This is a genomic window from Mucilaginibacter sp. P2_A5, from assembly GCF_056404995.1.
In genome coordinates this window covers 1-115343 of the sequence record NZ_JBFUCY010000015.1, presented here as the reverse complement: position 1 = coordinate 115343, position 115343 = coordinate 1, and the positions used below count along the sequence as shown (strand labels likewise).

Below are 115343 nucleotides of genomic sequence, written 5' to 3'. Positions count from 1 at the left end.
ACTTTGATCATACTGGGTATAATTTGAAATTACCGCCGTTATTATACAGCTAATGCTTGTCAATAAAACAGCCTGCCAAATAGTTTTTGTGAAATGCTCCTGGTAAATATCGATAAGAGCTGCTGATTGCTTTTTAAAAAAGGTTGAATATTGCATGTGATACGGTTATACGTAAAAATATCAATTATTCTTTTACAATCACCCCATCTTTCATCACCAACTTCACCATTTTCAAAACTTTCATATCCTCAACCGGATTTCCGTCAACAGCAACCAGGTCCGCAAGGTATCCTGCCTTGATATTCCCCAAATCCTTCAATCCAAAAACTGCGGCGTTAACTGATGTTGCCGAGCGCAGTACCGCTAAGGGTTTCATGCCATATTCGGCCATTAATATCATTTCCTGGGCATTATCGCCGTGGCTGAATACACCAACATCGCCACCCATACAAATGGCAACACCGGCCTTTAATGCCTCGGTAAAAATGTAATGCTTTTGCTTCACCCCTGCCGGCTCCGGGTCGATGCCTTTCTTCCATCCTTTGTAGCTTGAAATAGATTCCGTAGCATTAAGGGTTGGGCAAAGGGCTATGCCTTTTTCTTTCATCAGCTTAAACAGTTCTGGCGTGCCACCGTCGCCATGCTCAATGGTAGTTACGCCTGCCGCTATGGCCCGGCGCATGCCTTCGGTAGTTGAGGCATGTACAGCAACCGTGCGGCCGCTGCTTTTAGCTACCTGTACAGCTACTTTCAGTTCTTCTTCGGTAAAAGTAGGGGCAGCAGTACCGTTTATCCCCCAACGATAGTCCACATAAATCTTTACCACATCTGCGCCATGGCCAATTTGCGACCGCACCACCCTGGCTATTCCATCAATACCGTCAGCTTCTTCTCCGCCTTTAATTATGCTGGCTTCGGCAACTTCCGATTTAGGGCCATAACTGCCGGTGGCTACAATTGCCCGGGTGGCTACCAACATCCTGGGGCCGGGGATTATGCCTTTTTCAATCGCAGTTTTTAAGCCCGCATCATCGTAGGCAGCGCCTTCGGTTCCAAGGTCACGCACGGTAGTAAAGCCGGCCATCAAAGTTTCGCGGGCATGGTTAACCGCACGGGCGGTACGCTCGGCACGGCTTTCGCCAAGTACCTGGTCGTTCCAGGCAGTTTCGTTATAGGGATGCAGGAAAAGATGCGAGTGGCCTTCAATCAGCCCGGGCATCAGGGTTGTGCCCTTCAGGTCAATCACCTTAGCATTGCCAGGTATTTTTATCGTAGCGGCCTCCCCTGCTGTTTCAATATGATTGCCTTTTACCAGTACCCACCAGCCTGTGTGCATCTGCTCACCATCGAAAACACGGTCGGGTTTCAGTAATATATAGGTTTCAGTTTTTTGGGCAAATATGGGCAGGCAAAAAATGAGGAGTATTATTGTGACTAGTGTTTTCTTCATTATAAATAAAGATAGCTTACTTTATAGGAGATTTAAAGTCGCCGCCCAATAATTAAAAAATATTTCAAACCCCATGCAACCATTTGCCCCAGGTTACCATCTTACTTTTAAATGATGTTTTTGGAACCTAAATATACTATCGAACAATTGGTTGACCGCTGCAAAGCGGGCGAGCGTAAGGCACAGGAATTGTTATACAAACAATTGGCGGGTAAAATGCTGGCCGTGTGTATGCGCTACGCTACCGATAGAATGGAGGCCGAAGACATGCTTCAAAACGGGTTTATCAAAGTTTTTGGCAAAATGGCCGATTACCGGGCAGACGGATCATTTGAAGGTTGGGTAAGGCGCATTATGGTACACAGTTCTATTGAATACTATCGTAAGCACCACAAAATGATGCAGGTGGTTGATATAGACGAGGCAGGCACCGAACCATCGGTTAACCCGATAGCTGCCGCCAACCTTGATGCTAAAGTACTGATGGGAATGATACAGCAACTTGCACCGGGTTACCGCATTGTATTTAACCTGTATGCTTTAGAAGGTTACGCACACAAAGAAATTGCCGAAATTGTAGGCATCACCGAAGGGGCATCAAAATCGCAGCTATCAAGGGCGAGAACGATATTAAAGGAACAAATTGCAAAAATGGAGAGCAAAAGCTATGGATATGCAGGATAAGGATCTGGACAAGCTATTTCAATCGGCATTAAACGATTACGAGATAGAACCATCTGCAAACGTGTGGACAGGGATTACCGGCGAATTGGATTCAGGCAAACGCAAAAAGGTATGGCTGCCATACCTGAGTATTGCGGCAGCGGCAGTTTTATTGATAACCGCCGGTGTTTTATTTGTCCCTAAAGAAGTAAAAACAATCAACCCTAAAAAAGATGGGCTGGCAGGTGTTAACCATCCAATAAAGCCAAAAATGGCTGTCGGGCCAATCCAGGCGGCACGGCCTGAAATTGCTGCCGGTAAAAAGCCGGAGGAAGTGGCGGCAGCGCCAGCTAACAGTTTGGCGGCTATCAGCATACACAAACGGAATAAAAAAGCGGTTATTACAGCAATCCCGGTTACAGCCGCGTCTGCCGGGGATATTGCAAAGCCCGACGATCCTCAGCCGGCATTAGCGTCAGCAACTAATAAGCGGGAAGTAAAAGTTGCGGTACAGCCGGATAGTGTTACCAGGATATTCCCAAAGCATATTGACGAAGCCCCGGTTTTTGCAAATATTAAATCGCCCGTTGTCCCGACAGAAGTGGCAACTATTAAGCCAGCTACGCCAGCAAAAAAGCATAAGATCCGCAGTTTGGGCGATGTGTTTAATGTGATGATAGCCGCTGTTGATAAGCGGAAAGACAAGATCATTGAATTTAGCAATACCGATGAGGACGATGCCACCATTACCGGCGTAAACCTGGGCATTATCAAAGTGAAAAAAGAAAAATAAAATCTAAAGAAAAAATATATACCAGATAATATGAAACGTTTAATTTTAACGGCAATGCTATGCGTTGCAGCAAGCTACGGCTTTGCCCAAACCACCACAACTACTACCACAACAACCGATACCATCAAAACAGCTTCAGATACCACTATAGTTACTAAAAAAAGGGTTAGGGTGAAACTGGGTGTGGGTAATGATGCACCGTATGTATCGCCATATACCAACGATACCACAAAAGTACAGCGGACTAAAGCGCCCGGCTTTTCGTTTGGGATAACTTTTTCAAGGATCGACCTGGGTTTTGCAACCCTGATTGACAATGGCAGTTTCACCTTATCCGATAAAAATAAGTTCCTCAGCTATCGCCAGGCCAAAACAGCCAACTTTGGTTTTGATGTGGTGCAGTTTGGTTACCGTTTTAACAGTGCCTTCAAAATATATGTTTCGGGCGGGTTCGACTGGACCAACATCCGTTTGCGCCAGGACATTACTATACAACGCAATGCACCCGTGTTAACGTATCTGCCGGATAGCATTCACTTCAGCAAAAACCGGTTTTCATCAAGTTACCTGCGTATCCCGTTATCGTTTTACTACCGCAGTCATGAAGATAGCCGCGGCAATTATTTCCGCCTGGTTGCCGGCCCGGAAGTGGGCATCCTGCTTAACGGCCGCGTAAAACAAATCAGCGACGAACGCGGCAAGCAAAAGTTTGATGATGATTATCATTTTGCCAAACTACGCACCGGGGCATTCGTCCGAATGGGCTATGGTATCATGGGCATCTACGCCAAGTACTACTTTAACGATATGTTTGAAAACAGTCCCGAACAAAAAGGATTGAAGAACTTCAGCTTTGGATTGACTTTAGGCTTCTAAAACACGATTTTCAAGATTATACATGATTAACAGGATTTTTGGAGAGGCGCATTACATGTGCCTCTTCATTTTGATACGATTTAAGGATTGACGTAGATACCCGGATAAGCTTTAATAAATCTGATCCATTTTTGCTGTTTTCTGTCCGCTACGCAAAAATCCTGTCAATCCTGCTAAATCCCTAAATCGTATTATCTTTGCTTTGATGTCAGACACTCCTTTTTTGCAGGCCATTGCTGTAAGTAAAATATATCCCGGTAAGCAGGCGGCCGGTGTTAAAACTACCAGTATATCCATCTCTCCCGGTAAAATAACAGCTATTATTGGCGAGAGCGGCAGCGGAAAAAGCACGCTATTACGCCTATTATACGGTTTGCTTTCGCCGGATGAAGGCGTCGTCAAATTTAAAGGCGAACGCATCTGGGGGCCTGAAGAAAAGCTGATTCCCGGCCATGATGCCATGAAAATGGTTACCCAGCATACCGACGACCTGAACCTGTTTGCCAAAGTTTGGGATAATGTAGCGGCAATGCTGCCTGCAACCGACCTAAAAGCAAAAAAGGAAAAAACCGAGCAAATTTTAACACAACTTAACATGCTCCACATGGCCGACAAACGGGTGGCCGACCTGAGTGGCGGCGAAAAGCAGCGCGTGGCCATTGCAAGGGCGATAATTACCCGTCCGCAGGTTTTACTACTGGATGAGCCGTTTAACCAGGTGGATACATCGTTCAGGGAGGGTTTGCAGCAGGACATTAGGCAAATTGTAAAAGAGCTTGGTATTACAGTGATCATGGTATCACATGACCCGGCCGAGGTGCTATCTATGGCAGATGAACTGGTAGTGATAAAAAACGGCCAGATTGTGGAGCAGGGGCACCCCAAAATGCTGTATCAACACCCGCAACATTTGTATACCGCCCAACTGTTAAGCAACTGTAACGTGCTTAGCGCTGCCGACGCGCAGATTTGCGGTATCGAAACCATAAAAGATCACCTGGTAATTTATCCTGACTGGATAAGAATCAAACTGATCTCATCAACCAAAAGCTGGGCAATAAAACAGATCCTTTTCCGGGGATTTTATGAAGACCTGATACTCGAAAAAGAAGGCGTGCTACTCCGCGTATCCAATGGCGAACCCGATAGTTACAAAGAGGGCGATATGGTATCGGTTAGGTTTTGGAAGTGGCTGGAATATTAGTGAACATCATGTGAGTCATCAAATTCATCATATTCAATAAACCGTTCCTGAAGCTGGATCCATTTTTTTTTGTCGGCAGCTGACCAAATCTCCGTTTTTTCCCAAATGCTACCATCGGGCCAAATTAGCTTTCCTTTTATCGCCCTATATTTTAAATCGTACACGTCGTCAACATTTTTGAATGCCCACAATTTCCATTTTGTAATATTAAAACTCCAATAAAGCCAGGCTCCTGTAAATCCTAATATAAAAACAATCAACGCTATCCACTGAGGAAAAGCGGGAAATGTTGTCAAATAATACGCAACGCCAAATCCGACCATCTGTATTGCGAAAACAGGGTAATTTATCATGCGTTGACCCTTTTTTAACGCTTCATCAACAGTAACGGTTTCAGACATTGCTTAACAAGATTTATAGGCATCAAGTTAGCAATATCCTCGCCAAAATTAAACCACCCCTTCAACAAATTTACATTTATGGAATGTGATAAGAATAGCGATCAGCGAAAGAAAAAGATAGGTAAAGGTGTACAAATAGGTAATTTGGGCCGGTGTGCCTCCGATGGCAAGCGTCATCATCAGTAAAAACCCCACAGGAATTGCCAAAACTGCAATAATTATAGGCACCAACATAAAAAAGTAAATATTAATCCTTGTTAAAGTAAAGTAGTAGATAAAGTTAAACAGATAAGTTAAGCCTATGCAGATGAATATATTCCATTCAAAATCGTCGCCCTTACGATGGATAAACCACTCAAAACAATTGGCCCAAAAAAAGGCGAAGCCAGTCAGTAAAGCGATGTAGGCGATAACCTCAAGAATGATCTTGTTTTTCAGCGATATAAATACAATTGGATATTAAAATATAGCGAGAATTACCCCGGCAAGTTTAAAGATCTTTAATTGTAGAAACATTCTTCCAAAGCAAGTTATAATATCATTTTCCATCTTAAATTTCAAATATCTGTTTGCTTTGATTTAACGAGTATTTAAATTTACTTCGCTAAATGAATTTAGACCGCTACGCTTACTTCACTGCAAATTACCAGGACTATGTTTTTTATAGTGAAGGTCCAAAAGGTAAGATTAAAAAAGTAATCAGGTTTACCAAGGTACAGGAAATTCCTGCCATTTATAACCTGGCTTTCGGAGATGAAGACCCTGAAACTGGATCTATTAGTGATATGGTTACCACCGATAATAACGATAGAGATATTGTACTTGCTACAGTAGCAAATAGTATCATCGATTTTAGTGACCACTTTGGAAATCATTACATCTATGCTGAGGGCAGCACATTAGCACGAACACGATTGTACCAAATGGGAATTTTAAGATTATGGGACGATATTAGAATAGATTTCGATATTTACGGGCTAATAGACGGTGTGCCATCAGAGTTTAAGAAGAACGTCAATTATGATGCATTCTTGGTGAAAAGAAAATAGAATCGTATATTTGATATAGAAAAAATTGAGAGTTATGGCTATTGTAAAAAAAGCAGGAGTTGAAAAAGGACACGGGAATGCTATTTTAAGCAACGATGTTAAAAGCTATGCTAATGACCCTTTTTTCATAAAGAAGGCTGAAGAAGCAAGAAAAGCGGTTAGTAAGATTATTCTACCTGAAAGTAAAAAAAGCTAATATTTATTACGACAATAAATAAAAGGCTGGATTTATCCGGCTTTTTTTATGAATATCAATTTGATTTGATGCTTATTGATCTTTCTATAAAAAATTGAGGAAAATTAAGCTGGAAGCTTAATTTATGCATTACCACGAGTTACACTTCGTTAAACTCGCGGTAGCAGCAATTAATGAAAATCAATTCTCATTAATCAATATATCCTTAGCCATAACCATTGGCACACTGATATATTTTTTTTCCATGTAGTTAATTACTTTTTCCAGGATATCGCGCGATTGCTGATCCATACTTTGTACTTCATCGGCAAAAACAGAATTGATGGCCGTATTGCGGATCTCTTTTATCTTTTCGGGCACCTGGCGCATGGCTACTTCAATACGGCGTTGTTTCAGTTGGGTTAAGAACTCGGCTATGTTTTGTTCAATAATACCTTCGGCATGTACCAACTCGTGGTAGCGCTCCTGCAGGTTACGTTTGGCAACCTCGTTTAATGAATGTACTTCGATAAAGTTAACCGGGAATTGCTCTAAAACTTCTGGAGCGGTATCGTTAGGGATGGCCAAATCAACGATGGTTTTTTTGCCGGTTTCGCCGTTGAGCAGCGATTGGTAAATTTCGGTGGTGATGATAGGCTCAACTGCCGATGTGCAGGTGATAATGGCGTCGAAGCCTTTATTGTATGTTTTAAGCGCTTCCAGATCAAATGCCTCGCCGCCCAGGTCTTTGGCTAACTGTGTAGCCTTTGAAACCGTCCGGTTAAAAACCGCGAAGTTGCTGAACTTATGTTTTTGCAGGTACTTAGAGATATTACGGTTGGTTTCGCCGGCTCCGATAATCAATATGCGGGCATTTGAGCAAAGGTTCAAATCTTTAAGCTTGCGATAAGCTAACGAGACAACCGAAATAGGATTTTTTGAGATATTGGTATGGGTATAAACTTCCTTGGCTGTTTTAACCACACAGTTCATAATCATACGTAATCCGTCGCCGGTAAGGCCGGCTTCTTTGCAGTGTTCATATGCTTTGCGCAGCTGGGCCAATATCTCCTTTTCGCCAACTATCAAACTCTCTAACGAGCATGAAGTACGCAGCAGGTGCACCATGGCTTCCTGGTCTTCATAAATGGAAGCGCCATCCATGAAGGTACTCAAGGAATGCTCACACAGTTCGGTATTAAAAGCCTCAATAAAACGTTTGGCAAAATCCTTATCAACCACCTGTGGGGTAGTCATAACAAATTCCACACGGTTACATGTAGCCAGATAGAATATTTCCGGTATTCCAAATTGAGTTTTAACCTGTTGAAGCTTTTCAGTCAGATTTTCCTGGCAAACCACCAATCTTCCTATTTCCTTCAGTTCAATCTGTTTGTGTGTAAAAGCAATAACCTTTAAATACTTCAAAGCAGTTTTAAATTTGACCGAACAAAAATATCACTATAAAAGGGATGCAATGTCAACACTTTGTCAAACAGGCGTATTTAGAACGGTTATAAATTAGCATAAAATGACTTAAAAACCGCATTTAAACTGTCGAAAACCCTATTTAACAAAATATCGGATATCTGTAGTGCATATACTTAAAAACAAAAGTTTGATAAGAAACTTGGGCTAATTTAAATGTAGTGCGTTTGGCGGCTGGTTTCGCACCGCGCTGCAACCGGGCATTAACTCTTTGTGATGCGGCGCCGCAAAAGTTAACGTTAAAAGCTTACCTTAAGGGCAAAACAAATCCTCTGCATTTTTATTAAGCATACAGAATATCAAAACAAAAATATGGATCTGCAAAGTGTTGAAATGCGTAACCTGGAAGTACAGGATTACCAGGAGCTAAAAAAATCGATGAAGTCGGCATATATGGATATGGATGAGGATTACTGGGACGCCAATTCCATTAAAAAGCTTATTAAAATATTCCCCGAAGGACAGATTTGCGTAACCGTGAACGATGTGGTGGTTGGCTGCGCGTTGGCCATTATAGTCGACTATCAAAAATTTGGCGATAACCATACTTACAAACAAATAACCGGCGACAGTACTTTTAAAACCCATACCGATAAGGGAGATGTATTATATGGTATTGATGTTTTTATCCATCCAAAGTATCGTGGCCTGCGCCTGGCCCGCCGCCTTTATGATGCCCGCAAGGCACTGTGCGAAAAGCTTAACCTTAAAAGCATCATTGCCGGTGGCCGTATCCCCAATTATCAGAAGTTTCAGAACGATCTTACACCCCGCCAGTATATTGATAAGGTAAAGTATAAAGAGATATATGACCCTACCCTGTCGTTCCAGTTGGCCAATGATTTTCACGTACGCAAAGTGCTGCGTAATTACCTCCCCGAGGATAGCCGCAGCAAAGGGTTTGCTACCTTGATTGAGTGGAACAATGTATATTACGAGGAAATAAGCACCGCTATTAACCAAAAAACAGTAGTACGCATTGGTCTGGTACAGTGGCAGATGCGCCCTTACAATAACATCAGCGAACTGTTAAAGCATGCCGAATATTTTGTAGACGCGGTAAGCGATTACCAGGCAGATTTTATACTGTTCCCCGAGTTATTCGGCACTCCTTTAATGGCCGATTACAACCACATGGATAGCGCCAAAGCCATGCGCGAGCTGGCCAAATATACCCAGCCCATTATCGAAGAATTTTCAAAACTGGCGGTATCGTACAATGTAAATATCATAGCGGGTAGCATGCCTACCATTTTTGAAGATTCGTTATACAATGTATCGTACCTCTTCAGGCGCAATGGCAGTATGGAAGAGGTTTATAAGATCCACCCTACCCCGTCCGAGATCAGCTCATGGGGTATCCGCGGCGGCGATGAGGTAAAGGTTTTTGAAACGGATTCGGGTAAAATCGGGATCCTGATTTGTTATGATGTGGAGTTCCCCGAGTTATCGCGCATTTTGGCCAGCCAGGATATGCAAATCCTGTTTGTGCCATTTTTAACCGATACTCAAAATGGCTACAACCGGGTTAAATTCTGCTCGCAGGCGCGCGCCGTCGAGAATGAATGTTATGTAGCCATAGCGGGCTGCGTGGGCAACCTGCCCAATGTAAATAACATGGGCATCAGCTACGCGCAGTCGGCGGTGTTTACGCCATCTGATTTTGGTTTCCCTACCAATGGCATTCAGTCCGAGGCGACTCCAAACAGCGAAATGATTGTGATTGCCGATGTTGACCTTTCATTACTGGACGAACTACATGAATACGGCAGTGTACAAAATTTGAAAGACCGCCGGACCGATTTGTATAATATTACATTTAACGGAAAAAAAGTGTAGTATTGAGTAATGATCCGCAAAGATAATTACACCCTCCCTGGCGCCAAAGGCAGGCCCATGCTCATAGATGTAACTTACGATGACGCTTTTAAAAACGCACCTGTAGTTATCTTCGCACATGGCTTTAAAGGTTTTAAAGATTGGGGCACGCATAATTTAGTGGCCGGCTACTTTGCCAACGCTGGTTTTAAATACCTGAAGTTCAACTTTTCGCACAACGGCACAACACCCGATACCCCCCTTGATTTTACCGATCTGATAGCCTTTAGCGATAATACATTTTCGATAGAGCTGGAAGATCTGGATACCATTATTGATTTTGCCTGCAGCGGATCGGGCATGGCGGCGGCAAATGGGGTATACCTGATAGGCCATAGCATGGGCGGCGGCATCAGTATCATCAAATCGGCCGAAGACAGCCGGATAAAAAAGCTGGTTACCATGGCATCTATATCAAGCTTTTATAATCTTTGGCCCGAAGAAATAGAGATACAATGGCGGCTACAGGGTATTATATACATGCCTAACAAGCGTACAGGGCAACAAATGCCCTTAAAATCTACCTTGCTGGGCGATCTGGATAAGTATCCTAAACGCCTCGACATATTGGCGCAGGCAACTAAGGTTAAACAACCCTGGCTGCTAATGCACGGTAACGCAGACCCTACCGTACCGCTAAGCCACGCAGAAGAACTATATGCCGCGCACCCTGATGCTGAATTTTTTATTTTGCCTGGCGGCGATCATACTTTTGGCGGTGCCCACCCTTATTTAAACGATGTTTTACCAACATCACTGGTTACATTTTGCGACAGGGTAATATCATTTTTAAGTAAATAAAACCGCCAACAACAATCTATCGTAACTTTTTCGTGTTAAAACTGTCACAACCTGCATAAGTACTATTATTGTTTCCATGAGTTTAGAAGGATCCCGCAAAAGGGCAAAAAAATATATCAACGTTATCCCTACCGACGAGGCAGGTTTCGGCAAAATGATTCCCATTTTACGCGAGTATATGGGCAATAAGGCCGAAAACTCTCCAAAAAAACAAATTGGCCCGTTTACAACCGATATAGCTATTTACAATAAGCCGCCCGAAAGCGGCCTGCGTATTACCTGGGTTGGCCATTCCAGCATATTGATTGAAATAGATGGCAAGTGTATTTTAACCGACCCGGTTTGGGGCGATAGGGCATCATTCTCTAAACATTTTGGTCCTAAACGTTTTTTTAAACCGCCAATTGAATTAAAAAGCCTCCCCCCACTGGATGCTATTATCCTGTCGCATGATCATTACGACCACCTGGATAAGGATACCATTAAATTTTTTGCAGGCTCATCAATTCCTTTTTACTGTTCGGTTGGTGTAGGCCAGTATCTTGAAAAATGGGGGATTCTTAAAAACTTCATTAATGAGATGGATTGGGGCGATAGCGTACTGATAGGCAACCAGGTTGTTATTACGTCAACCCCATCAAGGCATTTTTCGGGCCGTGGCGTGGTACATCGTAATGAAACCCTTTGGGCAAGCTTTGTAATAAAAGGCCCGAAACATAATATTTATTTTGGCGCCGATTCGGGCTGGTCGCCAAGCTTTGCCGAGATTGGCGAGGCCTTTGGCCCGTTTGATTTGACGATGCTTGAGGTAGGCGCCTACGGCAAATTCTGGCCTGATATTCACATGGGGCCCGATCATGCCTCCAACGCCCATATCGCCCTGAAAGGCAAATTGATGATGCCCATACACTACGGTACATTTAACCTTGCCCCGCATGCCTGGTACGAGCCGGTTGAACGTTTGGAACAGTTTGCCAAAGAAAAAAAGATAGATCTTTTTATACCCGAACCCGGCAAGCCCACCGAAGTTAAAGGCCCTTATAACTCGGCCTGGTGGAAAAAGTTTATGTAGCCACAATATATAACAACCACGCTTCTGCACCTGCCCAAAAGTAATTGAACGGCGTATTGTTCATCCTGTTTTTTGCGCTATCTTTAAGGTTAATTAATCTGCCCTAAACTTATCGATATACACCATGGAAGCTACTACCATTGATCAAATCATAACCGAACTGGAAATCATCATTGCCGATGCCATACAAACCGGCAGCCGGGCGGGATATTTTGCAGCTTTATACCACAAAGTAACCTGTAAAGTAAAGGAGGGCATATTGGCCGGCGAGTTTGAGGATAGCAAAAGAATGGAGCAACTGGATGTTACTTTTGCAAGCCGTTATATTACGGCCTATCATCAATGGCAGCAAAAACAGCAACCATCGGCATCATGGACGCTGGCTTTCAGCATATTTAATAAACGGTCGAAAATGGTGCTGCAGCACTTGCTTATTGGCATGAACGCGCACATAAACTTTGATTTGGGCGTTGCAGTAGTTGAAACCGCCCGGGACTTTAACCAGCCGTTGGCAAAGGTGCATAACGATTTTAATGCCATCAATACCATCCTGTCGGCCCTCACTTATGAGGTTATCAACGAGCTTAACCAGGTATCGCCCTTAATGTCGTTAGCCGGTTTGCACGCGCAAAACAACTCCATACTTATTCAATTTGCGCTTGGTAACGCCAGGGACGGCGCCTGGTGCTTTGCCGAAGACCTTTACGGGCGAACCGGCCAGGATTACCTTAACCTGGTAACCAGCCGTGATGCCGATATCACCAAACTTGGCCTTGGTATTGTTGCCCCGGTAGGTTTATTAAGTTTCACCGTATGGCTTATCCACGTGTTTGAATGGCGGAACCCATCCAGGATAACCAGGGTATTAAATGAATATAGGAAAGCGTATTTGAAGGTGAACTAATTTAGCACTTGCAATTACCCTGGTATAGATATAAAATACCGAAAATTTCAGGTTACATACAATTGAGCAAGCAGATTTAGAGATTTTCAAAGCATAGTTCACAATGGCTGGTAAATGGTCGCGCCGATTACGCGTATCCTATTACCAAAAAACCCACATTACTATTTCAATAATGTGGGTTTCCTTTAACATTTGAGTTTAAATTTCGCTCTGCCAAATAAGCATTATTTAACCGGTTTAGTAAGCAAATTACTATCTGCATTTTGCCCATTTAATTTCGTTAAAAAATCGTTGTAGGCTAATTTAATTCCCTCATTTAATTCAACAGTATGTTTCCATCCCTGGCTATGAAGTTTGGTAACGTCCATTAATTTACGAGGCGTTCCATCGGGTTTTGTAACATCAAAATCGATATCACCCTGATAACCAACAATCTCTTTAATTAATAACGCAAGATCTTTGATAGAAACATCCTCCCCGGTTCCTATATTAACTAATCCTTCTTCATTGTAGTTTTGCATTAGATAATAACATGCTTCGGCAAGATCGTCTGCAAATAAAAACTCGCGCTTTGGAGATCCGGTACCCCATATAGTTACCGTTGGAGCATTTTCCTCTTTTGCTTCATGAAAACGACGTATGAGTGCCGGTAAAACGTGCGAGTTTTGCGGATGATAATTGTCATTATAACCATATAAATTGGTAGGCATTACCGAAATATAATTACATCCATATTGGGCACGATAAGCATCACACATTTTGATACCTGCTATCTTAGCGATCGCATACGGTTCATTGGTTTGCTCCAACAGTCCGGTAAGCAAATATTCCTCCTTTAAAGGTTGTGGCGCCATTTTGGGGTAAATACAGCTTGACCCCAAAAACATTAGCTTTTTAACACCATTAAGGTATGACTGATGGATGATATTATTCTGAATTTGTAAATTATCGTACAAAAATTCGGCCCGATATGTATTATTGGCTACTATCCCCCCAACTTTGGCAGCAGCAAGAAAAACATACTCGGGTTTTTCTTCAGCAAAAAAATCCGCTACCTGCTGCTGATTCCTTAAATCAAGGGTATCAGAAGTGCGGGTAACAAAATTGCTAAAACCCTCTTTAACCAGCTTGCGATATATTGCCGAGCCAACCATTCCACGATGGCCAGCAATATATATTTTAGCGTCTTTATTCATTGGGATTATTCAAATTGGTTTTTAATTGTATAACCAGATTCTTTTAGCAATTTCTCTTTGCGGAAATGGTTAACATCTGCAGTCATCATGTCTTCTACCAACATTTTCAAATCATATTTGGGTGTCCACCCTAACACGGTTTTTGATTTTGTAGGGTCGCCTATAAGTAATTCAACCTCTGTCGGGCGGAAATATTTAGGGTCGACAGCCACAACTTCTTTACCAATTTCAACCTGAAAATCGGGAGAATCGCACGATACAACGTAGCCTTTTTCATCAACTCCTTCGCCTTTAAATTCAATTGTTATACCTACTTCTGCAAAAGCCATTCTAACAAATTCGCGTACGCGTGTAGTTACGCCGGTTGCAATTACATAATCCGTAGGAGTTTCCTGCTGCAATATCAAATACATAGCCTCCACGTAATCCTTGGCATGCCCCCAATCGCGTTGTGCATCAAGATTACCCAGGTATAATTTATCCTGTAAACCCATCGCTATTTTAGATGTAGCACGAGTAATTTTGCGGGTTACAAATGTTTCGCCCCGCAGCGGACTCTCATGGTTAAACAATATGCCATTACAAGCATAAATGCCATAAGCCTCGCGATAGTTCACCGTAATCCAATAAGCATACATTTTTGCTACTGCGTAGGGTGAACGAGGGTAAAAAGGTGTAGTTTCTGACTGTGGGACTGCCTGAACTAAACCATACAACTCAGATGTAGATGCCTGGTATATTTTTGTTTTCTTCTCCAGCCCTAATATCCTGATAGCTTCCAATAACCGAAGGGTACCAATGCCATCTGCATTTGCGGTATATTCGGGAGTATCAAAACTAACCTTAACATGCGACATTGCGCCCAGGTTATATATCTCATCAGGCTGTACTTGTTGGATAATCCTGATCAAATTGGTTGAATCGCTCAGATCACCGTAGTGTAATGTGAGGCGTACGTTTGTATCATGCGGATCCTGGTACAAGTGATCAATCCTATCGGTATTAAATAAAGAGCTTCTTCTTTTAATACCGTGCACATCATATCCTTTTGATAATAACAACTCGGTTAAATAAGCCCCATCCTGACCGGTTATCCCAGTGATTAATGCTACTTTCGACATATATTTTAATAATTTTATTAAATGTTAATTAAGGATTTAGTTGTTAATCTAGCAAAAAAATTAATATTTTACATATTTAAGATAAAAAACATTCAAATAAAACATTGAATTTGTTTTTTTTTGACAAAATTATAAATTGTGAATACATATAACTTAGATCTTAAAATCATACATTCTCTTTATAATTAAGATAACCTTTATCTTTTTTTGAACACATATTTGTTTTGGCAAGGACCAAATGGTATGTAATCAAAAATAGCTTTCGGAATAACGCTTATAGCAATATCTGTTGTACAAATAAAATCACCTAACTCTAAATTATATTCGTCTTTATCGGTTATTATTGGATAGCTCCCGAAAGCCTCTTCGAACGTTTTATATGTTGAACCTGGAATAACCAAATCCACAAACAGTTTAAATTGCTGATCTTCTGTTAGTCCCAAAACATCTATAAGGTTAACCCGCGGATATTCCTCCATTACTCCACCATAGGATGCATTATAAACTTTTTGCCCGTGCTTATCAAAAAAGATACGACCTGTTGCAAAGTGATCCAGCATGTCATCAAGCGTAGGGTTACGATATGCCATCCCTTTCCCATCATAACGTGGATCAAAATGGTTAGGATCATCATCTTTTTTTCCTACCCAATCTCTTTCGCTTATTTTTGATACATTTCGTTTCGCAAATGTCATATCAACACCCAACATATAAATTTCATCGAATCCAAGATATGACATTATTTGCAAGCCCCCGTTAACAACGGTTTTGTTGATACCACATTTTGGCAAGTCAAGCGTATATTGCGGTTCATCCATGTAAAGCCAGTGAATTTTTGACGACTCAGGAAGATACTTTGTAAAATCTACATTTGACGGATGTAAATCAGGAAAAAAAGCAAGCTCAACAGCTGGTAGAATTTCAGTTGCTATTTCTTCGTGGATCTCCTTAAGCTTCAAATCATCGGTCACCAAATAGAAATTAGGCAACCAGTTTAATCTTTCATATAAAAGATTTATACGATTGAAACACAAGGTATATTCTCCCTTCAACAAGTGTAAAGGCGTTCTATTAATACTTGGTCCGGCACCAATCACAAACACCCGCTTTCCTTTGTATTTGCCTTTAAGAGCTTTCCACTTTTCGAGATTTACATTGTCGGTTTTTTGAAATAAGCGCTTAAATTTTACAATGCAATATTTAACCAAACGTGCAAAAAACACATTAACCCCATCTGTAGCAATAATCGATTTTCCCTTCTTTATTAAATTTTTCATGCTAAATTTATATTCAAACCAATTATTGCTGCTAAGTATTGTATGTTCCAAAAACGGTTACAGCGCCTCCATTACCATCCTCAACAAATATGGGCGCTACKATTACTTGACTTAACGGCATATTTATAGCATTCAATGCCATGTCTTCGATAACCAGTAAACTCTTTTTATCCCCGGTGGGGCAAAGAAAATTCAAATGACTCAATCGGCCTTCCTGCCTGTACTGCCATGATGTAAGAGATATAAAATCAAACCCTACGCATCGTAATTTAGAGAAATTGCTTCTTAAATAATCGGCGAGTTCCGCAGACAAACCGGGGCAATCATTCCAATATCGATCTTCATGCCTAAAATTCTCGAAACCCGTTCTTATTAAAAGGAGATCGACATTTTTGTCAATTGACTTAATACTCTCAAAATGTTTACTCGAAATTAATTGAGCATTTGTACAGGGTATGTCTACCAGGCAAACATTGTTGAAGAAAAAATCATCTATCGGAATTTCAAATGTTTTTTTTCCATTTTCGCAAAAATGATGAGCTGAATCGATATGAGTGCCTATGTGATTATTTGAAAATATCCAACATGAGCTATTTGCTGAATCACCCTTTTTAATAGATGAATTATCTCTGATAAATATTTTGTCCCTATTACCATAAGAGGGCGTGTTTTGAGAAATAATATGAGAAAGGCGGATGTTCATGAGGAGGTATTGTTTAACCCTGCAATTTTTAATAAATCAAAATTACATTCTGTTATTAGGATGTTCTTTCTTCCTGTTAAATAGCTATTTTTATCGTTATCTTTTTAATGAACTGCGGCTCGTCAACAAAGTGTTGTGGGCCATGACCATCTTCTGGAAACATAATGGCAAATATACCTTCGCCAATATCTACGTGTGTTCCACGGGGTGAAGGATCTTTGTAAAAAGTGCGGTCATGCTCCTCACTATAAGGGATGTTTACATTCATACCTTCAATAGGCGACCATTTAACTCGTTCGAGGCCTCTGATAGGATACTGAATGTCAATCACATGTTTATGAGCTTCGTAGCCCCGTTCAAATTTTTCAACAGTATAGTATTCGCTAACAATAGCTTTCACGTTTTCATTGATCGGGTAAGTGCCCACTTCAATATCAGCAGTAGCATTTTTTAAATATTGCAGCCCTAAATAAATGTCAGCAGAGACGCCTTTATAAATATCAATGTTCTTTAATTTATCAACTATCATCGTATGCTTAGTTTAATTCGTTTGTAAAATACTCGTTTAACCACCCTATGAACTGTTCGTCCATGGGTCTCATGTCCTTAAATATTTTCCCATAACCTTTATTAAGAATCAGGCCTAATATTTTACCAACGTTCTTTTTGTCTTTGCTTAATGCAGATGCAAACGTATCGAGCGAGATATCGTTGATAGTAGTTCCCGCCCATATCTGCTGTAACAGCTCCCTGATATTTTGGCGTATTGAATTATCGATATACCCCAATTTTACTGATACGAAGTTAGCCATATCCATACCATAACTTACTGCAATTCCGTGTGGAATGCGATAATTGGTCAGTGATTCAATAGCGTGTCCAAATGAATGCCCGTAATTAAATACAAGACGTTCGTTTTTGTCAAACTCGTCTCTTTCAATATACCCCTTCTTTATCTCCAGGCTTCTGTTTATGATCCCGGCTAAAACTTTTTTATCAACAAGGGCTTGCGCATATTCATTTTTAAATCTTGTAAAGTCCTCTTCGCCAGATACGATGAAATAATGGCACATTTCGCCCATTCCTGATTTTAAATCCCATAATGAAAGCGTATTTAAAAATTCCAGGTTAATAAATATTTCATTTGGCGGATAAAAGCCTCCGAGTTGATTTTTGTATTTGTTAAAATTAATAGAGGTTTTACTTCCGATGCAACTATCCCCCTGAGCAAGCAACGAGGTAGGAAAAAAGTACCAATCAACACCACGGTACATAATTGATGCTATAAACGCTGTAGCATCCTGAGTTATTCCCCCACCAATAGCTATTAACCTGTGATTTTTTCTGAAACCATTATCTATCAGGCTTTCAATGATGGGCATCACACCCTGATAACTTTTAACGTTTTCCGAAGCATCAATACCAATATGCCAATACAAATCAAGTACAGGCTGAAGCATATCTTTATACAGCTCTTTTATTTTATTATCGATGATAATTACATCACCTTCTTTAAGTTGCTGAAGTAATACAGCTTGAGTATCATCGATAAACTGTACACTATAGTCGTGAACAATTGATTTTATTTTAAAATTATACATTGGTATATCCTCCGTCAACAATTATATTTTGACCAGTTAAATAACTATTTAAATCACTACTTAAAAAAAGTATAACATTGGCTATTTCTACTGGCTGGGCCATTCTGTTCATTGGAATTATTTCTGTCAGCTTCTGCAAATCGTCGGCAGAATTTGTAGTTGCCGTAAGTTCGGTAAGTGTAAACCCCGGCCCTACTGCGTTTACCAATATGTTATCCTTTCCTAACTCAACCGCCAATGTTTTGGTAAGCCCAACAATTGCGTTTTTATTGGTGGCGTAAACAGACCTACCGGGCCGGGTAATAGCGCTCCAAATGGATGTGATATTAACTATTCGTCCGTACCCGTTCTTTTTCATGACCTTGCTCACTTCCCGGCAAAGCACATATGGGCCCTTTACATTAACGCTATGAAGCAAATCAAAATCGGCGTCGGTAGTATCTACGTTAAGTGCAACCTTGTTAATTCCCGCGTTATTTATGAGCACATCTATCTTATCAAATTTATTTAGCTTTAATAAAAATTGCTCAACTGATTGCTGATTGGTAAAATCAAGTTGTAAATAACTTATTCTTTCAACATTGTTATTGGCATTTAGCTGATCGATTTCCGATGCATTCGTACCCGTTAAAATTACAGAGCAACCAGCATCAAGAAAGCGATCTGCAATAGCCTTTCCGATTCCCCTGGTACCGCCTGTTATAAGCGCTATTTTTCCTGTAAAATCAATTTTAACGTTAGATATACTATCCATAGTGATTGATTATTTAGCGGTAAGTGCTAAAAATTCCTCATCTGTTGAAAGGTAGTTAACGATGACGTGATTTAAAATCATGTGAACATCTTCAATCGGGCCATAATCTCCCTTAGGGTTGGGTGTATATAGCGATATCGACGATATATCATTCAATTTTCCGCCCAAAAAGCCTACAAACGCAATGGAGGTGCCCCCCAATTCATTAGCATACTCCGCTGCCTTAACCAGGTTAGGGGAATTGCCGCTTGCTGATATTGCGATTAAAACATCGCCAGAAACAAACTGCCCGCGCATTTGCTCAACAAAAACGTCGTCGAAATTATTGTCGTTACCAATGGCGGTAATCATGGGTACGTTATCAGTTAAAGCAATTATTTTCGGACGAAATTTAGAGAAATAACGAACGAAAAACCTAAAATCAGCCTGCATGTGCGATGCAGTAGCAGCACTGCCGCCATTGCCAACAACATAAATGGTATTGCCGTTTTTAAAGGCAGTGATCATGGCTGTAATTACCTGCTCAAGTTTCGCAACCTCAATTTTATTTAAGATATCTGTCAAGCGGGTAATATAATCGCCCAGATAGCTTTTAACTTTTTCTTGTCTTTCCATTGTAATAGATTTTTTATGTTTTATAAGTTATGATTAAAACTCTTTTTGTTCGTATACTTTATCTATAATACGCATCAGTTTGTATGCATCATCTGAATTACCGATGGTCACAGCTTTATCGTCAATAATTGAATCAAAAAAGTGATTCATTTCATAACGCCAGCTATTATTATCAACGTACTTGGTTACAACTTCATCTTTCCAAGTAGCCGCAGGCGCAGTGGATCTGTTTTTGGCAATAGAAAGTGTTTCTTCACCGTATGACATTGAGGATGTTATAAGACCATTTAGTACCATGTATCCTTTTTCAAGGAAAATTTCCAATGAAAACAAATGACGCCACTGCGACATTGTTGAATGAAGCGATGCCACCTTGCCTGTGCTTGATTCTTTGAGAATTACAAAGGCATTATCCTCAACATCCATATGCCAATATAAATTTGAAACTTCTGCCTTGACAACATCAAAATCGCCAGAAAGGTGCAGGAATAAATCAAGCATATGAATACCCTGATCCATCAAAATCCCCCCCCCGGCTAACTCCTTTTTAGCTCTCCACTGGTTAAAATAATCACTTGTAACGCTTTTACCGTAACGACCACGTAACCATAATACTTTTCCATATTCGCCGCTATCAATAAGCTCTTTTATATGCATTACGCTATCATGATGGCGATGATTAAATCCGTACATCAGTTTTTTACCACTTTCAGTTTCGGCCTGCTTTACTTCGAGTATATCAGCCCCGGTGAAAGCTGGAGGTTTCTCGCAAAAAACATGTTTACCGGCGTTCAATGCCCTTATAGTTAAATCTTTATTTAAAAAATTAGGCGTACAAACAATTATTATATCGATATCCGCATGATTAATAATCTCCTCATGACTGATATTAGGAATCCCCTTCACCTCCGATTCTGCATTGGGTTCAGATATCGCTATCACCGTACCTTTTTTAATTTCATCTATGGCCTGGTGACGAATTTTGCCCATTACACCATAGCCTATTATGCCAACTTTATAATCCATCAATTGTATTATTTTAGTGTGTTAATTAAATTTTTTACTGCGTCAATTTCCATTAGCAACTTCCCTTCTTCTGCATATGAACCCAAATGAGGAGTAAGCACCACATTATCAAGATCGCATAAGGGCCCTGCGTAAGGCTCTGTAGAAAAAACATCAATTGCCGCACCGGCTAATTTATTAGCCACAAGGGAATTGTATAATGCATCTTCATCAACTATACCTCCACGCGATATATTTATTAAAAATGATCCAGATTTCATCATCGATAGTTCATTGACACCTATAACTGCCGAGCCGTCCTCGTTCCCCGGAACATGGATAGTCAGAATATCTGCTTTAGCCAATAACGTTTCCATATCTGTAATTTCAACGCCGTTATTTAACGCCCATTCCTTATCAGCATAAGGATCATAACCAATCACCGGATTTCCAATCCCTCTGAATAATTGAGATACAAGTTTACCAATACGCCCCAAACCAACAACACCAACAACCTTGTTAAGTACAAGATTACCTACTTGTTTTTTCCAAACTTTATTTTTGAGATCATAATGAGCTTGAGGAATCTTCCTTAGCAGGGCAAGTGTCATGGCCAATGTTAGTTCAGCTACAGCTCTCGTTGGACCATCCGGGGTATTTGTTACAATTATGCCCTTTTTAGCGGCATAACTCAAATCCACACTATCCATACCAATACCAACCCGGCTAATACATTTTAATTTAGGCAGCGCATCCATAACCTTTGCGGTGAGTGGTTCAACGCCAGCTACTATACCAATACAATCCGCAGCTAACTCTATAACCTCGTCTTCTGTTAGTTTTCTGCTGTAAGGATTATTAATTACTTCGTAACCGTTTTGTACAAGTAGGTCTACAGGTTCATTTCCAACTTGGCCAAAAGACGAGGGCGAGGTTAATATTTTCATAGTATAAATTATTATTTTTCTGTTACAATTGTTGTGCTACTAAAATGTACCGCATCTTTATTCTTTTGCCCAGTACTTAGGTGCAATATCTTGAGTTGACTGATATTTTCTGGCGATCAACAGCGCTTCTGCAAGCCTAAAATCTTTTTCCTCGCTTACCTTTACTGCCACTAATGGATCAAGGGGCCAAAAAAGCCTATTCATACCAAAATATCCACTGCGGTTGTTTTCGTACAATTTTCTAAAAACATTTGCATTCCATACAGTTACTGCCCAATTACATATTGTAATTACCTGATTATTTTGCGATGGGGCAAGCGGTCCGTCAACTACAATATTTATCGGTTCATTATTAACAAATGACTGCATTTGTGTTTGTGTGCACCCAATAAGTGTGTCCGCATCTGATGCTGCGTATGCCTCGAGTGCACCCTGGATATCAATCTGCCTGATAAGAGGACAAACAGGATTAATGAGCACCAAGGTATCCGGATTTTTGGCATTAATAAAATCATAAGTAAAATCCTCGCCCGTCGCATCATCTCCACCCAATAACGCCGGTCGCCGATATACTTTGCAATTCAAACTTTCAGCGATTGCCGCAATCGAATCATCATCGGTGTTTACATATACCTCATCTAATAAGTTACTATTCAAACCGCTTTCAATGCTATAGGCAATCATCGGTTTGCCATCCATATACCTAAGATTTTTTGACTGTACTCTTTTGCTTCCTCCCCTTGCGGGTATATGAGCTATTACTTTACCTAATTTCATATAATGAGATAATAATATATTTAACGAGCGACTCTTAAATCAGGATAATCACTCATTTTAATTGTTGCTTTATTGCGTAATATTTTATTAAAGAGTTTTGTAAATGACTCTCCACCACGTTCATTCAAATGGTCTGCGTTATAAAACCATTTAATATCGTTTGCAATTGGCTTATAAGTTGAGAAATTATAATACTCGGCGCCTGTTTCTTTACAAATTTGTTGCATAAATTTTTCTGTTTCTTTGATATCTGCCTGCGGATAAAGCCGTGTATATTCTTTATAATAGGGCGGGGTAAAAAAAACACAGGCAATATTTTTAGATTTTAAAAGAGAGGCTATTTGTTTAAGATGGTTTACATACTCATCTCTAATGTGTGGATTATACTCCAGTGCAATGGTTTTATCTTTGCTGTGATCGTATGCTTGTATAGAAGCCGACTCCAAAATATGAATAGAGTCTAACGCCGTTTTTTTCTCATCACTATCGGTAAATTCTTTATTTCCTTTAACAAGATTTTTAAATTCCTCGAAGCCATAGTCGGCGTGCATAAAAGCAAACATCTTTCCAAAAAACATATTGTTATAGTCTTTTGGCGAAACTAATTTATAAGAAGGGATTGATGCGTAAAGTGCTTTACGGGCATCATTTAGGTTGCCATTTGACAACGCTTCGTTATCAAAATATAAAGAAGAATAGGAAATACAGATCAATACTTCTTTCAAATTAGTGAGTTTAGGCAAAAAATAGTTCAAACTATAGTTAATTGAAGCTATATCTTCTCCTCCCAAAGACAAATTTTGTCCCTTATAATCCCAATGATCATAATGTAAAGCAAAACCATGTGATCTTCCAAAAGTTAACGATTGGATGGTGTCTTTTTCAGCCATAATGTCACTTACCCATTTACGTTGTACTACTATGGCTTTAGATGGAAATACAACATTAAGTATTTGGCATATGCCAAATATTACGAATAAGTAAATAACGGTTTTTATTAATATTTTATTCCCCATGAACTAAAATTGAAAATATATAAACTCATTGATCCCAAATTTCCCGAACCATAGTACAACGAAAGTTATAACTATATAAAAGCTCCATCTTACTGCTGTTGACCGTTCTAATATAAATTTTGGCAACCCTTCTCTCCGGAAGATAAAATTCACTGTTATAAATGAAAGAATAAAGAATATCGCCAAAAAGAAATCATAGAACTTTAAGCCTATCAATCCCTCGGATCCCCCTTGCGTAAACAATGTTATCGAATCATGTTTAATGCCCTTAAACGCAAGTATCTTCCCAAATATTTTTATGGCATCACCTATGTTATTGGCTCTAAAAAAAGTCCACGCTATTACAACAACCAAGTAAGTAACAAACCATCTGCAAATGTTAGCAAACGAAATACCACTTGTAATACTTCTTATTTTATCGCCATATATAAACCGTTCAATGACCAGCATTGCCCCATGTATAGCGCCCCAAACTAAAAAGGTATAATTTGCACCATGCCATAAACCACTCACTACAAACACGAGCATAGTGTTGAATATCCATTTTGACTTTGAAACTTTATTACCTCCAAGTGGTATATATAAATAATCTCTGAACCATGTTGATAACGATATGTGCCATCTTCGCCAAAATTCCGTAATAGTTTTCGAGAAGTAGGGTTGCTTAAAGTTTACAATCAAATCGATACCAAATAGCTTTGATACACCTAACGCAATATCAGAATAACCGGAAAAGTCACAATATATTTGGTACGTAAAAAAAACGGTGGCAATAACCAATGACAATGTAGACGCGTTATCAACGTGATTATACACATGGTTTACAGCAATCGCCAAGCGATCTGCTATAACCATTTTTTTAAATAATCCCCAAAAAATCAGCACAAATCCCTTTCTGAAATTATTATAATCATAGTTTTTTAATTCCTGCAATTGAGGCAACAGGTTTTCGGAGCGGGCGATAGGGCCCGCTACCAATTGAGGAAAAAACGACACGAACAATAAGAACCTAAAGATGTTGCGCTCTGCCTTTATCCGGCCGTTATAAACGTCAATAACATAGCTAATGGAGTGGAAAGTATAAAATGAAATACCCACCGGAAGCAACAAATGCAATACATTTAATTGATAATTTCCGTGAAAGGCAGACGCCAAATCCTCAAAGGCCTTAATAACAAAATTAAAATACTTAAAAACAAATAAAATACCAAAGTTGACCGTTAAACTTAAGGCCATAAACAATTTGCGATAATTTACATATTTGGTATTTGTTATTAGCCGGGCTACAGCAAAACATGAGGCAGAGGTGAAAAATATTAACCCCAGGTACATCCAATCCCAACATGCGTAAAAAAAGTAACTGGCGGCAAGTAAAAAATACAGCCTCCCTTTTTGATTAAGAAGCGGATAAATAATTAATACCAGTAATAAGAAAAAAATAAATTCAATAGAATTAAAAAGCATACAAATTAATTTTTAAACATACTATCAAAAATGTTCTAAATTTTACCACAATCTGAATCTTGAAACAAAACCACCAAGGTGAATAAACATGCGACACACAAAAAAGAAATGATGCTGCACCGGGTTATTCTTTGATAATATTTTCCCATAATAATAGCGATATTTCCAATAAGCTGAACTTCTGAAATCAAAGAACTTGTCTTTGATATCTTTAAGCGAATATTTCTCTTTAATATCGATAGAAGCTGTAGTGCCTGTATATTCCATGACTATAGCCCTTGATGTAACTAATAATTTATAGCCTGCATTTTTTGCCCGTAGTGGTAATTCGGTGTCACCACGGTGTTTAAAATGTTCATAATCAAAAAGCCCGGTTTCTTGAAATACTTCCACAGGTATATAAATTCCCCTGCCAATTAAATCAAATGATTCTAATAATAATTCTTCCTTAAGCGAGGAAAGCTTTACACCACGATGATAATATTTTGAATAAGCAAACCATGGATGAGTCGTTTTTCCGGCATATGTTATCGTATCACCATCAGCCACGTCCACCGTCGCCGAACCAATTAGTGCTTTTGGGTTTTCTTTGGCTACTGCCACTAAATTTTCAATCCAATCGCTTTTAAATCTTACATCGTCATTTTGCAAAATTATCGCTTCAATTGCAGGGTGATTTTTTAATACATAATCAATTCCCAAATTTACTGATCCTGTCCACCACAGATTACCATCACCTTTTAAACAAATTACTTCAGGAAAATCGTTACTCAATATTTCTCCGGTACCGTCAGACGATCCATCATCAACTATTATAGTTAATTCAGGTTTAACGGTTTGAGTTCTTAGTAATTTCAAACACTCAATTAATAAATGCTTCCTGTTGAAGGTAGGTATAACAATAGCTATTGGTAATTTCATGATCAAATATTATATAGTGTTAAAAATATAAAGAGTTTTTAGCCCCTTTAACATCGCTTTCAAATGATTTCTCTTCGATTTCTGCAGGTTCGGTGGGTACCTTTGCTGTTAACTCCAGCTTATCGCGAACCATATAGATACCACAAAATATCAATATAGTATTGTAATAATCACTTATCCACGGCCTTTGATACCAGCATAACAACAACCCCAGGATAGCTAAAATTGAGTTGTAAGGATTGAGTACCTTACGTATAAGCTTGTAATAAATCACGACAAGTAATAATACTCCGCCTATCCCGTATTCATATATATATACTTTATATGAAGCAATAGCCGCCTTGCGCTCTTCAAGTGCAAATTCACTCCCCATACCATTTCCTATAGCTAATTGGGGCGTTTGAACATATTTATCGTAATGGGCATTGAACACTTCCATCGTACGCTGTTCGCCTATTAAATCCTGCGCATTTGTTATTCTTGAATAAATTAGCGTATTAAAAACCTCAGTGTTACTAAGGGCGATAACAACTATTAAAATGACTGTTACTGTTATTAACATCCTCTTTACGCTGGTAATTTTTATCATAAAAAACATGATAAAAGATCCGATGTAAAAAAACAGCGAAAATGATAATAGACCAGCTAACAATATTATTTTATTACGCCACGGCTTAAAATCGTACCTTAAAAACAACAACAAATAAAAGCACACCGTTCCTACAACCCCGGCTTCGTCAAAAATAAACCTGAACCTTGGTAGCGCATCCACATCCTGAACCGCCTCCACAAAAAAAACGAAATTCCTGTATTCCTGAACAAGTACCAAATTTCTACTTGGGACGATAAAAAATGGCAGCTTTATAACATAATGAATTAGATACAATATAATTCCGGGTACTAGTAAAGTACTAAAAAGCTTTACAAACTTTTGAAAAACTTCCTTTTTAACTTCATCGTCCTCATGTTGCAAAAAAGTAACAAACGCTATAGAAGTTATCAAGGCCGCTTTGAATGATACAATTTCATATGTACGCGGAATAAGCATATATATGATAAGCAAAAAGGGCAAAACAGAATATTTACGCCTTTTTAAGGTTGTAAAACATACTAGAAACATGTACAGTAAACCAATAACCGGGAATAAATTATTAAGATCCCACACTATCCAGGGCTGCACGGACAAAAAGCACAAGGCCACCAACAAGAAAACCCTCAATGATCTTAACTTGTTTACTCCCCCTACATCCGAACTTTTAATCGTACTCATTAATATCCGTAATTAATAACCATTCAAGGTTTTTTGTTAACCATTCAAACCCTGATTTTCACCGTTGTTCGTTACTCTATCTATTCTGTTTTTAAGCAACCGCATCTATAAAACTTAGCGCCGATCTTAATAACTCCAGGTAAAGTTATCGTATCAAAAAATAGACTTCCTTTATTTTATCTACATTGAATTTATGTCTTTTTATAAGGTAGTATATATATCTTGTTCCCAAAACTGCTTTATAAAACCAAGTAAAGGTTCGATATGAATTTAAAAAGAAGGCTGTTGCATACAAATATGGCATTATCAGGTCTTCATTCCTGGTAATTGAGTCGTCTCCACCCAAAAAATGACAGTTTGTATTATGTACATATCCCACATTTTTATAGCGCGCAGCTGTTAGCAAAAATAGCAGTACATCATTGCCACCTCCAGTACGGGGATAATTTATACCTAAAGGATTTGGTATATTGTATAGCAATGACTTCTGGATATCAGTTTTCCTGAATATAGCACAACCTGGCGATACAGGGACGTTGCCTTTACTACGTATATACCTGTAAATAAAATGCCTGGATTCAAACACTTTATTTTCACCGAAATTATCATATTTAGGGACTACTTCACCAAATTGATGAAGCATTGTCTTTGAAAAAACCAAGCCTACATCGGCATTATTTTCAAGATACCCTATCGTTTTTTCAATATAATCATCATCAAACCAATCATCAGAGAATAGAAACTTTACGTATTCGCCTTTTGATTGTTTAATGCATTCCATCCAATTGCCCACCGGGCCAAGGTTTTCGGCATTTCGGAATACTCTCACGCGAGGATCTTTCCCGGCATATTCGCCCAGCACTTTCCAGGTAGCATCAGTACTACAATTATCAATGACAATGATCTCAATATTTTTATACGTTTGGCTAAGCGAACAATCAATAGCCTTGCCAACCAGGGTTTCCCTATTATATACAGGAATCAATATACTAACTAAGCTACCGCTACCCATTTGTTAATTATTTTAAAAGATTTGATAGATCCGGCAACACCAAATATAGAAAGTGAAATCGCCATAGAAAGCACCACACCTTCGGGACCGAAATGTAAATACTTAACTAAAAATATCGACAATGGAACATGAATTATCGAAGCTATAATTGAGGTTATTACCTGTATTCTGATTAAGCCTGTTCCATTCAGGAAATAAGAATAAGTATTGTTCCACACTTGTATCATAGCATAAAATGAAAAAATGATTAGCATTCTGTTACCAATTACCACCCTCTTGTTTGTCCACAAAGCAATAATTGGCGGTGCGGCTAAGAACATGATTAATATTACAAACGCAACAAATATCATTAGGTAGTTAAGTTTCCTTATAGTACGTTGTATCCACTTATAATCTTTAGTTGCCATAGCATGAGTAAATGCCGACCACATAGGTGTTACCACAATCCCCCAAACCATTATGATGACACTAAAATATTTATAGGCTATATTATATGGTGTAACCGATGCCGGTGAAAACAGTTGTGCTATGATGATATTGCTGGTTTGAAAAATGATGATCACAGCAATTTGTACCATAAAAAATTTTAAACCTAAACCCAAAAGACTCTTTGAGTAACTAAAATCAACGTATTTTAGTCCAGGGCGCAAAAATCTATACTTTTTGCTAAACAGGATAATACTTGCTACCAGAAATACCAATGCCGGTATAGACATTATAGCTATACCGAAGTTCAGTAACGAAGTTTTGCCTAAAACAGCCAAAAAAAGAATAGCTACCAATCCTAAAACACTTCCGGAAACCTCCAATAAACTGCTAAAGGCAGGACGCTGGCTGGCCAGCAAAATCACATCAATTACCTGTAATACAAACTTTAAACAAAAAAGAAATATTACAATAACAGCCAGTTTAGATAGTTCACTCTGAAAAGATGTTTGAGTATTTAAAATTGAGGGCCAGTAAAGCCAATGATTTATAATAAAAAATAAAAAAGCAATGCTTGCACTTATAATTACCAACAATGCGTAAGTAGTACTTACAAGCTTCCGAGCCACAAGCTTTTCATCATTGGCTAAGGCAGTTGCAAGATTGTTCCTCAAGCCGTTTCCTAAACCAACATCAAATAACGAAAACCAGGCAACTATTGATGTTAAGGTAATCCATATTCCGTACCGTGTGGTGTCCAGATATTTGATGGTAGCAGGAACGTACAATAAGGATGCGCCAATATTTAATCCTTTCAAAAAAAATGAAATGACAATATTCTTCTTAACATTAACAGATCTGTCTGACCCTTTTGTTAAAAAATTAGTTATTGGTTTAAATATTCGCACTTTTCAGCCAGTTAATAGTTTCTAAAACCCCTGTTCTTTTGTCAACAAGCGCTTTCCATTTTGCGAGTCGTGTAATTTTAGTATTATCGGCAATGAAAACCTTCTGATCGCTTTCTCTCCATGGCAGTTGTTTGTAAATCATTTTAATATCAAGTAGTTCTTCAAGCAGGCTAAATAGTTCAAGCAACGATAAACTATTTTCCACGCCGCCACCTATGTTAAATGCCTGCCCTTTAGTTTTTTCTATATTTTCAAATGCGGCAAAATATAAACGAACTACATCATCAGCATGTAAAACATCGCGCACTTGTTTACCAGTTCCGCTTATGGTAAACGGCTCTTTAAGCTTACCGCTCTTTATTTCCAATGCATTTTTTATGAACCAACTTACCCAACCCTGGTCATTTGAGGGATGTTGGTTGCCGCCGTACATTGATGAATGTCTAAACACAACTGTTTGCAGGCCAAAAATCCTGTTATAATCGATCAGGTATTGATCAGCAGCGCCTTTTGAACAACCATATGGTGAATGGAACGAAAGCGGGGCTTGCTCATCAAAACCGTTTGGAAATTCTTTACATTGGTAGCGGGTTTCGGTTTCTTCAAACGTCAGATCAGCAAAATCTCCATATACTTTATTTGATGACGAGTATAAAACAGCAGTATTTGGCGAATACTTTCTTACTGATTCCAAAACGTTATGTGACCCCATAACATTCACCTCAAAGTCCATACGTGGGTTTTGAATAGAGGTAGTCATAGCTACCTGCCCCGCCAGATGGAAAATAACATCAGGCTTTATATCTTTAATTACTGTTTCAACATCATTTAAGTTTCTGATATCTCTATGATAAAACTCAAACGCGCCGCGTTCCTGTAGCCATGCAAGATTTTGGGTACTTCCCAACCGGTAAAGACTATCAAAAACAAAAAGTTCCTCGCCTCGTTTTAATACTTCAGCGGCTAAATTACTACCTATAAAACCGCAGCCTCCCGTTATTAAGTATTTCATATGTACCCTTTAAATTATGTATATTAAATTGTCTTTTTTAATCCTTCTGTAAGAGTTGTTTTGGCCTGCCAGCCAAGCGCAACAAGGCCCGAATTATCGGTGGTTGATATCATAAGTTCATTTTCACGATAAGGAACTGCACCAAAATTCAATAATGTCGAGCTGTTTGTGAGCTTTTTAAGTTCGTTAAGCAGTTCTTTAATAGCTACAACTTTGCCCGAGCCTACCTGAAAATTATTGTAAGCATCAGCTAAACTATCAATCTTATTTACCATCAGTTCGTAGGCATCAACAGTATCGTCAAAATAGATAAAATCTCTTTTTTGCTCACCTTTAGTTAAATCGATATGACTTTCATTGTTCTTAAGCCTTCCTATCATCATCGTAATAAAATTAGTATTGTCGCAGCCTGGTCCATAAAAGTGCTCAAGCTGTAAATTGATTACTTTGATTTGATTGCTCCTAAAATAGAGCCAATCGGCAAACTGACATTTCGTTAGCGAATATAAATTGACAAAACGATCTAAAACTGTATCAGAATTAATAAAAGCTTTAACCCCATTTTTAATTGCCATATCTAACAAACTCAAAGGAAATTGAAAATTTGTTTGGGATATTTCATCTACAGTTTGATTGTTACGGCCATACGACGTAGCCGTGTGAATGACAACATCAACCTTATGCTTTTCAAACAGTTCTTTGATGCCGGCCTCGTCAGATTTATATATCTCAAAGTTATTACCCTTGATTCTGTGCAGGTTTTCAGGATTGCGTACAAGGCCCAGGATAGTATGATTTATTGAGAGCCTCTTAGCCACATTACTACCCAGAAAACCATTAATACCTGTGATCAAAATTGTATACATAGCAATATCTATTGAGGCCCGATCAGTTATTTTAGATAATCAGTTATAGTATCAAGCATATAATCATAGTGACTTTCATTTAAACCGGGCCATACGCCTAACCAAAATGATTGATTCATAATGATATCTGTATTTTTCAGATCCCCGATTGTCCGATGCTGAACGTTTGCGTAGGCAGGCTGACGTAATAAATTACCGGCAAACAATAAACGCGTTCCTATCTTCTTCTCTTCTAAATGCTGTACCAGCATGTGCCTGTCGGCGGCGTCACCCTCTCTTAGCGTCAATAAAAACCCAAACCACGATGGATCGCTATTTGGTGTTGCCTCTGGTAAAATGAACACATCTTCTAACTGCTTCATGCGCTCATAAAGTGCTTTATAGTTTTCGCGCCTACGTTGTACAAAATGATCAACTTTTTTAAGTTGCGATACCCCAAATGCCGCCTGCATATCCGTAACTTTTAAATTAAACCCGATGTGCGAGTAGGTGTATTTGTGATCATAACCATAAGGCAGGCTACCCAACTGCTGGCCAAAACGGCATCCGCATGTATTGTCTTTTCCTGGCTCACAATAACAATCGCGTCCCCAATCGCGGAAGCTTTCAGCCAACTTAATCAATTCGGGGTTGTTAACAATCACTGCCCCTCCTTCGCCCATTGTGATATGGTGGGCTGGATAAAACGAGAATGTTGAGATATCGCCATAGGTCCCTGTTTTTTTACCCCTATAGGTGGCGCCAAGCGAATCGCAATCATCTTCAACCACCCATAGGTTATATTTCTTAGCAACTCTCATCACCTCATCTAAATCAAAAGGGTTACCTAATGAATGAGCAATCATAATAGCTTTCGTTTTTGGAGAAACAGCAGCTTCAATCTGATCTGACAGCACATTGTGTGTAGCGATATCTACATCTACAAACACCGGTATAGCGCCAAACTGAACCATTGGGTTTACTGTTGTAGGAAAACCAGCAGCGACAGTTATCACCTCATCGCCGGGTTTAATTGCCCGATCTCCAAGTTTTGGAGATGTAAGCGCATAAAATGCAACGAGATTTGCCGACGAACCCGAGTTAACCAGCAATGCCTTAGGGGCGTTGAAATAGGCCGCAAAGTCCCTTTCAAACTCGTTCGCAAAACGCCCTGTTGTTAACCATCCATCAAGTGCAGCTTCAACACCTAATAAAATATCATCTTCATCAAGAACTTTACCTGTTACCGGAATATAATTTTCACCAGCAATAATAGTTTTTGTGGTTTGAGTTTTTGCGATTGCCCTCAGGCTCTTTTCCAGATCGGGCGCGTTAATGTGTTTTAGCATGCTATTACTAATGACTTGTTTTTCAAATATTAATATACTATTCAAGATGCAGCGGTGTATACCGCTTTACCTATATGTTTAGCTATGATCAGCAGCTTCAATAAAATCGGTAATCTGCTTTTCGGTAAAAGCGATAATATCCGCTGAAGCGTTATAGTAGTACTTGTACCATTCAATGCTTTTTCCAATAGCATTAATGGCTTCATATTGCGGCTTCCACCTTAATTGATTTACCGCTTTGCTGATATCTAATTTTAAAAGCCCTGCTTCGTGCGGTTGCTTATCTGCATTTAGTAACTCGAATTCACCAGTACCCCATGAAGCAATAGCTAACTCTACCATTTTATGAACAGGCAAAGCGTCACTCAGCCCCGGTCCAAAATTGTACGCTTCCGAGTATTCTATCGGGTCAGCTACCAGTTTACTACCAAGCAACAGGTAACCTACTACAGGCTCAAGAACGTGTTGCCAGGGTCTTACAGCGTTTGGGTTACGGATAATGACTTTCTCGTTTTTTGCAAGGGCTTTAACGATATCCGGGATCAGCCTGTCTTTGGCCCAGTCTCCGCCGCCAATTACATTACCTGCACGGGCAACTGCAATAGCTTTACCATGATCATTATATACAGCCTTGTTAAAAAAAGAATTCCGGTATGAATCGATTACCAATTCCGCACAGGCCTTGCTTGCACTATAAGGATCATACCCACCTAAACGATCAGTTTCACGGTATGGATGAACCCACTCCCTGTTATGATATACTTTATCCGTAGTTATCAAAACTACCTGACAAGTTTTTTCCAAAGTTCTTACTCCATCAAGTACGTTGGCTGTACCTATTACATTGATATCAAAAGTTTCAGACGGAATGCTGTAGGATAACCGCACCAGTGGTTGTGCTGCCAAATGAAAAATAAAATCTGGTTGAAAACTACTGATAGATGCAATCAGTTTTTCTCTCTCACGTAAGTCTGCTATTACAGAATCACAAATTTCATCTCCTTTGATTAAATTATACAAATCAAAATCATTTTCAGGAGCCAACGCATAACCTTTTACGTCGGCACCCAACATAGATAGTATTTTCAACATCCAAGCGCCCTTAAAACCGGTGTGCCCTGTTAAAAAAACTTTTTTTCCTTTATATATTTTTTCTAATTCTTTAAACATATTACCAAATTTTCCATTTAGCCTTATTCTGTACCCAATCTTCCTCTAACTCTTGCTTATCCCTTAGCGTATCCATTGGCTTCCAAAAGCCACTATGTTTGTAGGCAACCATCTGACCATCTGCAGCAATCTTTTCCATCGGCTCACGCTCCCATAAAGTACTGTCGCCAGCTATATATTTGAAAACATCAGGCTCACAAACAAAAAATCCCCCGTTTATCCAGGCACCATCGCCTTTGGGTTTTTCCATAAAAGAGTGCACGTTATTATGATCATCAATATTAAGCGCACCAAACCGTCCAGATGGTTGTACCGAGGTTACTGTACAAAACTTTCCACCGCGTTCATGGCACTCCAAAAGTTCCTTAATATTTACATCACTAACGCCATCACCATAAGTTAACATAAATCTTTCATTGCCAATGTGTGGTTCTATCCTTTTAATACGACCACCTGTCATTGATTCATTACCTGTATCAACCAAAGTAATTTTCCATGGTTCAGCTTGTGAGTCATGAACTTTAACAGAGTTATTCGTCAAATCAATTGTTACATCTGATTTGTGCATGAAGTAATTGGCAAAATACTCCTTAATTACGTACCCTTTATAACCCAGGCAAATAATAAAATCGTTAAAGCCATAAGAAGAATAAATCTTCATGATATGCCACAAAATGGGCATTCCTCCAATTTCGACCATTGGTTTTGGTCTTAATACCGTTTCCTCAGATAAACGAGTGCCTAAACCTCCGGCGAGTAATACTACTTTCATACGTTTTAAAATAGATAAATGATGTTAACTAAATATATATGTTCCTTAATATTTATACTTTATTTCATCTCCGCCAACTATCTGAGCCAGGCCCTACAACGTAAGTATCTCTTCCGGTATTAATCAACCGTTATACAAACATCATCAGTTAACGGATAAGTACAGCATAACAAATACTCGTTAACATTAAGGTCGGCCGGCCTTTTATCCGGGCCAATCATTTTAACCTCGCCGCTAGTTACCTGCCCCTTACATACAGAGCAATTTCCCGTTTGACAGGAATAGGATAACTCTAACAAAGAATCGAGCCCTGCTTCTAAAATACTTTTTCCTTTAACAACCTCAACTTCATAAGTTCGCTGATCTTTAAAGATTTCTACGAACCTGGTATTGATGTCTTCAAAGTCTTTAGGATTCTTAACTAATTCAAAATCTTCTGTAAAAATTTGCGTCTCGCCAACACCCAAATCTCTTAGCGATGCTTTAACAGACTCCTTTAAGCCTACCGGCCCACATATGTAGTGAATTGAATTTTCAATATCTCCGGTTGACTTCACCACCGATAGCACTTTTGATGGATTTATTCTGCCCTGCACCAGGTAAGGATTTTGTTCACTAACTGCAAGCTGGGTATGAAAATGCCAAATAGAAAGCTTGTTTGGGTAAGTATGCTGCAGTCGTTTAATAGTGTCTAAAAATATAACAGACTCATAATTTCTATTACCGTAAACCAAAGTGAGTTTGGGCGTCTCCTCAACTGACAATATATATTTAATAATTGAGATAAGCGGTGTGATGCCACTTCCCGCACCCCAAAGCACTATATTCTTTACATTGGGAAACAATCCATGATCATAAATAAAATCGCCAAGAGGGGGCATAACTTCTATAACATCGTCAATTTTTACAGTATCATGGATATGGTTTGATACTATCCCGTTGGGAACCCTCTTAATCGTAACTTCCAGTAAAGGATCGACAATAGGGGCAGATGAAAATGAATATGGCCTGATATACCTTCTCCCGTTGATTCTGAAAATGAGTGTCAAATACTGCCCCGGCAAATATTTAATTTTTTTTAAACCAGGCTGCTTAAAACAAAGCGTAACGGTATCCGCAGTTTCTTGCCTGATCTCCACAACTCTCAATGTATAACTAAGCATATTAAGTCCAGTTTTTAATTATTATCTACTATATCTTCTTATCGTACTAAGTGATAAACCTACCGTGTATCCTCCAATATATAACTTAATGACGATTGGGAATATTTAACTATTTCCGTAATTATTTTTTAAATAAATTTCTGAACCACTCCGCTTTTGATTTCTGAACATCAACAGAATATCCGTACCCATATCCATATCCGTACCCATATCCGTACCCGTAACCACCTCCATAATAACCAGCCTTTTTCGATTTGATATCATTGATAACCAAATAGGGCCTTCTTATCTTACCAGTTTCCTTGAGATCGTTTATAATTCCAATTTGTGATTTAAACGTGTAATTTTGCCGTACAACGTACAACACTACATCCGCAAATTTCTCTATCAATAACGCATCAGAAACCAAACCAACTGGTGGAGTATCAATAATTATAAAATCAAACTGTTTTTTTAATGTAGCTATCAATACGTCCAACTTCTGGCTTAATATCAATTCAGAAGGGTTAGGTGGAATAGGCCCCGACGATATTATAAAGCAGTTTTCGTGAAAAAAAGTAGGCTTAATAATACTTTCGGGAGAGTTGCTTTCTGAAACTATGTAGTTTGTAAAGCCATTGGAATTATCCATTCCGATATTTGCAGAAAGCTTGGGTTTTCGCAAATCCAATTCTATAAACACAATTCTTTTACCGGTTATGGCTAAAGCGGTACCTAAGTTTAATGATATAAAAGATTTCCCTTCACCACTCATACTTGAAGTAAGAACCAATACCTGCGGTTCGCCACTTTTTAATAAATATTGAAGGTTAGTACGCAAGCCTCTAAACTGCTCAGAAATTATTGAACGCGAATTTGAATCTACAACCAAGTTGTTTTGTTCTATGTTGTTTCCGATTTCGCCAACAATTGGAATATCGGTTTCACGTTCAACATTTTGTTTTGTTATAATCCTAATATTCAGGCTATCCTTAATAAATAGATATGCTGCAGGCAATAAAAGCCCTAATATTGCTCCTACAGCAAATATAAACCCCTTATTTGGTTTATAAGGTTTAATTGCACTTTTAGCGCGGTCTATAATTCTTGTAGTCGAAAAGGTAGAGGTTTTTGAAATCGCTGTTTCTTCTCTTTTCTGCATCAGGTACAGGTACAATTCCTGTTTTAAATTTTGCTGGCGTGAATAATCTAAGAATATCCGCTCTGTAGCAGGAGCACCTTTTATTTGACTATTGAAAGCATTATTGCGAGTATTTAATTGGCTCCGTGTAACCTGCAGGCCTTTTTTATAGGCTGCAAAGCTTTTAAGCAGATTTTGCCGTATCCCTTCAATCTGACTATCAATATTAACAATAATTGGGTTGCTTTCTTTAAAAGATATAGTTTGTTTGCTGCGCTCCAATAGTAACTCATTATATTTTTCTATAGCACCTGCGAACAACGGGTCCGGCACAGTTAAAGTACTCGGAATTATTGTTCTGTTACCTGGATTTTGTATATATTTTTCAAGATCCTGTATAATGGTTAACTGAATATCTGCATCGGTTAACTTACTGTTTAAATCTTTGGCACTTTGCACCAATGCCTTCGATTGCTCATCAACATCAGCCAAACTATTTTCCTTTTTAAAATCCTCTAATTTTTTCTCGACACCAGAAAGATCTCTGCCAACTCCTACTAAACGGTTATCAATAAACACAAGTGTGCTATCCAGTATCCGAATCTTATTATTCAGATTATCCAACATGTATTGATCAATGAGGTGCTGCATAATTGCCTCACCTTTCCTGGAGTTTGGATAATTAAAAGTTAAATTTATGGTTGTACTTTGTTTATCTGATAGGGTTGCATCAAATTTTTCGCCGAGTTCTTCAACCTTAGTTTCAGGAGCCTGAACTACTATAAGATACTCGGAACCGGGTATTAAAGGCTTCAAATTGTTCTTAAATACTATATTGTATTGATCAAGCTTTATAACCGTTCCAAATGTGCCATTTATATCCACATCCGCCTTGCTGTTTCTCAATCTAAAATGATGGGTATCTAATACATCAAATATATATTTTGCATCTCCAATGGTATCAGTTGAGTTATCTATTATAATATCAAAGGGAGATTCGTCGAACAATTCAACAGATCTTATTGTTCCCTTCTTAAAAACAGTAACATTCAACTGTAGTTGATGAACAACCGCGGTCATCAATGACCTTGATTTTAGTATTTCAAGCTCATTCTGAGCATTACTCGGTAGATCAAAAATACTTGAGAAATCAACGATCGAATTTAAAGCTGAAGAAGTTGGATTCTTTTTATCATCATCAACCAATAATTTACCATCTATTATATAGTCTGGTGTTGAATAACGTATAAATAAAAAAGCAAGCCCCAAGCAAAGGATAACTCCTAAAACAAAGAGATACCAATTTGATAAAACACTACCTATTATTTCTTTAAAATCTAAGCTTTCCTCTTCTGTATTAAATTTTCCCATTTTCGTGTTATGGTTGCTCATTTAATCTATTTTAACCTGGTTAATAAAACAATCAATACCGATAACGCTGAACTAATTATAGTTATATTGCGTGTTTGGGCAATATCATTTGCAGCTACTTTTGATTTAGAAGGCTCTACGTAAATAACATCATTTTGCTTTAAATAGAAATAGGGTGATTTCATAATATTGGAATTATTCAGATTAAAACGATATGCTAACTTACTACCATCGTCTCCTTCTCTGATCAATAGCACATTTTCTCTTTTACCATAAATAGTTATATCACCAGCCATGGCCAGCGCATCAAGCAAACTCACCTTTTCATTTGGAACAACGTACGAAGAAGGACGCCCAACTTCGCCGGTTACACTGATTTTAAAGTTGGCAAAACGTACGCTGACTGTAGGATCATTAAAAAATGTAGCCGCTTTAGCTTGAATCACACCTTTCGCTTCAGTTGTTGTTAAACCGGCCAACTTTAATTTACCTAAAACAGGTAATTCAACATTTCCATTTTTATCAATTAAATAACCGGCAATAATTTGTTGAGGAGTCATCGCTGGATTAACAGAAAGCGAACTGTTGGCAGACCCGGGAATATTTCCCATATTAATTACTTGGCTAGCAAGAGGATCAACTGTAACAACCGTAATTGTCAAAATATCATCTGGCTGTATCGTGGGTGCTGCAAATGGAATAGCAGGAATAGCTGTTACCTTAGCTGTATCAGAAATATCTTGAAAATATTTAATGTTTTTTGAAGAAGAACAGGAGGTAATAAACAGAAACAAGAAATATATCGGAATACAATGGCAAAGATTTTTCAGGTAGGGTCTTTTCATAAATATGTAATTATTTGAGCTTAATTAAGCTATAAATAATGGTTGCAATATAGCCACTTTTTTTAAAAATTAAAACTAGTTATTGACTTTTTTTCAATGGTATAGCAAAAATATAATTTTTTCGCTAATCAAAGCACCTTTTTAATATTAATAATTAAAAAATTAGGCCTGTCCCATTGTTCCGCCAAAATTCATTGTAAAGCCAGAATGATCCTGCTGAATTTTAATTCTGCCGTTCGTCGCCTCAAATTTTTCAATATTATTTTCAAGCGCAGATAAAAGCCGTTTAGCATGTTCAGGCGTTAAAATTATCCTTGTTTTCACTTTCGCTTTTGGCACCCCCGGCATAACACGGATAAAATCAAGCACGAACTCAGCGCTTGAATGAGAAATAATAGCCAGGTTTGAATATATGCCTTCTGCAATTTCTTCTGAAAGCTCGATATTCAATTGATCCTCGTTTTGTTCGTCGTTCATAAATCTAAGGTAATATCTGTCTAGTAATTTGATTATCGATTAATACTTTAATTTTTAAATTAATGTAGATTAAGTTTGGAAATGACTGAACAAAAGAAAGCATATAAAGTTTGAAAAAAGAAAATATATTAGGAATACAGCAAAAAATTTTGACCGAATAACTAACCGAGAGAGTGATAGAACTACAATGAGCATAATCTATCTGGTCTGTTAGATAACATGAGCCGGGATAAGCACGTATTGAAAAAAAGGAGCAAATAATTTTCTTTTATAAATAGCCGGCAATAGATTTATTTGCAACCATTTAAACCTAATGTTCAAAGGTTAAATTATAGAATTTTTTGTAAACGTTGATGGTTTTTGCAAAGAAACAGCCCAGGAACTGGAATCGTTCTTAAGGTAAATGCAACAGGAAAGCCGACCAATAACAGCAGGGTATTACGCTTACGATCGAATTTTCTACTGCAGTCAATTCATTAACTTAAAATCCTTTTATTTCATTTTACGCAACCACATCTTCATGATTTGTTACCCAACCAGGTATTCTCCAGCCGCTTTCTGGAACTTCAGTCCAGGTCTGTAGTATTGTTTATGCTATAAGCTGAATCAAGTGTTTTGAGTAAATGCAGGTTTAAGTCACAAACCTTCCCGCGAACTTGTGTTGTTGCCCAATCGAATCGTAAAGCTAAAATCGACTCCATATTTTCTTGAGACAGCCTTCTGTAACAGTTTATTTGATAACCTTCCTCGATTCTTATTATAATAGAAAGAGACGAATATCGCCTTGTTACCTGGGGTTACTTTTTTCTTAATATGACTGAGCAAAACGGCTTCAACGTAATGGTATTCGTATACATTATTTTGTTTGTATCGAAGTAAGTTCCATCAAGATGAATTACTTTGGTAGATTTTGTGTCGTTGTATTTTAAAATAAATGGGCCGCCTGCAGTTTGATCATCTGTATCATTACTATGATTAAGTTTCCACTGGGCTACATTTAACGTTTTAAGTGATTTGTTCTGCGCCGTCAAATTAATACCCTTACCCGACTTTGAATGTATATACTTATTATTGTTAAATGAACCCATCTGTTCAATTTCATCATTATCGATAGCCCTAAAATCGCCAATAGACTGTGATGAATCATTTGAGGCCAATATGTTGTCTGATATCAAATTATTTTTTACAACACTTTTAACAAAATTGCTGCTATGAGCCATGAACAATTGCACATGATTATTATAAATAACATTATTTGAAACATTAATTTTTTTTGCATTGTGTATAAATATGCCACTGCCATTATTGTTAAATAGAGTATTGTCCTTTATCTCTATATTTGAAGCATTATCATCAATATAGATACCATTAGCTGTCCAGGGCATTGTACTTTGTGATTGATATCTTCCATGATCAGTACCGTCCCGGGCTTCCATACCATATGAAACTATATTTCCTAAAACTCTCCTGCCTGTATATTCAGGATTATTCGGACCTGTCCATATATATATGCCGCCGCCATCGTCTTTATTTATAGCAAAATGATCAATAACATTATTTTTTATAATTATCGAGTCCCCATTAAAATTAACAGGCAGGTAACCCGTGTTGCTTATTCTATTATATGCTATCAGATTATTACTGCCAAATTTTACAATTGCGCTTGTATTATTGGCATTGCAAATGTTTATCGCATTGTAAGTACTTTCTCCACTTCTTCCCATTCCCGGAATTAATCCGGTATTTATAATGGTATTATTAGTTATAGACGTATGTGAACATGTTGGGCATGTAAAAGCATTATTTAACGTTTCGGCAATTTTTCCGCTATCTACGGTAAAGTCATTTACATTTGTTGCTGTTATGGCGTTACCTCCCGAATAAACAATATTACATCCTTTTAAAATTATACCACTTGCCCGGTTGACTATTAGTGCGCTTTCGTTAGCCCCCTCAATTACAATATTTTTAATGGTGATGTTCTTCGTATCGTTAAGCGTAACTAATGTATCAATAGTACTAGCCTGTACAACAAACCCATTAGGCCCGGCAGATCCAAAATACATAAGCATTTTCTTTGTTGAAGGATTAAAATACCATTCTCCCATTTTATCAAGGGTAGAAGGATGATTTTGAATAAAATAGCCAAATTTGTCTGTTGCATCATAATGAGATCCAGATTTATAGCTTATAGTATTACCATTGCGATTGGTTATTAGACTACGATCGATGATCCAGTGATTTTTTCGTATTACTACTTCGCCGCCGGTAAAATCTGCCGGAGTATTAAGATTGTTATCCGTAATACTTGTATTTCCTACGTGCGAATCAATGGTGAGATACCCATTATTGCCAGTATTAATATTCGGATATCTTCCCATTGGTTGCACTTTATTATTAAGCGTAACCATATTAATCCCTACTTTACATGACAAACAATTAGTTTCCCACACTCCTCCGCCTTTTGCCGTCCAGCCTTTCAATTCTACCAAGCCAGTAATTACCGGCATACCCCCATCTCCGTACGAGCTAATAACAATTGGACTTTTAGCTGAACCTGAAGACAAAAGAATTAAGCGTTCATGCCACTTCCCTCCTCTTTTTAACAAAACCCGGTCTCCGGGTTTTAAAGTAAAAGAATTAACCTTCGCTATAGTTTTCCATGCTGTACCTGGCGACATGCCATTGTTTGAGTCATTACCAGCCGGGTCTATATAATAAGTATCTCCGACGCCAAAAAATTTATAATTAATGCTGTTCAGGTTTAATACAAAGCTTGAGCAGATTATAAAGATTGTTAATATCAAATAGTAAAACAATCCTAGTCTGATTTTCTTACTTAGAACTTCCCTAAACACGTTTGAATTTTTCATAATAAATATTTGTATAATTCCGTCTGCACTTTGCAATCTTCCTAAATCGAAATAAACTTTGAGCTGAATAAATAAACAGATACTGAACAATCCATTATTCAGACACATCAATAGTGTTTAAACAAGAAACAGCTTAAATAGTTTAATATTGCACTGAGTAAATCTTAATTTTTAACTATTAATTTGAGTAAGAAGCAAGGTGTTGTTTCCCTTTACGTTAATTTAGCTACAGTACGTTCATAGGATATTCATTAAACAATAATAATATTGAAAGTAAGAGCATTAAAACAGGTTTTCGATATTCGTTATCCCTTCTTATAGCATCCTTTTTAAAATACATTGGTTAACTGTTCATATTAGCATTGCCTTATTGATTGTCCGTAAATACCTTTCTGAGCGTTACCCTATTCGGATCGATACTCCTATTGTTTCAGTTTCGGATATTACGATAGATTCATATTAAAACATGCATAACCGATATGTTCAAAACCCGGAAGATAGAATCACAAACTTTGACACGTTTATGCAGGATTTTAAAGTGAAAAGGAAATTGAATTGGCAAAGACTTAGCGAAGTTAATTGCAAATGTTTAGTTCATTATAAACAACTGGTTATCATCGAATTAATAGTCATAAAACAAAACGGCCGCATCATTTGACTTATGATACGGCCGTTTTTCGTCATTTATAAAAACTTATGCTTCTACTTCTTCGGCTTTTGATGCCATTAAGCGGTCAAACTCTTCCTGCGAGCCTACACGGATATTTTCGTATTCGCGTAAACCTGTGCCTGAAGGTATTAAGTGACCAACAATAACGTTTTCTTTCAAGCCAAGCATGTTGTCTTTTTTACCTGCTATAGCTGCTTCGTTCAGTACTTTGGTAGTTTCCTGGAACGACGCGGCAGAGATAAACGATTTGGTACCTAACGAGGCCCTGGTGATACCTTGCAGTATCGGGCTTGATGTTGCTGCGATAGCATCGCGCACTTCAACCAATTTTAAATCTTTACGTTTCAAAATCGAGTTCTCATCACGTAGCCTTCTCAATGATACTATCTGACCGGCTTTTAATGTAGTTGAATCACCTGGCTCAACAACAACTTTCTTGTCAAATATCTCATCGTTTTCGTTCATGAAATCCCAGCTGTCAACAGCTTCACGCTCTAAGAAACGGGTATCGCCTGCATCTTCAATCGCTACTTTCTGCATCATCTGGTGAACGATAACCTCGAAGTGCTTATCGTTAATTTTCACACCTTGCAAACGGTAAACCTCTTGTATACCATTTACCAGGTACTCCTGTACCGCAGCCGGGCCTTTAATAGCCAGGATGTCTGCAGGAGATATTGAACCATCTGATAACGGCATACCGGCCTTCACAAAGTCGTTATCCTGTACAAGGATGTGTTTTGACAATGGAACAAGGTATTTCTTGATCTGGCCATCTTTTGATTCGATGGTCATTTCGCGGTTACCACGTTTAATACCGCCTAAGGTTACCACACCATCAATTTCGGTTACTACAGCCGGGTTAGATGGGTTACGTGCTTCAAACAACTCGGTTACACGTGGTAAACCACCGGTGATATCGCGGGTTTTACCAGTTGAACGAGGGATTTTAGCAATAACCTGTCCGGTTTGTAGTTTCTCGCCTTCTTCAACAGCAATGTGAGCCCCTACCGGGATGTTATATCCTTTAATTACGTTACCTTTTGTATCAGTGATCTGGATAACAGGGTTTTTAGTTTTATCCCTGGTATCGATGATCACTTTTTCGCGGTGACCGGTTTGCTCGTCAGATTCTTCACGGAAAGTGATACCTTCTAATACAGCTTCAAACTGGGTTAAACCTGCAAATTCAGATATGATAACCGCATTGTACGGATCCCATGAACAAATCCTGTCGCCTCTGGTGATTTTGGCACCATCTTTAACATACAGGTATGAACCGTAAGGGATGTTGTTGGTAACAATTACTTTATTGCTTCCCTGCTCAACAATCCTGAACTCGCCCGAACGGCCTAGTACCACATCAACCTTGCCTTCTTCGGCAGTATTGAATTCAACCGTACGTACATTTTCAAATTCGATGATACCATCAAACTTAGCGTTGATCTGTGATTCAGCCGCGATGTTTGACGCGGTACCACCCACGTGGAATGTACGTAACGTTAACTGTGTACCTGGCTCACCGATAGACTGTGCAGCAATTACACCAACAGCCTCACCTTTTTGCACGCGTTTACCGCTTGCAAGGTTACGGCCATAGCATAACGCACATACACCTCTCCTGCTTTCGCAAGTTAATACCGAACGGATTTCAACACCTTCTAACGGAGAGTTTTCGATTTTTTTAGAAACCTCTTCTGTCAGATCCTGACCTGCTGATGCCAATAACTCTCCAGTAATAGGGTCATGAACGTCATGCAAAGTAGTACGGCCTAAAATACGGTCGTATAATGGCTCAACAATATCTTCGTTATCTTTTAGCGCAGTTGTGTAAATACCCCTTAAGGTACCGCAATCAACTTCGCCTACAATCATATCCTGGGCAACGTCATGCAACCTACGGGTTAAGTAACCAGCATCAGCTGTTTTTAACGCCGTATCCGCCAAACCTTTACGTGCACCGTGGGTTGAGATGAAGTACTCCAATACCGACAAACCTTCTTTAAAGTTTGACAGGATCGGGTTTTCAATGATCTCGCCACCTGAACCGGATTTTTGAGGCTTAGCCATCAAACCACGCATACCTGCAAGCTGACGGATCTGCTCTTTAGAACCACGTGCTCCGGAATCAAGCATCATATACACCGAGTTGAAGCCCTGGTTATCGTTGCTCAGGATGTCCATCACATTCGCTGTTAAGCGGTTGTTGATACGGGTCCAGATATCGATGATTTGGTTATAACGCTCGTTGTTGGTAATGAAACCCATGTTGTAGTTACCCATAACCTCTTCAACTTGTTTAGAAGCTGTTTCGATAAGTGTAACTTTTTCTGCAGGGATATTGATATCCTTCAGGTTAAATGATAAACCACCCTGGAATGCCATTTTGAAACCTAATTCCTTAATATCATCAAGGAACTGGGCCGCACGTGCCATACCGGTAATTTTCACTACCTCGCCAATAATATCACGTAATGATTTCTTGGTAAGCAGTTCATTAATATAACCTACTTCAACAGGTACATGTTCGTTAAACAACACGCGGCCTACAGTAGTATCAATAATTTTGCTTACAATATTGCCTTCGCGGTCTTTTGTAAAAGCTTTCACTTTTATAAAGGCGTGTAGGTCAATTTTACGTTCGTTGTAAGCAATAATTACTTCTTCGGATGAGTAAAAAGTTAAACCCTGGCCTTTTACAACACGTCCATCATCAGTTTTACGGCCTTTGGTTATGTAGTACAAACCAAGCACCATGTCTTGTGATGGTACAGTAATAGGTGTACCGTTGGCTGGGTTCAAAATGTTGTGCGATGCAAGCATCAATACCTGGGCTTCCAAAATTGCCGCGTTACCAAGTGGTACGTGAACGGCCATCTGGTCACCGTCAAAATCCGCGTTGAATGCTGTACAGGTTAATGGGTGCAATTGAATTGCTTTACCTTCAACCAGTTTTGGCTGGAACGACTGGATACCCAACCTGTGCAGCGTAGGCGCACGGTTTAGTAATACAGGGTGTCCTTTCAATACGTTTTCCAAAATATCCCAAACTAATGGGTCTTTACGGTCAACAATCTTTTTGGCAGATTTTACCGTTTTAACCACACCACGCTCAATCATTTTGCGGATGATAAATGGTTTAAACAGCTCGGCAGCCATATCTTTTGGTAAACCGCACTCGTGTAATTTAAGGTTTGGCCCTACAACAATTACCGAACGGGCAGAATAATCCACACGTTTACCTAATAAGTTTTGACGGAAACGGCCTTGCTTACCTTTCAGGATATCCGAAAGTGATTTCAAAGCACGGTTACCTTCAGTTTTAACCGCGTTAACCTTACGTGAGTTGTCAAATAACGAATCTACAGCTTCCTGTAACATACGTTTTTCGTTACGTAAAATAACTTCCGGTGCTTTAATCTCGATCAAACGTTTTAAACGGTTGTTACGGATAATTACACGGCGGTAAAGGTCATTTAAATCTGAAGTAGCGAAACGACCACCTTCCAAAGGTACTAACGGACGCAATTCAGGCGGGATAACCGGAACGATTTTAACAATCATCCACTCTGGGTTATTTTCAATCCTGGTTTTTGCATCACGGAAAGCCTCAACAACCTGTAAACGTTTTAATGCTTCGTTTTTACGTTGTTGTGAAGTTTCGTTTGCTGCCTGGTGGCGTAAGCTAAATGAAAGCTCATCCAAATCAAGGCGTTTTAATAACTCTTCCAAAGCCTCGGCACCCATTTTGGCAACAAATTTCTGAGGATCTTTGTCGTCAAGGTACTGGTTTTCTTTTGGAAGGGTATCTAATACGTCAAGGTATTCTTCTTCAGTAAGGAAATCCATTTTGTTGATTCCGTCTGCTTCTTTAATACCTGGCTGTATAACTACGTAACGCTCGTAGTAAATAATTAAGTCTAACCGTTTTGTTGGTAAGCCCAGTAAGTAACCAATTTTATTTGGCAACGAACGGAAATACCAGATGTGCGCAACAGGAACTACAAGGTTAATGTGGCCCATGCGCTCGCGACGAACTTTTTTCTCGGTTACTTCAACACCGCAACGGTCGCAAACAATCCCTTTGTAACGGATACGTTTGTATTTACCGCAATGGCACTCATAATCTTTAACCGGACCAAAAATACGCTCGCAGAATAAACCATCACGCTCAGGTTTATAGGTCCTGTAGTTGATGGTTTCTGGTTTTAAAACCTCACCACTTGAACGCTCAAGAATGGACTCAGGAGAGGCCAGGCTGATAGTAATTGTGGTGAAATTACTTTTGATTTTATTATCCTTTTTGTAAGACATAGTCTCCTTGTTTTTTAAAGTTGAGGTGAAAGGTAAAAGGTGAAAGGCAAAAGGTTATTGACATTATGCCTTAAACCTTTCACCTTTAGCCTTTAAGCTTTAACCTTATTCCAATGTGATATCTAAACCTAAACCTCTTAATTCATGAACCAATACGTTGAATGACTCAGGAACAGATGGTGTTGGCAGGTTTTCACCTTTAACAATAGCCTCGTAAGTTTTGGCACGGCCGATAACATCATCCGATTTAACGGTTAATATTTCTTGCAGGATATTAGCAGCACCAAATGCTTCCAATGCCCAAACCTCCATCTCACCAAAACGCTGACCACCAAACTGGGCTTTACCACCCAATGGCTGTTGTGTAATTAATGAGTAAGGCCCGATTGAACGTGCGTGCATCTTATCATCAACCATGTGACCCAATTTCAGCATATATATAATACCTACTGTGGTTTGCTGGTCAAAACGATCGCCTGTTAAGCCATTGTATAAATAGGTACGGCCAGATTCTGGTAAGTTTGCCTTTTTAACCCACTCCTCAACTTCGGTATGGCTTGCACCATCAAAAATCGGGGTAGCGAATTTAATGCCTAACTCTTTACCTGCCCAACCTAATACGGTTTCATATATCTGCCCTAAGTTCATACGTGAAGGTACACCCAGCGGGTTCAACACAATATCAACCGGTGTTCCGTCTTCAAGGAAAGGCATATCTTCGTCACGTACAATACGCGCAACAATACCTTTATTACCGTGACGACCGGCCATTTTATCACCTACTTTAAGCTTACGCTTTTTAGCAATGTAAACCTTAGCCATTTGAACTATACCCGATGGCAGCTCATCACCCACACTGATAGCAAATTTATCGCGACGGTAAGCACCTAACTCTTCATTAACCTTGATGTTGTAGTTATGAAGTAAGGTTTTTATCTGGTCGTTTTTATCATCATCAGTTGTCCATTTAGTTGGGTTGATATTTTCATAGCTAAGCTCAACTAAAATTTTCTGGGTGAATTTTACGCCTTTAGGTACATGAAGCTCTTTGTAAACGTTGTAAACACCTTGTGATGTTTTGCCGTTCACAATCTCAAATAACTTTTCAATCAAAGTATTTTTAAGATCTTTTACTGCTTTATCATGTTTGTTATCCAATTTCTCTAACTGTGCTTTTTCTTCGGCTTTCGACGTTTTCTTAGCACGGCTAAATAATTTGGTATCAATAACCACACCTGCAATTGAAGGTGGAGTTTTTAAAGATGCATCCTTAACATCACCTGCTTTATCACCAAAAATGGCGCGTAACAGTTTTTCTTCCGGTGATGGGTCAGATTCGCCTTTCGGAGTGATTTTACCAATCAGGATATCGCCTTCTTTAACCTCGGCACCTACACGGATGATACCGTCTTCGTCCAAATCTTTAGTGGCTTCTTCTGATACGTTAGGGATATCTGGTGTTAATTCTTCTTCACCACGTTTGGTATCACGTACTTCCAACTCAAACTCTTCAACGTGAAGTGAAGTGAAAATATCCTGTGATACAACGCGCTCAGAAATCACAATCGCATCCTCAAAGTTATAACCTTGCCAAGGCATGAAAGCCACCTTTAAGTTACGGCCCAGGGCAAGCTCACCTGCCTGTGTTGCGTAACCTTCGCAAAGCACCTCTCCTTTTGATACCCTTTGGCCTTTTTTAACAATCGGCTTAAGGTTCATGGTAGTACTTTGGTTGGTTTTCTTGAACTTGGTTAAACGGTAGCTTTTTGAATCGCCATCAAATGATATCAGGCGGTCAAGCTCGTTACGGTCATATTTAATACGGATTTCGTTAGCATCTACATATTCAACTACACCATCGCCTTCGGCATTGATCAGTGTACGTGAATCTTTAGCCACACGACCTTCCAAACCGGTACCAACAATCGGCGCTTCAGGGCGTAACAATGGTACGGCCTGGCGTTGCATGTTCGATCCCATCAATGCACGGTTAGCATCATCATGTTCCAGGAACGGAATTAATGAAGCCGCGATAGAAGTGATCTGGTTTGGAGCAATATCCATTAAATCAAGCCTTTCAGGCTCGATGATCGGGAAGTCACCTTCAAAACGTGCTTTTACTTTCGGTAATGCAAATACACCTTTATCATCGTAATGCGCGTTTGCCTGGCCAATTGTTTTACCATCCTCATCCTCGGCAGATAAGTAGATAACCGGCTCATCAACCTGTACCTTACCTTCAACCACACGTTTGTATGGCGTTTCGATAAAGCCTAAGTTGTTAATCTTGGCGTGTACGCAAAGCGACGAAATCAAACCAATGTTTGGTCCTTCCGGAGTTTCAATAGTACATAACCTACCGTAGTGGGTATAGTGTACGTCACGAACCTCGAAACCTGCACGCTCACGCGACAGACCACCGGGCCCAAGGGCTGACAGACGACGCTTGTGCGTGATCTCTGCCAGTGGATTGGTTTGGTCCATAAACTGTGATAACTGGTTAGTTCCGAAGAACGAGTTGATCACAGATGATAGTGTACGTGCGTTGATCAGGTCGGTTGGGGTAAACACCTCGTTATCACGAATGTTCATCCGCTCACGGATGGTACGTGCCATACGGGCCAAACCAACACCAAACTGGGCATATAATTGCTCGCCCACTGTACGAACACGACGGTTTGACAAGTGATCAATATCATCCACCTCGGCTTTTGAGTTGATCAGTTTGATCAAATATTTTACGATGGCGATAATATCCTGTTTGGTTAATACCTTAGTTTCATCAGAGGTATTTAATTTCAATTTACGGTTGATGCGGTAGCGGCCCACATCGCCAAGGTCATATCTTTTATCCGAGAAGAATAAACGATCGATAATACCACGTGCAGTTTCCTCATCAGGTGGTTCGGCGTTACGTAACTGACGATAGATATGCTCCACCGCTTCTTTCTCGGAGTTTGAAGTATCCTTTTGTAAAGTGTTATATATAATAGTATAATCACCGCTGGTTGAAGCATCTTCCTTGTTAAGGATGATGGTTTTAACGCCAGCATCAATGATCATATCAATATGGTCATCTTCTAATACAGTTTCACGCTCAAGGATGATTTCGTTACGGTCGATAGATACCACTTCACCGGTATCCTCATCCACAAAATCTTCTACCCATTTTTTAAGTACCCTTGCAGCAAGCTTACGGCCAATGAATTTCTTCAGGCCCGATTTGCTAACTTTTACTTCATCGGCCAGTTCAAATAACTCTAAGATATCTTTATCAGAGTCATAACCAATGGCACGAAGCAACGTGGTAACCGGGAATTTCTTTTTACGGTCGATATAAGCATACATCACGTTGTTAACGTCTGTAGCAAACTCAATCCATGAACCCTTGAAAGGAATAACACGGGCCGAGTATAATTTTGTACCGTTGGTGTGGCGGCTTTGGCCAAAGAATACACCAGGTGAACGGTGTAACTGCGATACAATTACACGCTCGGCGCCATTAATAACAAATGTACCTTTAGGCGTCATGTAAGGGATGGTACCCAAATAAACGTCCTGTACAATTGTTTCAAAATCTTCGTGCTCCTCATCATTACATGACAGGCGAAGCTTGGCTTTTAATGGTACGCTATAAGTTAATCCGCGCTCGATACACTCTTGTATATCATAACGTGGCGGATCAATAAAGTAATCCAGAAACTCTAAAACGAAGATGTTCCTTGAATCTGAGATCGGAAAATTTTCAGCAAACACTTTAAACAAACCTTCTTTATAGCGGTTGTCTGAGGTGGTTTCCAATTGAAAAAATTCCTGGAAAGATTGTAACTGAACATCCAGGAAATCGGGGTAATCAAGTACCTTTCTACTGGTTGCAAAGTTTACTCTTTGATTAATGTTGTTTGCCAAGGTGTTTAATTTTTAGTTTATTAATAAACTTTGATAGACGTGAGATTTGAGATGTGAGATTTGAGACTGGAAATATTTTCAGAGATGAAAGCCCGTTAAACATTAACAGGCAACAACTCATATCTCATAATCTCATATCTAAGGCTCATATCCAAACCTTTATAAACAGCAATAGACCCCGACCAAAATAGGTCGGAGTCTCATGCTATATTTTATTGGGTTAACTTATTTAACCTCAACTACTGCTCCAGCTTCTTCTAATTGTTTTTTCAAAGATTCAGCTTCTTCTTTAGTTACACCAGTTTTAACTTCTTTTGGTGCACTGTCAACAAGATCTTTAGCTTCTTTCAAACCTAAGCCAGTTAAGTCTTTTACTAATTTAACAACTGCTAATTTAGCGCCACCTGCTTCTTTCAGGATAACGTCAAATGCAGTTTGTACTGCTTCAGCAGCAGGAGCGTCATCGCCACCAGCCGGAGCAGCAGCAACAGCAACAGCTGCAGCAGCAGGCTCAATACCATACTCGTCTTTTAAGATCTGAGCTAATTCGTTTACTTCCTTTACTGTTAAGTTTACCAACTGTTCAGCAAACGCTTTTAAATCCGCCATTTTATTTAAATTTTACTTTTAATGCTTTTGTTTATTATTATCTAACTTTAATAAGGTGTTAGTTAACCTCTTTCTTGTAATGTTTTTACCAAACCTGCGATAGTATTTCCGCCTGATTGCAGTGCAGAAATAACATTCTTGGCTGGTGATTGCAATAATCCGATAACTTCGCCTATCAGCTGCTCTTTTGATTTCAACTTGATCAACGTATCGATCTGGTTGTCGCCAATAAATATTGCTGAATCAATATAAGCTGCTTTTAAAATCGGTTTGTCACTTTTTTTCCTTAACTGTTTAATCAACTTTGCCGGAGCAGTTGCTGATTTTGAAAAAAGGATTGATGATGAACCTTTTAATACATCAAATATTGGAGTGTAATCGCCACCTGCAGCTTCCATAGCTTTTTTAATCAAGCTATTTTTTGCCACTTTCATCGTGATTTCGCTTTGGAAACACTGACGACGGATATCGTTGATCTTTGCAACTGTTAAATTAGAGGTATCAGTAATATAGAAATTACCGTACTCTTTCATTTGCTCAGTAAGGGCAAGAACAAGGTCGTATTTTTCTTCTTTATTCATGATTAGATCCCCGCTACTGATTTAGTTTCAACTGTTATTCCAGGAGACATGGTTGAAGAGATATGAATGCTCTTGAAATATGTTCCTTTTGCTGCTGATGGTTTTAATTTAGAGATAGTTTGCAATACTTCTAATGCGTTCTCATAAATTTTATCTGCAGGGAATGATGCTTTTCCTATTGAGGTATGGATGATACCTGTTTTATCAACCTTGAAGTCGATTTTACCTGCTTTTACCTCAGTTACAGCTTTTCCAACTTCTGGAGTTACTGTACCTGATTTAGGGTTTGGCATAAGGTTACGCGGGCCCAAAATTCTACCCAAACGACCTACCTTAGCCATTACACTTGGCATAGTGATGATAATATCAACGTCAGTCCATCCGCCTTCAATCTTGGCAATATATTCATCCAAACCTACGTAATCCGCACCTGCATCTTTAGCTTCTTGTTCCTTATCAGGAGTACAAAGCACCAATACACGTACAGTTTTACCGGTTCCATGAGGTAATGTTGCAATACCACGTACCATTTGATTGGCTTTACGCGGGTCAACACCTAAACGAACGTCTATATCAACTGATGAATCAAATTTAGTTAAGGTTAATTCCTTTACCAAAGCTGATGCAGCTTCTAATGAATACGATTTGTTTGCCTCAATTTTGGAGAGTGCCGCTTTTTGATTTTTTGTTAATCTAGCCACTGTCTTAAACTGATTTTGTATAAATTCTTGTTTATTTCGGATTTCGGATGTTGGATTTCGGATTTAATTCTCCGTTACCCTTTCCTCCATCGAAACGTTAATTTTTGATCTGAGATCTGAGACTTGAGATTTGAGATTTTAAAAAAATCCGAAATCGAAAATCCGAAATCCGAAATCAATTTAGTTCCAGGGAGCCGTACCTGATACGGTGATTCCCATACTACGGGCAGTACCTGCCACCATTTTCATGGCTGATTCTACAGTAAATGCATTTAAATCTACCATTTTATCTTTGGCTATAGTTTCAACCTGCTCCCAATTTACATTGGCAACTTTTTTACGGTTGGGTTCAGCCGAACCACTTTTTAAACCTGTAACTTCCAATAACTGGATTGCAACAGGAGGGGTTTTGATGATAAATTCGAAAGATTTGTCAACATAAACAGTAATCAAAACAGGCAACACTTTTCCAGCTTTATCCTGGGTACGTGCATTAAATTGCTTGCAAAACTCCATGATGTTCACACCTTTTGCACCCAATGCTGGGCCAATTGGAGGTGATGGGTTTGCGGCGCCGCCTTTAACCTGCAGCTTTACCATTGCACCGATCTCTTTTGCCATTTTAATTTACTTTAATTATAACTCAATGTTAGTAAGTGGAAGCTAAGTAACATTTAAGGTTTTTGAGGTATCAAGTAGTTAGTATCAAGTATCAAGACCTTTACCACCCTATCCTTATATTTTATTAATGTACCTTTCATTGTATCAGCCCTGCAAATCATCTTGCTACTTGATACTAACTACTTGATACTATTCTTTTTCTACCTGCATGTAATTCAATTCAAGCGGCGTACGGCGCCCGAATATCTTTACCATAACTTTTAATTTCTTTTTCTCTTCGTTAACTTCCTCGATAACACCGCTGAAGCCGTTGAATGGTCCGTCCATTACTTTTACGCTTTCGCCTATGTAGTAAGGTACGTTCATTGTTTCGCCCTGGGCGCTCATTTCATCAACCTTACCTAAAATACGGTTAACTTCGGCCTGGCGCAGTGGGATAGCATTACCGGCTTTATCGCCTAAAAATCCTATTACACTGTTTATATTTTTGATAATGTGCTCGGTTTCGCCATCCAATACAGCTTCCATTAACACATAACCCGGAAAATAGTTACGCTCTTTAGCAATCTTTTTCCCGTCGCGCATCTGGTAGTATTTCTCGGTAGGTATTAATACCTGCGGTACCAAATGCGTAATGCCCAAACGACTAATTTCGGCATCTATGTATTGTTTAACCTTTTTTTCTTTGCCGCTTATGGCCCTAACTACATACCATTTCAATTGATCACTCATCGTTATCTCCTAAATATTATGTAAGTGAACTATAAAATGCTTTAAGCAAATAAGCTATAATCTGGTCCATACCTAAAATAACCAGCGCAATAATAATTGCAGCAACCAATACCAATATGGCACTGCTTTGCAAGTCGCGCCAGGTTGGCCAGGTTACCTTTTCAGTTAACTCGATGTATGATTCTTTAATATATTCAGTTACGTTAGCCATCTTTAAACTTTGCTTATGCACGGGAACAAGGATTCGAACCCTGATCAAAGGTTTTGGAGACCTCTATTCTACCGTTGAACTATTCCCGTGTATATTTTATAATAAGAAAACATAAGTTTACTTTTTACAGTAAACTTATGTTTCCAATTAACCTTTTTGAAATTCTTATTTCAAAATTTCAGTTACCTGGCCAGCACCTACTGTTCTGCCACCTTCACGGATAGCGAAACGTAAGCCTTTTTCCATAGCGATAGCGTTGATCAATTTTACAGTGATGGTAACGTTATCACCTGGCATAACCATTTCTACACCTTCGGCCAATGAAATTTCACCGGTTACGTCAGTTGTACGAAAATAGAATTGCGGGCGGTATTTGTTGAAGAATGGAGTGTGACGGCCACCTTCTGCTTTTGATAATACGTATACTTCTGCTTTGAAATCAGTGTGTGGAGTTACTGAACCTGGTTTGCAAATAACCATACCACGACGGATATCAGTTTTTTCAATACCACGTAACAATAAACCTACGTTGTCACCAGCTTCGCCGCGATCAAGGATCTTACGGAACATCTCAACACCAGTTACAGTTGATTTCAAGTTTTCGGCACCCATACCAAGGATGTCAACTTGCTCACCTGAGTTGATTACACCACGCTCAATACGACCGGTAGCAACAGTACCACGACCAGTAATTGAGAATACGTCTTCAACAGGCATTAAGAAAGGAAGATCTGTCAAACGTGGAGGAATAGGGATAAAGTTATCAACAGCATCCATCAACTCCATGATTTTACCAACCCAGGTAGGATCGCCGTTAAGACCACCTAATGCAGAACCCTGGATTACTGGGATATCATCACCTGGATATTCGTAGAATGATAATAATTCACGAATTTCCATTTCTACTAATTCTAATAATTCCGGATCATCAACCATGTCAACCTTGTTCATGAAAACAACAAGTGCAGGTACACCTACCTGACGTGCCAACAGGATGTGTTCGCGGGTTTGTGGCATCGGACCATCAGTTGCAGCAACTACAATGATTGCACCGTCCATCTGAGCAGCACCTGTAACCATGTTTTTCACATAATCCGCGTGACCTGGACAGTCAACGTGAGCGTAGTGACGGTTAGCAGTTGAGTACTCAACGTGCGCGGTGTTAATTGTAATACCACGTTCTTTTTCTTCAGGAGCTGAGTCAATTGAATCAAATGAACGAGCTTCTGATAAACCTGCATCAGCTAAAACTTTAGTGATAGCTGCAGTAAGGGTTGTTTTGCCGTGGTCAACGTGACCGATTGTACCGATGTTTAAATGCGGTTTACTGCGGTCAAACTTTTCTTTTGCCATGATTTATAATTATTTGTAGGTTAATTTATACTTAAAAATGTATTCTTTATTATGTTTTATTCTGTTGAGCCAACAATGGGATTTGAACCCATGACCTCTTCCTTACCAAGGAAGTGCTCTACCCCTGAGCTACGTCGGCTTATTTTTTTAGTTTGCAGTTACCAGCTTTTAGTTTGCAGTTGTTAGTTAATGATAACTACAAACTGCCTACGGCCAACTGCCTTCTGTAACCGAGCGGAAGACGAGGTTCGAACTCGCGACCTATAGCTTGGAAGGCTATCGCTCTACCAACTGAGCTACTTCCGCTTGTTTATTTTCAGTTTGCGGTTTGCGGTTTGCGATTTTCAGTTGGCACCGTGCCTGCTGATCATACAATTCGTAAACCTTTTTTAATCAAGTTAGCAGTCCTCAATCATCTGATAACTTTAACTGCTATCTGAAAACTGAAAACTGCCTACTCAATAAGTGGGGAGAGAAGGATTCGAACCTTCGTAGCCGAAGCAGCGGATTTACAGTCCGCCCCATTTGACCGCTCTGGTATCTCCCCAGTTGTTGATTTCGGATTTGTGCTGTCCAAGATTGAAGCTAAACATCACACCTCCGAAAAAAACAGAGCCTCCTATCGGGATCGAACCAATGACCTACTGATTACAAGTCAGTCGCTCTACCAGCTGAGCTAAGGAGGCTTATTTTTTATTTTACTCTTTCAATTACCGTAACCCTGGGGGTTCCGTTTATCGAGCGGCAAAACTAATAAGTTTTTTATATTTTAAAGAACATTCTTTACAAAAATTTACAAGCTATTTTACTACGCTGGCACCTCTCTGAAAGGGATTGCAAATCTACAAAAAAATACCCCGCTGCAAAATTTTTTATCAAAAAAAATCGACGGGCTGTAAACCCGTCGATTTTAACCATAAAATGGCCTTTTTTATATTAAAACCCTTCTTCTACCTCGGTTAATATTACCTTTTTGGCAGCAGCATCGGCTATTGCTTTCTTCTGTTTATGCTTCTCAATCTGCTTGCGCAGGCTCTCAACCGCCAAGTCCGTCGCTTCTTCAAAACTTTTACACTTCTCTTTGGCAAAAATCTGGTTGCCTGGCAACAATAGTTTAATCTCGGCAATTTTATTTGCCTCATCTTCCACATTCTCAAGCTTTAAGTAAACCTCGCCACTTATAATATGGTCATAAAACGTATCCAGCTTATCAGCTTTCTTCTGAATAAAATCTAATAATTTCCTGTCTGCGGTAAAATGAATTGATTGCACTGTAATTTTCATGTTTCCTCCTTTAATTACGCCTTTGGATGGGCTTGTTTGTAAATAGACTTTAATCGTTCAACTGAATTGTGTGTATAAATTTGGGTGGCGCTAAGGTTAGCGTGCCCCAAAAGTTCTTTAATGGAGTTAAGGTCGGCCCCATTGTTGAGTAAGCTTGTAGCAAATGTGTGCCGCAGTACGTGCGGGCTTCTTTTTGTTTGGGTTGATATGTTAGAGAGGTATTTTTGCACTATCAAATAAATTAGTCGCCGATAAGCGTCGGTACCTTTACTTGTAACGATTAACATTACCGAAATGTTATGAAAATTTTGATTTTTCTTTAACTCCAGGTACCGGCCAAGCAATATCCGCAGTTCGGTATTGATAGGTATAATGCGTTCTTTATTGCGTTTGCCCAGCACTTTTATAGTGCCTTCATAATCGTTAATGTCACTGTCCTTCAGGCCCAGCAGCTCGGCAAGGCGTATGCCGGTGCCAAACAATAATTCAACCACCAGTTTGTTGCGCATGCCTTCAAAATCATCGTCGGCAACCATGTCGCTATCCAGCATTTGGGTAAGGCTAGCGCCCTCAACCACTACGGGCAAGTGTTTGGGTATTTTTTGCGAACGGATTTTTGATGCCGGGTTTTGGGTAATAACGCCCTCCTGTAGTAAAAATTTAAAATACTTGCGCAGGGTGGCCATTTTGCGGTTAACCGAACGGCCGGTTAATTTGTGGTCAATCATGCTCACCATCCAGTTGCGGATGTCATGATACGTAATTTGGCTGGGATGGGTAATTATGGGTTCGGGAACAACGGTGGCATTACCAGGGTTGTTGAGGAAGAGCATAAACTGATCCAGGTCTGATTGATAGGCCGATACGGTATGCGGAGAGTACCGTTTTTCGAACTTAATATATTGGATAAAACGCTCTAAAAACATAAAAACTATTTGAACATCCAGAGATTGAATGTACAAATAGTTTTAATATAGTGTTAAGAAAACTGAAAAATTCTTTTGACAGAATTAAACAGTAGTTTCTAAGTTCATATTTTGCTTGTAGATGGCATGTTTAACAACATGACGACGGGTTACAGATTTTTTTTCAAAAGCCTGGCGACTGCGTAGTTCTCTTAAAACACCTGTTTTTTCAAATTTCTTTTTGAAGCGTTTCAATGCTTTGTCTAATGATTCGCCGTCTTTTACGTTAATAATGATCATAATTTCCTAAATACCTCCTTTCAAGGGAGGGCAAAGTTAAGCACAAAGTTTTGAAAATCAAAGGGGGAAGATAAAATAGTTGATTGGGTTGATTAAGTAGGTAAATTTCTGCATGCCTGGCGATTTGGGATTTTGGCCGTCACATATTAAAAAGCTTATACGTTATTGTCTTATCTATCTAATATCTAAGGCTGGCTTGTCCTAATCATGCCTGGCTTGCTCCGCAAGTCAAAAGTTCTGTCAGAAAACAATGAGCCACCATTGAGATCTGTCGCAGTTCCATTTACCGGATAAAGTATGTTAGCAAAACGCTATCAATTTCAGGCAATTGTGTCATGTGTTGCCATGTTTAAGCTCGAAAATGTTAATTGGTATTAAACTGAACTACAGCCGATGTTGAGGTATTGTTTTTACTATCGCGGGTAACAACTTTCCAATAATATTGGGTTTTTACCACTATAGGAACGCCATCTAAACTTGTAGTGGTAACATTTTTTTTATAAAGCACGGGCGAGGCTGTTTTTCCAAAGTATACATCGTAATCAACAATATCGTTATCTGTATCACTGCCCTGCCAGCTAAGCTTTATAGCACCGGTAGCCGGCATGGTAATGTATAGGCCGCTTGCCGGACTTAAACTATCGGCCGGAAAAGGGGCATATGATATCAGGCCATCGCCCGAATTATAAAACTTCCAAACGTTGCTGTTAGTCGTGGTTGCTATCGCACTTGATTTTGAGGTAACATACCATGAATAAGGCGTATTCCTTGCCAGGGTAACAGTTACCTGCGATACGGTTGATGACTGCGTTGTGATTTCGGCTGTTAAAAGGTTTTTTATGGTAACATCATAGCTTTCGGTATTTTGAGCAGCTTTCCACTTTAATACAACCGAACTTTGTGTTGCCGATATTACATCGCCCGATATACAGGTTGAATTTTGAGCCGGAAAAACCAATTCAGCAGCCACCGGAGGTTTTACTTCGGGTTTTGGATCGGGCTTCTTGCTGCCGCAGCCTGTAAGCAGCAATAAAGCCACACCTGCGGTATAAATTAAATACTTCATTGTTTTACAATTTTAAATACAGCGTTTGTTTGGCCAAGGGTTAGCCTTAATATATATACCCCTTTAGCCAAAGCGGTCGTGTTGATGCTTATTTTGCCTCCATCATTATTTGTTTGGTCTTTGCTGTATACCCGCATACCAAAAACATTGCTTATCTCAACCTTAATATTGGTTTCTTCACTTCCGCCCAGGTCGATGTTTACATTATTGGTAAATGGATTTGGGTACACCGTTATCTTATTGAAATTTACAATCTTTTCAATTATACCCTGGCAAGGTTTTTCGCTATAAACTTTAAGTTTATTTATACCTGTGTTTAATGGCAGGTCTATCTGGGTGCTGTTGGTTTGGTAATGTTTATCATTTAATTCAATGTTGAAGCTATCGGCGCCCGATAAATTTAAAGTAAGTATATGGGTGGCCGGGTTAACAGCGGTATATAGCGAAAGGTCTTTAGGCTCGGTGATATTGGCATTATAACATCGTTGGTAATCAGCATTGCCGGTTACACTTAAACAAACGTTATAGGCGCCTGGTATTAAATTGCGAATACCGAGGGTATCGGTAAAAGAATAGCTTTTATTAAAGCCACCCGGCCCCGTAACTAAAGCTTTATAATTGAGCGACGCCAACGCCTTTACGCTAATTATACCGTTATTGCTGCCTTTGCAGCTAACCGCATTTATGAGCACTGTAAAATTATTTTCGGGCAGGGTAAACTCTTCCTTTTTAATAAATACGTTCATCGACGCTGATTTTTTAAGATTGAGCTTAGGGTTCGACTCTACAACTGTAACCGTACCTGTACCTGAGCTACCCCAGTTTATAGCCGCTGTATTGGCCGCAGGTTTAACAGCACTACTATTAGCCGCGGTAAAGCCATAAGTATTACCATCATGTATAGTTACGGCATACACCACGTTAATGGCATGGCTAAGCACTGTATCCGGACCTGTCACCTTAGGCTCAGGCATATCTTCCACATTTACGTTTAAAGTGCGGCTTTCGCCAACGCCGCAATTGTTATAAGGTGTAACTTGTAAAGCATATTGTCCGCCCTTTTTCCAGGCCACCGTAACCTGGTTGTTTTGGTACTCCACATTTGCCGCGCCGGATACCAGCCACCGGTATTTCGCATTGTTAATTGCCGGTACCGAATAAATTAATTTATTTGCAGCCGCTATGGTGGTATCGCCTGCTATATATCCTGCATTTACAGGTAGCTGGGGCAAATTATTATACTGTGCTATACTGCCTCTTACGCCGGTTAATAATAAATGCCCGTCATTGTAACGAAATCCCCATATCGTGCTCGATGACTGGTAAACAAGCAGCCAGGTTAAGCCGGCATCCGTCGATTCGTAAACTTCACTTACTGCGCCTGTACCGGTTTCATTCAGCAAATATGCCCGGGTGGCACTTATAAACTGAAATGCCGTTGTTGTTTGCCTCATGGTTGTATATACAGGGCTCCATGTTTCACCACCATCTGTAGTGCGGTATAACGAGCCGTCAATACTGCCGCCCATACCGGTTTTAGCGTCAAAAAAGCCAATCGAGGTTAAAATTATATCGTTGCCAATGTCTTTATCTTTCCAAGATGTACCGCCATCTGTTGTTTTTAAAAATTTCGATCCGATGCCAACAATATATCCTGTTTGCTGGTCAGGAAAAGTTATGCTAACCGTAGGATTCAGGGCTGGTTGCAATACCTTATTCCAGCTATTGCCACCATCAGCGGTTTTATACAAATTCTGGTCATTGAAATAAAAACCAATTTGCCGGTTATAAAAATAAATACCACGAATGGTCATGGTACTATCCGTGCTTATTTTAGTCCACGTTGCCGCCCCGTCAGTTGTTTTGTATACACTATGAATATCGGCATAAAATCCTGTGTTCTCGTCAATAAAATAGCTTCTTATAGAAGGGTAGTAGTACTCATGCTGTATATTTAAATTTTTCCAGGTAATACCCCCATCTGTTGTTTTAAAACTTTGTTCGCCTATAACGTAGCCGGTCCCGGATGCAAAAAAACTGCCACCATAATAATCGTAGTTGCCTATTGACGACCTGGTTTCCCAGTCTCCCGCATCCTTTTTTAGTAAGATAAGGCTCCCATGTTCAGATGTATAGCCTAAATCTGTACCATGCCCAACCGCACAAAACTTATTTCCTGCCTTATTAACTGCCAAACCTGCCACGAAACCATTACCAGTACTGCTACTGCCTTCTACGGCCCAGGTTTTTCCACCATCTGTTGTTTTAGACATGCTTCCGCCTACTATATAGCCAGTGGTTTCATTTATAAAGTTAAGCCGGTTTCCCCAGCCGCTTGTACTTACTGTACTTATGCGAGCCCAGGTTTTCCCGCCATCGGTTGTTTGCAACACATCACCGACAGTACTGCTAATATAACCGGTTTTGTTATTTACAAATACAACACTACTTAACGCGGTATTAAAGCCCAGGGATGCCAAAGTAATGTCTTCCCAGGTTTTACCCCCATCGGTAGTGTGAATTAATGTTTGTGATGTACCACATATAAAACCATTATTTTCATCAAGAAACCAGCCGCTGTTTAATACATTATAAGTTGAATAGTTTTTTTGCCAGCTGCGGCCACCATCTGTTGTTTTGTAAACACCATCGCCACCAAACGCATAACCGGTATTTGATGAAGGAAAATAAAAATTACTTACATATGGATAACTATTGCTTGGCGGCACCAATGGGAACCAGCTATCGCCGCCATCTTCTGTTTTGAGTATGGTATTGTAACCGCCTAAAATATATCCTGTTTTACTATCGGTAAACTGTATATGGTAAAAATCTGTCAGAACGCCGCTTTTAACAATTTTCCAGTTTTTACCATCGTCATCAGAAACTAAGATTTTACCCAATGTACCAACCGAAAACAGCCGTGAGCCAATATACGCTGCATCATTTAAAGAGTATACCATATTTTGAAATGCAGGGGCACACGCGGGGGCAGGTGCCGCATTTTGAATATCGGTAACCTGCACAGCAAATATCTTTTCAGTAGATGATGTTGTTCCTGCAGCCTTCACCCGTATAGTATACGTGCTTTTGTTTTTATAATTAAAACCCGATGTTGATTTAAGCTGCCCGCCTTCAATTTTAAAGCTGGCATTATCCGTATCGCCGGTTCCGGCTGTTAACTGAAACACGTATTTGGCTGTGTCATTTGCTATTTTAAATGAGCCTATAATTGTATTTATGGCGGCATTTTCGGCAATTGTGTTTTGACTTAGCGTAAACCCCTGGATAGTATCTTTAAATACAATTGCTTTAAAAAGCCCATTTGCGGGTGTATTTGTTTTTTTTGCCGTACCGGTTGCAATACCCGTTAAATTTGCGGTAAAATTTGTTTGCCCGCTATTATCGTTACTTTTTATAATGAGTGTAGCGCTTACATGCTCCTCCTTTCCCGGTGAGTATAATAAGTTCATATTGGCTGTTTTACCGGGCAACAGCGTTTTAGCCGGCGAGCCGTTAACATAAAAGGAATTGCCTGCGATACTTATTTCGCCAAACTCCAGCTCCTTATTGCCTAAATTTTTAACAGTTAGGGGCACAGTAATGGTGCTATCAGCTTTTGAGGCAAAGTTGCTTAAGCCACCCGTGGTTATTGTTTGATAATTTATAGTAACCTCCATTTGAGCGGCAGGTGCATTGCTCCAAAGCGTGTTTGCCCGGTACGCGGGGCTATTTATAAAATATAACTGCTTGCCTCCATCAAAAAGCTGATCGGGCCCGGCAGGCTGCTGCAACTCCACAATAGCTTTGCTGCCATCAAAACTGCATAATTGATTATTACCGTTAAAATATAATTTTTGATTGTAAACAATAGGTTTTACATCATAATTCATCGCGATTGTTGAAACCTGTAAAGTACCGGCTGCGGTGCCATCACTTGTCCATAAAGTATGATTGTCGCTTCCGGCAAAATAAAGCTTGTCTTTATAGGCCACAAAATTCAGTATGTTTGCACCGGTCAGGTGACTGGTCCACTTAAATGATTTTACGGCCACGGTGCCGGCTGCGGTTCCGTCGCTGGTCCACAACCCGTCCTGATCATCGTTACCATAATCAACACTACGGGCTCTGATACTGTAAAAAAGCTTAGTACCAACAGCTGTTATATTGTCAATTTCGGTAATACCATTATAATCATGTAGCAATACAGGCGTGTTATTTGCCGGATTTATTTTATATAACCTTATCTTGTAATGCTCATAAGTATAGCTCGTAAAAAAAACCAGCTCATTATTTACATTATGCAAGCCTTCAACAACACTATAATCATCAACCATAATTTTGGCTGTGCCGGCGGCAGTGCCGTCTGTGCGCCATATCGCGCCTCTGCCAATGTTAAAATATAGGGTATTACCCACCACAACCATCTGTGCGCCGGTTGGATAACCAAAGTCGAACACCTTAACAGTTCCGCCCGCGGTTCCATCAGTTTTCCATATACCATAATTATTACCATCATCGGTAGCTATAAAATACATAGCCCCTTTGTATAGCACGAAATTATTAGGTTGCGAACCGGGGTTAAAAAAATGTGCCGGGTTAATATCCTTAACCATAACAGTACCGTTTGCCGTACCGTCAGTTTGCCAAAGCTCGGCGCCGTTAATACCGTCGTTACCGGCAAAGTATACTTTATTGTTAAACGTGAAAATTGAACTTACAGTAAGAGAATTTACAAAAGCATCAATTGGTTTCACCAATGTGGTACCGCCGGGTGTGCCGTCAGTTTTCCAGATCCCCGAGCCTCCGTTACCATCATCGCCGATAAAAATTGTAATATCACCCAATTTGGCAAAAGGCCCCACCACAGATCCCATTTTTTTTACAAAGCTTTGAGAGAAAACAAAGTTGGTGATGATGAGTGTAAAAACACCAATTAAAGCGAGAACTTTCTTCAACATAGTACTGTAGTGATAAGGATTTGATAAAGTTGTGCTAATATAATAAAGAAACCATAACAATTAAACATTGTTATAATTTCCACACCCATATTCGGCCATAAATAACTAAAAAACAATCAATTGAATTAATGCATTGTTTTACGGTTTTCCATATCCAACAACTCATATTGTTAATTCAATCAACCGCTTCTTCCTTACGTAATGCATAAAGGCCGGCCTATCCTAAAAAAACATTTCGTGGCTACGTAGCATAACAAGTAAATAATACACTATGTATGCTCAAAAACCTGGCTGAGTGGATGTAGCAAATACTTAATTATCCTTTATCAATCAAGGTAACCTCGTCCCGACTTTGCTGCACCCCGAATTTAAGAATGCATTATTCAGGTAAACGGCATAAAAAAGTTATCTATTCCATACAGCAATGCCCTGACTGCAGCAAGATTATCAACAAGCTATATCTTTTCGCTTTTTATAGCCTTCCATTGCAAAACCATTACATAGCCAGACCATATAATGTGTTGCTCTGTTGGTGTAAATGAAGCTGACTGAGATAATTTATTATTCTTAAGATAATTCTTATTTGATTCTTTTTGCAGCACCATCCCTATTTTAAAAATCACAGGGCTATCTCCTTTTTTAGGAACCAAAACAACAACGTTTCTTACTATATACTGATGAGGCGGTACAATACAAGTTACCGTTGAGTTTTTATAGCAGATACCAGGGGCAAAAACCTTTAGATTCGGATTATTGGTTCGGTAAATATCCCACCAGGAACATGACATACAGAGATATCGTAAAGTATCGGCGGATGTATTGGTTAATTTTACCGGCACTTGTACATAATATTCTCTTGCACCGTCATAAAGACGGCCATGAAGTACTTCAACTTTACTTTGATCTACAGATAATACAAAACCACCTCCTGCCTGATGAGATGTAAAATACGCAATATTGCTGTGCGGCCGTAAAGAATCGGCAGCAGTTAAATTTGTAACATGGGTACCTTTCGGCCTGGAAAATAAACTTAAACTCTGACCATATCCGTGATTAACGGATACCAGCAAAACGAAGCCTATCAGAAAACGCTTTTTCAATCCTTAAATATAAAGGTTTGGAAAAGCGTTTTTAAACGTGAAATGTTATTTAATGTTAAATAACAAGGTCTACCTTGCGATATTTAATCAAGCGCATTCCTATTTTAAAGTTATCGCCACGAGTTAAAAAGTGTACTTCCCATGATCCAGAGGATCAAAAGCTTTGTAGCCAAAAGCAAAGTTCCGTGCTCCAGAGGAGCACCACCTACCTTTTTACCATGTTCATCAAATCAGCAATGGATTGTTTAGGATTTAGGCCGATAAACAAATGCATGTGGTCGGGCATATTGTTTATGGCGATCATTTTATGTCCGTTATTTTGAATAATCGCGGTCATATACAACCGTAAGCGCCCATCCCAATTTTCATTAAGCAAAGCTGCGCGATACTTAAAAGCAAATACAAAATGGATATATAATTGTGGATATGTATTATTTGTGGCCATTGTGACTAAGTTGAGCTCCTCTGGAGCTCTAAAATAGGGTTTATCTGGTTGCTACAAAGCTTTTGATCCTCTGGATCATACAATCAATTTTGTTGCGGGACAACCATTTACAGATCAACAAAATTGTTTCCAACCTTTATTTAATGTCAAACGCCGGGTAACGAAGCAAAAGCCCTACCACCCGGCATCCAAAAAATCTTGATACTTGATACTAACTACTTGATACTATTTTAAAACTTCCCTGCTTATCACAATCTTCTGTATCTCGCTCGTGCCCTCGCCTATGGTGCATAGTTTGGCGTCGCGGTAATATTTTTCAACCGGGAAATCTTTGGTATAACCGTAGCCGCCGAAGATCTGTACCGCCTCGGTGGCTGCACGTACTGCTGTTTCTGATGCAAAGTATTTAGCCATGGCCGATTGTTTTGTAACCGGCTTGTGGCGGTTTTTAAGGTCGGCAGCCTGCATAATCAACAGTTCCGATGCTTCAATTTCCGTAGCCATATCGGCCAGCTTAAAGGCTATGCCCTGGAAGTTACTTATAGGCTGGCCAAACTGCCTGCGTTCTTTAGAGTAAGCTACGGCTGCCTCGAAGGCGCCTTTAGCTATGCCTAATGATAAAGCTGCTATCGAAATTCGGCCGCCATCCAGCACCTTCATGGCTTGCTTAAAGCCTTCGCCTTCAACACCCAGCAGGTTTTCTTTAGGTACGTGGCAGTTATCAAATATCAGCTCGGTAGTTTCAGATGCACGCATACCCAGCTTATTCTCCTTTTTTCCATGGGTAAAGCCCGGCGTGCCTTTTTCAATAACCAGCGCCGAAATACCGTGCGAGTCGCCTTTGGCCCCGGTGCGTACCATTACCACGGCCACATCGCCGCTTTTACCGTGGGTTATCCAGTTTTTTGATCCGTTTACAATATAATGGTCGCCATCCAAAACGGCGGTGGTGTTCATGCCCAGCGCGTCCGATCCGGTGTTGGCCTCTGTAAGTCCCCAGGCGCCAAGCCACTCGCAGGTAGCCAGTTTGGGCAGCCATTTCATTTTTTGCTCTTCGCTGCCAAAAGCGAGGATATGGCCGGTACAAAGCGAATTATGCGCGGCTACCGATAAACCTATCGAACCGCAAACCTTGGCAATTTCTACAATAACCGTTACATACTCAAAATAGCCAAAGCCCGATCCGCCGTATTGCTCGGGCACCAGCACGCCCATCATGCCCAGCTCGCCAAGTTGTTTAAACAATTCAATGGGGAAGTGTTGCGCCTCGTCCCATTCCATAACATGAGGTTTAATATTGCGTTCGGCAAAATCTTTGGCCATCTGGCCCACCATACGTTGATTTTCGCTTGTAGAAAAGTCGAATCCATGCATCGCCGGATCGTCTGTAAATAAGGTTTCCATACTAATTTATATAACTGGTTATACAAATAAACGATTAAATTATAGGTAAAGTTTCATCAAAAACACCGCGTAATCATAGTACAAAATGGTATCCGGTATGAATAATAGGTTTAGTTTGAATAGGGTAGTTTTTGGGGGGCGAAAAGGAGGCAAAAATATTTTTAAGAAAAAATTCAATTCCGTCCTCGCGGGTCTCTTCAATGCTATTAATTAAGGAATTGACAGGCTGCTCCATCGGAGCAAAACATTTGTAGATACTTGTATTCAACATTTTTGCATGCCGTAGGTATGCTACATAAGTTCCGTACCTCTGGCACGGAACTTATTTTTCTATCTTTTCTACAAATGTTATAGCCCTATGGGGTTGAAAATGCTTAATTAATAGCACTGGAGAGACGCTTAGGGAGGCAGCAACCATAAGTCGATCGGATATTGTAAATTTTGTTACTTTTTTGAAATTATTTGTAGTTTTCTTTAGGCAAAAGTCTTGATACTTGATACTAACTACTTGATACTTGACAAGGGCGTTGCCTGCGGCCGGGCTCTATGCTCATACTGCACAGGCCTTAGCCGCATTGGCCGGTATCCGCGCCGATCCCTAACGCAAAAATTTGTCTGAACTCGGATTTGTCGGATTCATCAGATTTTTTGGATTTGATTTGCATGTTTGTAAACAACATATAGGACTACAATAAAAAAGTGTAAACTTTTTCAGGACGAGACAGATTTGAAAATCTGACAAATCCATTAATCTGCTTAATCCGGGTTCAGAAAAAAGCTCATCTGCAAGTCACTAAAAACCAAACAATTGATTATCAACAACATAGGTGTTCCACTATCTCATTTTTACAAACGCTAAGTAATTGATTATCAACACAAATAGTGTTCCAGCCGCTCCATGCGTTCCGCCCGTTCCGGTGGAACGCTTTGGTTGTTAATACTCCGCTAATACCACCAGGGTGTCGCTGATAGAAGCTATCCGCTCGCGGCCCTTTAAAAAGCCCAGTTCCACCACAAAGGAGAAGCCTGCTACTATGCCACCCATCTCTTCAATAAGCTCGCTGGCAGCAGTTACGGTACCGCCGGTAGCCAGCAGGTCGTCATGAATCAGGATGTGCTGGCCGGGTTCAAAAGCATCGGTATGGCACTCAATTACCGCTTCGCCATACTCCAGTTTATAGGCCTTACGCTTTATGGTATATGGCAGCTTGCCTGCCTTACGTATAGGCACAAAAGGAACGCCCAATTTAGAAGCCAGCGTAAGCCCAAATAAAAACCCGCGACTTTCTATCCCCGCAATCACATCTATTTTAGTACCTTTCAATTGCTCCACAAAAGCGTTAATAATATTATCGCACAGGGCAGGGTCTTTTAAAATCGGGGTTATATCCTTAAATATTATCCCCGGCTTCGGGAAATCGGGAATATCGCGGATGGCTTTCTTTATTTGCTCGGTAATCATTTAAAAACTAAATAAGGCCCAATTTTACGCAAAATTCCGTCATCAAGTATGGCAATATTTTTCATATCAGCTATCGATTCATAATCGCCGTGCTGGTTATGGTATTCTATGATGGCATTCATCTGCTTAAAGCTCAAATACGGAAAGCGTCTCAACTGGTCAAAGGTGGCGGTATTGACATTCAGTTTGGTAACATGGTTGCCATTTACGGTTACGCCGTTCTTTATTTCGGCATATTTGGTTTCGTCTAATCCAAATACTTCTTTTAGTTGCTCTTTACTGTAAAAACCACCAAGCCGCTCCCTGTACCTGATTATCCGCCGGGCAAACGATGGCCCTATCCCCCTAACCATGGTAAGCTTAGCCGAATCGGCGCTGTTAATGTCTATAATTTCGCCGGGCGCGGCTTTCTTTGTGTAATTATTGCCGGCCGGGAGGTTAATATAGGGTTCCAGGCGCTGATAATCGGCATCGCTTATGGAATAGATTTTTTTAACATCTTCCTTCGAATAAAACCTCCCGCCCCTGGCCTCATAGTTTTTTATGACCTTAACCTGATGCGGACTTAACCCAAGCTTTTCCCAACCTGCTTCGGGCAAATTATTGGGGTTAAATGTAAACAGTGTAGCATTCAATGGCTTTTTATAGCTTGCCGGGCCATTATCTTCGCCGTCGGCGCCGGCGGCTTTAGTTAGCATAGCAGCGGCTTTATCAAACTCATTAAAATTTATTGTATTATCTTTGCGGATGGTTTGATAAGCGTAAGGCGCCGCTAAGATCAATGCTATTAAAATAATCAATACTACCATTCCGTTCCATTCTTTTTTGGTTACCGAAAGATAGTTTTTTATAGGTGCCTTCATTTACAGCATTTATCAAACCGTAAATTAATAAAAATTTCAGGACACCTATTTGATAATTAATTCATCTATCTAAAAAATGAAAGTAATAACCACCGAAGAGTTCGCCAAAGCCACCAAACTGGATAAGCTGAAAATGCCTGGCCTGGCCGCTTTATTGATGGAAATAATGAAAATTAACCAGGTTAATGAGCTTTTTGCCCAGGCCCAGCCCAAGCAAGGCATCGAGTTTATAGATGCAATTTTAGCGGGCTGCGGCATCGATATAGAATTTGACGAGCGCGACCTGAGGCACATTCCCAAAACAGGCAGCTTTATAGCTATCGCCAATCACCCTTACGGTGGAATTGAAGGCCTGGTGTTGTTAAAAATGTTATTGACCGTAAGGCCGGATGCTAAACTGATGGCCAACTTCCTCCTCAAAAAAATCCCAAACCTAAGCGACTTTTTTATTGCCGTAAACCCGTTTGAAAATGTTGAACATTCATCAAGCATCAGCGGCCTAAAAAACACGCTCGAACTATTAAACACGGGTACGCCGATAGGCATATTCCCCGCCGGCGAGGTATCTACCTTTAAGGTAGAGCAGCAGCAGGTAACCGACCGTTTATGGCACCCCGTGGTAGGTAAAATTATAGCCAAGGCCAAGGTGCCCGTTGTCCCCATTTACTTCCACGGTAACAACGGCTTATTGTTTAACCTGCTTAGCCTGATACACCCTGCCCTGCGCACCGCCAAGCTCCCGTCCGAATTATTTAACAAGCACGGCCATACCATTAAACTGCGCATAGGCAAGCCTATCAATATATTGGGTGTACCCGATTATAACAACAGCGCCAAACTGCTCAATTTTTTACGGGCCCGCACCTATGCCTTGGGTACCGGGCTTGAAGAGGAAAAGAAGATTTTTAGCCCCCGTAACCTTTTTAAAATAAAACGGCAGCCAAAGGATATTGTACCCGAAATAAGCGCCAATATTCTTGAAAAAGAGGTTGCGCCCCTGCGTGAAAATTATAAGGTATGGACTGAAAAAAACTATGAGGTATTTATTGTGCCTACTTCACTAATTCCGAATGTTATCCGCGAGATTGGCCGCCTGCGCGAAATAACCTTCCGGGAAATTGGCGAAGGCAGTAACAAGGCTATCGACCTGGATGAATACGATATTTACTACAACCACCTGTTTATATGGGATTTTGAGGCCAAACTTATAGTGGGGGCCTACCGTATTGGTTTGGGCGACGAGATATTTTACAGTGTAGGCAAAACAGGTTTTTACCTTAACGAACTGTTTAAGTTAAAAGCCCAGTTTACCCCCGTGCTGCGCAAAAGTTTAGAACTTGGGCGTTCATGGATCCGCAAGGAATACCAGACTAAGCCCTTACCACTGTTTTTACTTTGGAAAGGAATCCTGAAATTCCTCATCGATAACCCAAGGTATCGCTACCTGATAGGGCCGGTAAGTATCAGTAACTCTTTCTCTAAATTTTCCAAATCGCTCATCGTTGATTACATTAACCGCAACCACTTTGATCATGAGCTGGCGCAATATGTAAAGCCACGCAAAAAATTCAAAGTTGATTTTTCGAGCATCGATACCGACTTGCTCATGGCCGGCGAAGACAGCTTTAAGGGCCTGGATAACCTGATATCCGAAGTAGAAACCCGGAACATGAAAGTTCCCGTACTGCTACGTCAGTATATCGCGCTCAACGCCAAGATCATCAGCTTTAACATCGACCCTAAATTTGCCGATTGCCTGGATGGATTCCTGGTGCTTGACCTGGAACAGGTGCCGCAGGATATATTGGAAAAGCTGGGTAAAAACTTGTAAGGTAGCATTTCATAATACTATCCATCTCAAACACTCCATTGGCCTCCAGTGGAGTGTTTTTTGTTTAATACATGGTTGCCCTGCAGCAAAATTATGCCCCGAATGCCCCGGATGAACCGCTTTGAAATGCCCGAAAGATCATGTAGGCAACAAGCTCCAACTAAAGATGCCTGCGTCATACAAAAGGTACTTAAATACAAAACGTCCCTGCCAGGTAACCGGCAGGGACGTTTTGTATATTAACTATGTTGTTTGGCTTTTAAAATCCATAACGGATACCAAATTGCATTTGCCAGCGTGAAGCAAACAAATCAACCGAATAAGGCAATCCTGGATCCTGGAATGTATATTTAGGATAAGTTGTTGCCATATTAGCAAATGACGGCGTTGTTTTTGGCGTTAAGCCGATGCTTGATGTTGAATTGAATGTGTTGGCCGAGAAATAATACTGACCCCATTTTTTATTCAGCAAGTTGGTAAGGTTAACAATATCGTAGGTAAATGTAATAACCTGTTTGTGTTTACCACCAAATTTAAAGTCTTGCGAAAAACGGAAATCTAATTGATTATTCCATGGCGTAAAGGCTGCATTACGTTGGGTAAAGTTACCACGACGTGACGACAGGTAGCTGTTTTTATCAATGAAAGCATCAAAAGCAGCAGCTTGCTGAGCGGCTGTTTGTCCGCCAACTACATCGCTAAAGAAGTTTACAGTTTCACCTTGTTTAGGGATATAAGCTAAGCTAACTTGTTGTCCTGTTCCGTCGATAGCACTTGGGTAAAAACCGTAAGTGTAAGGGTTACCAGATTGTGCGCTAAAGAAGAAGGTAAAGTTTGCAGTATAGTTTTTAGCAGCATCCCAATCGTGCCTTAAGTTAAGGTTGGATACGATACGGTGACGGATATCAAAGTTTGAATTGGCTAAACCCGGGTTGTTAGGGTTTAAAGCCTGGTTTAACTGCCAGTTTGACTCCATTGAGTTACGGATACCATTGGTTACATCTTTTGAATGACCATAAGTATAGGCAACATTACCACTTAAGCCAAACGGAAAGGTTTTACCAACCTGTGCTGTAATGCTGTAACGATAACCCAGGCTTGTGTTTGATAACTCGTAAGCATTGGTATATGACTGGCTAACTTTGGCTAGATTTGAACCATTTGCCGCAGTACCGGTTAAAAATATTGGCTGTTGTTTTTTGGTATCGTAAGTATAATATGTTACACTATCTGTAGTATTAACCTGCTGAAACTTTAAATCGTGGATTGTTTTGGTGTAGATACCTTCTAATGTGAATTTCCACTGATCATCTGTTGTATAATCAAAAGCTAAACTGCTTCTCCAAACTTGCGGCATTTTAAATTTGTTGTCAATTAAGTCAACCTGGGTTGGGCCTGTAGCTGCTGTATTAAAGCCCTGGGCGTTAACATAATCTAAACGGCCGTTAGGAGATGTAGAAACCGGGTTTGTACCTGCTTTTTGAGCAGATTTGCTATCATAAGCGCCATAAGTTGCGCCATTGTTGTAAAACGCGTAACCAAACCATGCAAACGGTACACGACCTGTAAAGAAACCGCTGCCACCACGTACAATCAGGCTCTGATCGCCATTTACATCATAATTAAATGATACACGCGGGTTAATCTCGATATTGTTCAAATAGTTTTGTTTGATATCGCGTGGTTTAGTGTAGGTAAAGGTATTACCGTAGTGGGGATCTGCCACTGCACCTGTTGTTTTGTCGCTTAAAGGTTGTTTGTTTGGTATACCGGCATAATCAAGACGTAAGGCTGCAGTCAATTTAAAATTATCTGTCAGTTGAATTTCGTCCTGGCCATATAAACTTAACAAGTTAACATTAAACTTAGCAGATGGATTATCTAAAATATAATCGCGGCTGTTGTTGGTGTAGTTGAAGTTTGTACGTACACGTGAGGGACTGTTAGCGATAAATTTTTCGATGCTGCTGTAAGCAACGCGGCCGTTCCATGAGTTTACAAAGTTGTAAGTGATATTATAAAACTCATTGTGTGTACCAAAAGTAAAGGTGTGTTTACCTTTTGTTAAAGTAAAGTTATCAGTAAACTCGGCAGTTTTTTGGTGCATATCAAATATGGCAGCCTCACGGTCGGTACCCATAAATATGGTGGTGCCTGGTGTGCGGCCGGTGATCTCGATTTGTGGCAATGACGGATCAACTGTCGGATCGCGGTAATCATGTACGTTTGAGTAACCGATAACTAAACTGTTACTCGCGCTGTTTGAAAACCTTGACTTTAACTCCGCAACGGTAGAAGTTGAGTTATTATGCGATACGTAATCGATGCCACCGAAACGGAAGTTTTGCTGGTCGCGCTCTAAGTTAGTAGCCGTTGAACTGATGGTGTTGTTACGGATAGTTAACTGGTTGTTATCATTTATATTCCAATCCAAACGGTTAAAGAATTTGTTTGAACGCGAGTAGATATATGTATCGTGATAAGTACCGGGATCAATACCTTTGGGATGGTTAGCATCAGTTGTAAATAGCATGAATGCATTAACCAGTTTGTCAGCATCCTCTTTGCTCAATATCTGAGTTGAGCCGCTTGCATCTGCACCACGGATAACGGGATCCTGGCGGCGGGCAATTTCTTCATTGGTAAAGAAGAATAATTTATTTTTAATGATAGGGAAACCTAAACGGATACCAGCCTGGTAATCATGAAAGCTTGAAGGTAGTTTTGAACCATCGCCACCGGCAGCAGCAGCTGCATTGTTAGGACCCACTAGAAAAGCACCACGGCCATAGCCGTAAACGGCACCTGAAAAATCATTAGTACCGCTGCGGGTTACAGCATTGATACTACCACCCAATACGTTACCGATTTTAATATCATAAGGCGCAACCAACACCTGGATATCCTGGATGGCATCCAATGATACCGGGCTTGTACGGGTACTGCTGCCTACCTGGCCCGATGCATTGCTTTGGCCGCCTAATGAAGGGCTAAAACCAATCGCGTCGTTATTGATGGCTCCATCAAGCGTTACGTTATTGTAACGATAGTTTGTTCCCTGGAAAGAGTTGTTATTGCTTTGTGGCGTTAACCTGGTTAAATCCTGCAGGCTACGGTTAATTGTGGGCAGGTTTTTAATTTGGTTTTGGTTAATGCGGGTGCTTGCACCAGTTTTGGTACCACCTGCAGTGCCCTTAATCTTTACTTCCGATAAAGTTGTAGTTTCTTCGGCAAGGGCGAAATTTAAGGTTGTTGTACCTAAACTTAAGTTGATATCTGCTCTTTCATCTTTTTTAAACCCGATAAAAGAAGCAGTGATGGTGTAGGGGCCACCCGGATTAACGTTGGCAATTGTGTAACGGCCTTCGGAGTTAGTTTGTGAGCCGTAACGGGTACCGGTGCTTGTGTTAAGTACGGTAATGGTTACACCAGGCAACGTAACGCCCTTTTGGTCGGTAACTTTTCCGCTTACTAACGAGGTGGTAATCTGCGCGCTGGCAACATTAACAGCCCCAATAAGCAGCAGTGATAAAAGAATAAAGTATAGCTTTTTCATTTGTGTTTATTTTGAACACAAAGGTGAAGCTGTAATGTTAATTTAAGATTAACACTGTATTATTATATTAACACCTGTTTAATGTATTACTAAATTTAAACCCATAAAATCACGGCCTTGTTAATATTTCGTTTATTAACGGTTAAATGTACACCTCTATTATTCAATCTTAATTCGGTCTCCGGCAATATTGGCATTGCTTGATAAACCTGGGCCTGCAGCCCTGTTAAAGTTCATGTTATGGTGATTTTAAATTAACACAAAGCTAATGTTCTCTATATAATTTTACCGCTTTAAACCGAATACATCGTATAGTAATATGACTAAGGTCAAAGTGGGCACAAAGATTTTATGTTTATTTATAGCCTGGCTATATTTCATTTTTTCATGCTTGTATGTTACAAGGTGCCCAAACCTTAACCAAACCACCAATACTAAAAGCGATATTGAATTAATTTCCGGTACCGGGGAGTTAAATAATGGTAGTATCTCAAAACATAAAAACGACAAATCTACTCCCGCAGCTTTTCTGTCAAGACCGCGGGTTATTTTTAGTAAAAATATTTTTATTTTATTAAAAGCTCCATTTATTAATCTTTTTTGTAGTCCCACAAAGCAATTAATATATAAAAGCCCCCTTGAAGGCTTCTGTTTGGTTAACAAACTTTTTTGTAAGGGCAAAGCCCTTTCCATTTTCCAGTCCTGGAAAATTTGATCATTCCCCGGATTTATTGATCTGCAAAAATCAAGAGATTGATTAGTTCAATTTTCAATTTGTTTTAGCGTTAAAATTGCCCGCATTGTTGTAACTACAGTATAAACATATTGATTTCACATTTTTTAACGAAATGTAGGTTTTAAACAATTATCGGGTTCACCATTGTCAAATTATCTAACATGACCTTTATCGATTCAAAATTTTCAAATACGGATAACGAACTCGCAAACTTCGCCAAAGCACTTGCCTTACCGGTAAGGGTTGCTATCATCCGGATGATAATTGCCAACGGCAATGCCATAACCAAAGATAATTTTTGCGAGATACCGTTTCATCATGAGACTATAAACAAGCATCTCTCCGAATTAAAAACCCTTGGAATAATAAATATTACCGGCCATAAAGGCAACATAAAATACAATGTGGACGCGCATTTATTTGAACAAATGGCATGCAGATTCGCCTACTTATTTAACGGAATACACAACCTGGCAAGCACCTGCAGTGCAGAAGCCGTGCCGGGAGAGCTTAACTGTTAATACGAAGCTTCTTTAAAAGTACATATATCAGCACCACAGGGGCTACAGGTAACGACTTTATATTGAGCCCGTATTGAGAAGAAGTTTTTTCGCGGGAGTTACCTATCAATATCAAACCGGCAGCCGGTATAAAAATCATAAGGCAAACAAGCCACATTGCAGGGCCGCCTAACGCCTGCCAGCTTAACAACATCATGATAAGATAGCTAAACCCTAACAGTACGAAAAGCATGGTGTATGAAATAAGCGGCGAAATACGCAGGTAATAATAAACCGCTATCGTGATAGCAAATGATGCCCAGTTAAAATACCCGTTGTATGTTCCTAAAAATTTAAAGTGGGGAAAGGGAATTGCCCATAGTAACCCGAATATGCTAAACATTAGCAGCGGCACACATATGTAATGTATCACCTGATTAACTGGGTCCTGGTGGCTTAAAGCATACCTATCGATGTACCGCCGGGCAATACTTTCATTAGCTTTGGCATCCGCTGATGCCCCACCTTTATTGCTTGCTGTTTTTTTGCTGGTCACGGTACAAATATAAAACCCTTCCGGGTATAAGCCGAAAGGGTTTGCATTGATTTTTTATTTTAATTATTTGGCAAACGCCACCGAACGGGTTTCCCTGATTACGGTAACTTTTATCTGGCCGGGATAAGTCATTTCGGTTTGAATCCGGTTTGAAATATCGGCAGCCAAAACTTCTGATTGCGCATCGCTGATTTTTTCACTTTCAACAACTACACGCAGTTCGCGGCCGGCCTGGATAGCAAATGTTTTTTCGACACCTGGGTATGATAAAGCCAGCTCTTCCAACTCTTTTAAGCGTTTGATATAGCTTTCAACCACCTCGCGGCGTGCACCCGGACGGGCGCCCGAAATAGCATCACAAGCCTGGATTATCGGCGACAGCATAGAAGTCATTTCTATCTCATCGTGGTGAGCTCCTATGGCGTTACAAACTTCAGGATGTTCTTTATATTTTTCGGCTAATTGCATACCCAAAATAGCGTGTGGCAGTTCCGGGTTATCATCAGGCACCTTACCTATATCATGCAGCAAACCGGCACGTTTGGCCATTTTTACGTTAAGGCCTAACTCGGCCGCCATGGTGGCACAGAAATTGGCAACCTCGCGCGAATGCTGTAACAGGTTTTGGCCGTACGATGACCGGTAACGCATCCTGCCAACCATACGGATCAGCTCAGGGTGTAAACCATGGATACCCAGGTCGATAACAGTACGTTCGCCTATTTCAACAATTTCTTCTTCAATTTGCTTTTTGGTTTTGGCAACCACCTCTTCAATACGCGCCGGGTGGATACGGCCATCTGTTACCAAACGGTGCATGGCCAACCTGGCAATTTCGCGCCTTACCGGGTCAAAGCCCGATAAGATGATAGCTTCCGGGGTATCATCCACAATAATTTCGATACCGGTTGCAGCTTCCAAAGCACGGATGTTACGGCCTTCGCGACCGATGATACGGCCCTTGATCTCGTCATTCTCGATATTGAAAATAGATACCGTGTTTTCGATAGCACTTTCGGTAGCGGTACGCTGTATGGTTTGGATAACTATCTTTTTAGCCTCTTTGGTAGCCGTGAGTTTAGCCTCGTCAACAATATCTTTTATCTGGATCATGGCCTTGCTGCGGGCTTCCTCGCGCAGGTTATCAACCAATTGGTTTTTAGCCTCCTCGGCCGATAGGCCGGCAATGGTTTCCAGCTGTTGCAGGTGGGAGTTTTTCAGAATATCAACCTCTTCTTGTTTTTTAACAACAATTTCGGTTTGCTTCTCCAGGTTTTTGCGGGTGTTATCCAGCTCACTTTCCTTACGGTTCATGTTCTCCAGGCGCTGGTTTAATGATTGCTCTTTTTGTTTTACACCGTTTTCGCGCTGGTTAATGTTGTTGTTTTTGTTGGTTACTTCCTGCTCATGTTCTGCTTTCATTTGCAAAAACTTCTCTTTGGCTTCAAGCAACTTGTTTTTCTTCAGGATCTCGGCATTGTTTTCGGCATCTTTTAATATTTTCTTCACTTTATTTTGTGCCGATGTTTCCTGGTCTTTAAAAAGCTTCCGTAACAGGAAGCGGCCAATACCGATACCAATAAAGGCACCAAGCAAAAGCCCGATTATTCCGTATAGTAATATGTCCATTTTAGGTTTATTGGGTATGTATGTATATAAAAAAAACCGCAACTAATTTTCAAGTATCATGTATTTAAAAACCTCATTTCGGATATTGGAATCATGGGTTACGCTAATACTTGTAGTAACGCATGCCTCTTTGATCCGCTCATATTGAAGCGTTAAGTTTTTAATAGTGAAACCTAAAATTTAACTGCGGTTAAATCTTAAATGTGCTCTGTATATTATGTAAAGAACGTTTATTACTTCGAAAAAAATTCGTTCAGCAAGTGGTCTAACTGGTATACCTTTTCGGCAACATCGGTATCTTCGTTGCTAACCTTTTTCTCTGCTTTTAACGATGATGTGGCATAATGCAACACACACATCGAAAGCAAATCCTGCTTATCCCTAACCGCATAATTTTCCTGATATTCTTTTATCCGGTCGTTAATTAGTTTAGCCGCCCTGCGTATTATTTCTTCTTCTTCCATGTTTACCTTTAAGGGGTAAACTCTGTCAGCAATATTTATTTTTATTGAGATTTCTCCCATTGAGCTTTTCACTTTTTGTACTATTTTTTCAATAATACAATACACTTATCTATTTCCTGCACAAAGTCGTTAATTTTTTGCTTAATGTCAACACTTTTCTCATTTGTTTCTGAAAATGATTTTGCAAGTTTCAATACACGAAGCTTTTCTTCCAGGTCCTTCGTCTTATTTTTACTTGCATCAAGTGCAACGGTAAGCGCCTCACTCTCCAGCTTCAACAGGTCATTCTCCTCCTGTAAAGCAGCACAAAGCTCAATTAACCTTTCGGTTTTATCAACTATTTTGTTTAACTGTTCTGCTACTGAAGGCATTTTTTATTTAGTGAATTAGTGAGTTAGTGAATTAGTGAGTTTTTAATTAGCGGTGAATCAATGATTGAATTAATTAATAAACTTTTGTATTAAATCACTAATTCACTAACTCATCAATTCACTAATTACTTCCTTATCTCCGCTCCTGCTTCTTTTCCTAAATTATAAATTAATTTTTGCATTACCGAGTCGATGGCTTTATCGGTCAGCGTTTTTTCAATATCCTGGATGATGAAACTCAGCGCGTATGATTTTTTACCGGCAGGCAATTTATCGCCCTGGTAAACGTCAAATACACTTACCTCCTTTAAAAGCTTACGCTCGGTACGCTGCGCAATCTGTTTTAACTGACCAAACGAAACCGACTTATCTATCAGCATGGAAAGGTCGCGCCTTACGGCCGGGAATTTAGAAACTTCCTGGTAAACAATCACGTTTTTGCGTACGGCGTTCAGCACCATATCGAAGTTAAAGTCCGCATAAAAAACCTCCTTATCTACATCGGTTTTTTTCCGGGCATTAGCACCAACCGGACCAAACTTAACCAGTTGTTTACCATTCAGCGAGTATTGTAAACCGAAGGCCAGTTTGCTGCAGGTAGCATCTTCAACCACAAAATCGGTAATGTTCAGGCGCTGCAAAATACCATCAACAATTGCCTTCAGGTTATAAAACGAAACCGGCTGTTGCTTTTGGTTCCACTGTTCGGCAGCATCGGCGCCGGTGATGAATATCGAGAAGCGTTGTACCTCGCTATATTTATCGTCCTTAACGCTGTACACTTTACCAAATTCATAAAACTTTAAATCGGCCGCACGGCGGTTTTGGTTGTAGGCGATAGCTTCTAATCCTGAAAACAGCAGGCTTTGGCGCATTACATCCAGGTCGCTGCTCAACGGGTTCAGGATTTTTACAGCCACATCCAGATTATCTGAATAGGCCGATTTAGTTAAGGAGTTTGACAGGATCTCGTTAAAGCCATTGGCACTCAACAAATCCGAAATCTGGTTTTGAACCGTGTCCTTCTCCTTTTTTTGCGAATTGTTAAGCGATGCCCTGATTTGGGTTGGAATATGGATATTGTTATAGCCGTAAATACGCAAAATCTCTTCCACAATATCAACCTCGCGGGTTACATCAACACGGTATGGAGGAACTTCCAATGATAATGAGTCCGCAGTTTCACCCACTATCTTAATGTCAAGTGCCTCGATGATCGCTTTGATCTCGCCATGGGTAATTTGCTGGCCGATGAGCCTGTCGATATTTTTATAAGTAACCTCGAAAGCGAAAGGCGCAACGGGGGTTGGATAATGGTCAGAGATTTGCGACGATATTTTACCTCCCGCAACTTGCTGAATAAGCAAAGCGGCACGCTTTAAAGCAAACACAGGCATATCCGGATCGGTACCACGCTCAAAACGGAACGACGCGTCGGTTTTTAAACCGTGGCGCTTGGCCGTTTTACGTACTGATACCGCGTTGAAATAAGCACTCTCCAAAAAGATTGTTTTGGTAGATGACTTAACACCAGATTTTGCACCGCCAAAAACACCAGCAATACACATGGGCTCTTCGGTGTTGCCAATCATCAAATCATTTTCTGATAGTTTGCGGTCAACATCATCCAGCGTTTTAAATATCGTTCCTTCGGGATAGTTTTTAACCAGTACTTTACCGCCTGTTATTTCATCAGCATCAAACGCGTGCAATGGTTGCCCCAATTCGTGCAATACATAATTGGTAACATCTACAATGTTATTGATGGAGCGGATGCCTATTACAGCCAGTCGCTCTTTTAGCCATTTTGGCGAATCTTTAACCTCAACACCGCTGATGGTTAAGCTGGCATAACGGGGGCTTGCCTGCTCATTCTCTACCACAACCTCGATGGTGCGGCTGGTGTCATCAACCTTAAATGCGCTTACATCGGGTTTCCTGACCCCTATTTTCAAAAACGCGGCAATATCGCGGGCCGTACCCAGGTGCGATACAGCATCGGCACGGTTAGGTGTTAAGCCTATCTCGTACATATAATCATCGTGCAGCTTAAAGTAGTTTTTGGCTGGCGTGCCTACTACAGCATCTTCATCCAACACCATAATACCGGCATGATCGGTACCCAGGCCTATCTCATCCTCAGCACAGATCATCCCTTCGGATACCTCGCCACGAATTTTCGACTTTTTTATAGCGAAAGGCTCGCCAACGGTTGGGTATATGGTAGTGCCTACGGTAGCTACAACCACTTTTTGGCCTGCGGCCACGTTATGGGCACCACAAACAATTTGCAGGTCTTCAGGACCGCCTACGTCAACTTTGGTAACATGCAGGTGATCTGAATTGGTATGGGCAATACTCTCCTTTACAAAACCAATCACCAGGCCTTCCAGGCCGCCGGGAATGGGTTGTACTTTCTCCAGGCTCTCTACCTCCAAACCGGTACCGGTAAGGATGATCGAAATTTCCTGCGGAGTTTTATCGGTATCAATAAATTCTTTAAGCCAGTTATACGATATCTTCATTATTCAGAAATGATAATCGGCAAAGATATAAAGATTTCGGATGTGGGAATTGGGATAATTTGAGGATTTGAAAATTTGAAGATTTGAAAATGCTTAAATACCGTTTTTTACGAGAACTGAAATGTGAATCCATTTTCAAATCTTCAAATTCTCAAATTTTCAAATCAAATTTACATCATCTCCGAATCTGCCAAACTCACAAATCCATTATCCGTAATAATCAAATGATCAAATACACTTATATCCAGCATCCTGCCTGCGGCAGATAGTTTTTTCGTGAGCATAATATCTTCCTGGCTGGGTTTCAGATTTCCGGATGGATGGTTATGAACCAGGATCAGTCCGCTGGCCTGGTATTGCAGGGCGGCGTGGAAAATAATTTTAGGGTCGCAGATGGTGGCGGCCAAACCGCCTTTACTAATCAGCTCTTTACCCAACACTTTTTGCGAACGGCCCAATAATATGATCCAGAATTCTTCGTGGTTCAAATCCATCAGATGGCGGCGCATAATGTTGTAACCATCGCGGCTGGAGTTGATATAATCGGGGGCCAGGCTTTCGGTATCGTTACGGCGGCGGCCAATTTCAAGGGCGGCAATAATGGAGATAGCTTTGGCCTCACCTATCCCTTTAAATTTAGAAAGTTCTGATATTGAAGCTTTTCCTAACTTATTCAGGTCATTATCGTAATGGTGCAGGATGCGCTTGCTCAGTTCAACGGCGGTTTCATTGCGGCTGCCCGAACCTATCAGGATGGCAATCAGTTCGGCATCTGTTAGCGCGCGGCGGCCCTGGCCGCTGAGTTTCTCGCGCGGACGGTCGGCCTCGGCCCATGATTTTATACCGATCTTAGTTTCGTAGTTTTCCACGGCATTAATGTATGAAAAAGGATGGAAACAAAAAAAAGGATCATACCAATGGTACAATCCCTTTTTTATATCGTTAAAAGCTAAGTTTAGCTTAAGCCGTTTACAAATTTAGTAAGCTTCGATTTATTGTTTGAAGCTTTATTTTTGTGAATAACATTCTTTTTAGCCAAACGATCAAGCATAGAAATCACTTTACCTAACAATGCAGAAGCATCAGCTTTAGTTGTAGTGGTTCTTAATTTTTTAATAGCGTTCCTGGTTGTTTTTGCCTGGTACCTGTTGCGCAGACGCTTCGCAGCGTTTGACCTGATTCTTTTTAAAGATGATTTATGATTTGCCATCGTATAGCTTGTTATTCTTTTTTCTACTTATTTTAAGGACTGCAAATATAGGGCGATATTTTGATTATTGCAAATGCTATTTTAAAAAAGTTTATTGGTTGATTGGGTTGGATTAGGTTGATTAAGTTGGGGTTATATGGCAAGTTAGTTGATTAGTTGATAGGGTTAGATTAGGTTGATTAAGTTGCTGTTACAAGGCAAATTAGTTGATTGGTTGATTGGGTTAGATTGAGTTGATTAAGTTACTGTTATAAGGCAAATTAGTTGATTGGTTGATTGGGTTAGATTGAGTTGATTAAGTTACTGTTATAAGGCAAATTAGTTGATTGGTTGATTGGGTTAGATTGAGTTGATTAAGTTACTGTTATAAGGCTATAAAAAGATAAAACAATCTACTCCTGTTGACATTATTATTAGTGTTCAACTGTTTTAAAAAAACAATCCAACTCAATCTAACCCAATCAACCTAATCAACTCAATCCAACTTAATCAACTCAATCAACTTAATCCAACCCAATCAACCTGACAATGACCAACAACAGCACAACCAGGTTTAGCAACCGGGTAGACGACTATGTAAAGTACCGGCCGCACTACCCCAAAACAATTGTGGAATTTCTGGAAGACAATTATGAGCTGTCGGTCGGCAAACTTATCGCCGATATTGGCGCAGGTACCGGCATCTCTACCGCCCTGTTCCTGGATGCCGGATATAAAGTTATCGCCATTGAACCCAACAAGGAGATGCGTGCTAAATCGGTTGAACTATTGGGTAACTATCCCGGCTTTAAGGCCATGAACGGCACCGCCGAAAATACCGGACTGGAAACCGGCAGCATCGATTTCATCATAGCCGGCCAGGCCTTCCATTGGTTCGACCGGGAAAAATCGAGGGCGGAGTTTAAGCGGGTGCTAAAGCCTGGCGGGATTGTAGCGCTGATATGGAACGAGCGAAAAACAACTTCGGATTTTGAGCTGGAGTACGACCAGCTTATCATTAAGCATGGCAATGATTATGTGCAGGTTGATCACCGGAATATCAATGACGAACAGATCGAAGCCTTTTTCGCTCCCCAACCTTTCCTGCTCAAAGTATTTCAAAACAAACAGGTTTTTGATTTTGAAGGATTGGCCGGCCGGCTGCTGTCATCATCATACATGCCCACCCGCGACGAGGCCGGTTACGAGCCAATGATGAACGACCTGAAAATCCTTTTCGACAGATATCAACTGGATGGTTTTATTACTATTAATTATGATACGAAGGTTTATGTGGGGAGATTTTGCCCAAAAAATTAAAAGCACCGCCCAAAAAAACCAAAACTTAAACCCATATTTACCGTCATGAAGCGGGCCATCGTTTTAAGTTTATCGGGTATTGGTTTAATATTGCTGTGCTCCTCCTGGGGTTTCTTCGCGCATTACCGCATCAACAGACTGGCCGTTTATACCCTGCCTAAAGGCATGATAGGTTTTTACAAGGCAAATATCGATTACATTACAGAACACGCCATAAGCGCCGATAAACGCCGCTACGTGGACTCTACAGAAGCTCCCCGCCATTTTTTTGATGCCGACTATTATGGTAAAAAACCATGGGCCGCGATGCCGCAAAAGTGGAAGGACGCCGCCGCAAAATATACCGCCGATACCTTAAACAAATACGGCACCGTTCCATGGACCATCCAATACCAGTACTATAAACTGGTAAGGGCGTTTAAGGCCCGTGACACACTGGCTGTCCTGAATACATCGGCCAACCTTGGGCATTATATTGCCGATGCTCATGTGCCTTTGCACCTTACCATCAACTACAACGGGCAGTTTACCAACCAAACCGGCATCCATGCGTTATGGGAAAGCCGCATACCCGAACTTTTTGCCGATAAGTACAATTTAAAGGTAGGCAAGGCCCGCTACATCGAAAACCCATTGGCCGAAGCCTTCCGGATTTGCAGGACATCATTTAAAAGCGTGGATACGGTTTTACGTTTCGAAAGGATATTGAACAAAAGCTTCCCGGCCGGTAAAAGGTACGCCATGGTGTTGCGTGGCAAAAAAGAGGTTAAAGACTACTCGGAAGCCTATAGCTTCGCGTATCAAAAAGCATTGAAAGGCATGGTAGAGCGGCAAATGCGGGCATCCATATTATCGGTAGGCAGCTTTTGGTATTCGGCCTGGGTAGATGCGGGGCAGCCAACATTGCCGGCAAGGCCCCTCCTAAATCTCCCTCGGTAGGGAGGACTTAAAAAAAGATTGAAAGTCTCCCCTACCGGGGGAGATTTAGAGGGGGCTTATACAATATGACAATGGTTTTGTAGTTTTAATGTTCAACAAATCAATTACATGAAAAAATTAATTCCTGCTATAATTTCTTTTACCTCGTTCATTTGCCAGGTATCGGCGCAAAACTGCAGCCCTTTCATCAGTAACGTAAACGGCAAAAAATTCACTTACGTTAACCAGGGCGGCGATAGCAAGCCAATGGGGTCGATGGTGTGCAATACCAGCAAAAAGGATGCTGCTACCGTAAACGCCAGGATAGAGCTGTTTGATAAAACAGGCAAATCAATGGGTACTGGAAATTCCGAAATTATATGTACCGGCCAGGTCATAAAAATTGACATGAAAACATTTATCCCGGCAGCATCCTTAAAGCAATTAGGCAATATGGAGATGACCGGCGACACCAAATACCTCAGCTACCCCATCAACCTTAAAACCGGGCAAAAGCTTGACGATGGTGCCCTTAACATTAACGTTGGGAGCAATGGCACGCAAATGGGGCAGGTACAATTGAATATCAATAACCGCAAGGTTGAAAAGCAGGAGAAGGTAACAACCAAAGCCGGCAGCTTTGATTGTTTTAAAATCACCAACGATATCATTTTCAGGATTAGTATGATGGGCACATCCATCCCCTTTCAAATAAAAGTTATTGAATGGTTTGCGCCAAAACTTGGCCGTTTTGCCAAATCAGAAACCTATGGCAAGGATGGCAAACTGGTGGCAACAACTTTACTGGATTCGGTGAATTGAGAAGTCTTAATCTTTCATTTAAGCAAAAACGCTATCGCTGAATTGAACGCTCCTTGTATTTAATCACCGAAGATAAACTTTCGGGTTTGTTTAAAGCATTTAGCCCGGTTGATTCGTCACATAACTACAAATCTGCATAATATACGGTAGTTTTAGCAACTTACCACCCCGCAATAGGGATGGAAATGCCTGTCTGTCGGCAGACAGAGATACCGGCCAATGTGGCTAAGGCCTGTGCGCCTATGAATGTGCCCGGGCCGCAGGCATTGCCCTGAATGTACTTTGTGCTTCTTCCGTGGGCAAAACAAAAAGATTATTAAGGATCAATTTGTTTTATCAGTATTGGTAATACTCCAAATGTTATCTTCGTAAAAAATATTGAACAATGGCAGAAAAAACACCTGACTGGGATGGCGAAAGATTGGAAACATTTATTTCGGGATCAACCGCGATAGAACATTTGCACCGTTATGGCATTGCACAGCAACTTTGTTTGGGCAAACAGGTATTGGATGTTGCAAGTGGCGAGGGTTATGGTTCCAATTTACTTGCCAAAGTTGCTTCATCGGTTACGGGTGTGGATATATCTGAAAAAGCTATATCGGATGCAAAGAAAAAGTATCATACCCCAAACCTGACTTTCCACATCGGCTCATGCAACGACATACCACTGCCCGAAAATTGTGTAGACGTAGTAGTTAGTTTTGAAACCATTGAACATCATGCCGAACACCAGAAAATGCTTAGCGAAATAAAGCGTGTTTTGCGCCCTGATGGTATACTGATAATTTCGACGCCCGACAAAAAAAATTACTCGGATGCTACCGGATACAACAACCCCTTTCATGTTAAAGAACTTTATACTGATGAGTTCAGGAATTTGCTGAAAGAATACTTTGCAAACCTGGATATCTATTATCAGCGTATACTCAACGGTTCGCTTGTTATATCTGATGCAATAATAGCCGGTTGCACACACTTTTTTGGCGACTATGAAAATGTCTCATCAACAGCCGATTTCCAGGCCGTTTATAACATCGCCATTGCGTCAAACGCTACACTCCCCCGTATAGGCACGTCAATCTTCCCCGATGCCGATGTTTGGCAGCAGGTTGCCAATGATGCTATTAACCGTGTTAAAGCTTCAAACAGTTATCGTTTGGGTAATTTTTTGCTGAAGCCATTAAGTCTTCTCAAACAATGGACCTCAAAGTCTCGGTAATTATACCTAACTATAATCATTCTGCTTTTCTTAAAAGGAGGATCGAATCTGTATTAAATCAAACCTACCCTGCCTTTGAGGTGGTTATACTCGACGATTGTTCTACCGACGATAGTCGTACTATTATTGAACAATTCCGGCATCATCCGCTGGTGGGTGCTATTATTTATAATGATCACAATAGCAAGAGTCCTTTTAAACAATGGTTAAAAGGAATTGCCGCCACAACGGCCCCTTTTATATGGATTGCCGAAAGTGATGATTATTGCGAACCGGCGTTTCTTGAAACCATGATGGCACGTATGATGGCAAATACTACTAACGTATTGGTTTATTGTGGCAGCAATGTAGTAAACGAAGAAAATACAAAACTGGATTTTGAGCAGTGGGGAAAAGAATTGAATTTAACAAAATGGGAAAAGGATTATCAAAATAACGGCATCGACGAAATAAGAGATTACCTGGCTTACAAAAACATTATCGTTAATGCCAGCGCCGTTATATTTACCAGGGCGGCCTTTGAAACCATCAGCCCGGCGTTGTTTACCAACTTAAAATATGCCGGCGACTGGATGATATGGGTTAATTTACTCAACCAGGGAACAATTGGTTATGTGGCCGAAAAGTTGAACTATTTCAGGATTCATAATACAACCACCCGCTCATTAAAATCAATTAACGATGAAATACTGAGAATTAAAGAATATTTCACTATAATTAATTACATCCAAAATAAGTTTGAGCTAAAACCCGAAACAAGCAAACACAAATGGATAATTGACGAATGGATAAGCAAACTACCACTATTTAGCACCAAAAATATCCTGACATTTTTAGTACCTCCGTTTAGTTTAAAATACAAACGCATGTTTTATGCTGCCTTATACAACAAGCTAAAGCAAAGGTTGCACCGCTGATAGGTGCCGCGGGCATTGCCCTGAATATATCTTCGCTTTTTTTACCGAAAATTAATCCTGGTACCTGGTACTAACTACCCGATAATATCACTGGTAAATTAATTTAGCACGTTGTTTTCGGATTGTAAAACACTTTTATATTTTTACAGCTACCATTTAAACTACTTATGATTACCAGGAGACATTTTATTAAAATTAACAGCGTGGCTACCGCCGGTTTAGGCCTTGGCGTTATACCTGCAACAAGCTGGCTGGGCAAAGCCGCACCGGTATTTGAAAGCCACCGCCCCAAACCGGCCGACCGTAAGTTCACCAGCAAAGCGGTTGAAGCCACCATCCAAAAAGTTAAGGCGGATATTAAAGACCCGGAAATAGCCTGGCTTTTTGAAAACTGCTACCCAAATACTTTAGATACCACGGTAAATTATTCAGAAAAAGACGGCAAACCCGATACGTTTGTAATTACAGGTGATATTTTTGCCATGTGGATGCGCGATTCATCGGCACAGGTTTGGCCGTACCTACCGCTGATAAAAAACGACCCGGCGCTTAAAAAAGTGATCCAGGGTGTGTTGAGCCGCCAGGCAAAATGCGTGCTGATTGACCCTTATGCCAACGCCTTTAACCAAGGCCCAACCGGCAGCGAGTGGGACAGCGACTTAACCGATATGAAACCCGAACTGCACGAGCGCAAATGGGAAATTGATTCGCTTTGCTATCCTGTGCGTTTGGCCTACAATTACTGGAAAATAAGCGGCGATACCAGCTTTTTTGACGAAACCTGGCAAAAGGCAGGTAAAACCATACTGGATACCTTTAAGGTACAGCAACGCAAAAACGGCAAAGGCCCGTACCATTTTCAGCGTAAAACAGAAACCGCCAGCGATACCGCGCCAAACAGGGGTTACGGCAACCCGGTGAAACCGGTTGGATTGATTTGCAGTATTTTCCGTCCGTCGGATGATGCTACCATTTATCCTTTCCTTATCCCCTCAAATTACTTCGCGGTTACCAGCTTAAGGCAAATGGCCGAAATGTATAGTGTGATAGGCAAGGATGCCAAAACAGCCGCCGAATGCAAAGCCCTTGCCGCCGAAGTGGATGCCGCGCTAAAAAAATACGCGGTAGTAAATCATCCAAAATACGGCAAAATTTTGGCTTTCGAGGTGGATGGTTATGGCAACCAGTTGCTGATGGACGACAGCAATGTACCCAGCCTGCTGGCCCTACCGTACCTGGACTCGTTGCCGGTTACCGATCCATTATATCAAAACACTCGCCGTTTTGTGTTAAGCCTGGATAACCCCTACTTTTTTAAAGGCAAAGTTGCCGAAGGTATTGGCGGCCCGCACGTAGGGATTGATTTTATATGGCCTATGGCTATCACCATGCGCGCCCTTACCTCGACAGATAAGTTGGAGATTACCCGCTGCCTGCATATGCTTAAAAACACCCATGCCGGTACAGGTTTTATGCACGAAGGTTTCCATAAAGACAATGCCAGCAACTTTACCCGCAAATGGTTTGCCTGGGCCAATACGCTGTTTGGCGAACTGATTGTGAAACTGCACGCGCACCACCCGGATTTGTTGCAGAAGATTTTTTAAAAAAACTATAAAATTAAAATGCAGAAGCTGTCACTTTTTAAGTGGCAGCTTTTTTTTTAATTACCGACGCTATATTTTAACATATAATTAATATAATATATCTATTAAATATCCTTATCTTTAAAACTGGTTTAACAAACCTGTTATTCAAGCCCATAAACCTAAACAGTTATCAAAATTAACCTTAAATCAAAAAAATGAGAAAAACAATTAAAGCGGTAATCACATCGGTGGTGTTATTGCTGTTAGTCGGCCCTTTGGCAGCCCAGTCGGTTTCCTACAAATCGGGTATGCTTAGTGTTGATGGCAAAGAGATTGCCAAAATAGTTAAACTTAAAGCGGGGTTTGCCCAGCCTGCCAACTATGAGTTATATGCCATGAGCGGTGAAAAACTGATCATAGCCGTTTTGGCCAGCGATTTGCCACCTGATCCTCAAAACAATACCGACTTTTACTATCGCTTCTCTTTTTTAACAACCAGCCAGGTAGGCTTATTTACACTGAGTATATTAAGTGCCGAAAAATCTTTTGCTAAACTGATAGGCCAAAGCGGGATAATAGTTGACGATAAGCTTAACGAGGCAAAAATAAACGAATTTATAGCGCTGAAAAGCAAAAATCCTATTGTACGAACAGAATACAATATTGTAAAAAGAAACATGATGTTTCCTGTTATGATAAAAGACGACAACATGATTTACCAAGGGATGGAACCCATTGGTAAGTTTAAAAATATTTCATCGGGGCCCGAGGGTGATACTTATGAATTTAGCCTGCCCGATGGTTTGATAGTTGCCAAGGTGAGTTTTACAGGTGGTAACAGCGCATCTAAATTTATTATAAACACAAAAAAGGATAACCAAATTATGCCTTATACCATTGCGCCCGATGGATTTGGTAAAACCATTATTTCATCTGCTTCGGTAGATAAAAACGAACATACCATATTAAGAATAGCCAAATGGCTGGTAAACGGAAAATATATGTAGTGTTAAGGCATAAGTACCAAGTCTGAAGTCTCAAGTACCAAGTCTGAAGTCAGAAAAGCAAAACTGACTTAAGACTTCAGACTTCGGACTAAATTTACTTTTCTAAAATAGCGGCCTCCCCAACATGGCATTATAAAACAACAACGAAACCAGCACAAAATAAATTAAGGCAAAAATAACCGCCGGTCTGGCATTTTTAACCCTGGTAAAAACCACAAACAGGGGCGCAATTTGCAGGGCATGCAGGCCCATAAAATGGGCTATCCGTAAATCGCCGGCTATGCGGCTCCAGTTAAAAAGCGGCAGGCCCGGGCCGCCATCGGCAGCGCCCACGGTATGCGCAAGGCGCGATGCCATTAAACCACCTTCAAGTGCGAAGATGCAGGCCATGATTATACCCAGGCGGATGGCCCACAGCAAAGCGGGCGTTAATTGTACCGCCTTCACCTTAAGAAACCTTATACCCATATATAATGCAAACAGGGTTTGCGATACAATCACTATCCCCATCGCACTAAATACCACTGCATTATAGGCGCCCGACGTGTTGTAGTGCGATAGCTGCCCTCTTGCAGCTTGCGTGGCAATGGCCAGCATTTCAAACGTCATGGCGAAAACCGTAAAATTTACAAAGCGTTTTTTAAGCCGCTCAAACGGCAGGTATTGTAACAGCAAGGGCCAGGTTAGGCAATATATGGCGATAGAAATGGCAAATTTGATAGGCTTTGTCCATAGGTTGATACCCATTAGCTGGCGGTGATCAAATTGGGCTATAATGCACATCAGGGCAAACAAGGCCAAATGCCCTAATGCGCAGTAGTATAAAGCCGGACTGATGGTCCTGATACGGGCGAATAAGGTTTTCATTTTGAGGATTTAATTTTGTAAATGATTTGATAAAGCAAATAGCCGCAAGGGCCAAACATAAAGGTGAGCGCCAGGCAGGGTATAACCAGCCAATGCGGGACTGCCGAGGCCCTGGCCGATTTAACGATGGAAAAACCTATCAGTAAATCAAAAGCGAGGTAATGAACCCAGCCCGCAAGCAACAGGCCATCATTACTAAAAAGTATGCGAACTTCCTGTATCGACCCAAAGCCACCACCGTTGATACTAAAAAAGCCGGCAATGTAAATGCAGTAAATTACCGAAAGCAATAAGGGGACAGCGGTGTGATTAACTAACCACTGCGTAATTTTCCATTGAGGAATGATAATTAACAACAGCCATTGCAAAGCCGCGACGGCGCTAACGATAGAAAAAACCTGTGCCGGATTCATATTTGTTTTGATTTAGTTGTATCTATTAATCAAATGCGCTATACATCAATCTGTTGAATTGAAAATCAATGCAAGAGCTTTAAGCTTTGTGCATTCTGCTTTAAGCTTTGTAAAGCACAGCACAAAACTGGCGCTAATAGCTTAGCCCAAAAATGATATGGGGTTAAAAAAGGAAACTGATTTATTAACCTAAGTTAACTTTTAGCGTTTGCCAGCCTGGCCCTGATGCGGCTAAGGCTTTGCGGCTGAATACCCAGGTACGAGGCAATTAAATGCTGGGGCAGCCTTTCAAATATATGAGGCTGTTTGGTAAGCAGGTCGAGATACCGGTCTTCGGCTGATTGTAGTTTTAAATTCCGATTGTTTTTTGCAGTGTCTATAAATAACCTTTCGGCTATGATGCGGCCAAACCGTTCAAAGCGCTGGCTATGGTTATACAACGCCTGCATATCGGCATAGCTCAGGGTAAACAGTTCGCAATCTTCCAGGGCTTCAATAAAATCATGCGATGGGGTTTGCAATAAAAAGCTTTCATAATCGCCAATCCATTCCCCCTCAAATGCAAAGCCTAAAGTATTGTCGCCTTTCTCGTTGCGCGAAAAATATCTTAAGCCGCCTTTGAATACAATGACCATACTTTTGCAAACCTGGCCCTGTTTTAAGTAAAAAGCATATTTTTTTAAGCTTAACGGCTTAAGCCTTTGCATAAATAAAAAAAGCTCCTCGTCGGTAAAATCAACCAGTGCGCGTAATGATTGGGTGATGATTTCGTACATGGTAAAACCTGCTTGCCGGCGGCCAAATTTTATTGAAAAACTGTTTGGTCAAATATACATGAATAATTGAACCGGCTGTTTGATTTAAGGAGCATGGTTATGGGCAAATCGCTTTTAAATTTTCATTGTCAAAATATAAAGCAGATATTATGGATGATACGGTATCTTTTTGCTTCGGCATACATTGCAGGGCAGGCAAAAAATCCTCCAAAAAAACAACATCCCGAAATATGAAAAGAAACGTACCAATTAATTAACTGCCGACAGATAAATCCGGGAACATCAAATAGATTGGATAATTTCAATTAATAAACTCAATAAATTAATAATATACCGAACTGATACTATAAGTTGATTTTAATAATATTTTAAATACATATTATTAAGATATGCAATTTATCAATTAAGCATAATCATAATATACTAAGAAAAAACCATTACTTTAATACTATATAATTAGGCATTAAATACCTGCACAGACTTCAAAATGTGGAAAAAAACCACTGTAAAGGCACTATTTTTCGCCTATAAAAATTTTTAATTAAAAAAAAACCTTATAGCTTAGCTTTAATTAAAAACAATAGACCTCATAATTTAAAAGGAGTAATTAAATGAAAAAATTTACCGAAGTAAAGGAGCTTGTAGCTTCTTTAGAGGCTGACGCCGACAAATTCTACAACAAAGGAAACAGCGCTGCCGGAACCCGCGTTCGCAAAGGCATGCAAGATCTTAAAAACCTGGCACAGGCTATCCGCCTTGAGGTTCAGGAGGCGAAAAACAAGGAAAGCTAAGGAAGAATTTTGATCAATCTAATTCCCCTAATAAAAAGCCCGGTTACAATCAATAACCGGGTTTTTTATTAAATCAAAAATGACAAATAACAGCAATCATAGTTAGCCGTTCCAGCCCCCTGTCCGATTACCTTTTCGCTGCCTTACAAGTATTGTTTCTTTAATTTTAGTGGCAACGGCTTTCCAAACTTCGCTCCGATGCTGATGTCTTTCTACAGGCAAACCATCCACAGGCAACATTTGTATTTTGGCCAAAGGAGTATCTTCCCACATGCAATCGCTAACAATTACCCCAATAATCAAGGCCTCGCCTTCCTCATGGCGCTGAATAGCCCTTGGAAGTTCAATATCGTAGATAAAAGATGAATCAAAAAATTTAGGCGTAAGCATTAAAACAATCACATTAGCTTCATTTAAATGCTTTGCAATTTCAGTATTCCAACGATCACCTGGTAATAGCCACCTATCATCCCAAACTTTCCAATGTCCTCCTTTTTCCATGGGGGCTATCATTGTTCGGAACTCTTTTTTAAAATCCTCATTTTGATGGGAATAAGATATGAAAATCCGTGGCTTATCCTCAAAGTCTATACCTTCCAATACATTTTTGGCAGGTATTTTTTTTCTCGTTCCATTTCTGCACAAAACATCTTCCTCAAGTACAGCATCTTCCTCAAGTTCAGCGATGTTAAAAATTGTTACTTCACCGCCTTTTGAGCAATCAGCACAATTGCAAGAAACACCTTGTTTAAATTTAAGCCCCTTAAAATCTTTCTGCAAATCGCAGAGACACTTTCTTATCTCCAATAATCTACGCTTTCGTTCCGGACCGTTTATTTTTATTACAATCTTATGCGTTAGCTGATGCTCAATTATTTCGGCTATGGTGCCCTCTTCCCACTCTAATACTACGCCAGCTCTCCATGCGTATGGACTTTTAATAAAAGGACTCATTCTCGCTATTAATCTTGTGATAAGCCCCGCGGGCATAAAAATATAATCAAATTGAAAAACTATTGCCCAACCACGATTAGGCATCGGTAATCGATTTTCTTCAATGGGTAACAGTTGTGGCGCTATATAATCACTACTACCTTCAACTTTGTAACAGAGATCAAAATGTTGCATTAGCTTTAGCAGTTGTAAATGGTTACCGGCAAAGCGTTTACCCGACCATCTCTTGGCAAGCGTATTCTCATTAAAACGTCCTCCATTATCAGCTATATTTTTAATGTCCAATGCTGAATATATCGCATCAACACACCATTGTGGTTTTAATATAATGAGATCATTGAGACCGAAAACCTCGGGAAAGTACAGAATTACACCTAAGTTATGAAGTGTCGTTGCCAAAATTTGTATTTGCGCATTGTCGCTAATTCCATTTTTTTCACATATTTTATTAAACTGTAGCCAACCAATATGTTCTACAGGAAGCTTCGTAAGCGCATCTCTAACTTTTACCCAATATGCAGGAAACGGCTTACCTAAAACCTCGAGTCCAGTAAAATGTCGCTCAATGATTTGCTTCATATTTAATATCGCAGAAAGGTTTTTATCAGCGAAATTTACGTCAATACTTTTTTTAATTAGGTTGGGAAATGTGTCATACAATTCTTCTCCCGGAATAATTTGCCTGGCTGCGTTATCTTTTGCATTAAAAATCATTAAAATGGGACTGCTATTCCCTGCACGAATGGTCACTATGTTGAGCCAGTAATAAAAATCCGTGTCATTTTTTCGATTATCGTTTAACAATATATATAGGGTATCGGGCGTCAAAAACAATTGGTGGGTAGTATGATAAAGTTCTTGACCACCGAAATCCCAAACGTGGGCCCTAATAGATTTTTCACCGTATTTTGTTAATCCTTTAAACGGATAGGTTGTAACTCTTATTCCTTCTGTCCTTTTATCTTCGGCATTAGGTACAGGATGATTCGGATCTTTCAATTTTCGGATAAGTGTAGTTTTTCCTGATTCTCCGGCACCTACTATCACTATCTTCGCTTCAAAAAGCCTTTCTGAACCTTGAATATCTTTCTCTTTAAAATATTTCAGTATCGCTTCGGTACCTTGCTCGACGATTTCATAAGGAGGATCTTGAATCTCTTTAATATCACTTATAAAGATGCAATTATCTGAGAGCACTGACTTTGTCGATTCATCGTCCAATTTGCAAAAGATGTCCATCTCTCTAGCCATTTCACCATGAAAGTCTTTCATAAATTCATTTAACGCTTTGATTTTGACAGATTCAGCCGCCGCAACACGTATAGGACTCTTCAACATGTCGGGTGAAACCTCGAAATTTATATTGGGATTATATGACCTAAACAACTCAATACGTTGTAATACGTGTTTATCATTCTCATTTGCGTGGGAATCTAAATGTCTTGGTAATCTATAAGAGGCTGTCATTTTTAAATCCAGATTAAATAATTCTTCCGGTAATTTGGAAAACCCTCTCAAAGCAATATATTTTAGATAGTATAGATTACCTATTTCACTTGGCAATTCATGAGCGGCCTTTGTGCCTGCTAAATAAAACACAAGCCGTTCCAGGTAAATGAAACGCAAAATGATATCGAAAATATTTTTAAACTGATATGCTCCAATATCAGCAATTTTCAATCCGTCAACACAACCATTGTCATTCAGAGAATATGCAGATAAAGACCCGTCTGGAATTATCGCTGCTAAGTCAGTTCTAAGAAAAACCGCAGGCTCGTCATCCTTTTTTGTTAAAATTTCAGTTAGTTCTTTGATTAATTTTAGATCATTCGACATAGTGATAATATTAGTTTAAGTGATGTAAAATAAGAATTCTTGTTCCAAATAAACGATCCAGGGACAAATAATATGTAGCTTTTTATTTCTAAATGGATTGTCGATATAAACGATTATCAATATTGAAAAGGAACGCGCCCAGGCGTTGTAGCCCTCAGAAAAGAAAAGTAAATCCCCAGCCCTTTGATGGCTTCTTCATCTCCTATAACTTTTCATTCTCTTAATAAGCAGCGATCATAAATTATCATATACAATATCCCAACAAAAAAGCCACATCAAAACTGATATGGCTCTTTTTATTAGTGGTGCTATATTTTTAAGCTAAACTCTTCGTTTCCTTAATTATCGCTTCTGCCGTTGCACTACCAACCTGCACCAGCGGTAACCTTACGGCATCACCGCAAATACCCAACTCCTTTAACGCTGTTTTTACACCGGCCGGGCTACCATCGGCAAACATCAGGCGGGTAAATTCTATCAGGTCATAGTGGGCTTTATGAGCGCCTTTATAATCGTTATTAAGCAGCAGCCGCACCATATCTGATAGCCGGCGGGGCAGGGCATTGCCAATTACAGATATTACCCCTACGGCGCCTAAAGCCATCATAGGCAAAGTAACCGGGTCATCGCCCGATATGAATAAGAAGTCTTCGGGCTTATCCCTCATCAGCTGGTTAAACAAATCGAAATTACCCGATGCTTCTTTAATGCCAATTATATTTTTAAAATCATTTGCCAGGCGCACGGTTGTAGCGGCACTTATGGTGCTGCCTGTACGGCTGGGTACGTTATACAAAATAATGGGCAAAGCCGCATTTTCGGCTAAGGCTTTATAATGCTGGTAAATACCCTCCTGTGTTGGTTTATTGTAATGCGGGCTGGATGATAAAATAGCGTCGTAACCGGCAGTATTGAATGATTTTATTTGCTCAACAACCTCGTGCGTATTGTTGCCGCCAATACCCGCAACTAAACCCACGCGCTTGTTTACTACTTCGGCGGTAAAGGCCCAAACCTGCTTTCGCTCAGCCTCGCTCAATGTGGCGCTTTCGCCGGTTGTACCTAATGATACCAGGTATTCCACCCCGCCATCAATCAAATGTTCAATCAGGGTTCGCAACCCCTCGTAGTCAACTTGACCATCCGCCTGAAAAGGGGTCACCATGGCTACCCCTGTTCCGTAAAATATATTCATGAGTTAAATTAAAGGATGCTAATATAGGGAGTTAGTTTTGAGTAGTTAGTATCTTTTTTTAGTATCAAGTAGTTAGTAGCAAGTAGCAAGACTTTTTTTGGACGGTTGGCCTTCTGACTATCGGACGTTGGGGCTGTTGGACTATCGGACTTTCGGCTTATCGGACAAAAAGCTTTCTGGCTTTTCCCCTGTAGCTGTCTTGATACTTACTACTTGATACTTACTACTTCCCACGCCGCAGCTGTCTTACTACTTGATACTTGATACTTGATACTTGATACTTGATACTTGATACTTGATACTATACTTGCTACTAAAGAGCAACTCCCACCCTCAACGCATTCCTGATGTTACTGCCGGTATTATAGCTTCGACCGTACATTACGCGTATTAAGCCGCGCTGGATGCCGAAGCCCAGTTCAGTATAGTTTTTAAGGGCCGGGGTCGAGAGGTAATTTACGTTGATGATTTCCTGCAACTTCAGGTTTCTTAAAATGGGAATCTTGTTGGTTATAAAACCCGAAAAATTGTGTTCCAGGTGGCCTTCCAGGTATTTATCGGCTGTGCTGAAGGTGTAGTAATCTAACAACAAAAAACGGTTGAGCGATGGTTTGTACACGTGGGTTTGGTCGCCATCAAAGTGTTTATAATCGGGGAAGTAGATTTTGTTTGCGTTGATAAACTTGCCTGCACCAATAAAAAAGGAGCTTTGTCCGTAAAATCCAAGGTCGATATCCGATTTAGATATATCGGCGCTTAGCTGGTCGTAATCTACATCGCTGCTCAGCACGCCGCTCATCCCTTTAGTGTAATTAAAGCCGATGGTTGGATATTTTGAGGGCAGGTACCTGCGGCCAAAAGGGTAGGTTTCGTACCTGTTGCTAAAATCGTAACTGGTGCGGGCGCTTATTTTAAAAGATTGATTTTGGGGAAACAACGGCACATTCTGTGTTGGTAATAGCGGATTATTTGAAGTAAACTGCCTGTCGTTTTTATTAAAAAAGCTATAATCGGTTGTGTTGGGCAGCCATTTACGGTTAGCCCATTCTACATAGGCACCGGCCTGCCAGCCACCACTAATACGGCCGGCAAGTGATGCCGATGCAAATTGTTTTTGGTAAAGTTTCTGGAAATTCTCTCGCCTGAAAAGCGTATAAACCGAATTTACAAATGCTGATACCGGCTGCAGGTTGTTAAGATCGGTAACGTCTGATCCAGCGTTAAAACTCAACGTCATACGTTTTACCGGGAGGGAAACACTGGCAACACCCCCAAACAGGTGGTTGCCAAAGCCGTAACGCACCCGGGCATTTACGGCTATAAAGCGGTTATCAACCGTATCAATCATTTTGGTAAAGCCAACGCCATAGTTAATAACAAAGCCTTCTACGGTGTTGTACAATACCGAGTTTAGCACACTGTTGTAATGGAAGTATTCTTTTTTGTAACGGTTACGCGTATCGATACCGGTTAATAGCAGGTTGGTTAGTTTAAAGGTATTGTTGGCCTTGTCCAACGAGTCGAGGTACGGTTTTGACTCCCGTTTAATGGCCAGTTTTCCTTTTACTTCGTAATCTTTCTTTTCCTCGTCGGTAAGTGGAATAGGGCGTTCCTGTGCCCAGTAAACCGAATCCTTATCATGCCCTTTGGTAATGTTGATGCGTTCTGCAAAGTCTTTTTTGTTGAGTACCGGCGCCAGGTCGTAGTTTTTATATACGCTTATAAAATATCCACCCAGCTTAAAGCCAAAAACACCACCCGTAAATTCAAACTTAATGGTGGCCGGCATCCATACTTTGTTATTAACGGGATAAAACTGCTGGCTTATCTTCAGCGTATCCACATAATTGATATTGGATTTTTTGGTGATAAAGAGCTGAAGTGAGGCAATGCGCCAGCTGTCGTCTAAAATATAAATATAGCCTTCAAAACAGGGATCGTAACCACGCTTTGGCGTTACCTGGATTTTGTTAATAGTTTCGCCGTTTTCAATAGTGATCCCTATCAGTTTATAATTATAGTAAAATAAAGCATTTTCGGCTATTGGCGATACCAGCGGGCGGTTGCTCAGGCGTTTCCAATTTTCAAAATTCTGGTAAAAGTTCACCAGCATATCTGAGGCCCGGTTAAAGCTAAAGGCCCGGTTATAGCCCGATACTTTTGACGATACCTGTACCTCGTGCACCAAATCGGGCTGCATGAAGCTATATTTCGATTCAGACTCCGACAAGTAAACTATCCCGGTACGGCTGGAATCAAGCCCAGCCTCGCTGGTTGCTTTTTGTACATCAAAGCCCATGAACTTTTTAGGGGCGGCCAATAATTTTTGCATGCCTTTGATGTAAATATCGCAGGTATAAGCTTTTACCTCGTTTAAATAGGTTTTTCGTTTTTTTATAGCCTTGCGGATAATGGCGTAAGCCGGATCTTCGCCGCCTGCGTGTATGGTGATGTCTTTAAGCTGGTAAGTTTCCGTTTTAAGGCTGATATTGATAACCTGGTTTTGGCTAAGCGCTATCTGTTTAACTTGCTGCCCATAACCTACGGCTTTAAACTGCAACTCATAATTGCCTGGCGCCAATTGCAGGATATATGTGCCCTCGCTGTTGGCCGAAACGCCCTTAGTGGTATTTTTTACGTATACAGAAGCAAATGGGATGGAGTGGTTGCGCTCATCGGTTATTTTACCGCTGACACTAAACTGTTGTGAAAATACACGGATACTTAAACCGATAAACAGAACTAACAGTAAGCTTAATTTCATTTAGTTTAGTTTACACTAAGATGTAGCTTATTTACTAAATGTTACGCCGGTTAATTGTTAAATTATGTGAAATACGCGTGATGCACAAATTTAGGATGCCTCTTTTGACGGGCTTACATCCTTAGTGCCTAATGAATTGCGGACTTTGTTTTTTAAGTTCCAATCATCAATGTCAACTAATCCGGGTTTGGTTTGATAGTGATTGTTGTATTTAGGACACCTGACTATAAAGGACCCTCTTTCCTGCTCAATCACAGGCCTTGCACCACAATCTTTACAAGGCTCAACAAAAATGTTTGCCTGAATTTGAGTAAAACCTTTCATAACTGAATTAATTTTTAGGCCCGTAATTAAGCGGAGTATAGTTGGATAACTTTATAAAGTTACGTAAATATTATTATCAGGGTTTTTACTTAATTAAAAAAAAGCATTTAAAGTCATTATTAAAGCTACAAATTGCTATTGACCCTTCCCTAATTTGATTCAAATCAAAGTATTCGTGTTTTTTATAATTGCAATAAATTTTCGGGCTCAAACATAAAAAGCCCGCTCATTTTGAAGAACGGGCTTTCAATACCAGTAGCTATCAGGCTTATTTACCCAATTTAGCTTTTAGGTTTTCGTCAATTGCTGCCAAAAACTCTTCGGTGTATAAATAATCTGTACCATGCTCAACTTTTGGTTTAATAGTGATGGCCAAATCTTTAGTCATTTTACCGCTTTCTACAGTTTCAATACAAACCTCTTCCAAAGCTTTACAAAAATCTATCAGTTCCTGGTTTTTATCCAATATGCCGCGAAACTCCAGACCTCTTGTCCATGCAAAAATAGATGCAATGGGGTTGGTGGATGTTGGTTTACCAGCCTGGTGCTCGCGGTAATGGCGGGTAACCGTACCGTGTGCGGCTTCGGCTTCCATAACTGTACCATCGGGCGTAACAAGGGTTGATGTCATTAAACCTAATGAACCAAAACCTTGTGCTACGGTATCAGATTGTACGTCGCCATCATAGTTTTTACAAGCCCAAACAAAGTTGCCATTCCATTTTAAGGCCGATGCAACCATGTCGTCAATTAAACGGTGCTCATAAGTGATACCTGCTTCAGCAAATTTTGCTTTATAATCGTTTTGATAAATCTCTTCAAAAATATCTTTAAAACGGCCATCGTATTTTTTGAGGATGGTATTTTTGGTTGATAAATACAAAGGCCAGCCTTTCATCAATGCCTGGTTAAAGCATGCATGTGCAAAGCCTTTGATAGATTCATCAGTATTATACATGGCCAATGCTACGCCGTCACCTTTAAAGTTAAACACTTCAAATGATTGCTCTGTACCGCCATCTTCGGGGGTAAAAGTGATTGTTAGTTTTCCTTTTCCTTTGGTAACAAAATCGGTAGCACGGTACTGATCGCCAAAAGCATGGCGGCCAATACATATTGGGGCTGTCCAGTTTGGTACTAAACGTGGTACGTTTGCCATAACAATAGGCTCACGAAAAACAGTACCATCCAAAATATTACGAATAGTACCATTTGGCGAACGCCACATTTGTTTTAAGCCAAATTCTTCAACACGTGCTTCATCAGGAGTGATAGTTGCACATTTAATACCTACACCATATTTTAAAATAGCATTTGCGGCATCAACGGTTACCTGGTCGTTGGTTTCATCACGATACTCAATACCTAAATCGTAATATTTGATATCCAGATCAAGATAAGGGATTATTAATTTGTCTTTGATGAATTTCCAGATGATCCGGGTCATTTCATCGCCATCCAGCTCAACTACCGGATTTTCTACTTTAATTTTTGACATAGCTGACGTTGTTTTCTTTATTTTAATGGCTTCAAATATATTAATTTGAGTTTATCAAACTAACTAAATAGCATATGAAAATAATTGATGGCTGTATAATGACGATTTATTGTAACAGTTTATTGTTTTTATAAACTTTGATGCTATTTTTATAAAATTAAACGTTATTACCTCAACGGGCTGGCAAACCAACGCCCTGTTACTTGTATTATGATAAAATTCATCACTCAAACCGCCCTGATAATAGCCCTTTGTACAATGTCGTTTTTTGCTAAAGCCCAGGCGGGATATGATTACGCCCAATATGACATTGGCACGGCGGTAGGTGTTAACGCTGCTGCTATGGCCGATGTAAATACAATTACTGCTACCCCGTCTGTCCATTTTAATTTTAATTACAACCAAAGCCCTTTTGTTAATTACGTTTTTGAACTACAGGTTGGCCGTTTAGAAGGAGGCACGCTGGAGTCATCATCGGGCAGGAAGTTTGAAAACCACTTTACTGCCTTTTCATTCAGGGGACAGTTACAGGCCGGCGAGTTTCTGGATTATTCTTCAAGCCAGTTCATGAATGTGATGAAAAACTGGTATGCCTCGGCCGGTATCGGTTATATTTCAAACCATATTGTGTCAAAAACCGATGATAAACGGGGCCTTCAATACACACCTGCGGGTGATAATAATGCCCAGGTGCCTTTTTTGCCTGCAAGAATTGGGTATGAATTTAAGCTGTATAATCAATATAGCCAGCCAAGCGTTAAAATAGACCTGGGCTTTCAATACAATTTTATATTTGGCGATAATTTAGATGGTTATACATCGGCACATAACAACGATGCTTATGCCCAATTTACCATCGGCGTTAAATTTGCCATTGGCGGCGTTACATCATACCGTAAACAAATCCATTATTAAAAATATTGAGGCGGCCGGAGTGCATAATTGCATTCCTTGCATTGCCCGTTTTTTAAAATTACAAGATAGTTTCTTTAATTCCGGATTGTGATTTCTTAAGTTTTGTTGTTTTTTTGGCAAGGTTTTTACTGTATCTTTAATTACAAATTACAAAACCTATGAACATTCAAAATATCAACCCCGGCGATGAAGATGACGATGCATTAACCGATGATGCCAGCGACCGCGACCTAGCGTTAAAAGATGAACTTGGTGAAACTATAGACAAGGAGGACCTGAATTATAATGAAGATGAGGATAGCTTTGAGTATGATGTAAAAAGCGACGATCCGGACTACGATCATCCCGATCCTTACAAAACATCGGTAAAAAATGGCGAAGATATGAACTCCACTTATGACGAAGCCAATCCTTACGACGCAGCCGATGGCGAATATGCCAATAAAAGGTCAATTGAAACAGATGTGGATGATTTAGGCATGCATATTGACGATGGCGATATTGTAGAAGTAGATGCCGCCGATGCCGCTCTGTCGCACACACCAGAGGATGACCGCGACGACCTGGACGAAGAAGGATATCCTAAGAATATTTGAGCGAGAATATTTGAGCGGTGAGTGAACAGTTGTGAGTAGTGAAGAGCGTGTAAAGATAGTGGAGAATTTTGACTATATTGATGGATCATTTTTCACAACTCACAACTCACAACTCACAACTCACAATACGTTAATCAAAATCGAGATTAAAGCGATTCCTCAATTCCATCAACTCCGGATTTCGCGAGGCCATATACTGAAATTTTTCTATTGATGTATAGGGCTTACGTACAACTTCCTGCTCATCAACCCGGGCGTTTACTTCGATAGTAAAGTTATTTAATTTACTGCGCAAAAAGTTATGCATTCCGGGGCGCTCTTCCCTGAATAAGTTTTCCTGTACTTTATTGCCCACCAAAATTTCAAATTCGTATGGCTTTATCATCCGTGGCGCATTTGAGGTAAAAATGGTTACCAGGTTTTTTTTACCATCCGCTTTTACCTTAGCTGCAAAATCGCTCCAGTATTTTAAAAAGCTATCCATGGTAAAATCTTCGCGGGCATCTCCCTTTAAGTAAGGATCTTCTTCCTCCAGTATTTCCTCTTCCGTTTTACCCGTGTCAGTTAATGAAGGGGTTAATGTACTCCGGATCGGCATGATGATCTTGGGCTTCTCCGTAGCAACAGCCACCACTTCTTTTACCGGCTCCGGATGATTTGGAGGAGCGGATGGGCCGTTGGTTCCCGGAGTTTTATTGTAAACTGGCTGCGCATCGCTCAAAACCGTGGTTTCATCAACTACTTTGCTTGCCTTCGTGGGCGCTATTGCTGGGGTATCAGGTTTTTTTTTTAATCCCCCATCTGTAATGGACGTTGCTGCAGGCGGCGTGGTGGCCATATTAAAGGCCGATGGCAAGTGGCACATTTTGAGCAAGGCCAGCTCAACTTGCAGCCTTTGGTTTTTGCTTAGCTTATAACTGATATCGCACTGGTTGGCAATATTCATGGCCGATAGCAGGAACGATACCGAGCCCGCCTGCGATTGTTGCAGATATTTGTTTTTTATACCCTCACTTACTTCCAATAACTTTAAAGTTGATTGATCTTTACTTACCAGCAGGTTACGGAAGTGTTCGCTTAAGCCGGCAATAAAGTGCGCCCCATCAAAACCGCGCGACAAGATCTCGTCAAAAAACAACAGCACTTTGGCCGTATCCTCTTTGAGCAGGCTTTCGGTTATGTTAAAATAATAATCGTAATCAAGTATGTTCAGGTTATCAATAACCGAGCGGTAAGTAACCTTGCCGCCCGAGAAACTTACAATCTGGTCAAACATCGATAGCGCGTCCCTTAAACCGCCATCAGCCTTCTGGGCAATGATGTGCAGGCCATCCGGTTCGTAACTAATACTCTCCTTGCCGGCTATGGATGCCAGGTGCGCGGCCATGTCATCAACTCTGATTCGGTTAAAATCAAATATCTGGCAACGGGATAATATAGTAGGTAGTATTTTGTGCTTCTCGGTAGTAGCCAATATAAATATGGCGTAATGGGGTGGCTCTTCCAGTGTTTTCAGGAAAGCATTAAAAGCTGCCTGCGATAGCATATGCACCTCATCAATAATATACACCTTGTAACGGGCCGCCTGTGGCGGTATACGCACCTGTTCAATCAGGCTGCGGATATCATCTACCGAGTTATTGGATGCGGCATCAAGTTCATGCACATTAAAAGAATTGCCGTTTTCAAAGGCTTTGCATGATGGGCATTCGCCGCAGGCCTCGCCATTGGGCTGCAAATTGGTACAGTTAATAGTTTTAGCCAGGATGCGGGCGCACGTAGTTTTGCCCACACCACGCGGACCGCAGAACAAAAATGCCTGTGCCAGCTGGTTGTTTTTAATAGCGTTTTTGAGCGTATTGGTTATGTGCTGCTGACCAACAACGGTTTCAAAAGTAGCCGGGCGATACTTACGGGCCGAAACAATGAAATTATCCACAGCACGAAGTTAACAAGAAAATGCCTTATGTTAAAGAGACAAACGGGCTATTGTTAAGATAAAATTACCAACACTATTGCAAATCATCATCCGGCAGATGATCGTCGTCCTCCGGGTCGGGTTCGTCAATATTATCGCCTGCCGGTATTTCATGCAGATCACTTTCGGCATCCAGTTGGTCGTCAAAATCTTCGTCGTCTTCATCATCCCAGTCACCTTCAATCTCATCATCGTCCCGGGGCGGTAATGAAATTACACCATCAATTAAAATATCACTTACAATATACTGCATAATTAACATTTGACGGATGGTATATTAATAACCATCAAAGTATCATAAAACGTGCCAATTTAACAACTTATTTATAGGAATGATTTTGACACCTTCAATATAACTCCAAATGAATCGTATAGTAACCCTCCACGGTCATATCCAATGTCATAACCTATATTATAACCATTTTGTAAAGATCTTGTCCCCTCTATATAGGTGGAAAGTTGATTTACCTTTTTAAATAAACCGAAGCTGCCCGGTGTAATTATATCCCCCCCAGATCCTCTAAAATTATCGGCTCCCGTCATATAATTACCTAAGTTTTTACTATATGATAGCTTTATGGTGTAGGTCCATTTAAATGCATCAATTTGTGCCGCCACATGAAAAGCTGTAACCCTGTTATTTATAAAATACTCTTTTTCATACGAGGCTAAATTCGCACGGGCATCATTAACTGTTGTAATAATTGGAGTACCTAATCCTAATCCTTTATATGACCAGCCTTCGCTGTATTCGTAATTGTTGTAGTAATTTTCATATCCGGAAGCTGTGCTTTTAGCACTTAGTCCCCCAGCCTGATTACCGGTATATAAAACCTCGACAACTATTTTTCTCCAATTAAAATTACCATCGTTTTCCTTATAGTTCGTTAAGCTCAAGCCATTCAACCCATCAGCAATATTGGCAAGAGATGATAGTCCACCTTTGTCATATAAATTTTGGCGATAAATCAACAGTTTAGCGCCGTCAAATTTATACCCTGCCCCAATATCAAATGACCCTAAATGATTACCCACTTTAGAGTGGTGATAAACCTTACCTGATAACACGTACCATAAAGTTTGGGAACCGGAAAGGCTATATGATGGGAATATTTCCTTTTCATCGCCCCACAAGGTTTCGTGATTAAAACCAATTTGGAAGTTAAATCGCCAGCTCGGCTTCCCTATTTGTACATATATCTGACTTTCAGCATAATATGCATTTGATTTATTAGTTAGGGCATGGCTATACTCAATTCCAACGTTACCAACGTAGCCAACGGCTAATGAACTTTTCAAAGCAAATAATTTACCTAAGATGGGTAAACTATAATATTCTGGTATTCCTATCTTTACTTTGGGGATGCCTAATGCGTTGCCGGATATCGGGAATGATCCGGAGGACAAAGTAGAATCGACCAATCCCACGATGTCTTTTGAGCGCCCAACTTTTAACTCGACAATACCGGCATGGGCTTTAACAAATCCTTCAATCAGTATGAACTGACTTGTTTTGCCTGCATTGCCCCTACCTTGAAACGAAGCGCCCCAGCCGAACGTCTTAGTGGTATCATAATCCTTTCGGATGCTGCCAATTATGCTGCCAGAAGTACCGGAAAGCGGAATACTGCCAAATTGATTTGATCTTAACCAAAAAGGTACGGTGCCGTTGGTAGTTTCAATACCCTGGGCTTCTAAGCTAATATGAACATCTTTTTCCTGGGACCGGGCTACCGAATAAACGGAAACAAAAGCTGCAAATAGAAATACTTTCTTCATATTACGATGTCTGATTATTTTAAGGGGGTGGATAAAAACACAACTTTCAATTGCAACTTTTACATCCTATAAATGAATGCATTAACAAAAAAATAACGTTTAAGCCATTTTTTTAACTAAAAGAACGAAAAAATCAATCCTATCGATAGAAATCGAAATTTATATCATAACAAGATTTTTTTTAAATTATTGTTTTAAGAAAGTTTTAACTTAAGTGAAATATCTATTTAAGCCGGTTGCAGGATCATAAATTCCCCTGTTTTTTGTTTAATAAAAACAGGAGATAATAATACTGTATGCGCATTGCTTTTTTAAATATTATCACTACATTTGCAGCCCCGTAATAGCGGGTAATTAATTAAAAATCAAAGTATAATAATGCAACAGTACGAAATCGTGATCGTTCTAACCCCGTTGTTATCAGTAGAAGTTGCTGCCGAGGCTAACGCCAAATTCAGCAAAATCTTAACTGATGGCGGAGCCGAAATTGTCCAGGAGGATAATTGGGGTTTGAGAAAATTAGCGTACCCTATTCAAAAAAAGACTACAGGGTACTATCACTTAACTGAATTTAAGGCTCCGGGTGAATTAATTAACAAATTGGAGGTTGAATTAAGGCGCGATGAGCGTGTTTTGCGTTTCCTGACCATTGCTTTAGATAAGCATGCTGTAGCGTACAACGACAAAAAACGCAGCGGTGCCTTTAACAAGAAACCTAAAGCAACAGAGGAGGCTTCAAAATAATGGCAAACGAACAAATTAAATACGTTACCGCTCCAAAGGTGGAGGATAACCGTAAAAAATACTGCCGTTTTAAAAAAAATGGTATTAAGTATATCGACTACAAAGACGCTAACTTTTTATTAAAGTTCATTAACGATCAGGGTAAAGTATTACCACGCCGTTTAACTGGTACTTCATTAAAATTCCAGCGTAAAGTGGCCCAGGCTGTTAAACGTGCACGCCACATTGGTTTATTACCTTACGTTACAGATTCATTAAAATAATAGGAGATTTAAGAAATGGAAGTTATTTTAAAACAAGATGTAAAAAACCTGGGTGATAAAGACGATGTAGTAAACGTTAAACCAGGTTATGGCCGTAACTACCTTTTACCTAAAGGCTTCGCCATATTAGCTACACCAAGTGCACGCAAAGTTTTAGCTGAAAACTTGAAACAAGCTCAGTTTAAACAAGAAAAAATCCGCAAGGATGCCGATGCAATTGCTGCCCGTTTAGAAGGCGTTAAATTGAACATTGGCGCTAAAGCCGGTGAAAGCGGAAAAATCTTCGGTGCTATCAATACCATCCAGGTTGCTGATGCATTGAAAAAAGAAGGTTTTGAGGTTGACCGTCGCCGTATCACCTTTGATCAGGAGCCTAAGTTTGTTGGTGATTACATCGCAAACATTAACCTGCACAAAGAAGTTAAGGTACAAGTTCCTTTCTCGGTAGTAGCTGAGTAATTTATATTTCGGAATTCGGATTTTCGATTTCGGATTCTGAGTTAATTTTTAGAATTTTAAAAGGTGTTTTGCAATGCAAAACACCTTTTTCATTTATAGAAAACTTATTATAATAGTGCAGCGCAATTATAACTCATCCAAATTATCCAATTCAAAGCCGGGTAAAAGAAGTTCGGTATCAAAAAGCAGGTTTAACGGTATATTTAAACTTGTTTTCCGGGTTTTTAAGTTGGGATTTATCCTCTTTTTCGGGCTTAGTTTATTTGGCGTACTGCTGTTTCGGTTTGTGCGGCCACCTTTTACCTGGCTGATGATTGAACGAGGCTTTCAGCAAAAGGCTCGTGGCGTTGATTGGAAGATAGATAAGCAATGGGTAAGTTTCGACGAGATATCTGACAACATGAAACGCGCCGCCGTAGCTGCCGAAGACCAAAGCTTTTTGGAACACCATGGTTTCGATTTCCACGCCATTGAAAAGGCAATCGAAAAAAACGCGCACAGCAAAAAACTCATAGGCGGTAGTACCATATCGCAACAGGTAGCTAAAAACGTTTTCTTGTGGGAAGGCCGCTCGCTATTACGCAAGGGCATCGAGGCTTATTTTACCGTGCTGATAGAAGTTTTCTGGAGCAAGAAACGCATCATGGAGATGTACCTGAACGAAATTGAAATGGGAGATGGTATATACGGCATCGAAGCTGCCTCGCAGGCCTATTTTCACAAGCATGCATCGGAACTAACCAGGCACGAAGCTGCTGCTATAGCGGTGATATTCCCAAGCCCGCTTAAATGGTCGGCAACAAAACCTACCCGGTATTTAAAACACAGGCAATATTTGATCATGAAAAACATGAAGAGGCTGGGACCGTTGGATTTTTAGCTCCCTAACCCACTGAAGGGGGAACAACAGTTACATTTAACATGGCCTTTTATGAACTTTCGTTCCCCCTTCAGGGGGCTAGGGGCTTCGCTTTTATTTATACTTCCAATGCCTGGATTTGCCTTCAGCCAGCCATTCGGCAGCAGTTTCCATACGCTTTTGGCGGGTAGCTTCGCTTTTAGCATCTACAATCCACTCTACATATTCTTTTTTATGCGAGTAGCTAAAACGATCAAAGTTTAGGCTGGCATTGGGGTAAGCCTTTAAAAACTCGGTGAAGTATTCGGGGATAACCAATTCGGTTTTGGGGGCCGATGCCTTTTTTATTGCTTCGGGTGTTTTTTTGCCGCTTTCGTTTAAGGCAATGGCTTGCCGGATAAAATCCTGTAATATCTCCTTTGACGGCAGATCGTCTATTTTAGTTATCCGTCCAAAGCTGCCGGCAGATCCATCTCCAATACTCAGCGCGTTATAGGGATCATTCAATAACGTTGCCTTCCAAAAACCGAATGAACAGTGCTCTTTAAAAGCCGCCATTTGGCATACGGGGCCTTTATAATCAAAAAAGGGGAAACCCCATTTTACTGTTTCCATCAATACAGGCGACGTTTCATGTACAATTTCCCTGATGTATTCCAGGATTGGTTTGGCAAAATCGGCGGCCTTTTCAATAAAAGCATCCACCCGGCTATCGTATTGTTCCATAAAATAAATTTAGTAACAAATTGTTAAATCGCAACCGCTTGCAACGTTTAAGAGATAATTTGCATCTTAGCTAAAGCAGATAATTTCGTTACATAAAACCTTATAAAGCCATGGCTATAAGAGTATTCAGGTTATTCACAGGAATCATAATATTGGCTTTTACTATCAGTACCGGTTACTGCCAGGTAAAATCCACCTCGCCCAGTCCGTTTACTGATAAGGATATGGTTTCATGGGATTACGGCTCAAAAACCATTGGCGAAGATTATACCATTTATGTACATTTCCCGCCGGGGTATGATACCACGAAAACTAAATACCCGGTACTGTACATGACCGATGGCGACTGGAACATGACCGTTGCCATGAATTGCTTTAACATGCTAAGGCAGGACTATAAAACTACCGAAGCCCTGATAGTTGGTATAGGTTACGGCAACCGCCCCAACAAACGTAACCGCGACCTTAACCCCGAGACCGGTGGATCAAAATTCATATCGTTTATTGAGCAGGAAGTAATACCTTTTATACAAAGCAAATACAGGGTTAATGATAATAAGGCTTTATATGGCTATTCATTCGGGGGCATGTTTACCACTATGGTATTATTTGGCCATCCCGGTTTGTTTAATATGATATTTATAGGCGCACCCGGTAATACCGGGAGGGAGCTCATACCATCGGCGCAAAAATACTTTACAACCCATACCGACCTTAATTGCCAGGTGTTTTTAGGCGTGGGATCATATGAGCACGAAAACGCAAAAAACGTTGAGCAGTTTACCGCTTACATGAAAAAGCAAAACTGTAAAAACCTGAATATTGATTTTGCAATTACCCCGGGTGCAAATCATGGCGCAGCCCTGGCACAGGTAATGCAAAACGCCATAGCCTTTGCGTATTGCCAAAAACATAAAGCAATCATGCTAACTGCAAAAGAACTTGAACCGTACAGCGGTAATTACAAGGTAGCCGGCGATGAAAAAGACACGTTTAAAGTGTACCTGTCGGGAGGTAAACTTTACTTTAAACAAAATGACCAGTTACCCCAGGAATTTGCACCTTATGCCAAAGATTCATTTTTTATGTATGAGGATGAAAAAGCCGACATTAACTTCAAAACAGAAAATGGCAAAAAGTATTTAGTATTTAACTTTCCAGGTGAAAAGCCGGTACGACTGGATAGGGTTAATTGATGCCAAATTCAGCCTGAAAGCGATTTTGGTACAGAACAGCTTTTGGCAGAGCATTTGCCTATGTTAAACCGATAAATCGTGTATTAAGGGTTACATCAGAAAAGCTCTTTGATTAGCTTCAACAGGAATTGTTTGTTTATAGTGCTTTCTTCACTTTTATCATATAGCGTAAGCATATTGATAAATATGTTTTCGTCAGCCTGGCTAACAAGATAGGTTATTATTCTATATCCACCACTTTTCCCTTTGCCTTTACTTTTTATGGCCAATCTCATCTTAAATAATCCTCCGCCTAAATCAGCACCTTGTTTTGGGTTATTAATTAGCTGCTCTTGAAGCTTTTCGAGATCCTCAGACAGAGACGGGTGCTTTTTCTTTAAATCCTTAGCTTTTTTGATGAAAATAGGCGTATATCTTATTAGACATCTTATATATCCTTAAGGCTAAGTGGTTCTATCTCGCCGGATTGGATCTGTTTTACTTGGTTTAATGCTGTAGCTATTTCCCGAGTAAGTTCACTTTCTTTTGGCAACTCAATAACTTTTGCTTTGAATTTCTTCAAGATCGTTAGCAGCATCTCTGCATCGCTATCTTTTACTTGTACAGTGAAAGTTGTCATATACAAATTTAATGATTATCAACCATTAACCAAATCCCTGAACAACTGGATATGCCAGCTGTTTTTAAATGGCACCTCCCATTTGGTTTCCAGTTCGGTAAGGTTTTGTACCATATTGTTGTATACAATTGTTTCGGTATTTATTTTGCCTTGTTTCAGCATATCTTCAAACGCGTGGCGGGGCAGGGATAAAATTTCTTCGCCATCGCGGTAGGCCAGGTTAAACCTATCGAACAGGTTGATGTTAAAATGCTGTTCGATATTCTGCATAAAATGCACCGATTTATCAATAGAGCAACCACTGGCGCCCGCCTGGCTTTCGTCAACAATCAGTATCAAAAAACGGTTGTAACGCACCTCGCCTTTAGCCTTTAGCTGGTTGTTGTGCGCAGTCCATCCGGTGGTGAATTTATCCAGTTCCTGCTGAATTTGTTGTACCACTTCGTCGGTTAATTTTTTGTCAGCCTGGTAGATCCAAACTCTTGAATGTTGAGAAAATTCCATTTACAAAAATATCAATTTATTAACTTAGGGTAACATTTTGTTGTCATGAAAACATCAATCTTGTGGTTAATAAAAAAAGTTGCAGTTGTTATGGCGATTTTGGCCCCCAGCTGCTTAATTTACGGTTTTAAACCAGGTTTTGGCGACCAGGAGTGGCTAACCTGGAGTAATAAATGCCTCACAGAGTCGTTTAACCCGCCGCCGGATATCGCATTGAAAAAGTGGGAATTAACACTTACCAACGATTATTTTTTGCGTTTAAGGAAAACTTATCAACATGACCGGCAAGAGTATTTTTCGTTCAGTTTACACCGCCTCAACAACGTGGAATACCAGGGCAGCGACACCACCGGAACCCTTAAACTAAGCACCTTAACCGACGATATTATTGTACAAACTTACGAAGACCCCAAGGGTGACCTGGACTCGATGGCTACCGCTATTGAGCTGCCGGTAAAACACATGAGCCCGGCAAGGTTGGATAGCTTAAAAACAGCATTGAATTATTTTAAGGCGAAAAGTTTATGAGATTCGGACTGATACTTGCGGGAGAACACCGCTTTTATCCTGGAGATAGCGCAAAAAGTGGCCCGGGGACATGGCGACAGACACCCCGACCTCATTAAGGTTGCAGAACTGTTCGCACGGAATCGAGGCTACGCCACCCTCCATCATTAAAATCTTTTGATTTGGCTGGTGCTTCATCGCCCCCTGGTAAATTTCCAGTTATAATCAAATAGTTGCTTTCGTTCAACACTATTTTGATTTTGAGCGAGGCTAAAAGTGCTGCCGGCCAAAAGCAAAAAGAAGGCCATAAATATCGCTTTCATAAAAATGAGCGTGTTTTTGAATTATAGAATAAGGCATTTCAATGTAGTCTTTAGCCAAAAGTCTTAAGCACTAAGTCAAAAGAGAATAAATTTAACTTTTTACTTACCACTTAGTACTATTAACATAACATTAGCTGTGAGGCCACTCAATATTTACTTAACTGAAATTTTCAGTTTCTGAATGATGTTACGTGATGAATTACCTAACTGAAGAATAAACTCGCCGGCTTCCACTTTCCAGCCTTTTTTTGTTTCGTCATAAAAAGCCAAATCCCCAACTTTTACATCCAGCTCAACTGTTTTCGTTTCGCCTGGTTGCAGGAAAACTTTTTGGAAAGCTTTCAATTCTTTTTCAGGGCGCAAAACCGAACTAACCGGATCGCTTACATATAATTGCACAACTTCGGCCCCGTAACGGCTGCCTGTATTTTTGATAGTGAATTTTGCGTGGATGATTTCACCCTTTTTATAGCTTGATTTATCTGTGGAAAGTTTGCTGATAGAAAAATCAGTATAGGAAAGCCCATAACCAAAGGGAAACTGTGGTTCTATTTTTTTAGTGTCGTACCAACGATATCCAACCAGTATGCCCTCTTTATATTCGGCCGTTGCGCCTTTGCCCGGATATGTATCCAGATTAAACGCGGGTGAATCATGTAACGAAACCGGGAAGGTAAACGGCAGCTTTCCCGACGGATTGATGACACCTTTTAATACGTCGGCCAGTGCATTGCCGGCTTCTGAGCCGTTAAACCACGACCAAACAACCGCATGGTTAGTTTTTTTGATTTCATTCAGATTATATGGGGCGCCGGCCATGATTACAATAATGGTATTGGCATTGACGGCCGTGACCGCGTTAACCAGTGCCTGTTCGCCAAAAGGCAGTTCCAGGCTTTTACGGTCATGGGCTTCACTTTCATATTCACGATTGGACCCGATACATAAAATGGCGACATCGCTGGTTTTTGCAAGCGCTACGGCCTCATCAATCAGTTTTTGATCGGGCTGGTCGTAACCACGATTTTTTTCATCACTATTACACTATTA

The 115343-nt window shown here is 40.2% G+C and carries 104 protein-coding genes and 5 tRNA genes (1 of these 109 running past the window's edge); 28 read left to right on the top strand and 81 right to left on the bottom strand.

What is annotated here, in order from left to right:
• Both AC1DXF_RS14865 and AC1DXF_RS14860 read right to left on the bottom strand, forming a co-directional pair.
• Window positions 1-156, bottom strand: partial view of a hypothetical protein gene (locus AC1DXF_RS14865; protein ID WP_477449511.1) — the 5' portion only. Its footprint begins 618 nt before the window's first position; only the first 156 of its 774 coding nucleotides appear in the window; the start codon lies at window positions 154-156; the stop codon falls past the left edge of the window.
• 28 nt (window positions 157-184) lie between these two features.
• Window positions 185-1450, bottom strand: coding sequence for a metal-dependent hydrolase family protein (locus AC1DXF_RS14860; protein ID WP_477449510.1), 1266 nt, complete (start codon window positions 1448-1450; stop codon window positions 185-187).
• Window positions 1451-1561: 111 nt separating this feature from the next.
• Between AC1DXF_RS14860 and AC1DXF_RS14855 the strand changes: the two genes are divergently transcribed.
• The 4 genes from AC1DXF_RS14855 to AC1DXF_RS14840 all read left to right on the top strand — a co-directional run bounded on the left by AC1DXF_RS14855 (window position 1562) and on the right by AC1DXF_RS14840 (window position 4986).
• Window positions 1562-2134: an RNA polymerase sigma factor gene (locus tag AC1DXF_RS14855; protein WP_477449509.1), complete on the top strand. Its 573-nt coding sequence runs from the start codon at window positions 1562-1564 to the stop codon at window positions 2132-2134.
• On the top strand, window positions 2094-2906 hold the full coding sequence (locus tag AC1DXF_RS14850) for a hypothetical protein (protein ID WP_477449508.1): 813 nt from the start codon (window positions 2094-2096) through the stop codon (window positions 2904-2906). The genes AC1DXF_RS14855 and AC1DXF_RS14850 overlap by 41 nt, the downstream gene beginning before the upstream one ends.
• Window positions 2907-2936: 30 nt before the next feature.
• On the top strand, window positions 2937-3782 hold the full coding sequence (locus tag AC1DXF_RS14845; protein WP_477449507.1) for an outer membrane beta-barrel protein: 846 nt from the start codon (window positions 2937-2939) through the stop codon (window positions 3780-3782).
• 205 nt (window positions 3783-3987) lie between these two features.
• Window positions 3988-4986, top strand: a complete 999-nt coding sequence (locus tag AC1DXF_RS14840; protein ID WP_477449506.1) for an ABC transporter ATP-binding protein — start codon at window positions 3988-3990, stop codon at window positions 4984-4986.
• Here AC1DXF_RS14840 and AC1DXF_RS14835 read toward each other — a convergent pair.
• Entirely contained in the window at window positions 4983-5387 is a 405-nt protein-coding gene (locus tag AC1DXF_RS14835; protein ID WP_477449505.1) for a hypothetical protein, read from the bottom strand. The two genes, AC1DXF_RS14840 and AC1DXF_RS14835, sit on opposite strands and share 4 nt — an antisense overlap.
• 608 nt (window positions 5388-5995) lie before the next feature.
• Between AC1DXF_RS14835 and AC1DXF_RS14830 the strand changes: the two genes are divergently transcribed.
• Both AC1DXF_RS14830 and AC1DXF_RS14825 read left to right on the top strand, forming a co-directional pair.
• Window positions 5996-6436 carry a DUF6934 family protein gene (locus AC1DXF_RS14830; RefSeq protein ID WP_477449504.1) on the top strand — a complete coding sequence of 147 codons (441 nt, stop codon included), beginning with the start codon at window positions 5996-5998 and terminating at the stop codon, window positions 6434-6436.
• 34 nt (window positions 6437-6470) lie between these two features.
• The gene (locus tag AC1DXF_RS14825; RefSeq protein WP_477449503.1) at window positions 6471-6632 is read left to right on the top strand and encodes a hypothetical protein; all 162 of its coding nucleotides are present in this window, start codon (window positions 6471-6473) and stop codon (window positions 6630-6632) included.
• A 180-nt stretch (window positions 6633-6812) separates the two neighbouring features.
• Here AC1DXF_RS14825 and hemA read toward each other — a convergent pair whose 3' ends face one another.
• Window positions 6813-8039, bottom strand: coding sequence for a glutamyl-tRNA reductase (hemA, locus tag AC1DXF_RS14820; protein ID WP_477449502.1), 1227 nt, complete (start codon window positions 8037-8039; stop codon window positions 6813-6815).
• A gap of 372 nt (window positions 8040-8411) precedes the next feature.
• On the opposite strand from hemA, the gene AC1DXF_RS14815 reads away from it, so the two are divergent.
• The 4 genes from AC1DXF_RS14815 to AC1DXF_RS14800 all read left to right on the top strand — a co-directional run bounded on the left by AC1DXF_RS14815 (window position 8412) and on the right by AC1DXF_RS14800 (window position 12754).
• Window positions 8412-9938 carry a GNAT family N-acetyltransferase gene (locus tag AC1DXF_RS14815; RefSeq protein ID WP_477449501.1) on the top strand — a complete coding sequence of 509 codons (1527 nt, stop codon included), beginning with the start codon at window positions 8412-8414 and terminating at the stop codon, window positions 9936-9938.
• A gap of 9 nt (window positions 9939-9947) precedes the next feature.
• Window positions 9948-10778 carry an alpha/beta hydrolase family protein gene (locus AC1DXF_RS14810; RefSeq protein ID WP_477449500.1) on the top strand — a complete coding sequence of 277 codons (831 nt, stop codon included), beginning with the start codon at window positions 9948-9950 and terminating at the stop codon, window positions 10776-10778.
• Window positions 10779-10854: 76 nt separating this feature from the next.
• Entirely contained in the window at window positions 10855-11850 is a 996-nt protein-coding gene (locus AC1DXF_RS14805) for an MBL fold metallo-hydrolase (protein WP_477449499.1), read from the top strand.
• Window positions 11851-11974: 124 nt separating this feature from the next.
• The gene (locus AC1DXF_RS14800) at window positions 11975-12754 is read left to right on the top strand and encodes a DUF5995 family protein (protein ID WP_477449498.1); all 780 of its coding nucleotides are present in this window, start codon (window positions 11975-11977) and stop codon (window positions 12752-12754) included.
• A 224-nt stretch (window positions 12755-12978) separates the two neighbouring features.
• Here the strand turns inward: AC1DXF_RS14800 and fcl are convergent, their stop codons facing one another.
• From fcl to AC1DXF_RS14545, 51 genes are all read right to left on the bottom strand, one after another.
• Entirely contained in the window at window positions 12979-13950 is a 972-nt protein-coding gene (gene fcl, locus AC1DXF_RS14795) for a GDP-L-fucose synthase (RefSeq protein ID WP_477449497.1), read from the bottom strand.
• Between the two features lie 5 nt (window positions 13951-13955).
• Window positions 13956-15071, bottom strand: coding sequence for a GDP-mannose 4,6-dehydratase (gene gmd / locus AC1DXF_RS14790; RefSeq protein ID WP_477449496.1), 1116 nt, complete (start codon window positions 15069-15071; stop codon window positions 13956-13958).
• 197 nt (window positions 15072-15268) lie between these two features.
• Entirely contained in the window at window positions 15269-16348 is a 1080-nt protein-coding gene (locus tag AC1DXF_RS14785) for a hypothetical protein (RefSeq protein ID WP_477449495.1), read from the bottom strand.
• A 31-nt stretch (window positions 16349-16379) separates the two neighbouring features.
• Complete coding sequence (locus AC1DXF_RS14780) at window positions 16380-17051, bottom strand: cyclase family protein (protein WP_477449494.1); 672 nt, start codon at window positions 17049-17051, stop codon at window positions 16380-16382.
• Window positions 17052-17127: 76 nt separating this feature from the next.
• Window positions 17128-17580 (bottom strand): NanQ anomerase/TabA/YiaL family protein, encoded by a 453-nt coding sequence (locus AC1DXF_RS14775; RefSeq protein ID WP_477449493.1) that lies wholly within the window; start codon window positions 17578-17580, stop codon window positions 17128-17130.
• Between the two features lie 7 nt (window positions 17581-17587).
• Window positions 17588-18652: an AroB-related putative sugar phosphate phospholyase (cyclizing) gene (locus AC1DXF_RS14770; RefSeq protein WP_477449492.1), complete on the bottom strand. Its 1065-nt coding sequence runs from the start codon at window positions 18650-18652 to the stop codon at window positions 17588-17590.
• Entirely contained in the window at window positions 18645-19406 is a 762-nt protein-coding gene (locus tag AC1DXF_RS14765; RefSeq protein WP_477449491.1) for an SDR family NAD(P)-dependent oxidoreductase, read from the bottom strand. Before AC1DXF_RS14765 ends, AC1DXF_RS14770 begins: the two co-directional genes overlap by 8 nt.
• Window positions 19407-19415: 9 nt before the next feature.
• Window positions 19416-20021 (bottom strand): D-sedoheptulose-7-phosphate isomerase, encoded by a 606-nt coding sequence (locus AC1DXF_RS14760; RefSeq protein ID WP_477364777.1) that lies wholly within the window; start codon window positions 20019-20021, stop codon window positions 19416-19418.
• A gap of 33 nt (window positions 20022-20054) precedes the next feature.
• A complete protein-coding gene (locus AC1DXF_RS14755) occupies window positions 20055-21047 on the bottom strand; it encodes a Gfo/Idh/MocA family protein (protein ID WP_477449490.1) in 993 nt (330 codons plus the stop codon).
• Window positions 21048-21055: 8 nt separating this feature from the next.
• A complete protein-coding gene (locus AC1DXF_RS14750; RefSeq protein ID WP_477449489.1) occupies window positions 21056-21973 on the bottom strand; it encodes a phosphoglycerate dehydrogenase in 918 nt (305 codons plus the stop codon).
• A gap of 57 nt (window positions 21974-22030) precedes the next feature.
• The gene (locus AC1DXF_RS14745) at window positions 22031-22750 is read right to left on the bottom strand and encodes an acylneuraminate cytidylyltransferase family protein (RefSeq protein WP_477449488.1); all 720 of its coding nucleotides are present in this window, start codon (window positions 22748-22750) and stop codon (window positions 22031-22033) included.
• A 20-nt stretch (window positions 22751-22770) separates the two neighbouring features.
• A complete protein-coding gene (locus AC1DXF_RS14740) occupies window positions 22771-23766 on the bottom strand; it encodes a hypothetical protein (protein WP_477449487.1) in 996 nt (331 codons plus the stop codon).
• Between the two features lie 3 nt (window positions 23767-23769).
• A complete protein-coding gene (locus AC1DXF_RS14735; RefSeq protein WP_477449486.1) occupies window positions 23770-25002 on the bottom strand; it encodes an MBOAT family O-acyltransferase in 1233 nt (410 codons plus the stop codon).
• 270 nt (window positions 25003-25272) lie between these two features.
• Window positions 25273-26151 carry a glycosyltransferase family 2 protein gene (locus AC1DXF_RS14730; protein WP_477449485.1) on the bottom strand — a complete coding sequence of 293 codons (879 nt, stop codon included), beginning with the start codon at window positions 26149-26151 and terminating at the stop codon, window positions 25273-25275.
• 19 nt (window positions 26152-26170) lie between these two features.
• A complete protein-coding gene (locus AC1DXF_RS14725; protein WP_477449484.1) occupies window positions 26171-26740 on the bottom strand; it encodes a hypothetical protein in 570 nt (189 codons plus the stop codon).
• Window positions 26741-27566: 826 nt separating this feature from the next.
• Window positions 27567-28433, bottom strand: coding sequence for a glycosyltransferase family 2 protein (locus AC1DXF_RS14720; protein WP_477449483.1), 867 nt, complete (start codon window positions 28431-28433; stop codon window positions 27567-27569).
• Window positions 28415-29767 (bottom strand): lipopolysaccharide biosynthesis protein, encoded by a 1353-nt coding sequence (locus AC1DXF_RS14715; protein ID WP_477449482.1) that lies wholly within the window; start codon window positions 29765-29767, stop codon window positions 28415-28417. The genes AC1DXF_RS14720 and AC1DXF_RS14715 overlap by 19 nt, the downstream gene beginning before the upstream one ends.
• Complete coding sequence (locus AC1DXF_RS14710) at window positions 29754-30779, bottom strand: NAD-dependent epimerase/dehydratase family protein (protein ID WP_477449481.1); 1026 nt, start codon at window positions 30777-30779, stop codon at window positions 29754-29756. Before AC1DXF_RS14710 ends, AC1DXF_RS14715 begins: the two co-directional genes overlap by 14 nt.
• Before the next feature lie 23 nt (window positions 30780-30802).
• On the bottom strand, window positions 30803-31645 hold the full coding sequence (locus AC1DXF_RS14705; protein ID WP_477449480.1) for an NAD-dependent epimerase/dehydratase family protein: 843 nt from the start codon (window positions 31643-31645) through the stop codon (window positions 30803-30805).
• 26 nt (window positions 31646-31671) lie between these two features.
• Window positions 31672-32973, bottom strand: coding sequence for a lipopolysaccharide biosynthesis protein RfbH (gene rfbH, locus AC1DXF_RS14700; protein WP_477449479.1), 1302 nt, complete (start codon window positions 32971-32973; stop codon window positions 31672-31674).
• A gap of 78 nt (window positions 32974-33051) precedes the next feature.
• The gene (gene rfbG, locus AC1DXF_RS14695) at window positions 33052-34143 is read right to left on the bottom strand and encodes a CDP-glucose 4,6-dehydratase (RefSeq protein WP_477449478.1); all 1092 of its coding nucleotides are present in this window, start codon (window positions 34141-34143) and stop codon (window positions 33052-33054) included.
• A 1-nt stretch (window position 34144) separates the two neighbouring features.
• Window positions 34145-34915: a glucose-1-phosphate cytidylyltransferase gene (gene rfbF / locus AC1DXF_RS14690; RefSeq protein ID WP_477449477.1), complete on the bottom strand. Its 771-nt coding sequence runs from the start codon at window positions 34913-34915 to the stop codon at window positions 34145-34147.
• 119 nt (window positions 34916-35034) lie between these two features.
• On the bottom strand, window positions 35035-36078 hold the full coding sequence (locus AC1DXF_RS14685; RefSeq protein WP_477449476.1) for a ferredoxin--NADP reductase: 1044 nt from the start codon (window positions 36076-36078) through the stop codon (window positions 35035-35037).
• 121 nt (window positions 36079-36199) lie between these two features.
• Entirely contained in the window at window positions 36200-38569 is a 2370-nt protein-coding gene (locus AC1DXF_RS14680) for a GumC family protein (protein ID WP_477449475.1), read from the bottom strand.
• A gap of 26 nt (window positions 38570-38595) precedes the next feature.
• Complete coding sequence (locus tag AC1DXF_RS14675) at window positions 38596-39414, bottom strand: polysaccharide biosynthesis/export family protein (RefSeq protein ID WP_477449474.1); 819 nt, start codon at window positions 39412-39414, stop codon at window positions 38596-38598.
• A 162-nt stretch (window positions 39415-39576) separates the two neighbouring features.
• Window positions 39577-39891 (bottom strand): DUF3467 domain-containing protein, encoded by a 315-nt coding sequence (locus AC1DXF_RS14670; RefSeq protein ID WP_477449473.1) that lies wholly within the window; start codon window positions 39889-39891, stop codon window positions 39577-39579.
• 797 nt (window positions 39892-40688) lie between these two features.
• A complete protein-coding gene (locus AC1DXF_RS14665) occupies window positions 40689-42764 on the bottom strand; it encodes a right-handed parallel beta-helix repeat-containing protein (protein WP_477449472.1) in 2076 nt (691 codons plus the stop codon).
• 694 nt (window positions 42765-43458) lie between these two features.
• Window positions 43459-47748: a DNA-directed RNA polymerase subunit beta' gene (rpoC, locus tag AC1DXF_RS14660; protein ID WP_477449471.1), complete on the bottom strand. Its 4290-nt coding sequence runs from the start codon at window positions 47746-47748 to the stop codon at window positions 43459-43461.
• A 105-nt stretch (window positions 47749-47853) separates the two neighbouring features.
• On the bottom strand, window positions 47854-51657 hold the full coding sequence (gene rpoB, locus AC1DXF_RS14655; protein WP_477449470.1) for a DNA-directed RNA polymerase subunit beta: 3804 nt from the start codon (window positions 51655-51657) through the stop codon (window positions 47854-47856).
• A 225-nt stretch (window positions 51658-51882) separates the two neighbouring features.
• Complete coding sequence (gene rplL, locus AC1DXF_RS14650) at window positions 51883-52266, bottom strand: 50S ribosomal protein L7/L12 (RefSeq protein ID WP_477364712.1); 384 nt, start codon at window positions 52264-52266, stop codon at window positions 51883-51885.
• A 62-nt stretch (window positions 52267-52328) separates the two neighbouring features.
• Window positions 52329-52847: a 50S ribosomal protein L10 gene (gene rplJ, locus AC1DXF_RS14645; protein ID WP_090642968.1), complete on the bottom strand. Its 519-nt coding sequence runs from the start codon at window positions 52845-52847 to the stop codon at window positions 52329-52331.
• A gap of 2 nt (window positions 52848-52849) precedes the next feature.
• Window positions 52850-53548, bottom strand: coding sequence for a 50S ribosomal protein L1 (gene rplA, locus AC1DXF_RS14640; protein ID WP_477449469.1), 699 nt, complete (start codon window positions 53546-53548; stop codon window positions 52850-52852).
• Between the two features lie 180 nt (window positions 53549-53728).
• Window positions 53729-54169, bottom strand: coding sequence for a 50S ribosomal protein L11 (gene rplK, locus AC1DXF_RS14635; protein WP_090642959.1), 441 nt, complete (start codon window positions 54167-54169; stop codon window positions 53729-53731).
• Window positions 54170-54358: 189 nt separating this feature from the next.
• A complete protein-coding gene (nusG, locus tag AC1DXF_RS14630; protein WP_290324705.1) occupies window positions 54359-54901 on the bottom strand; it encodes a transcription termination/antitermination protein NusG in 543 nt (180 codons plus the stop codon).
• A 16-nt stretch (window positions 54902-54917) separates the two neighbouring features.
• Window positions 54918-55112: a preprotein translocase subunit SecE gene (secE, locus tag AC1DXF_RS14625; protein WP_477449468.1), complete on the bottom strand. Its 195-nt coding sequence runs from the start codon at window positions 55110-55112 to the stop codon at window positions 54918-54920.
• An 18-nt stretch (window positions 55113-55130) separates the two neighbouring features.
• A tRNA-Trp gene (locus tag AC1DXF_RS14620) sits at window positions 55131-55201 on the bottom strand.
• A 76-nt stretch (window positions 55202-55277) separates the two neighbouring features.
• The gene (gene tuf, locus AC1DXF_RS14615) at window positions 55278-56465 is read right to left on the bottom strand and encodes an elongation factor Tu (RefSeq protein WP_090642950.1); all 1188 of its coding nucleotides are present in this window, start codon (window positions 56463-56465) and stop codon (window positions 55278-55280) included.
• A 67-nt stretch (window positions 56466-56532) separates the two neighbouring features.
• Window positions 56533-56604: transfer RNA gene (locus AC1DXF_RS14610), tRNA-Thr, on the bottom strand.
• 94 nt (window positions 56605-56698) lie between these two features.
• Window positions 56699-56771: transfer RNA gene (locus AC1DXF_RS14605), tRNA-Gly, on the bottom strand.
• A gap of 160 nt (window positions 56772-56931) precedes the next feature.
• Window positions 56932-57012 (bottom strand) — tRNA-Tyr (locus tag AC1DXF_RS14600).
• A gap of 66 nt (window positions 57013-57078) precedes the next feature.
• Window positions 57079-57151: transfer RNA gene (locus AC1DXF_RS14595), tRNA-Thr, on the bottom strand.
• A gap of 250 nt (window positions 57152-57401) precedes the next feature.
• Window positions 57402-57749 (bottom strand): ribosome hibernation-promoting factor, HPF/YfiA family, encoded by a 348-nt coding sequence (gene hpf, locus AC1DXF_RS14590; RefSeq protein WP_090642946.1) that lies wholly within the window; start codon window positions 57747-57749, stop codon window positions 57402-57404.
• A gap of 14 nt (window positions 57750-57763) precedes the next feature.
• Window positions 57764-58711: a tyrosine-type recombinase/integrase gene (locus AC1DXF_RS14585; RefSeq protein ID WP_477449467.1), complete on the bottom strand. Its 948-nt coding sequence runs from the start codon at window positions 58709-58711 to the stop codon at window positions 57764-57766.
• A gap of 48 nt (window positions 58712-58759) precedes the next feature.
• Window positions 58760-58954, bottom strand: a complete 195-nt coding sequence (gene rpsU, locus AC1DXF_RS14580) for a 30S ribosomal protein S21 (protein WP_090642938.1) — start codon at window positions 58952-58954, stop codon at window positions 58760-58762.
• 364 nt (window positions 58955-59318) lie between these two features.
• The gene (locus AC1DXF_RS14575) at window positions 59319-60020 is read right to left on the bottom strand and encodes a hypothetical protein (RefSeq protein ID WP_477449466.1); all 702 of its coding nucleotides are present in this window, start codon (window positions 60018-60020) and stop codon (window positions 59319-59321) included.
• Window positions 60017-64981, bottom strand: a complete 4965-nt coding sequence (locus tag AC1DXF_RS14570; protein WP_477449465.1) for a YCF48-related protein — start codon at window positions 64979-64981, stop codon at window positions 60017-60019. Before AC1DXF_RS14570 ends, AC1DXF_RS14575 begins: the two co-directional genes overlap by 4 nt.
• Window positions 64982-65436: 455 nt before the next feature.
• Window positions 65437-66081, bottom strand: a complete 645-nt coding sequence (locus tag AC1DXF_RS14565; protein WP_477449464.1) for a hypothetical protein — start codon at window positions 66079-66081, stop codon at window positions 65437-65439.
• Window positions 66082-66286: 205 nt separating this feature from the next.
• Window positions 66287-66526, bottom strand: coding sequence for an IS200/IS605 family transposase (gene tnpA, locus AC1DXF_RS14560; protein ID WP_477449463.1), 240 nt, complete (start codon window positions 66524-66526; stop codon window positions 66287-66289).
• A gap of 225 nt (window positions 66527-66751) precedes the next feature.
• The gene (locus AC1DXF_RS14555) at window positions 66752-67930 is read right to left on the bottom strand and encodes an acyl-CoA dehydrogenase (protein WP_477449462.1); all 1179 of its coding nucleotides are present in this window, start codon (window positions 67928-67930) and stop codon (window positions 66752-66754) included.
• 934 nt (window positions 67931-68864) lie between these two features.
• Entirely contained in the window at window positions 68865-69392 is a 528-nt protein-coding gene (locus AC1DXF_RS14550; RefSeq protein WP_477449461.1) for an adenine phosphoribosyltransferase, read from the bottom strand.
• Window positions 69389-70255, bottom strand: coding sequence for a ComEA family DNA-binding protein (locus tag AC1DXF_RS14545; protein ID WP_477449460.1), 867 nt, complete (start codon window positions 70253-70255; stop codon window positions 69389-69391). Before AC1DXF_RS14545 ends, AC1DXF_RS14550 begins: the two co-directional genes overlap by 4 nt.
• Window positions 70256-70331: 76 nt before the next feature.
• On the opposite strand from AC1DXF_RS14545, the gene AC1DXF_RS14540 reads away from it, so the two are divergent.
• The gene (locus AC1DXF_RS14540; RefSeq protein WP_477449459.1) at window positions 70332-72086 is read left to right on the top strand and encodes a lysophospholipid acyltransferase family protein; all 1755 of its coding nucleotides are present in this window, start codon (window positions 70332-70334) and stop codon (window positions 72084-72086) included.
• Between the two features lie 259 nt (window positions 72087-72345).
• Here the strand turns inward: AC1DXF_RS14540 and AC1DXF_RS14535 are convergent, their stop codons facing one another.
• Both AC1DXF_RS14535 and AC1DXF_RS14530 read right to left on the bottom strand, forming a co-directional pair.
• Window positions 72346-75642, bottom strand: a complete 3297-nt coding sequence (locus AC1DXF_RS14535) for a TonB-dependent receptor (protein WP_477449458.1) — start codon at window positions 75640-75642, stop codon at window positions 72346-72348.
• A 285-nt stretch (window positions 75643-75927) separates the two neighbouring features.
• The gene (locus AC1DXF_RS14530; protein ID WP_477449457.1) at window positions 75928-76335 is read right to left on the bottom strand and encodes a hypothetical protein; all 408 of its coding nucleotides are present in this window, start codon (window positions 76333-76335) and stop codon (window positions 75928-75930) included.
• Between the two features lie 204 nt (window positions 76336-76539).
• Here AC1DXF_RS14530 and AC1DXF_RS14525 point away from each other — a divergent pair, with 204 nt between their 5' ends.
• A complete protein-coding gene (locus AC1DXF_RS14525) occupies window positions 76540-76899 on the top strand; it encodes a hypothetical protein (RefSeq protein ID WP_477449456.1) in 360 nt (119 codons plus the stop codon).
• Here AC1DXF_RS14525 and AC1DXF_RS14520 read toward each other — a convergent pair.
• From AC1DXF_RS14520 to rpsT, 7 genes are all read right to left on the bottom strand, one after another.
• A complete protein-coding gene (locus AC1DXF_RS14520) occupies window positions 76889-77434 on the bottom strand; it encodes an Mpo1 family 2-hydroxy fatty acid dioxygenase (RefSeq protein WP_477449455.1) in 546 nt (181 codons plus the stop codon). The genes AC1DXF_RS14525 and AC1DXF_RS14520 overlap by 11 nt on opposite strands.
• A gap of 63 nt (window positions 77435-77497) precedes the next feature.
• On the bottom strand, window positions 77498-79063 hold the full coding sequence (rny, locus tag AC1DXF_RS14515; RefSeq protein ID WP_477449454.1) for a ribonuclease Y: 1566 nt from the start codon (window positions 79061-79063) through the stop codon (window positions 77498-77500).
• Between the two features lie 233 nt (window positions 79064-79296).
• Window positions 79297-79587 carry a cell division protein ZapA gene (locus AC1DXF_RS14510; RefSeq protein ID WP_477449453.1) on the bottom strand — a complete coding sequence of 97 codons (291 nt, stop codon included), beginning with the start codon at window positions 79585-79587 and terminating at the stop codon, window positions 79297-79299.
• 20 nt (window positions 79588-79607) lie between these two features.
• Window positions 79608-79898: a hypothetical protein gene (locus AC1DXF_RS14505; RefSeq protein ID WP_147056325.1), complete on the bottom strand. Its 291-nt coding sequence runs from the start codon at window positions 79896-79898 to the stop codon at window positions 79608-79610.
• 125 nt (window positions 79899-80023) lie between these two features.
• Window positions 80024-82423 (bottom strand): phenylalanine--tRNA ligase subunit beta, encoded by a 2400-nt coding sequence (gene pheT, locus AC1DXF_RS14500; protein ID WP_477449452.1) that lies wholly within the window; start codon window positions 82421-82423, stop codon window positions 80024-80026.
• A 170-nt stretch (window positions 82424-82593) separates the two neighbouring features.
• Complete coding sequence (gene radC, locus AC1DXF_RS14495) at window positions 82594-83292, bottom strand: RadC family protein (protein ID WP_477449451.1); 699 nt, start codon at window positions 83290-83292, stop codon at window positions 82594-82596.
• Window positions 83293-83378: 86 nt separating this feature from the next.
• Window positions 83379-83633 (bottom strand): 30S ribosomal protein S20, encoded by a 255-nt coding sequence (rpsT, locus tag AC1DXF_RS14490; protein ID WP_477449450.1) that lies wholly within the window; start codon window positions 83631-83633, stop codon window positions 83379-83381.
• 528 nt (window positions 83634-84161) lie between these two features.
• Here rpsT and AC1DXF_RS14485 point away from each other — a divergent pair.
• The 7 genes from AC1DXF_RS14485 (at window position 84162) to AC1DXF_RS14455 (ending at window position 91407) form a co-directional block, all read left to right on the top strand.
• Window positions 84162-84932: a class I SAM-dependent methyltransferase gene (locus AC1DXF_RS14485; protein ID WP_477449449.1), complete on the top strand. Its 771-nt coding sequence runs from the start codon at window positions 84162-84164 to the stop codon at window positions 84930-84932.
• A gap of 45 nt (window positions 84933-84977) precedes the next feature.
• Complete coding sequence (locus AC1DXF_RS14480) at window positions 84978-85871, top strand: zinc dependent phospholipase C family protein (protein WP_477449448.1); 894 nt, start codon at window positions 84978-84980, stop codon at window positions 85869-85871.
• A 108-nt stretch (window positions 85872-85979) separates the two neighbouring features.
• Entirely contained in the window at window positions 85980-86672 is a 693-nt protein-coding gene (locus AC1DXF_RS14475) for a TapB family protein (RefSeq protein ID WP_477449447.1), read from the top strand.
• A gap of 385 nt (window positions 86673-87057) precedes the next feature.
• Window positions 87058-87894 (top strand): class I SAM-dependent methyltransferase, encoded by an 837-nt coding sequence (locus AC1DXF_RS14470; protein WP_477449446.1) that lies wholly within the window; start codon window positions 87058-87060, stop codon window positions 87892-87894.
• Window positions 87873-88811 carry a glycosyltransferase gene (locus tag AC1DXF_RS14465; RefSeq protein ID WP_477449445.1) on the top strand — a complete coding sequence of 313 codons (939 nt, stop codon included), beginning with the start codon at window positions 87873-87875 and terminating at the stop codon, window positions 88809-88811. The genes AC1DXF_RS14470 and AC1DXF_RS14465 overlap by 22 nt, the downstream gene beginning before the upstream one ends.
• 167 nt (window positions 88812-88978) lie before the next feature.
• The gene (locus AC1DXF_RS14460; protein ID WP_477449444.1) at window positions 88979-90418 is read left to right on the top strand and encodes a glycoside hydrolase family 125 protein; all 1440 of its coding nucleotides are present in this window, start codon (window positions 88979-88981) and stop codon (window positions 90416-90418) included.
• A 197-nt stretch (window positions 90419-90615) separates the two neighbouring features.
• Entirely contained in the window at window positions 90616-91407 is a 792-nt protein-coding gene (locus tag AC1DXF_RS14455) for a hypothetical protein (protein WP_477449443.1), read from the top strand.
• A 102-nt stretch (window positions 91408-91509) separates the two neighbouring features.
• Here AC1DXF_RS14455 and AC1DXF_RS14450 read toward each other — a convergent pair whose 3' ends face one another.
• From AC1DXF_RS14450 to AC1DXF_RS14440, 3 genes are all read right to left on the bottom strand, one after another.
• Window positions 91510-92274, bottom strand: coding sequence for a hypothetical protein (locus tag AC1DXF_RS14450; RefSeq protein WP_477449442.1), 765 nt, complete (start codon window positions 92272-92274; stop codon window positions 91510-91512).
• The gene (locus tag AC1DXF_RS14445; protein ID WP_477449441.1) at window positions 92271-92687 is read right to left on the bottom strand and encodes an ABA4-like family protein; all 417 of its coding nucleotides are present in this window, start codon (window positions 92685-92687) and stop codon (window positions 92271-92273) included. The genes AC1DXF_RS14450 and AC1DXF_RS14445 overlap by 4 nt, the downstream gene beginning before the upstream one ends.
• Before the next feature lie 194 nt (window positions 92688-92881).
• The gene (locus AC1DXF_RS14440; protein ID WP_477449440.1) at window positions 92882-93463 is read right to left on the bottom strand and encodes a Crp/Fnr family transcriptional regulator; all 582 of its coding nucleotides are present in this window, start codon (window positions 93461-93463) and stop codon (window positions 92882-92884) included.
• A gap of 611 nt (window positions 93464-94074) precedes the next feature.
• Here AC1DXF_RS14440 and AC1DXF_RS14435 point away from each other — a divergent pair.
• Window positions 94075-94254, top strand: a complete 180-nt coding sequence (locus AC1DXF_RS14435; protein ID WP_090652322.1) for a histone H1 — start codon at window positions 94075-94077, stop codon at window positions 94252-94254.
• 102 nt (window positions 94255-94356) lie between these two features.
• Here the strand turns inward: AC1DXF_RS14435 and AC1DXF_RS14430 are convergent, their stop codons facing one another.
• The 5 genes from AC1DXF_RS14430 to AC1DXF_RS14410 form a co-directional block, all read right to left on the bottom strand.
• A complete protein-coding gene (locus AC1DXF_RS14430; RefSeq protein ID WP_477449439.1) occupies window positions 94357-97044 on the bottom strand; it encodes a COR domain-containing protein in 2688 nt (895 codons plus the stop codon).
• A 316-nt stretch (window positions 97045-97360) separates the two neighbouring features.
• Window positions 97361-98239, bottom strand: coding sequence for a 4-hydroxy-tetrahydrodipicolinate synthase (dapA, locus tag AC1DXF_RS14425; protein WP_477449438.1), 879 nt, complete (start codon window positions 98237-98239; stop codon window positions 97361-97363).
• Between the two features lie 313 nt (window positions 98240-98552).
• Window positions 98553-101003, bottom strand: coding sequence for a DUF5686 and carboxypeptidase regulatory-like domain-containing protein (locus AC1DXF_RS14420; RefSeq protein WP_477449437.1), 2451 nt, complete (start codon window positions 101001-101003; stop codon window positions 98553-98555).
• Between the two features lie 90 nt (window positions 101004-101093).
• Window positions 101094-101327, bottom strand: a complete 234-nt coding sequence (locus tag AC1DXF_RS14415; RefSeq protein ID WP_477449436.1) for a hypothetical protein — start codon at window positions 101325-101327, stop codon at window positions 101094-101096.
• A gap of 268 nt (window positions 101328-101595) precedes the next feature.
• The gene (locus AC1DXF_RS14410; RefSeq protein WP_477449435.1) at window positions 101596-102825 is read right to left on the bottom strand and encodes an NADP-dependent isocitrate dehydrogenase; all 1230 of its coding nucleotides are present in this window, start codon (window positions 102823-102825) and stop codon (window positions 101596-101598) included.
• A 210-nt stretch (window positions 102826-103035) separates the two neighbouring features.
• Between AC1DXF_RS14410 and AC1DXF_RS14405 the strand changes: the two genes are divergently transcribed.
• Together AC1DXF_RS14405 and AC1DXF_RS14400 are read left to right on the top strand one after the other, a co-directional pair.
• Window positions 103036-103740, top strand: coding sequence for a hypothetical protein (locus AC1DXF_RS14405; RefSeq protein ID WP_477449434.1), 705 nt, complete (start codon window positions 103036-103038; stop codon window positions 103738-103740).
• Window positions 103741-103898: 158 nt separating this feature from the next.
• The gene (locus AC1DXF_RS14400; protein ID WP_477449433.1) at window positions 103899-104336 is read left to right on the top strand and encodes a hypothetical protein; all 438 of its coding nucleotides are present in this window, start codon (window positions 103899-103901) and stop codon (window positions 104334-104336) included.
• Window positions 104337-104466: 130 nt separating this feature from the next.
• Here AC1DXF_RS14400 and AC1DXF_RS14395 read toward each other — a convergent pair whose 3' ends face one another.
• The 3 genes from AC1DXF_RS14395 to AC1DXF_RS14385 form a co-directional block, all read right to left on the bottom strand.
• Window positions 104467-106275 carry a DNA polymerase III subunit gamma/tau gene (locus AC1DXF_RS14395; protein ID WP_477449432.1) on the bottom strand — a complete coding sequence of 603 codons (1809 nt, stop codon included), beginning with the start codon at window positions 106273-106275 and terminating at the stop codon, window positions 104467-104469.
• A 73-nt stretch (window positions 106276-106348) separates the two neighbouring features.
• Window positions 106349-106567, bottom strand: coding sequence for a hypothetical protein (locus tag AC1DXF_RS14390; RefSeq protein WP_477449431.1), 219 nt, complete (start codon window positions 106565-106567; stop codon window positions 106349-106351).
• Window positions 106568-106638: 71 nt separating this feature from the next.
• Window positions 106639-108093, bottom strand: coding sequence for a capsule assembly Wzi family protein (locus AC1DXF_RS14385; protein WP_477449430.1), 1455 nt, complete (start codon window positions 108091-108093; stop codon window positions 106639-106641).
• 378 nt (window positions 108094-108471) lie between these two features.
• Between AC1DXF_RS14385 and rpsF the strand changes: the two genes are divergently transcribed.
• The 4 genes from rpsF to mtgA all read left to right on the top strand — a co-directional run bounded on the left by rpsF (window position 108472) and on the right by mtgA (window position 110439).
• Window positions 108472-108837 (top strand): 30S ribosomal protein S6, encoded by a 366-nt coding sequence (rpsF, locus tag AC1DXF_RS14380; RefSeq protein WP_090652333.1) that lies wholly within the window; start codon window positions 108472-108474, stop codon window positions 108835-108837.
• On the top strand, window positions 108837-109100 hold the full coding sequence (gene rpsR, locus AC1DXF_RS14375) for a 30S ribosomal protein S18 (protein WP_022833472.1): 264 nt from the start codon (window positions 108837-108839) through the stop codon (window positions 109098-109100). Before rpsF ends, rpsR begins: the two co-directional genes overlap by 1 nt.
• A gap of 15 nt (window positions 109101-109115) precedes the next feature.
• Window positions 109116-109559 carry a 50S ribosomal protein L9 gene (rplI, locus tag AC1DXF_RS14370; RefSeq protein ID WP_477449429.1) on the top strand — a complete coding sequence of 148 codons (444 nt, stop codon included), beginning with the start codon at window positions 109116-109118 and terminating at the stop codon, window positions 109557-109559.
• A 73-nt stretch (window positions 109560-109632) separates the two neighbouring features.
• Window positions 109633-110439, top strand: a complete 807-nt coding sequence (gene mtgA / locus AC1DXF_RS14365) for a monofunctional biosynthetic peptidoglycan transglycosylase (RefSeq protein WP_477449428.1) — start codon at window positions 109633-109635, stop codon at window positions 110437-110439.
• Window positions 110440-110532: 93 nt separating this feature from the next.
• Here the strand turns inward: mtgA and AC1DXF_RS14360 are convergent, their stop codons facing one another.
• Entirely contained in the window at window positions 110533-111144 is a 612-nt protein-coding gene (locus tag AC1DXF_RS14360; RefSeq protein WP_477449427.1) for a YdeI/OmpD-associated family protein, read from the bottom strand.
• 110 nt (window positions 111145-111254) lie between these two features.
• Between AC1DXF_RS14360 and AC1DXF_RS14355 the strand changes: the two genes are divergently transcribed.
• The gene (locus tag AC1DXF_RS14355; protein ID WP_477449426.1) at window positions 111255-112340 is read left to right on the top strand and encodes an alpha/beta hydrolase-fold protein; all 1086 of its coding nucleotides are present in this window, start codon (window positions 111255-111257) and stop codon (window positions 112338-112340) included.
• A 95-nt stretch (window positions 112341-112435) separates the two neighbouring features.
• Here AC1DXF_RS14355 and AC1DXF_RS14350 read toward each other — a convergent pair whose 3' ends face one another.
• From AC1DXF_RS14350 to AC1DXF_RS14340, 3 genes are read right to left on the bottom strand one after another with little or no spacing between them, the layout of a single operon-like run.
• Window positions 112436-112738 carry a type II toxin-antitoxin system RelE/ParE family toxin gene (locus AC1DXF_RS14350; RefSeq protein ID WP_477449566.1) on the bottom strand — a complete coding sequence of 101 codons (303 nt, stop codon included), beginning with the start codon at window positions 112736-112738 and terminating at the stop codon, window positions 112436-112438.
• A gap of 29 nt (window positions 112739-112767) precedes the next feature.
• Entirely contained in the window at window positions 112768-112959 is a 192-nt protein-coding gene (locus tag AC1DXF_RS14345) for a hypothetical protein (protein ID WP_477449425.1), read from the bottom strand.
• An 18-nt stretch (window positions 112960-112977) separates the two neighbouring features.
• Window positions 112978-113463 (bottom strand): ABC transporter ATPase, encoded by a 486-nt coding sequence (locus AC1DXF_RS14340; protein WP_477449424.1) that lies wholly within the window; start codon window positions 113461-113463, stop codon window positions 112978-112980.
• Between the two features lie 45 nt (window positions 113464-113508).
• Here AC1DXF_RS14340 and AC1DXF_RS14335 point away from each other — a divergent pair, with 45 nt between their 5' ends.
• Window positions 113509-113991 carry a hypothetical protein gene (locus AC1DXF_RS14335; protein ID WP_477449423.1) on the top strand — a complete coding sequence of 161 codons (483 nt, stop codon included), beginning with the start codon at window positions 113509-113511 and terminating at the stop codon, window positions 113989-113991.
• A 173-nt stretch (window positions 113992-114164) separates the two neighbouring features.
• Here the strand turns inward: AC1DXF_RS14335 and AC1DXF_RS14330 are convergent, their stop codons facing one another.
• Together AC1DXF_RS14330 and AC1DXF_RS14325 are read right to left on the bottom strand one after the other, a co-directional pair.
• On the bottom strand, window positions 114165-114293 hold the full coding sequence (locus AC1DXF_RS14330) for a hypothetical protein (RefSeq protein ID WP_477449422.1): 129 nt from the start codon (window positions 114291-114293) through the stop codon (window positions 114165-114167).
• A gap of 153 nt (window positions 114294-114446) precedes the next feature.
• On the bottom strand, window positions 114447-115286 hold the full coding sequence (locus AC1DXF_RS14325; protein WP_477449565.1) for a glycoside hydrolase family 3 C-terminal domain-containing protein: 840 nt from the start codon (window positions 115284-115286) through the stop codon (window positions 114447-114449).
• Window positions 115287-115343 lie beyond the last annotated feature (57 nt).

What these genes read in the sequence shown, in the direction of transcription:
- AC1DXF_RS14505 (WP_147056325.1), bottom strand. Translation starts at nt 79,898, where the DNA reads ATGCCTTCAGTAGCAGAACAGTTAAACAAAATAGTTGATAAAACCGAA.
- AC1DXF_RS14810 (WP_477449500.1), top strand. Translation starts at nt 9,948, where the DNA reads ATGATCCGCAAAGATAATTACACCCTCCCTGGCGCCAAAGGCAGGCCC.
- mtgA (WP_477449428.1), top strand. Translation starts at nt 109,633, where the DNA reads ATGCAAAACACCTTTTTCATTTATAGAAAACTTATTATAATAGTGCAG.
- AC1DXF_RS14430 (WP_477449439.1), bottom strand. Translation starts at nt 97,044, where the DNA reads ATGTCGAATGATCTAAAATTAATCAAAGAACTAACTGAAATTTTAACA.
- AC1DXF_RS14545 (WP_477449460.1), bottom strand. Translation starts at nt 70,255, where the DNA reads ATGAAGGCACCTATAAAAAACTATCTTTCGGTAACCAAAAAAGAATGG.
- AC1DXF_RS14535 (WP_477449458.1), bottom strand. Translation starts at nt 75,642, where the DNA reads ATGAAAAAGCTATACTTTATTCTTTTATCACTGCTGCTTATTGGGGCT.
- AC1DXF_RS14710 (WP_477449481.1), bottom strand. Translation starts at nt 30,779, where the DNA reads ATGAAATACTTAATAACGGGAGGCTGCGGTTTTATAGGTAGTAATTTA.
- AC1DXF_RS14805 (WP_477449499.1), top strand. Translation starts at nt 10,855, where the DNA reads ATGAGTTTAGAAGGATCCCGCAAAAGGGCAAAAAAATATATCAACGTT.
- rpsF (WP_090652333.1), top strand. Translation starts at nt 108,472, where the DNA reads ATGCAACAGTACGAAATCGTGATCGTTCTAACCCCGTTGTTATCAGTA.
- gmd (WP_477449496.1), bottom strand. Translation starts at nt 15,071, where the DNA reads ATGTCGAAAGTAGCATTAATCACTGGGATAACCGGTCAGGATGGGGCT.
- AC1DXF_RS14470 (WP_477449446.1), top strand. Translation starts at nt 87,058, where the DNA reads ATGGCAGAAAAAACACCTGACTGGGATGGCGAAAGATTGGAAACATTT.
- AC1DXF_RS14670 (WP_477449473.1), bottom strand. Translation starts at nt 39,891, where the DNA reads ATGAACGACGAACAAAACGAGGATCAATTGAATATCGAGCTTTCAGAA.
- rfbH (WP_477449479.1), bottom strand. Translation starts at nt 32,973, where the DNA reads ATGCTAAAACACATTAACGCGCCCGATCTGGAAAAGAGCCTGAGGGCA.
- AC1DXF_RS14455 (WP_477449443.1), top strand. Translation starts at nt 90,616, where the DNA reads ATGAGAAAAACAATTAAAGCGGTAATCACATCGGTGGTGTTATTGCTG.
- rplL (WP_477364712.1), bottom strand. Translation starts at nt 52,266, where the DNA reads ATGGCGGATTTAAAAGCGTTTGCTGAACAGTTGGTAAACTTAACAGTA.
- AC1DXF_RS14510 (WP_477449453.1), bottom strand. Translation starts at nt 79,587, where the DNA reads ATGGGAGAAATCTCAATAAAAATAAATATTGCTGACAGAGTTTACCCC.
- rpoC (WP_477449471.1), bottom strand. Translation starts at nt 47,748, where the DNA reads ATGTCTTACAAAAAGGATAATAAAATCAAAAGTAATTTCACCACAATT.
- AC1DXF_RS14435 (WP_090652322.1), top strand. Translation starts at nt 94,075, where the DNA reads ATGAAAAAATTTACCGAAGTAAAGGAGCTTGTAGCTTCTTTAGAGGCT.
- AC1DXF_RS14855 (WP_477449509.1), top strand. Translation starts at nt 1,562, where the DNA reads ATGATGTTTTTGGAACCTAAATATACTATCGAACAATTGGTTGACCGC.
- AC1DXF_RS14385 (WP_477449430.1), bottom strand. Translation starts at nt 108,093, where the DNA reads ATGAAGAAAGTATTTCTATTTGCAGCTTTTGTTTCCGTTTATTCGGTA.
- AC1DXF_RS14665 (WP_477449472.1), bottom strand. Translation starts at nt 42,764, where the DNA reads ATGAAAAATTCAAACGTGTTTAGGGAAGTTCTAAGTAAGAAAATCAGA.
- AC1DXF_RS14760 (WP_477364777.1), bottom strand. Translation starts at nt 20,021, where the DNA reads ATGGAAAGACAAGAAAAAGTTAAAAGCTATCTGGGCGATTATATTACC.
- AC1DXF_RS14735 (WP_477449486.1), bottom strand. Translation starts at nt 25,002, where the DNA reads ATGGCCTTAAGTTTAACGGTCAACTTTGGTATTTTATTTGTTTTTAAG.
- AC1DXF_RS14550 (WP_477449461.1), bottom strand. Translation starts at nt 69,392, where the DNA reads ATGATTACCGAGCAAATAAAGAAAGCCATCCGCGATATTCCCGATTTC.
- AC1DXF_RS14345 (WP_477449425.1), bottom strand. Translation starts at nt 112,959, where the DNA reads ATGACAACTTTCACTGTACAAGTAAAAGATAGCGATGCAGAGATGCTG.
- AC1DXF_RS14720 (WP_477449483.1), bottom strand. Translation starts at nt 28,433, where the DNA reads ATGGGTAGCGGTAGCTTAGTTAGTATATTGATTCCTGTATATAATAGG.
- AC1DXF_RS14445 (WP_477449441.1), bottom strand. Translation starts at nt 92,687, where the DNA reads ATGAATCCGGCACAGGTTTTTTCTATCGTTAGCGCCGTCGCGGCTTTG.
- AC1DXF_RS14480 (WP_477449448.1), top strand. Translation starts at nt 84,978, where the DNA reads ATGAAGCGGGCCATCGTTTTAAGTTTATCGGGTATTGGTTTAATATTG.
- AC1DXF_RS14360 (WP_477449427.1), bottom strand. Translation starts at nt 111,144, where the DNA reads ATGGAACAATACGATAGCCGGGTGGATGCTTTTATTGAAAAGGCCGCC.
- AC1DXF_RS14355 (WP_477449426.1), top strand. Translation starts at nt 111,255, where the DNA reads ATGGCTATAAGAGTATTCAGGTTATTCACAGGAATCATAATATTGGCT.
- rny (WP_477449454.1), bottom strand. Translation starts at nt 79,063, where the DNA reads ATGGACATATTACTATACGGAATAATCGGGCTTTTGCTTGGTGCCTTT.
- rpsT (WP_477449450.1), bottom strand. Translation starts at nt 83,633, where the DNA reads ATGGCAAATCATAAATCATCTTTAAAAAGAATCAGGTCAAACGCTGCG.
- rplK (WP_090642959.1), bottom strand. Translation starts at nt 54,169, where the DNA reads ATGGCAAAAGAGATCGGTGCAATGGTAAAGCTGCAGGTTAAAGGCGGC.
- AC1DXF_RS14420 (WP_477449437.1), bottom strand. Translation starts at nt 101,003, where the DNA reads ATGAAATTAAGCTTACTGTTAGTTCTGTTTATCGGTTTAAGTATCCGT.
- AC1DXF_RS14745 (WP_477449488.1), bottom strand. Translation starts at nt 22,750, where the DNA reads ATGAAATTAGGTAAAGTAATAGCTCATATACCCGCAAGGGGAGGAAGC.
- hpf (WP_090642946.1), bottom strand. Translation starts at nt 57,749, where the DNA reads ATGAAAATTACAGTGCAATCAATTCATTTTACCGCAGACAGGAAATTA.
- AC1DXF_RS14725 (WP_477449484.1), bottom strand. Translation starts at nt 26,740, where the DNA reads ATGATAAAAATTACCAGCGTAAAGAGGATGTTAATAACAGTAACAGTC.
- AC1DXF_RS14525 (WP_477449456.1), top strand. Translation starts at nt 76,540, where the DNA reads ATGACCTTTATCGATTCAAAATTTTCAAATACGGATAACGAACTCGCA.
- AC1DXF_RS14800 (WP_477449498.1), top strand. Translation starts at nt 11,975, where the DNA reads ATGGAAGCTACTACCATTGATCAAATCATAACCGAACTGGAAATCATC.
- AC1DXF_RS14830 (WP_477449504.1), top strand. Translation starts at nt 5,996, where the DNA reads ATGAATTTAGACCGCTACGCTTACTTCACTGCAAATTACCAGGACTAT.
- rfbF (WP_477449477.1), bottom strand. Translation starts at nt 34,915, where the DNA reads ATGAAAGTAGTATTACTCGCCGGAGGTTTAGGCACTCGTTTATCTGAG.
- AC1DXF_RS14405 (WP_477449434.1), top strand. Translation starts at nt 103,036, where the DNA reads ATGATAAAATTCATCACTCAAACCGCCCTGATAATAGCCCTTTGTACA.
- AC1DXF_RS14765 (WP_477449491.1), bottom strand. Translation starts at nt 19,406, where the DNA reads ATGGATAGTATATCTAACGTTAAAATTGATTTTACAGGAAAAATAGCG.
- AC1DXF_RS14530 (WP_477449457.1), bottom strand. Translation starts at nt 76,335, where the DNA reads ATGGAAAGGGCTTTGCCCTTACAAAAAAGTTTGTTAACCAAACAGAAG.
- dapA (WP_477449438.1), bottom strand. Translation starts at nt 98,239, where the DNA reads ATGAATATATTTTACGGAACAGGGGTAGCCATGGTGACCCCTTTTCAG.
- rfbG (WP_477449478.1), bottom strand. Translation starts at nt 34,143, where the DNA reads ATGTTTAAAGAATTAGAAAAAATATATAAAGGAAAAAAAGTTTTTTTA.
- AC1DXF_RS14555 (WP_477449462.1), bottom strand. Translation starts at nt 67,930, where the DNA reads ATGGAAACCTTATTTACAGACGATCCGGCGATGCATGGATTCGACTTT.
- AC1DXF_RS14680 (WP_477449475.1), bottom strand. Translation starts at nt 38,569, where the DNA reads ATGGGAAAATTTAATACAGAAGAGGAAAGCTTAGATTTTAAAGAAATA.
- pheT (WP_477449452.1), bottom strand. Translation starts at nt 82,423, where the DNA reads ATGAAGATATCGTATAACTGGCTTAAAGAATTTATTGATACCGATAAA.
- AC1DXF_RS14450 (WP_477449442.1), bottom strand. Translation starts at nt 92,274, where the DNA reads ATGAAAACCTTATTCGCCCGTATCAGGACCATCAGTCCGGCTTTATAC.
- AC1DXF_RS14540 (WP_477449459.1), top strand. Translation starts at nt 70,332, where the DNA reads ATGAAAGTAATAACCACCGAAGAGTTCGCCAAAGCCACCAAACTGGAT.
- AC1DXF_RS14755 (WP_477449490.1), bottom strand. Translation starts at nt 21,047, where the DNA reads ATGGATTATAAAGTTGGCATAATAGGCTATGGTGTAATGGGCAAAATT.
- AC1DXF_RS14815 (WP_477449501.1), top strand. Translation starts at nt 8,412, where the DNA reads ATGGATCTGCAAAGTGTTGAAATGCGTAACCTGGAAGTACAGGATTAC.
- AC1DXF_RS14575 (WP_477449466.1), bottom strand. Translation starts at nt 60,020, where the DNA reads ATGAAGTATTTAATTTATACCGCAGGTGTGGCTTTATTGCTGCTTACA.
- secE (WP_477449468.1), bottom strand. Translation starts at nt 55,112, where the DNA reads ATGGCTAACGTAACTGAATATATTAAAGAATCATACATCGAGTTAACT.
- AC1DXF_RS14415 (WP_477449436.1), bottom strand. Translation starts at nt 101,327, where the DNA reads ATGAAAGGTTTTACTCAAATTCAGGCAAACATTTTTGTTGAGCCTTGT.
- AC1DXF_RS14825 (WP_477449503.1), top strand. Translation starts at nt 6,471, where the DNA reads ATGGCTATTGTAAAAAAAGCAGGAGTTGAAAAAGGACACGGGAATGCT.
- nusG (WP_290324705.1), bottom strand. Translation starts at nt 54,901, where the DNA reads ATGAGTGATCAATTGAAATGGTATGTAGTTAGGGCCATAAGCGGCAAA.
- AC1DXF_RS14840 (WP_477449506.1), top strand. Translation starts at nt 3,988, where the DNA reads ATGTCAGACACTCCTTTTTTGCAGGCCATTGCTGTAAGTAAAATATAT.
- tnpA (WP_477449463.1), bottom strand. Translation starts at nt 66,526, where the DNA reads ATGGCCACAAATAATACATATCCACAATTATATATCCATTTTGTATTT.
- AC1DXF_RS14785 (WP_477449495.1), bottom strand. Translation starts at nt 16,348, where the DNA reads ATGAAAAATTTAATAAAGAAGGGAAAATCGATTATTGCTACAGATGGG.
- AC1DXF_RS14685 (WP_477449476.1), bottom strand. Translation starts at nt 36,078, where the DNA reads ATGCTTAGTTATACATTGAGAGTTGTGGAGATCAGGCAAGAAACTGCG.
- rplI (WP_477449429.1), top strand. Translation starts at nt 109,116, where the DNA reads ATGGAAGTTATTTTAAAACAAGATGTAAAAAACCTGGGTGATAAAGAC.
- AC1DXF_RS14460 (WP_477449444.1), top strand. Translation starts at nt 88,979, where the DNA reads ATGATTACCAGGAGACATTTTATTAAAATTAACAGCGTGGCTACCGCC.
- AC1DXF_RS14440 (WP_477449440.1), bottom strand. Translation starts at nt 93,463, where the DNA reads ATGTACGAAATCATCACCCAATCATTACGCGCACTGGTTGATTTTACC.
- AC1DXF_RS14475 (WP_477449447.1), top strand. Translation starts at nt 85,980, where the DNA reads ATGAAAAAATTAATTCCTGCTATAATTTCTTTTACCTCGTTCATTTGC.
- AC1DXF_RS14750 (WP_477449489.1), bottom strand. Translation starts at nt 21,973, where the DNA reads ATGAAAATATTAACCTCGCCCTCGTCTTTTGGCCAAGTTGGAAATGAA.
- AC1DXF_RS14675 (WP_477449474.1), bottom strand. Translation starts at nt 39,414, where the DNA reads ATGAAAAGACCCTACCTGAAAAATCTTTGCCATTGTATTCCGATATAT.
- AC1DXF_RS14730 (WP_477449485.1), bottom strand. Translation starts at nt 26,151, where the DNA reads ATGAAATTACCAATAGCTATTGTTATACCTACCTTCAACAGGAAGCAT.
- AC1DXF_RS14330 (WP_477449422.1), bottom strand. Translation starts at nt 114,293, where the DNA reads ATGAAAGCGATATTTATGGCCTTCTTTTTGCTTTTGGCCGGCAGCACT.
- rpsU (WP_090642938.1), bottom strand. Translation starts at nt 58,954, where the DNA reads ATGATCATTATTAACGTAAAAGACGGCGAATCATTAGACAAAGCATTG.
- AC1DXF_RS14770 (WP_477449492.1), bottom strand. Translation starts at nt 18,652, where the DNA reads ATGTATAATTTTAAAATAAAATCAATTGTTCACGACTATAGTGTACAG.
- tuf (WP_090642950.1), bottom strand. Translation starts at nt 56,465, where the DNA reads ATGGCAAAAGAAAAGTTTGACCGCAGTAAACCGCATTTAAACATCGGT.
- AC1DXF_RS14860 (WP_477449510.1), bottom strand. Translation starts at nt 1,450, where the DNA reads ATGAAGAAAACACTAGTCACAATAATACTCCTCATTTTTTGCCTGCCC.
- AC1DXF_RS14465 (WP_477449445.1), top strand. Translation starts at nt 87,873, where the DNA reads ATGGACCTCAAAGTCTCGGTAATTATACCTAACTATAATCATTCTGCT.
- AC1DXF_RS14335 (WP_477449423.1), top strand. Translation starts at nt 113,509, where the DNA reads ATGAAAACATCAATCTTGTGGTTAATAAAAAAAGTTGCAGTTGTTATG.
- AC1DXF_RS14835 (WP_477449505.1), bottom strand. Translation starts at nt 5,387, where the DNA reads ATGTCTGAAACCGTTACTGTTGATGAAGCGTTAAAAAAGGGTCAACGC.
- AC1DXF_RS14390 (WP_477449431.1), bottom strand. Translation starts at nt 106,567, where the DNA reads ATGCAGTATATTGTAAGTGATATTTTAATTGATGGTGTAATTTCATTA.
- AC1DXF_RS14340 (WP_477449424.1), bottom strand. Translation starts at nt 113,463, where the DNA reads ATGGAATTTTCTCAACATTCAAGAGTTTGGATCTACCAGGCTGACAAA.
- AC1DXF_RS14740 (WP_477449487.1), bottom strand. Translation starts at nt 23,766, where the DNA reads ATGGGGAATAAAATATTAATAAAAACCGTTATTTACTTATTCGTAATA.
- AC1DXF_RS14570 (WP_477449465.1), bottom strand. Translation starts at nt 64,981, where the DNA reads ATGTTGAAGAAAGTTCTCGCTTTAATTGGTGTTTTTACACTCATCATC.
- AC1DXF_RS14775 (WP_477449493.1), bottom strand. Translation starts at nt 17,580, where the DNA reads ATGATAGTTGATAAATTAAAGAACATTGATATTTATAAAGGCGTCTCT.
- fcl (WP_477449497.1), bottom strand. Translation starts at nt 13,950, where the DNA reads ATGAATAAAGACGCTAAAATATATATTGCTGGCCATCGTGGAATGGTT.
- AC1DXF_RS14705 (WP_477449480.1), bottom strand. Translation starts at nt 31,645, where the DNA reads ATGTATACAATTTTGATCACAGGTATTAATGGTTTTCTGGGTAGTAAT.
- AC1DXF_RS14845 (WP_477449507.1), top strand. Translation starts at nt 2,937, where the DNA reads ATGAAACGTTTAATTTTAACGGCAATGCTATGCGTTGCAGCAAGCTAC.
- rplJ (WP_090642968.1), bottom strand. Translation starts at nt 52,847, where the DNA reads ATGAATAAAGAAGAAAAATACGACCTTGTTCTTGCCCTTACTGAGCAA.
- AC1DXF_RS14485 (WP_477449449.1), top strand. Translation starts at nt 84,162, where the DNA reads ATGACCAACAACAGCACAACCAGGTTTAGCAACCGGGTAGACGACTAT.
- rpsR (WP_022833472.1), top strand. Translation starts at nt 108,837, where the DNA reads ATGGCAAACGAACAAATTAAATACGTTACCGCTCCAAAGGTGGAGGAT.
- AC1DXF_RS14400 (WP_477449433.1), top strand. Translation starts at nt 103,899, where the DNA reads ATGAACATTCAAAATATCAACCCCGGCGATGAAGATGACGATGCATTA.
- AC1DXF_RS14410 (WP_477449435.1), bottom strand. Translation starts at nt 102,825, where the DNA reads ATGTCAAAAATTAAAGTAGAAAATCCGGTAGTTGAGCTGGATGGCGAT.